This window comes from Wolbachia endosymbiont (group A) of Clivina fossor (assembly GCF_964026865.1).
GTDB lineage: Bacteria > Pseudomonadota > Alphaproteobacteria > Rickettsiales > Anaplasmataceae > Wolbachia.
On record NZ_OZ034707.1, the window covers coordinates 1,211,099 to 1,326,441 of the forward strand.

At 35.1% G+C, this 115,343-nt stretch carries 108 protein-coding genes, 3 tRNA genes, 3 other RNA genes and 6 pseudogenes (2 of these 120 running past the window's edge); 54 read left to right on the forward strand and 66 right to left on the reverse strand.

Annotated features, from left to right (window positions below; genetic code table 11):
- On the reverse strand, positions 1 to 394 hold the 5' portion of the coding sequence (gene nuoE / locus AAGD99_RS05980; RefSeq protein ID WP_264731629.1) for an NADH-quinone oxidoreductase subunit NuoE. It extends 107 nt beyond the left edge of the window; 394 of the gene's 501 nt are visible here — the first part of the coding sequence; the start codon lies at positions 392 to 394; its stop codon lies off the left edge, out of view.
- Between the two features lie 448 nt (positions 395 to 842).
- On the opposite strand from nuoE, the gene AAGD99_RS05985 reads away from it, so the two are divergent.
- Complete coding sequence (locus tag AAGD99_RS05985) at positions 843 to 1,145, forward strand: hypothetical protein (protein WP_264736071.1); 303 nt, start codon at positions 843 to 845, stop codon at positions 1,143 to 1,145.
- A gap of 261 nt (positions 1,146 to 1,406) precedes the next feature.
- Positions 1,407 to 3,278, forward strand: a complete 1,872-nt coding sequence (locus AAGD99_RS05990; RefSeq protein WP_341822881.1) for a hypothetical protein — start codon at positions 1,407 to 1,409, stop codon at positions 3,276 to 3,278.
- Here the strand turns inward: AAGD99_RS05990 and AAGD99_RS05995 are convergent.
- Positions 3,265 to 4,279 (reverse strand): IS630 family transposase gene (locus AAGD99_RS05995; RefSeq protein ID WP_341822277.1). Its coding sequence is split into 2 segments (ribosomal slippage): positions 3,265 to 3,813 and positions 3,815 to 4,279, totalling 1,014 coding nucleotides; the frame shifts between segments, so codons are not numbered across the junction. The genes AAGD99_RS05990 and AAGD99_RS05995 overlap by 14 nt on opposite strands.
- 198 nt (positions 4,280 to 4,477) lie before the next feature.
- Here AAGD99_RS05995 and AAGD99_RS06000 point away from each other — a divergent pair.
- Both AAGD99_RS06000 and rnpB read left to right on the forward strand, forming a co-directional pair.
- Positions 4,478 to 4,786, forward strand: coding sequence for a hypothetical protein (locus tag AAGD99_RS06000; RefSeq protein WP_341822882.1), 309 nt, complete (start codon positions 4,478 to 4,480; stop codon positions 4,784 to 4,786).
- Between the two features lie 157 nt (positions 4,787 to 4,943).
- Positions 4,944 to 5,292: RNase P RNA component class A (rnpB, locus tag AAGD99_RS06005), an RNA gene on the forward strand.
- 48 nt (positions 5,293 to 5,340) lie between these two features.
- On the opposite strand, the gene AAGD99_RS06010 is transcribed toward rnpB, so the two are convergent.
- Positions 5,341 to 6,111 carry a response regulator transcription factor gene (locus AAGD99_RS06010; protein WP_096616586.1) on the reverse strand — a complete coding sequence of 257 codons (771 nt, stop codon included), beginning with the start codon at positions 6,109 to 6,111 and terminating at the stop codon, positions 5,341 to 5,343.
- Positions 6,112 to 6,436: 325 nt separating this feature from the next.
- On the opposite strand from AAGD99_RS06010, the gene AAGD99_RS06015 reads away from it, so the two are divergent.
- The 4 genes from AAGD99_RS06015 to AAGD99_RS06030 are packed head-to-tail and all read left to right on the forward strand — an operon-like array spanning position 6,437 to position 9,870.
- Entirely contained in the window at positions 6,437 to 7,420 is a 984-nt protein-coding gene (locus tag AAGD99_RS06015; protein ID WP_341822883.1) for an NAD(P)H-dependent glycerol-3-phosphate dehydrogenase, read from the forward strand.
- A gap of 19 nt (positions 7,421 to 7,439) precedes the next feature.
- Complete coding sequence (locus AAGD99_RS06020; protein ID WP_341822884.1) at positions 7,440 to 7,922, forward strand: phosphatidylglycerophosphatase A; 483 nt, start codon at positions 7,440 to 7,442, stop codon at positions 7,920 to 7,922.
- Complete coding sequence (locus tag AAGD99_RS06025; RefSeq protein ID WP_253309312.1) at positions 7,912 to 8,691, forward strand: GNAT family N-acetyltransferase; 780 nt, start codon at positions 7,912 to 7,914, stop codon at positions 8,689 to 8,691. Before AAGD99_RS06020 ends, AAGD99_RS06025 begins: the two co-directional genes overlap by 11 nt.
- A 42-nt stretch (positions 8,692 to 8,733) precedes the next feature.
- The gene (locus AAGD99_RS06030) at positions 8,734 to 9,870 is read left to right on the forward strand and encodes a hypothetical protein (protein ID WP_187297077.1); all 1,137 of its coding nucleotides are present in this window, start codon (positions 8,734 to 8,736) and stop codon (positions 9,868 to 9,870) included.
- A gap of 3 nt (positions 9,871 to 9,873) precedes the next feature.
- Here AAGD99_RS06030 and AAGD99_RS06035 read toward each other — a convergent pair whose 3' ends face one another.
- The 6 genes from AAGD99_RS06035 to AAGD99_RS06060 all read right to left on the reverse strand — a co-directional run bounded on the left by AAGD99_RS06035 (position 9,874) and on the right by AAGD99_RS06060 (position 15,073).
- On the reverse strand, positions 9,874 to 10,662 hold the full coding sequence (locus tag AAGD99_RS06035) for a succinate dehydrogenase iron-sulfur subunit (RefSeq protein WP_253309311.1): 789 nt from the start codon (positions 10,660 to 10,662) through the stop codon (positions 9,874 to 9,876).
- 86 nt (positions 10,663 to 10,748) lie between these two features.
- Positions 10,749 to 11,201, reverse strand: coding sequence for an rRNA maturation RNase YbeY (gene ybeY, locus AAGD99_RS06040; protein ID WP_253309310.1), 453 nt, complete (start codon positions 11,199 to 11,201; stop codon positions 10,749 to 10,751).
- The gene (locus AAGD99_RS06045; protein ID WP_253309309.1) at positions 11,195 to 11,593 is read right to left on the reverse strand and encodes an EVE domain-containing protein; all 399 of its coding nucleotides are present in this window, start codon (positions 11,591 to 11,593) and stop codon (positions 11,195 to 11,197) included. The genes ybeY and AAGD99_RS06045 overlap by 7 nt, the downstream gene beginning before the upstream one ends.
- The gene (ftsZ, locus tag AAGD99_RS06050; RefSeq protein WP_253309308.1) at positions 11,593 to 12,789 is read right to left on the reverse strand and encodes a cell division protein FtsZ; all 1,197 of its coding nucleotides are present in this window, start codon (positions 12,787 to 12,789) and stop codon (positions 11,593 to 11,595) included. The genes AAGD99_RS06045 and ftsZ overlap by 1 nt, the downstream gene beginning before the upstream one ends.
- Before the next feature lie 235 nt (positions 12,790 to 13,024).
- Positions 13,025 to 13,480 carry a hypothetical protein gene (locus AAGD99_RS06055; RefSeq protein WP_341822885.1) on the reverse strand — a complete coding sequence of 152 codons (456 nt, stop codon included), beginning with the start codon at positions 13,478 to 13,480 and terminating at the stop codon, positions 13,025 to 13,027.
- An 84-nt stretch (positions 13,481 to 13,564) separates the two neighbouring features.
- Positions 13,565 to 15,073, reverse strand: coding sequence for a YifB family Mg chelatase-like AAA ATPase (locus AAGD99_RS06060; RefSeq protein WP_264731608.1), 1,509 nt, complete (start codon positions 15,071 to 15,073; stop codon positions 13,565 to 13,567).
- Positions 15,074 to 15,198: 125 nt separating this feature from the next.
- Here AAGD99_RS06060 and AAGD99_RS06065 point away from each other — a divergent pair, with 125 nt between their 5' ends.
- From AAGD99_RS06065 to AAGD99_RS06085, 5 genes are all read left to right on the forward strand, one after another.
- On the forward strand, positions 15,199 to 16,038 hold the full coding sequence (locus tag AAGD99_RS06065) for a polysaccharide deacetylase family protein (RefSeq protein WP_341822886.1): 840 nt from the start codon (positions 15,199 to 15,201) through the stop codon (positions 16,036 to 16,038).
- On the forward strand, positions 15,993 to 17,549 hold the full coding sequence (locus AAGD99_RS06070) for a penicillin-binding transpeptidase domain-containing protein (RefSeq protein WP_264731604.1): 1,557 nt from the start codon (positions 15,993 to 15,995) through the stop codon (positions 17,547 to 17,549). Before AAGD99_RS06065 ends, AAGD99_RS06070 begins: the two co-directional genes overlap by 46 nt.
- A gap of 126 nt (positions 17,550 to 17,675) precedes the next feature.
- Positions 17,676 to 18,797, forward strand: coding sequence for a hypothetical protein (locus AAGD99_RS06075; RefSeq protein WP_341822887.1), 1,122 nt, complete (start codon positions 17,676 to 17,678; stop codon positions 18,795 to 18,797).
- Between the two features lie 952 nt (positions 18,798 to 19,749).
- Positions 19,750 to 21,123 (forward strand): ankyrin repeat domain-containing protein, encoded by a 1,374-nt coding sequence (locus tag AAGD99_RS06080; RefSeq protein WP_341822888.1) that lies wholly within the window; start codon positions 19,750 to 19,752, stop codon positions 21,121 to 21,123.
- A gap of 305 nt (positions 21,124 to 21,428) precedes the next feature.
- Entirely contained in the window at positions 21,429 to 22,943 is a 1,515-nt protein-coding gene (locus tag AAGD99_RS06085) for a secretion system protein (protein ID WP_341822889.1), read from the forward strand.
- Positions 22,944 to 22,950: 7 nt separating this feature from the next.
- On the opposite strand, the gene AAGD99_RS06090 is transcribed toward AAGD99_RS06085, so the two are convergent.
- The 8 genes from AAGD99_RS06090 to ffs form a co-directional block, all read right to left on the reverse strand.
- Complete coding sequence (locus AAGD99_RS06090; RefSeq protein WP_341822890.1) at positions 22,951 to 23,886, reverse strand: outer membrane protein; 936 nt, start codon at positions 23,884 to 23,886, stop codon at positions 22,951 to 22,953.
- 66 nt (positions 23,887 to 23,952) lie between these two features.
- Entirely contained in the window at positions 23,953 to 25,188 is a 1,236-nt protein-coding gene (mtaB, locus tag AAGD99_RS06095; RefSeq protein ID WP_253309241.1) for a tRNA (N(6)-L-threonylcarbamoyladenosine(37)-C(2))-methylthiotransferase MtaB, read from the reverse strand.
- Between the two features lie 165 nt (positions 25,189 to 25,353).
- Positions 25,354 to 25,680 (reverse strand): transposase, encoded by a 327-nt coding sequence (locus tag AAGD99_RS06100; protein WP_341823221.1) that lies wholly within the window; start codon positions 25,678 to 25,680, stop codon positions 25,354 to 25,356.
- Positions 25,681 to 26,099: 419 nt separating this feature from the next.
- On the reverse strand, positions 26,100 to 26,225 hold the full coding sequence (locus AAGD99_RS06105) for a hypothetical protein (protein WP_264732015.1): 126 nt from the start codon (positions 26,223 to 26,225) through the stop codon (positions 26,100 to 26,102).
- Between the two features lie 140 nt (positions 26,226 to 26,365).
- On the reverse strand, positions 26,366 to 27,043 hold the full coding sequence (locus tag AAGD99_RS06110) for a P44/Msp2 family outer membrane protein (protein ID WP_341822891.1): 678 nt from the start codon (positions 27,041 to 27,043) through the stop codon (positions 26,366 to 26,368).
- A 440-nt stretch (positions 27,044 to 27,483) separates the two neighbouring features.
- Positions 27,484 to 27,798 (reverse strand): YbaB/EbfC family nucleoid-associated protein, encoded by a 315-nt coding sequence (locus tag AAGD99_RS06115; RefSeq protein WP_064125278.1) that lies wholly within the window; start codon positions 27,796 to 27,798, stop codon positions 27,484 to 27,486.
- Positions 27,799 to 27,819: 21 nt separating this feature from the next.
- The gene (gene dnaX / locus AAGD99_RS06120) at positions 27,820 to 29,304 is read right to left on the reverse strand and encodes a DNA polymerase III subunit gamma/tau (RefSeq protein WP_341822892.1); all 1,485 of its coding nucleotides are present in this window, start codon (positions 29,302 to 29,304) and stop codon (positions 27,820 to 27,822) included.
- Positions 29,305 to 29,325: 21 nt separating this feature from the next.
- Positions 29,326 to 29,415, reverse strand: an RNA gene (ffs, locus tag AAGD99_RS06125) — signal recognition particle sRNA small type.
- Positions 29,416 to 29,559: 144 nt separating this feature from the next.
- On the opposite strand from ffs, the gene AAGD99_RS06130 reads away from it, so the two are divergent.
- A protein-coding gene (locus AAGD99_RS06130; RefSeq protein ID WP_341822214.1) for an IS630 family transposase occupies positions 29,560 to 30,574 on the forward strand; the annotation gives its coding sequence in 2 pieces (ribosomal slippage) (positions 29,560 to 30,024 and positions 30,026 to 30,574; 1,014 coding nt in all).
- A 167-nt stretch (positions 30,575 to 30,741) separates the two neighbouring features.
- Complete coding sequence (locus tag AAGD99_RS06135; RefSeq protein ID WP_341822893.1) at positions 30,742 to 31,395, forward strand: glutathione S-transferase family protein; 654 nt, start codon at positions 30,742 to 30,744, stop codon at positions 31,393 to 31,395.
- A 1-nt stretch (position 31,396) separates the two neighbouring features.
- On the opposite strand, the gene AAGD99_RS06140 is transcribed toward AAGD99_RS06135, so the two are convergent.
- Positions 31,397 to 32,044: an O-methyltransferase gene (locus AAGD99_RS06140; RefSeq protein ID WP_341822894.1), complete on the reverse strand. Its 648-nt coding sequence runs from the start codon at positions 32,042 to 32,044 to the stop codon at positions 31,397 to 31,399.
- 258 nt (positions 32,045 to 32,302) lie between these two features.
- Between AAGD99_RS06140 and AAGD99_RS06145 the strand changes: the two genes are divergently transcribed.
- A complete protein-coding gene (locus AAGD99_RS06145) occupies positions 32,303 to 32,581 on the forward strand; it encodes a DUF2671 domain-containing protein (protein WP_253309235.1) in 279 nt (92 codons plus the stop codon).
- Between the two features lie 29 nt (positions 32,582 to 32,610).
- Here the strand turns inward: AAGD99_RS06145 and AAGD99_RS06150 are convergent, their stop codons facing one another.
- From AAGD99_RS06150 to ssrS, 3 genes are all read right to left on the reverse strand, one after another.
- Positions 32,611 to 33,309, reverse strand: a complete 699-nt coding sequence (locus AAGD99_RS06150; RefSeq protein WP_253309234.1) for a DsbA family protein — start codon at positions 33,307 to 33,309, stop codon at positions 32,611 to 32,613.
- 53 nt (positions 33,310 to 33,362) lie between these two features.
- Positions 33,363 to 33,842, reverse strand: a complete 480-nt coding sequence (locus tag AAGD99_RS06155) for a type II toxin-antitoxin system RatA family toxin (RefSeq protein ID WP_341822895.1) — start codon at positions 33,840 to 33,842, stop codon at positions 33,363 to 33,365.
- A gap of 1 nt (position 33,843) precedes the next feature.
- A non-coding RNA gene (gene ssrS, locus AAGD99_RS06160) (6S RNA) lies at positions 33,844 to 34,005 on the reverse strand.
- A 109-nt stretch (positions 34,006 to 34,114) separates the two neighbouring features.
- Between ssrS and AAGD99_RS06165 the strand changes: the two genes are divergently transcribed.
- Both AAGD99_RS06165 and AAGD99_RS06170 read left to right on the forward strand, forming a co-directional pair.
- Positions 34,115 to 34,705, forward strand: a complete 591-nt coding sequence (locus AAGD99_RS06165) for an ABC transporter substrate-binding protein (protein ID WP_341822897.1) — start codon at positions 34,115 to 34,117, stop codon at positions 34,703 to 34,705.
- Positions 34,702 to 35,991 carry a folylpolyglutamate synthase/dihydrofolate synthase family protein gene (locus tag AAGD99_RS06170; protein WP_341822898.1) on the forward strand — a complete coding sequence of 430 codons (1,290 nt, stop codon included), beginning with the start codon at positions 34,702 to 34,704 and terminating at the stop codon, positions 35,989 to 35,991. The genes AAGD99_RS06165 and AAGD99_RS06170 overlap by 4 nt, the downstream gene beginning before the upstream one ends.
- Positions 35,992 to 37,548: 1,557 nt before the next feature.
- Here the strand turns inward: AAGD99_RS06170 and ndk are convergent.
- Positions 37,549 to 37,968, reverse strand: coding sequence for a nucleoside-diphosphate kinase (gene ndk / locus AAGD99_RS06175; RefSeq protein WP_341822899.1), 420 nt, complete (start codon positions 37,966 to 37,968; stop codon positions 37,549 to 37,551).
- A 113-nt stretch (positions 37,969 to 38,081) separates the two neighbouring features.
- On the opposite strand from ndk, the gene AAGD99_RS06180 reads away from it, so the two are divergent.
- The 3 genes from AAGD99_RS06180 (at position 38,082) to AAGD99_RS06190 (ending at position 40,790) form a co-directional block, all read left to right on the forward strand.
- Complete coding sequence (locus tag AAGD99_RS06180; RefSeq protein ID WP_341822900.1) at positions 38,082 to 38,942, forward strand: hypothetical protein; 861 nt, start codon at positions 38,082 to 38,084, stop codon at positions 38,940 to 38,942.
- Entirely contained in the window at positions 38,943 to 39,890 is a 948-nt protein-coding gene (hemH, locus tag AAGD99_RS06185) for a ferrochelatase (protein ID WP_253309227.1), read from the forward strand.
- Positions 39,891 to 39,968: 78 nt separating this feature from the next.
- Positions 39,969 to 40,790 carry a hypothetical protein gene (locus tag AAGD99_RS06190; protein ID WP_264731583.1) on the forward strand — a complete coding sequence of 274 codons (822 nt, stop codon included), beginning with the start codon at positions 39,969 to 39,971 and terminating at the stop codon, positions 40,788 to 40,790.
- 3 nt (positions 40,791 to 40,793) lie between these two features.
- Here the strand turns inward: AAGD99_RS06190 and gshA are convergent, their stop codons facing one another.
- Positions 40,794 to 41,954 (reverse strand): glutamate--cysteine ligase, encoded by a 1,161-nt coding sequence (gene gshA, locus AAGD99_RS06195; protein ID WP_253309225.1) that lies wholly within the window; start codon positions 41,952 to 41,954, stop codon positions 40,794 to 40,796.
- Positions 41,955 to 42,069: 115 nt separating this feature from the next.
- Here gshA and hslV point away from each other — a divergent pair, with 115 nt between their 5' ends.
- Together hslV and hslU are read left to right on the forward strand one after the other, a co-directional pair.
- Positions 42,070 to 42,624: an ATP-dependent protease subunit HslV gene (gene hslV, locus AAGD99_RS06200; protein WP_096617344.1), complete on the forward strand. Its 555-nt coding sequence runs from the start codon at positions 42,070 to 42,072 to the stop codon at positions 42,622 to 42,624.
- 1 nt (position 42,625) lies between these two features.
- Positions 42,626 to 44,116 (forward strand): ATP-dependent protease ATPase subunit HslU, encoded by a 1,491-nt coding sequence (hslU, locus tag AAGD99_RS06205; RefSeq protein ID WP_341822902.1) that lies wholly within the window; start codon positions 42,626 to 42,628, stop codon positions 44,114 to 44,116.
- Positions 44,117 to 44,184: 68 nt separating this feature from the next.
- On the opposite strand, the gene AAGD99_RS06210 is transcribed toward hslU, so the two are convergent.
- Both AAGD99_RS06210 and AAGD99_RS06215 read right to left on the reverse strand, forming a co-directional pair.
- Entirely contained in the window at positions 44,185 to 45,126 is a 942-nt protein-coding gene (locus tag AAGD99_RS06210; protein WP_264731576.1) for an FKBP-type peptidyl-prolyl cis-trans isomerase, read from the reverse strand.
- Complete coding sequence (locus AAGD99_RS06215; protein ID WP_253309222.1) at positions 45,119 to 45,910, reverse strand: polyprenyl synthetase family protein; 792 nt, start codon at positions 45,908 to 45,910, stop codon at positions 45,119 to 45,121. The genes AAGD99_RS06210 and AAGD99_RS06215 overlap by 8 nt, the downstream gene beginning before the upstream one ends.
- 181 nt (positions 45,911 to 46,091) lie before the next feature.
- On the opposite strand from AAGD99_RS06215, the gene acpP reads away from it, so the two are divergent.
- From acpP to thyX, 4 genes are all read left to right on the forward strand, one after another.
- Positions 46,092 to 46,316 (forward strand): acyl carrier protein, encoded by a 225-nt coding sequence (acpP, locus tag AAGD99_RS06220; RefSeq protein ID WP_253309951.1) that lies wholly within the window; start codon positions 46,092 to 46,094, stop codon positions 46,314 to 46,316.
- A 13-nt stretch (positions 46,317 to 46,329) separates the two neighbouring features.
- Positions 46,330 to 47,598, forward strand: coding sequence for a beta-ketoacyl-ACP synthase II (fabF, locus tag AAGD99_RS06225; RefSeq protein WP_253309221.1), 1,269 nt, complete (start codon positions 46,330 to 46,332; stop codon positions 47,596 to 47,598).
- Between the two features lie 122 nt (positions 47,599 to 47,720).
- On the forward strand, positions 47,721 to 48,998 hold the full coding sequence (murA, locus tag AAGD99_RS06230) for a UDP-N-acetylglucosamine 1-carboxyvinyltransferase (protein ID WP_264687745.1): 1,278 nt from the start codon (positions 47,721 to 47,723) through the stop codon (positions 48,996 to 48,998).
- Between the two features lie 9 nt (positions 48,999 to 49,007).
- Positions 49,008 to 49,862, forward strand: coding sequence for an FAD-dependent thymidylate synthase (gene thyX, locus AAGD99_RS06235; protein WP_265017404.1), 855 nt, complete (start codon positions 49,008 to 49,010; stop codon positions 49,860 to 49,862).
- 72 nt (positions 49,863 to 49,934) lie between these two features.
- Here the strand turns inward: thyX and AAGD99_RS06240 are convergent, their stop codons facing one another.
- From AAGD99_RS06240 to AAGD99_RS06250, 3 genes are all read right to left on the reverse strand, one after another.
- Positions 49,935 to 50,915 carry an ankyrin repeat domain-containing protein gene (locus AAGD99_RS06240; protein ID WP_341822903.1) on the reverse strand — a complete coding sequence of 327 codons (981 nt, stop codon included), beginning with the start codon at positions 50,913 to 50,915 and terminating at the stop codon, positions 49,935 to 49,937.
- Positions 50,916 to 50,918: 3 nt separating this feature from the next.
- A protein-coding gene (locus tag AAGD99_RS06245) for an IS630 family transposase (protein WP_341822214.1) occupies positions 50,919 to 51,933 on the reverse strand; the annotation gives its coding sequence in 2 pieces (ribosomal slippage) (positions 50,919 to 51,467 and positions 51,469 to 51,933; 1,014 coding nt in all).
- A 130-nt stretch (positions 51,934 to 52,063) separates the two neighbouring features.
- The gene (locus AAGD99_RS06250) at positions 52,064 to 52,885 is read right to left on the reverse strand and encodes a hypothetical protein (protein WP_341822904.1); all 822 of its coding nucleotides are present in this window, start codon (positions 52,883 to 52,885) and stop codon (positions 52,064 to 52,066) included.
- A gap of 97 nt (positions 52,886 to 52,982) precedes the next feature.
- Here AAGD99_RS06250 and AAGD99_RS06255 point away from each other — a divergent pair, with 97 nt between their 5' ends.
- Together AAGD99_RS06255 and AAGD99_RS06260 are read left to right on the forward strand one after the other, a co-directional pair.
- Positions 52,983 to 53,204 (forward strand): hypothetical protein, encoded by a 222-nt coding sequence (locus AAGD99_RS06255; RefSeq protein WP_341822905.1) that lies wholly within the window; start codon positions 52,983 to 52,985, stop codon positions 53,202 to 53,204.
- Positions 53,195 to 53,470 (forward strand): type II toxin-antitoxin system RelE family toxin, encoded by a 276-nt coding sequence (locus AAGD99_RS06260; protein WP_253309215.1) that lies wholly within the window; start codon positions 53,195 to 53,197, stop codon positions 53,468 to 53,470. The genes AAGD99_RS06255 and AAGD99_RS06260 overlap by 10 nt, the downstream gene beginning before the upstream one ends.
- Positions 53,471 to 53,513: 43 nt before the next feature.
- On the opposite strand, the gene AAGD99_RS06265 is transcribed toward AAGD99_RS06260, so the two are convergent.
- Positions 53,514 to 54,026, reverse strand: a complete 513-nt coding sequence (locus AAGD99_RS06265) for a hypothetical protein (protein ID WP_264731566.1) — start codon at positions 54,024 to 54,026, stop codon at positions 53,514 to 53,516.
- Between the two features lie 75 nt (positions 54,027 to 54,101).
- Between AAGD99_RS06265 and AAGD99_RS06270 the strand changes: the two are divergent.
- Positions 54,102 to 54,546: pseudogene (locus AAGD99_RS06270) on the forward strand (winged helix-turn-helix domain-containing protein); the annotation flags it as partial.
- Between the two features lie 26 nt (positions 54,547 to 54,572).
- Here the strand turns inward: AAGD99_RS06270 and AAGD99_RS09015 are convergent.
- The 3 genes and pseudogenes from AAGD99_RS09015 to AAGD99_RS06280 form a co-directional block, all read right to left on the reverse strand.
- Complete coding sequence (locus tag AAGD99_RS09015; protein WP_264736254.1) at positions 54,573 to 54,791, reverse strand: transposase; 219 nt, start codon at positions 54,789 to 54,791, stop codon at positions 54,573 to 54,575.
- 172 nt (positions 54,792 to 54,963) lie between these two features.
- A pseudogene (locus AAGD99_RS06275) lies at positions 54,964 to 55,251 on the reverse strand (IS630 transposase-related protein); the annotation flags it as partial.
- Between the two features lie 49 nt (positions 55,252 to 55,300).
- Positions 55,301 to 55,513 (reverse strand): hypothetical protein, encoded by a 213-nt coding sequence (locus AAGD99_RS06280; protein ID WP_341822906.1) that lies wholly within the window; start codon positions 55,511 to 55,513, stop codon positions 55,301 to 55,303.
- 67 nt (positions 55,514 to 55,580) lie between these two features.
- On the opposite strand from AAGD99_RS06280, the gene AAGD99_RS06285 reads away from it, so the two are divergent.
- Together AAGD99_RS06285 and AAGD99_RS06290 are read left to right on the forward strand one after the other, a co-directional pair.
- A complete protein-coding gene (locus tag AAGD99_RS06285) occupies positions 55,581 to 55,874 on the forward strand; it encodes a transposase (RefSeq protein WP_253309376.1) in 294 nt (97 codons plus the stop codon).
- 161 nt (positions 55,875 to 56,035) lie between these two features.
- Positions 56,036 to 56,521 (forward strand): transposase, encoded by a 486-nt coding sequence (locus AAGD99_RS06290; RefSeq protein WP_341822908.1) that lies wholly within the window; start codon positions 56,036 to 56,038, stop codon positions 56,519 to 56,521.
- A gap of 115 nt (positions 56,522 to 56,636) precedes the next feature.
- Here AAGD99_RS06290 and nth read toward each other — a convergent pair whose 3' ends face one another.
- The 4 genes from nth to icd all read right to left on the reverse strand — a co-directional run bounded on the left by nth (position 56,637) and on the right by icd (position 59,971).
- A complete protein-coding gene (gene nth / locus AAGD99_RS06295) occupies positions 56,637 to 57,275 on the reverse strand; it encodes an endonuclease III (RefSeq protein WP_341822909.1) in 639 nt (212 codons plus the stop codon).
- A 21-nt stretch (positions 57,276 to 57,296) separates the two neighbouring features.
- On the reverse strand, positions 57,297 to 57,497 hold the full coding sequence (locus tag AAGD99_RS06300; protein ID WP_341822910.1) for a hypothetical protein: 201 nt from the start codon (positions 57,495 to 57,497) through the stop codon (positions 57,297 to 57,299).
- Positions 57,498 to 57,585: 88 nt separating this feature from the next.
- Positions 57,586 to 58,464 carry a hypothetical protein gene (locus tag AAGD99_RS06305; protein ID WP_341822911.1) on the reverse strand — a complete coding sequence of 293 codons (879 nt, stop codon included), beginning with the start codon at positions 58,462 to 58,464 and terminating at the stop codon, positions 57,586 to 57,588.
- Between the two features lie 79 nt (positions 58,465 to 58,543).
- The gene (gene icd, locus AAGD99_RS06310; RefSeq protein ID WP_341822912.1) at positions 58,544 to 59,971 is read right to left on the reverse strand and encodes an isocitrate dehydrogenase; all 1,428 of its coding nucleotides are present in this window, start codon (positions 59,969 to 59,971) and stop codon (positions 58,544 to 58,546) included.
- A 145-nt stretch (positions 59,972 to 60,116) separates the two neighbouring features.
- On the opposite strand from icd, the gene AAGD99_RS06315 reads away from it, so the two are divergent.
- Entirely contained in the window at positions 60,117 to 60,614 is a 498-nt protein-coding gene (locus tag AAGD99_RS06315) for an RDD family protein (RefSeq protein ID WP_341822914.1), read from the forward strand.
- Between the two features lie 852 nt (positions 60,615 to 61,466).
- Here the strand turns inward: AAGD99_RS06315 and sucD are convergent.
- The 7 genes from sucD to hemF form a co-directional block, all read right to left on the reverse strand.
- Positions 61,467 to 62,339: a succinate--CoA ligase subunit alpha gene (gene sucD, locus AAGD99_RS06320; protein WP_253309325.1), complete on the reverse strand. Its 873-nt coding sequence runs from the start codon at positions 62,337 to 62,339 to the stop codon at positions 61,467 to 61,469.
- Between the two features lie 3 nt (positions 62,340 to 62,342).
- Positions 62,343 to 63,494, reverse strand: a complete 1,152-nt coding sequence (gene sucC / locus AAGD99_RS06325) for an ADP-forming succinate--CoA ligase subunit beta (RefSeq protein WP_264735812.1) — start codon at positions 63,492 to 63,494, stop codon at positions 62,343 to 62,345.
- A gap of 29 nt (positions 63,495 to 63,523) precedes the next feature.
- On the reverse strand, positions 63,524 to 63,724 hold the full coding sequence (gene rpsU, locus AAGD99_RS06330) for a 30S ribosomal protein S21 (RefSeq protein WP_064125049.1): 201 nt from the start codon (positions 63,722 to 63,724) through the stop codon (positions 63,524 to 63,526).
- A 155-nt stretch (positions 63,725 to 63,879) separates the two neighbouring features.
- A tRNA-Pro gene (locus tag AAGD99_RS06335) sits at positions 63,880 to 63,953 on the reverse strand.
- A gap of 225 nt (positions 63,954 to 64,178) precedes the next feature.
- Positions 64,179 to 64,865, reverse strand: a complete 687-nt coding sequence (locus AAGD99_RS06340) for a 16S rRNA (uracil(1498)-N(3))-methyltransferase (protein WP_264687982.1) — start codon at positions 64,863 to 64,865, stop codon at positions 64,179 to 64,181.
- A gap of 28 nt (positions 64,866 to 64,893) precedes the next feature.
- Positions 64,894 to 64,965, reverse strand: a tRNA-Glu gene (locus AAGD99_RS06345).
- Between the two features lie 406 nt (positions 64,966 to 65,371).
- Positions 65,372 to 66,196, reverse strand: coding sequence for an oxygen-dependent coproporphyrinogen oxidase (hemF, locus tag AAGD99_RS06350; RefSeq protein ID WP_264735810.1), 825 nt, complete (start codon positions 66,194 to 66,196; stop codon positions 65,372 to 65,374).
- A 160-nt stretch (positions 66,197 to 66,356) separates the two neighbouring features.
- Here hemF and AAGD99_RS06355 point away from each other — a divergent pair, with 160 nt between their 5' ends.
- The 3 genes from AAGD99_RS06355 to AAGD99_RS06365 all read left to right on the forward strand — a co-directional run bounded on the left by AAGD99_RS06355 (position 66,357) and on the right by AAGD99_RS06365 (position 70,618).
- On the forward strand, positions 66,357 to 68,837 hold the full coding sequence (locus tag AAGD99_RS06355; RefSeq protein WP_253309329.1) for a response regulator: 2,481 nt from the start codon (positions 66,357 to 66,359) through the stop codon (positions 68,835 to 68,837).
- A gap of 90 nt (positions 68,838 to 68,927) precedes the next feature.
- Positions 68,928 to 69,770 carry an AAA family ATPase gene (locus tag AAGD99_RS06360; RefSeq protein ID WP_341822915.1) on the forward strand — a complete coding sequence of 281 codons (843 nt, stop codon included), beginning with the start codon at positions 68,928 to 68,930 and terminating at the stop codon, positions 69,768 to 69,770.
- Positions 69,767 to 70,618, forward strand: coding sequence for a ParB/RepB/Spo0J family partition protein (locus tag AAGD99_RS06365; RefSeq protein ID WP_264731549.1), 852 nt, complete (start codon positions 69,767 to 69,769; stop codon positions 70,616 to 70,618). Before AAGD99_RS06360 ends, AAGD99_RS06365 begins: the two co-directional genes overlap by 4 nt.
- Positions 70,619 to 71,696: 1,078 nt before the next feature.
- On the opposite strand, the gene AAGD99_RS06370 is transcribed toward AAGD99_RS06365, so the two are convergent.
- On the reverse strand, positions 71,697 to 72,047 hold the full coding sequence (locus tag AAGD99_RS06370; RefSeq protein ID WP_341822916.1) for a TrbC/VirB2 family protein: 351 nt from the start codon (positions 72,045 to 72,047) through the stop codon (positions 71,697 to 71,699).
- A gap of 135 nt (positions 72,048 to 72,182) precedes the next feature.
- Between AAGD99_RS06370 and AAGD99_RS06375 the strand changes: the two genes are divergently transcribed.
- The 3 genes from AAGD99_RS06375 (at position 72,183) to AAGD99_RS06385 (ending at position 75,112) form a co-directional block, all read left to right on the forward strand.
- Complete coding sequence (locus AAGD99_RS06375; RefSeq protein ID WP_253309333.1) at positions 72,183 to 72,998, forward strand: YihY/virulence factor BrkB family protein; 816 nt, start codon at positions 72,183 to 72,185, stop codon at positions 72,996 to 72,998.
- Positions 72,985 to 73,740, forward strand: coding sequence for an SDR family oxidoreductase (locus tag AAGD99_RS06380; RefSeq protein WP_341822917.1), 756 nt, complete (start codon positions 72,985 to 72,987; stop codon positions 73,738 to 73,740). The genes AAGD99_RS06375 and AAGD99_RS06380 overlap by 14 nt, the downstream gene beginning before the upstream one ends.
- 357 nt (positions 73,741 to 74,097) lie before the next feature.
- Positions 74,098 to 75,112, forward strand: a protein-coding gene (locus tag AAGD99_RS06385) for an IS630 family transposase (RefSeq protein ID WP_341822214.1) whose coding sequence is annotated in 2 segments (ribosomal slippage) — positions 74,098 to 74,562 and positions 74,564 to 75,112 — 1,014 coding nt in all. Because the reading frame shifts where the segments join, the coding sequence is not laid out codon by codon here.
- A 134-nt stretch (positions 75,113 to 75,246) separates the two neighbouring features.
- Here the strand turns inward: AAGD99_RS06385 and AAGD99_RS06390 are convergent.
- Positions 75,247 to 75,444: pseudogene (locus AAGD99_RS06390) on the reverse strand (IS110 family transposase); the annotation flags it as partial.
- A gap of 118 nt (positions 75,445 to 75,562) precedes the next feature.
- Positions 75,563 to 76,387: pseudogene (locus AAGD99_RS06395) on the reverse strand (IS110 family transposase); the annotation flags it as partial.
- Between the two features lie 384 nt (positions 76,388 to 76,771).
- Here AAGD99_RS06395 and carB point away from each other — a divergent pair.
- Positions 76,772 to 80,074, forward strand: coding sequence for a carbamoyl-phosphate synthase large subunit (carB, locus tag AAGD99_RS06400; protein WP_341822918.1), 3,303 nt, complete (start codon positions 76,772 to 76,774; stop codon positions 80,072 to 80,074).
- Between the two features lie 320 nt (positions 80,075 to 80,394).
- Positions 80,395 to 81,675, forward strand: coding sequence for a hypothetical protein (locus AAGD99_RS06405; protein WP_341822919.1), 1,281 nt, complete (start codon positions 80,395 to 80,397; stop codon positions 81,673 to 81,675).
- 283 nt (positions 81,676 to 81,958) lie between these two features.
- Here AAGD99_RS06405 and AAGD99_RS06410 read toward each other — a convergent pair whose 3' ends face one another.
- Positions 81,959 to 82,774 carry an SDR family oxidoreductase gene (locus tag AAGD99_RS06410; RefSeq protein ID WP_253309623.1) on the reverse strand — a complete coding sequence of 272 codons (816 nt, stop codon included), beginning with the start codon at positions 82,772 to 82,774 and terminating at the stop codon, positions 81,959 to 81,961.
- A 5-nt stretch (positions 82,775 to 82,779) separates the two neighbouring features.
- Positions 82,780 to 83,424, reverse strand: a complete 645-nt coding sequence (locus AAGD99_RS06415) for an alpha/beta hydrolase (protein ID WP_309166945.1) — start codon at positions 83,422 to 83,424, stop codon at positions 82,780 to 82,782.
- A 540-nt stretch (positions 83,425 to 83,964) separates the two neighbouring features.
- Between AAGD99_RS06415 and AAGD99_RS09020 the strand changes: the two genes are divergently transcribed.
- Positions 83,965 to 84,201 carry a transposase gene (locus AAGD99_RS09020; RefSeq protein ID WP_410529932.1) on the forward strand — a complete coding sequence of 79 codons (237 nt, stop codon included), beginning with the start codon at positions 83,965 to 83,967 and terminating at the stop codon, positions 84,199 to 84,201.
- 130 nt (positions 84,202 to 84,331) lie between these two features.
- On the opposite strand, the gene folD is transcribed toward AAGD99_RS09020, so the two are convergent.
- From folD to AAGD99_RS06440, 5 genes are all read right to left on the reverse strand, one after another.
- Positions 84,332 to 85,210: a bifunctional methylenetetrahydrofolate dehydrogenase/methenyltetrahydrofolate cyclohydrolase FolD gene (folD, locus tag AAGD99_RS06420; protein ID WP_253309370.1), complete on the reverse strand. Its 879-nt coding sequence runs from the start codon at positions 85,208 to 85,210 to the stop codon at positions 84,332 to 84,334.
- Positions 85,194 to 85,859 carry a UbiX family flavin prenyltransferase gene (locus AAGD99_RS06425; RefSeq protein WP_253309371.1) on the reverse strand — a complete coding sequence of 222 codons (666 nt, stop codon included), beginning with the start codon at positions 85,857 to 85,859 and terminating at the stop codon, positions 85,194 to 85,196. Before AAGD99_RS06425 ends, folD begins: the two co-directional genes overlap by 17 nt.
- Positions 85,852 to 86,118 (reverse strand): DUF2312 domain-containing protein, encoded by a 267-nt coding sequence (locus tag AAGD99_RS06430; protein ID WP_064125346.1) that lies wholly within the window; start codon positions 86,116 to 86,118, stop codon positions 85,852 to 85,854. The genes AAGD99_RS06425 and AAGD99_RS06430 overlap by 8 nt, the downstream gene beginning before the upstream one ends.
- 13 nt (positions 86,119 to 86,131) lie before the next feature.
- Positions 86,132 to 87,415, reverse strand: coding sequence for an HlyC/CorC family transporter (locus AAGD99_RS06435; protein ID WP_253309372.1), 1,284 nt, complete (start codon positions 87,413 to 87,415; stop codon positions 86,132 to 86,134).
- Between the two features lie 88 nt (positions 87,416 to 87,503).
- Positions 87,504 to 88,682 (reverse strand): aspartate aminotransferase family protein, encoded by a 1,179-nt coding sequence (locus tag AAGD99_RS06440; protein ID WP_253309373.1) that lies wholly within the window; start codon positions 88,680 to 88,682, stop codon positions 87,504 to 87,506.
- 274 nt (positions 88,683 to 88,956) lie between these two features.
- Between AAGD99_RS06440 and AAGD99_RS06445 the strand changes: the two genes are divergently transcribed.
- Complete coding sequence (locus AAGD99_RS06445; protein WP_264731771.1) at positions 88,957 to 90,129, forward strand: NADH-quinone oxidoreductase subunit D; 1,173 nt, start codon at positions 88,957 to 88,959, stop codon at positions 90,127 to 90,129.
- An 18-nt stretch (positions 90,130 to 90,147) separates the two neighbouring features.
- Here the strand turns inward: AAGD99_RS06445 and recJ are convergent, their stop codons facing one another.
- A complete protein-coding gene (recJ, locus tag AAGD99_RS06450; protein ID WP_341822922.1) occupies positions 90,148 to 91,887 on the reverse strand; it encodes a single-stranded-DNA-specific exonuclease RecJ in 1,740 nt (579 codons plus the stop codon).
- Between the two features lie 135 nt (positions 91,888 to 92,022).
- On the opposite strand from recJ, the gene AAGD99_RS06455 reads away from it, so the two are divergent.
- The 6 genes and pseudogenes from AAGD99_RS06455 to AAGD99_RS06480 all read left to right on the forward strand — a co-directional run bounded on the left by AAGD99_RS06455 (position 92,023) and on the right by AAGD99_RS06480 (position 95,420).
- Positions 92,023 to 92,502, forward strand: coding sequence for a helix-turn-helix domain-containing protein (locus AAGD99_RS06455; protein WP_341822923.1), 480 nt, complete (start codon positions 92,023 to 92,025; stop codon positions 92,500 to 92,502).
- A 7-nt stretch (positions 92,503 to 92,509) separates the two neighbouring features.
- A complete protein-coding gene (locus AAGD99_RS06460) occupies positions 92,510 to 92,992 on the forward strand; it encodes an IS630 family transposase (RefSeq protein WP_341823222.1) in 483 nt (160 codons plus the stop codon).
- Positions 92,955 to 93,155, forward strand: coding sequence for a hypothetical protein (locus AAGD99_RS06465; protein WP_341822924.1), 201 nt, complete (start codon positions 92,955 to 92,957; stop codon positions 93,153 to 93,155). The genes AAGD99_RS06460 and AAGD99_RS06465 overlap by 38 nt, the downstream gene beginning before the upstream one ends.
- Positions 93,152 to 93,313 (forward strand): hypothetical protein, encoded by a 162-nt coding sequence (locus tag AAGD99_RS06470; protein ID WP_341823239.1) that lies wholly within the window; start codon positions 93,152 to 93,154, stop codon positions 93,311 to 93,313. The genes AAGD99_RS06465 and AAGD99_RS06470 overlap by 4 nt, the downstream gene beginning before the upstream one ends.
- Before the next feature lie 41 nt (positions 93,314 to 93,354).
- Positions 93,355 to 94,163 (forward strand): annotated as a pseudogene (locus AAGD99_RS06475) (IS481 family transposase).
- 90 nt (positions 94,164 to 94,253) lie between these two features.
- Positions 94,254 to 95,420, forward strand: coding sequence for an aspartate kinase (locus AAGD99_RS06480; protein ID WP_253309957.1), 1,167 nt, complete (start codon positions 94,254 to 94,256; stop codon positions 95,418 to 95,420).
- Positions 95,421 to 95,598: 178 nt separating this feature from the next.
- Here AAGD99_RS06480 and AAGD99_RS06485 read toward each other — a convergent pair whose 3' ends face one another.
- Positions 95,599 to 96,084 carry a transposase gene (locus tag AAGD99_RS06485; protein WP_341822908.1) on the reverse strand — a complete coding sequence of 162 codons (486 nt, stop codon included), beginning with the start codon at positions 96,082 to 96,084 and terminating at the stop codon, positions 95,599 to 95,601.
- Between the two features lie 161 nt (positions 96,085 to 96,245).
- Entirely contained in the window at positions 96,246 to 96,539 is a 294-nt protein-coding gene (locus tag AAGD99_RS06490; protein ID WP_253309376.1) for a transposase, read from the reverse strand.
- Between the two features lie 648 nt (positions 96,540 to 97,187).
- On the opposite strand from AAGD99_RS06490, the gene AAGD99_RS06495 reads away from it, so the two are divergent.
- Positions 97,188 to 98,202 (forward strand): IS630 family transposase gene (locus AAGD99_RS06495; RefSeq protein WP_341822214.1). Its coding sequence is split into 2 segments (ribosomal slippage): positions 97,188 to 97,652 and positions 97,654 to 98,202, totalling 1,014 coding nucleotides; the frame shifts between segments, so codons are not numbered across the junction.
- A complete protein-coding gene (locus AAGD99_RS06500) occupies positions 98,199 to 101,639 on the forward strand; it encodes a hypothetical protein (RefSeq protein ID WP_341822925.1) in 3,441 nt (1,146 codons plus the stop codon). The genes AAGD99_RS06495 and AAGD99_RS06500 overlap by 4 nt, the downstream gene beginning before the upstream one ends.
- Here AAGD99_RS06500 and AAGD99_RS06505 read toward each other — a convergent pair.
- The 10 genes and pseudogenes from AAGD99_RS06505 to AAGD99_RS06550 form a co-directional block, all read right to left on the reverse strand.
- Positions 101,630 to 102,644, reverse strand: a protein-coding gene (locus tag AAGD99_RS06505) for an IS630 family transposase (RefSeq protein ID WP_341822214.1) whose coding sequence is annotated in 2 segments (ribosomal slippage) — positions 101,630 to 102,178 and positions 102,180 to 102,644 — 1,014 coding nt in all. Because the reading frame shifts where the segments join, the coding sequence is not laid out codon by codon here. The two genes, AAGD99_RS06500 and AAGD99_RS06505, sit on opposite strands and share 10 nt — an antisense overlap.
- Before the next feature lie 53 nt (positions 102,645 to 102,697).
- Entirely contained in the window at positions 102,698 to 103,324 is a 627-nt protein-coding gene (locus AAGD99_RS06510) for a hypothetical protein (protein ID WP_341822926.1), read from the reverse strand.
- Positions 103,325 to 103,434: 110 nt separating this feature from the next.
- Positions 103,435 to 104,466 carry a nitronate monooxygenase gene (locus AAGD99_RS06515; RefSeq protein ID WP_341822927.1) on the reverse strand — a complete coding sequence of 344 codons (1,032 nt, stop codon included), beginning with the start codon at positions 104,464 to 104,466 and terminating at the stop codon, positions 103,435 to 103,437.
- Between the two features lie 5 nt (positions 104,467 to 104,471).
- Entirely contained in the window at positions 104,472 to 104,993 is a 522-nt protein-coding gene (locus tag AAGD99_RS06520; protein WP_341822928.1) for a cytochrome b, read from the reverse strand.
- Between the two features lie 1,032 nt (positions 104,994 to 106,025).
- Positions 106,026 to 107,048, reverse strand: a complete 1,023-nt coding sequence (locus AAGD99_RS06525) for an IS110 family transposase (protein ID WP_341822627.1) — start codon at positions 107,046 to 107,048, stop codon at positions 106,026 to 106,028.
- A 701-nt stretch (positions 107,049 to 107,749) separates the two neighbouring features.
- A complete protein-coding gene (locus AAGD99_RS06530) occupies positions 107,750 to 108,625 on the reverse strand; it encodes a hypothetical protein (RefSeq protein ID WP_341822929.1) in 876 nt (291 codons plus the stop codon).
- A complete protein-coding gene (locus AAGD99_RS06535) occupies positions 108,588 to 109,064 on the reverse strand; it encodes a hypothetical protein (RefSeq protein ID WP_341822930.1) in 477 nt (158 codons plus the stop codon). Before AAGD99_RS06535 ends, AAGD99_RS06530 begins: the two co-directional genes overlap by 38 nt.
- Before the next feature lie 1,024 nt (positions 109,065 to 110,088).
- Positions 110,089 to 110,922 carry a hypothetical protein gene (locus AAGD99_RS06540; RefSeq protein WP_341822931.1) on the reverse strand — a complete coding sequence of 278 codons (834 nt, stop codon included), beginning with the start codon at positions 110,920 to 110,922 and terminating at the stop codon, positions 110,089 to 110,091.
- Positions 110,897 to 111,886: a hypothetical protein gene (locus AAGD99_RS06545; protein ID WP_341822932.1), complete on the reverse strand. Its 990-nt coding sequence runs from the start codon at positions 111,884 to 111,886 to the stop codon at positions 110,897 to 110,899. Before AAGD99_RS06545 ends, AAGD99_RS06540 begins: the two co-directional genes overlap by 26 nt.
- A 15-nt stretch (positions 111,887 to 111,901) precedes the next feature.
- Positions 111,902 to 113,876, reverse strand: a pseudogene (locus AAGD99_RS06550) (peptidase M2); the annotation flags it as partial.
- A 397-nt stretch (positions 113,877 to 114,273) separates the two neighbouring features.
- Here AAGD99_RS06550 and AAGD99_RS06555 point away from each other — a divergent pair.
- The 3 genes from AAGD99_RS06555 to AAGD99_RS06565 all read left to right on the forward strand — a co-directional run.
- Positions 114,274 to 114,346: transfer RNA gene (locus tag AAGD99_RS06555), tRNA-Val, on the forward strand.
- 26 nt (positions 114,347 to 114,372) lie between these two features.
- Entirely contained in the window at positions 114,373 to 115,269 is an 897-nt protein-coding gene (locus AAGD99_RS06560) for a cation diffusion facilitator family transporter (protein ID WP_341822934.1), read from the forward strand.
- Between the two features lie 52 nt (positions 115,270 to 115,321).
- Positions 115,322 to 115,343, forward strand: partial view of a hypothetical protein gene (locus AAGD99_RS06565; RefSeq protein WP_341822935.1) — the beginning only. Its footprint extends 1,871 nt past the window's final position; 22 of the gene's 1,893 nt are visible here — the first part of the coding sequence; the start codon lies at positions 115,322 to 115,324; the stop codon falls past the right edge of the window.

Here is a 115,343-nt window from a genome sequence, read left to right on the forward strand (position 1 = left end):
GGCATTCAACTTCTTTTAAAGTGAACAAATTATCTTTAGTAGTCTCACCGATATTGATTCCAAGTTTTTTTTTAAAGGTATTTAAAACTTCTTCACTATTGCACAACCAGCAAGGAGTTGTTCTACAAATTTGTATTAGATATTTGCCTACTGGTTTTAAATTATACATGGTGTAAAAATTTGCCACTTCATATACACGAATATGTGGAATATGCAGCATATCAGCAACATAACGCATAGCAGATTCAGAAACCCATCCGCATTGCTCTTGAACCAGGTATAGTAAAGGCATGACAGCACTACCTTCTCTACCTTTGGGATACATCTCTATAAACTTTTCCGCTTTCTTAAGGTTTTCTGATGTAAAACTAAACTGCTCTTCTTTTTCTATCATTCATGAGACTCGTGTAAACTTTACAGATTATACCTGTAGAACCAATGATTGCAATTGTTGGTTTTTTGAGAAATAGCATTTTGCAGTATCATACTACCCATACTGCCCAACTTGTAAATTCTTTTGGCTTGGCCATAGGATCCAGTTAAAAAATCTGATCATGCGCTAACTTCAATTGTTTCATAAGTTTGTTTTAGTAAATCTCAATTATTTTAGCTACAGCTAACTACTTTAAAAAAATGCTTAAGAAATTATAGTATATTATTTATAAATACACTATCCTTGACATTTATTATAAATGTTGTGTATAATAAACTATATTTATTAAAAAGAAACTGGTGAAGAGAAATTTAAAAATTTTCTCACATCACTAGATAAAGAAAATCTTCAAAAGCATGCCACAACTATTTACAGAAATTACGAACAAAGTTACAATGAAAAGTATTTCATGTACAACAAAATTGGTTCTGGTGCAGTAGTAATAGGATCTTGTGCTCTCATTCTGCTATCTCGATATTTCGATCTAAGAGAAAAAGTGCAAAAACCACTTGAATACATGGCACTTGCAGCAATTGTTATCTTTGGAGTTGGATTTCTATACTCACTTTATCAAGAACATGAATATAAAGCCTCCAACAAAAAGGGAGAATATGTATCAGATCACGAAAAACATAAGGAGCTTCCTGAGGTTCAAACAATTATAGATGAGCTAAAGGCAGAAGCCCTATTAGGGAGTAAAAAAGAAATTTAGCCAAAACTTAAGATTCCGCTACTTGTTAGCGGAATCTGCATAAGACATAACGAATAAAAATTTACCTTTAAATATAGATTATAGGGTTTTGAGAACTCCACCTTCCTTTCATCTATAAAACTTCTTAGCCATTTTCGAGCCTATACTTACTTTTTAGTATAAAATAAAGACGTTAATTTTTTAATTTTAGTTAAAATTTTCATTGACATTAACACACAGGAGTAATCATAATAGCATTTTATTAATATTTTAAATAAAATTATGTCTATATTAGGAAGATTGCTCGGGATCAACTCAAATACACCGGAAGTTAAAGAAGCGGTAGGTTTTAACCCAGCAAACGTAGGGTTGATTGAAGGAGATGGAGTCGCTTATGGACTTAGCTATCAAGATAATGGTAATGGGAGCAGTAAAGTAAAATTACTTATTAGTCCATTATATCAATCAAAAACATACGAATGGGGTACAAATGTCAGCGTAGTAAATGAATTCAAAGATCAATTGTCTCTCACATTAATAGAAGATTCAGCTGAAACAGATAAAGTTGGAATTGTCTTTCCTGAAGAAGGAATTGGCGAAGAAGGAGAAAAATACGTTAAAGGCTTATCTTTTAACACTTACGGAATTAAACAATCAGTTAATACTCCTTCAGTTGAACATTTAGGTAAAACAAAATTACAAAAGAATATTGATAATAATAGTCTTGCAAATGTGGGCAATAGTTACTTTCAACCAAAAGCAGTGAAAGTTGGTAATGGTGATGTAATTGTAATTGCTCATAACTTAAAGGATCAAATTTTAGTTTCTTGGTACTTAGAGTCAAATGGAAGTGGAAAATTTAAAGCATTAAATGGAAAAAGTGGTGTTACAGAAAGAAAATTGTTCAATTTTGATAATCCGGGGCAATTGGCATTAAATGGAAACACGATGCTTTATGCGCAAGTGAGCAGAAAAATTATTGGGGATCAAGAGGTGAGAAAAACACGTATTTTCAAATTTGATATGGCTAAAGTGGTTGAGGATCTGAAAAGTAGAAAGGAAGATGAATGTTTGCTTGGTAAGAAAAATTGTCAGATAAATACAGCGTCATCTTTTTCTAGTGAATATGAAATAAGCTTTTTGCAGTATGTAAAGCGAACTGAAGGCAATGATCTAGTTGCCTTTCTTGCAGAAGACCGGTTGTCTGATAAACAAACGTTACATTTAACAAGTCTTGTTAAGAATGGATCAAAATCGAACTTTACTATTTGCGAATTTGCAGATTCTATAGAGCAATTGTACGTTAAAGACAATGGTCAAGACAGTTTTATTGTAACTGCAATAAGTGAAGAAAACATCGCAATTTTCAATCATCAAAGATTTGAAAAACCTTCTAAGGTAACAATAATACCGGCAAGTAGTATCAAAACTCTCAGTGATTTTGTTGATATCATTAACGGTCGATTGACACCTGATATCATTTCTAGTAGTACCGTGGCTCCTGTAACTATTACAGAAACGGTTGTGACTTCTAAGAAAACGCTGACTGCTGCAATTACTAGCACAACAGAAACCGACACTGTAAAGACTACCAAATTAACAACAGAAGCATCAACTACCGTTGCACCTACTTCTACAATAAGTAAACCTTCAACAGAGTCAACGACTCAAACAAGTACAGTAACAGTGGAGCCAACAACAGAAGCCGTTGCACCTACTTCTACAATGAATAAACCTTCAACGGAGTCAACGACTCAAACAAGTACAGTAACAGTGGAGCCAACAACAGAAGCCGTTACACCTACTTCTACAATGAGTAAACCTTCAACGACTCGAACAAGTACAGTAACAATGGAGCCAACAACAGAAGCCGTTACACCTACTTCTACAATGAGTAAACCTTCAACGACTCGAACAAGTACAGTAACAATGGAGCCAACAACAGAAGCCGTTACACCTACTTCTACAATGAATAAACCTTCAACGGAGTCAACGACTCAAACAAGTACAGTAACAGTGAAGCCAACAACAGTAGCAAAAACAACTACTACTTCACAAGTGACCACGGTTGCTACAACGTCAACTAGTGTGCCAATAATAAACTCAGAGAAAACTATACAAACAGTATTTATACCAAATCTCATAAATAAGTAGGCAAATAACTCACAGAACAAATGGTTTTGATCGAACTTTCCGTAATATTACGAATGAATGCACATACAGTATCCTCCAATAAACTAACAGAGTCATATATTCTATTTTTAATGAGATTGTCTTTCAAATATTGCCATAAACGCTCTACTGGATTTAACTCTGGTGAATATGGAGGTAAATAGATTAAGGTAATATTTTGTGGTATTTTTAAACCTTTGGATCTATGCCATCCTGCACAATCCACAACAAGAAATGCCTCCCTTGTTCCTAAATATTGTGACATCTGCTCAAGGAATATATTCATACAATCAGTATTGACGTTTGGTACGAATAAGCTAGAACTCTCTCCATTTCTAGGATTAACTGCACTATAGAGATAAAAGTTTTGCCTACCTAATTTTACCTTAACCTGTGTCCTAATGCCTTTTTTAAACCACCCGTGTCCAATCTTTGAATGTGTGCCAAACCGCAACTCATCGAAGAAAAATAGCTCTTTTTCGGGATACGTGACAATAGTTTCATTAAGATTTTTTTTTAAACTCTTCTTGTTTATTTTTATCCTGTTTATTGTGCACAGGCCTTGGAGTAATATACGAAAAACCTAACTTTTGCATCAGTCTATGTGCTGTAGACTTACTTACCTCAATAGAAAACATTTTCTCAATTATGATTTTTAATTTCTTAGCCGTTAGGTTGGCTCCTTCTTCTGCTATGACATTTTTAATTTCTTCTTGCTGCTTGTAGCTCAACTTCGGCTTTACTCCACGTCCTGGTTGTATTTTAAACGCATTGACTCCTCCTTCCTTAAATCTTGTAATCCACTTCATCAATGTAGTTCTAGTAATTCGGTATATTTGAGCAACTTTTGTTATTCCATATTCTTTTGCAGATATTATTGCCTGTAATCTTCTTCCTATCTCTCCTCTTATGCCGTGCTTCTTTAATTCCAGGTTACACTTATTATATAATTCTTCTCCTATTGCTTTACTTTTTCCTGCCATAACTCCCCACTAATTCTTAAATTATTCTATTTTAGAAATTTTTCTTTATTCGTCTATTTATTTTTAGGAATTGGTATTAGTATACCAAGTACTAGAACAAAAGAGTCAACAACTCCTATATTTACCACGACTTTACTTCCTCAACCTACTTCTTCACCACAGCCTACTCAACTTGCTATAGGGTCTAATAGGGCAGGAATGATAGGAGGATCTTTGATTGGAACAATAGGTATTGCTGGAATTATAGGATTTATAGCATATAAATGTATTAAGAAATATCACGGTTATTATAATGCTGCTCATGTGTTAGAATTAGCTGATTTGGAATCGCATTCAAATAGCAGCAATGAAGAAATTTTTTTCACCCATAGCAGAACAAGCAGTGATAATAACATATCTATACAAACTACGTATCAATCTGAAACAATGCTAAACAGTATATCAGTAGAAAGTAGTAGTCGAGCAAGAAGTAGCTCGTCGTCTTCAAGCGGTGGACCAGGCTCTTGACTAACTGAAGCGGAGTCTAAAAGTGAAAAAAGCTTATCTTGGGATAGCAATGATGTGCCGGAATATCACCTTTAGCTATTTGTCTGAATGTTTTTAATATGTAGACTGTTAGGAAATTGTCTTTTGCTTTTGTGATTTTCATGTTAAAGTATAATTCCTGGGTGAAATAAGTAGCTGCTGTTGTGTGATAAACATAGCAGAGGAAAGTCCGGGCTCCAAGGAAAAATAGTGACGGGTAACGCCCGCCGGAGGCAACTCCAGTTATAGGGCTACAGAAAATTACCGCCTAAAATATTTTAGGTAAGGGTGAAAAGGTGTGGTAAGAGCACACCATGGCAATGGCAACATTGGTAGTCGAGTAACCAACACTAGGAGCAAGATTAAATAGAAGTAGATTTTATGTTTTTCTCATATCTACTCGGGTAAATCGCATGAGGTAAATGGTAACATTTACTCCAGATAAATAGCTACATAAACAGAACTCGGCTTATATTTCACCTAGGCGTCACATGATACATGCGATATAAGCCATGCTATATTTAAGTGTAGGCATTTCATGCGTTGTCCTTCACTTGTTCTGCTTGATAGCCATCACTACTTTCGCCTACATTAACATTAGAATATTCTTCATCATCAATATACTCTTTCAGAACATACCCTCTGCCCCAAACGGTTTCTATGTGGCTTTTTCCATCATTTGCACTTTCAAGTTTCTTACGTAATTTGCACATAAAAACATCAACTATCTTGTTATCTGAAGGTTCATCCAAGCCATTGTAAAGATGATTTAAGAACATTTCTTTTGTTAGTACTGTTCCTTTACGCAGTGCTAGCAATTCTATCATAGAATACTCTTTATTAGTAAGGTGAACCGTTTTACCTTTCACCTCAACAATCCTGTGATCAAAATTGATATTTATATTACCAATCTTTATCACCGATTCAGGATGGCCTTTAGTACGACGCACTATGGCCTTAATTCGAGCTAATAACTCGCTTTTATGAAATGGCTTGGTTAAGTAATCATCTGCACCATACCCAAGCCCTTTAGCTTTGTGATTGACAGCGGATATACATGAAAGTATTAAGACAGGAACTTTGATTTTTGCACTTCTTAGTCTTAACAATATATCATATCCGTCAATATCACCAGGCAAGTGTATATCTAAAATAACTAGGTCATAGTAATCTCCGTTTGAGGAAACCATATTATTGTTATAATCTTGTGCAGAAGTAACAACGTCACAGAAGTGTCCATCAGAAGTTAAGGCATTAACCACAGTCTTTGCACTTACTTGATCATCTTCGATTAATAATATACGCATATTTTACACCCCATAAATAATTTATAATTTTAGTAATATATATAACTAAGGAAAGTAATAAATCAAATTTTTATTAACAAATGATCAAAATTACACTTATTAATTAATAATAAATATATTGTTCCAAAGTTATATAAATAGATCTAAAATATAATAGATATACCATGGTAGTAATAATATTTTTAGTAAATATTGAATTAAAGTTACTATTATTAAAAGAATACTTCGGTTAATAAATATTTAACTATTCTATATGTCTGTGTTATATTTTTAATTTACTTATCCTACTGTTTTAAAGTATAAGTAATACTTTCAGGAATATTGTGTGGCAATATCAATTTTAGGTGCTGGTGCATGGGGTACAGCAATCGCAATTTCATTAGGTAGTAAGAAAGATGTGATTTTGTGGACTCGCAATGAAACTACATTTGAATCAATCAACGGGAAAAGAGAAAGTGACAAGCTACCCGGTTGTCGAATTTCTGATAATGTGTCAGTAAAATTGGCTATTGAAGACACAATTAATGCTTCAGTAACAATCCTCGCTGTTCCCACTCAATCTCTGAGGGAGGTATGTCAGCAATTGCATAATTGTAATCTGAAAAAAGATGTAGCAATAATTTTAGCTTGTAAGGGAATAGAAAAGTCTACATTAAAATTACCTAGTGAAATAGTAAATGAAGTTTTACCTAACAATCCTATTGCTATTTTTTCAGGCCCTAGTTTTGCTGTAGAAGTTGCAAGAAAATTACCCTATTCAATGGTTCTTGCATGCCGAAATAACATATTGGGTTCAAAGCTAGTATCAGAACTACAGCAAGAAAATGTTAAATTACGCCTTAGTAGCGATGTTATAGGGATACAGGTTTGTGCAGCGTTAAAGAACGTTTTTGCTATAGCGTGTGGGATTGTTCTAGGTAGTAAACTTGGGTTTAATGCTCATGCAGCATTGATTACGAAAAGTATGAGCGAAATTAAGGCTTTATACTCAGCAAAAGTTGGTAACGGTAATGTGGATATAAATACACTACTTGGGCCGGCATGTCTGGGTGACCTAATTATGACATGCACATCCTTGAATTCAAGAAACCTATCTTTTGGGTTTAAAATAGGTAATAGTGACAATGGCTTTAATGTTCAGCAGATTTTGTCAGAAGGCAAGTCAGTGATTGAAGGTTTTAGCACTGCTGAGCCCATATTTAATTTAGCAGGAAAGCTAAAGATAAAAATGCCTATATGTGAAGCGGTCTATAGATTATTGTATGAAAGCGCCTCTATAGAGGATACTATTTCTGTTCTTGTAAATTAGTTTTGTACTTTGGTGTATTGTGAAATTTTTATATAAATTGATATCAACATGGTGGCTGTCTGGCACAGTAAAAAAAATGCCAGGTACCGTAGGCAGCTTAGCTTCTTATCCAATTGTTCCTGTAATACTGAGTAACAGAATTTTAGGTGCAGCAATTATTTTTTTTTTATTTTTGATTGGACTATGGTCTATAGGCAATTATATAAAACACTACGAGACTTCATGTGATCCAAAAGAGGTAGTAATTGACGAAGTAGTTGGTCAATTGCTGACAATACTTTTAGTTTCGATATTGTTAAGCCAAGAGATGAATTGCTCTTCATTGTTGTTGTGCTTTTTTTCTTTTAGGTTTTTTGATATAATAAAAACGTGGCCTATAAATTTGATCGATAAAAATACCAAAGGTCCTTTAGGTGTTATGCTAGATGACATTATAGCTGCAATTTTAGCCTGTGTTCTTATAGGAGCCTTTTATTGTTTATTGTTGATGTATGCAGGATAAAAAAATTTATTATTCAAGCTTAATTGTTCAAAATTTAAAGGATTATATACTGTACACAGCAAATTTATCTGAGTGGGAAGTACACGATGAATTTGATAACGTTACATTTACAATAAATGGTACTAGGGAGTCATTATTTAATTTTGTGTTCTGTGGAGATCAATGTACCGAGCTTTCTATACAAAAAACTCTAGATTATCTCAGAACAAGAGATATAGAAGCAACATGGGTAATAAATTCACATATGAAAATAAGAGATATTTTAGAAAAGTGTGAAATAAAACACGTTAGCACACCAAAAAAAGCTTTACTTAATATGAAAAATTACTTTTTACCTGCTGATGTTATTCCAAACTTGAGGTTAAATGCTGTAAATGGTAGCGACCTCTTAGAACAGTTAGATTTACACACTTCTAAAATTTTTTATCATGGCGTTGGAATTGTCAGCACATTTTTTCGCGGATTATCAAATTATGATGATAAAAACTCAAGATTAAGATTTTTTCTTGTAACACTAAATAGTGAAATTATTGGGACATGCGGTCTTTATGTTCAAGACAGTGTAGCTGGTTTTTATAGTGATGGAGTTTTACCAATTTACAGGAATCGTGGAATAGGTACCCAAATGGTTTTAGAAAGAATAAAGATAGCTAAACAGCTTGAATGCAAATATATAGTAGCACATTGTATGAAACCTTCTGTAAACCTTTATAAGAGATTGGGCTTTCAGATGTTAGGCAATCTTTACTTATATAACTCTTCAGCATAATTCTGAGCGGTTACAAGTGTTTACATCTGTTTTAGAAGTGCTATGTTTTTTTTGTATGAAGTGGTTTTAATATTGATTCTAATATTATTCTTTCTCTCTTATTCTAAATTAAAAATTAGTAATAAGATTAAGAACTTACAACATCGAAATGTTATCATAAATAATTTAATTGATACTGTGAATGATGGGTTTTATATTTGGGATGCAAAAAAGCGTATAGAAAAGTTCTCTCCCAACTTACTAATTTTGCTTAATACTGTTTTTTACTCATTTAATGAGTTTGTGAATTTTTTTGAGCAATCAGAAAGTTTAATTAAAAATTTTGCTGAGGCAAAGGAAATAAATAAATCTTTTACTCTAGATTTAAAGTCAAAAGACAGTGAGGTTTATTGCATATGTTATGGTAGAAGCATAATAGATGATTCTAACAATGTGATTGGTGTGCTGTTATGGATAAGGAATGTCTCAGACTGTAAAATAAAAGCTCACGGACTTGAGCTAGAAAATAGTAAGCTTACACAAGAAGTGGAGAGCTATAAAAATGTTTTCAACTCTTTACCATTTCCAATACTAAAATATAACAAGAATAGAAAGGTAGAATTTTATAATTTGTTTTATGATAAATATGTAGATGGCTCTAAGAAATTTGCTATTACCAGTAGCGCTCATAGCACAAAACCAGGAAGGCATGTCGTAACTTACAAGAACGAACCTAAGGTTTTCGATTTTGTTAAAATTCCAATACAAGGTTCTGGTAGCATAGTAATGTATGGGAAAGATGTTAGTGATGCAGAGAAATTATATACTGAATTAAACAGTTATTTAGCTACACAGAAAAATTTGCTTGAGAGGTTGCCGGTTGCTATAGTAATATATAGTAAGAATCAAAAGCTAAAATTTTATAATAATGCTTTCATAAAAACCTTTCAATTTGACCCAAAATTTTTGGCATCTTACCCAACTTATCATGAAGTTATGCTTTACCTCTTCGAATCTAAAAAGCTTTTAGAAAAAGAGGATTTTCAAACTATTAGTAACCAAAGACATGAGTTATTCAAAAAATTATTTGCATCGTATGATGATACGATGCATTTCACGAATGGAAAAGCGTTCAGGGTATTAACAATACCCTACGCTTCGGAAGGTTTGCTGTTCTCTTACGAAGAATGCAAAAGATGATACTTAAACTCCTTCTTTCTCTACCATGAGCTGTTTTACTTTCGCTATTGCTCTTGCTGGATTAAGTCCTTTAGGACAAGTTTTTGTGCAATTCATTATTGTATGACAACGATACAACTTGAATGGGTCGTTTAAAACATCAAGTCTTTCACCTGTCTTATTATCACGGCTGTCAGCAATCCATCTGTAGGCTTGTAATAGTATTGCTGGTCCTAAAAATTTATCACTATTCCACCAGTAGCTTGGGCAACCAGTCGAACAGCAAGCACATAATATACAGTCGGACAAGCCATCTAATTTTTTTCTATCTTCAGGAGATTGAGAGTATTCTTTATTTGGTAGGGCAGGCTTATCTGCTTGTAACCAAGGTTTAATTGATTTGTATTGCTCATAAAATTGGCTCAAGTCCGAGACTAGGTCCTTTATCACATACATGTGAGGTAATGGATATATTTTTACATCACCTTTTATATCGTGTATAGATCTAGTACATGCAAGAGTATTGGTTCCGTCAATATTCATGGCACAAGATCCACATATGCCTTCTCTACAAGAACGTCTGAAAGTTAAAGTCGAATCTATTTCATCCTTTATTTTTATTAATGCATCAAGTACCATAGGGCCACAACTATCCATATCAATAAAAAATGTGTCTATTCTAGGGTTTTTCTCGTCATCAGCAGACCAACGGTAAATTTGAAATCTTCTGATGTTTTTTGCTCTAGCAGGAATAGGATAAATTTTGCCCTTTTGATTAATTTTAGAATTCTTTGGCAAAGAAAACTGAACCATATCACTTACCTTTTATTGTTTATAGCTAAAACCCTTTGTAGATAACATATTTTATTATCATCTACTATATTTTTATTAAATTCCTTTTAAATCGCGCACATATTGTAGCCAAGCGAAGCTAAAATTTCTCTTTCTAGATTTTTCATTATAATTTCTTCATCTTTTTTTTGGTGATCATGACCAAGTAAATGCAGTAATCCATGCACTAACATGTGTGCAATGTGAGCAAGAATAGGTATACAATACTCATGCGATTCTCTTTTTATTGTGTCTATTGAAATTGCTATGTCTCCTAAATCGCACTCATTAGACAATTGTTCACACGGAAATGATAGTACGTTAGTTGGCTTATCCATTTCTCTAAATTTTAAATTAAGTTGATGTAGCAAGTCATCATCAGCCAGAGCTATTGATATATTTGGTTTATAGTGGTCTATTTTTAATTCTTTTAGAGAAGCATTGATGACACCTAATACAAAATTTTTAGGATTTTCTATAATGCTGCACCATTTCTTGTCAAGAATATTTACTTCTAACATTCACTCATCCTTATTACTTCATTCCATTCAATTTCCGAAACTGGAGCAATTGATAAACGTGGTTGTTTTAATATAGACATATTTTTCAAAAGTGGGTTTTGTTTTATATTATTTAACGTTACTTGGTTATTTAAAGGTTTCAAAAACTTTACATTCACTAATCCGAACTTGGGATCATTAATATGATAATACTCTTTAAATACTTCAACGATTCCAAGTATTGCTTTCTCTTTACCTGTATGATAAAAAAACGCAAGATCGCTTACTTTCATAATTTTCATGTAATTTTGAGCTTGATAATTGCGCACGCCATCCCACTCAACTACCTGCTCCTTTTCCATTTTTTGCCATGAATATTCACTTGGCTCTGACTTGAGTAGCCAAAGTTGCATTATTTTTTTCTTCTTAAATAAGCCGGTATATCATAAACATTGCTGCCCCATTTAGCTCCTTCGCTTACCTGTTCAGTTGGTTTTGTTTCCAGTGTTTTGTCTTGCGTACTTTCACTGTGACTATAGGGCCACTTAAATTTCTCTTTCTCTGAGTCTTCGCTCTGACTTATAGGTGAAGTTTCTGACTTATTATTGCGACCATCAATGCCAGTTGCAAGAACAGAAACTCTAACTCTTCCCTCCATCGCTTGATCAAAAGTAGCACCAAATATTATATTTGCATTTTCATCTACTTCTTCACGCACTCTATTGGCTGCAGCATCAACTTCAAACAGAGTCATATCTCCGCCACCAGTAATGTTAATTAATATTCCTTGCGCACCTTTCATTGATACATTGTCAAGCAATGGATTGGATATTGCAGCTTCCGCAGCACTAATTGCTCTATCTTCTCCTTCTGCCTCTCCGGTGCCGATCATCGCTTTGCCCATCTCGCTCATTACTGTTTCTATATCAGCGAAGTCAAGATTAATAAGCCCTGGCATGACCATCAAGTCAGTTACTCCTCTAATGCCAATATGCAGAACATTATCAGCAAGTTTAAATGCATCAGAAAATGTAGTTTTTTCATTTGCAATTCTAAATAAATTCTGATTTGGAATGACAATAAGTGTATCCACGTATTTTTGCAGTTCTTCAAGTCCAAGCTCTGCAATGCGCATGCGGCGCACACCTTCAAAACCGAACGGTTTAGTTACAACTCCAACAGTCAATATCTTTTTTTCTTTTGGCGCTCTATCCTTAACTGCAGCTCTTGCTTCTCTGGCTGCTTTTGCAATTACCGGTGCTGCACCGGTTCCAGTACCACCGCCCATTCCTGCTGTGATGAAAAGCATATGACTATCTTTTATATGCTCCATAATTTCATCGATTGATTCTTCTGCTGCACCTTTGCCAACATCAGGCAAAGCACCAGCACCAAGACCCTTAGTTAAATTAATGCCAAGCTGAATTTTTTTATCACATAACGACTTTTCTAGTGCTTGAGCGTCGGTATTTGCGACAACAAAATTCACTCCTTGCAAATTAGATTGGATCATGTTATTCACAGCATTTCCACCAGCACCACCCACTCCCACAACGGTAATCCTTGGGTGTAATATAGGTAACTCCGGCAGACTAAGATCAATAGACATTTAAATTACTCAAATTTAGCGAATTCACTTGATAGTAAGTTACCGCTTTTTTAATAATATGCAAATACTTTTCACTTCTATAGGCGTAAACAGTAAACGGGATTTACTTATTCTTAATATTTATACTAATAAGTGCTATTTTATAATTACTAGATTTTTGGATGATATTACTTCAAAAAAATAGAAAATGTTTACAAAAAGGGACAGAAACCTATCCCTTTTTGTTTTGTTGAAGTTATAATGTACTTTTTCCTTCTCCTTTCCATGCTTCAACCACAACATCTTTTAATTTTGAGGCAACTTGATATGTTCCATAAAGAACAGCAGCTGCAGCAATTGCCATTATGGCACCTGCAACTATCTGACCAGCAACACCTGTTCCGATAAATCCAGGTAATGAAGCAGCTATTGCTTGATTTGTCCCAACAAAGTAGCTGGCAGTCTTAGCAAGAAACCCAGAAGCTTCTGCTGCACTAACAAAGCCTGCTTTCATATGCATTGCTGTAAAGACAACACTTGCAACTGCAAGCGGAAATAATGCTGTTCTTAACTTATTATCCTTAATATACTCACCAAACCCACCAGCAGCACCTGTAACTCTCCAGTGTCCATTATCAGGTTTTTTATATCCCTCTGAAATAGCGCGAAAAACACTATGTTCTCGTTCGTAATTATATTTTGTTAATACCATAACTCTACTCCTTAAATAGAATGTTAAAATTTCATTAAGGACAGTATATAATGAAACAAATTGTCTGTCAAGTAAACTAATTTTTTAATATATCCTTATTCTGTAATTCAGCGCTTCAGCAATGTGTGCTCTTTTTACTTCTTCACTTTTTGCAAGATCTGCAATGGTTCTTGCAACTTTTAATACGCGTGTGTAGCCTCGATTGGAAATGTAATTTTCTTTCAGTACGTATTTTAGCAATTCTAACCCTGCCTGATCTGGTTCAGTAAATTTATTAAATGCTTCACCGCTTACTTCTGCGTTACAACGAACATTCAATTTACTATAACGCTCAGTTTGAACTTTTCTTGCTGCTATCACTCTTTCTCTTATGATTTTAGTACTTTCTCCCTCCACAGAGATTTCAGGAGAGAGTATGCTAACGTTTGGCATTTCAATGCATATGTCTATTCTATCAAGCAATGGTCCTGATATTTTGTTTTTATAATCTGTGCCACACTTTGGAGCTTTGTTGCACGATCTACTTGCATCACCTAAATAACCGCACCTGCAGGGATTCATTGCAGCTATAAGTTGAAAATTGGCAGGGTAGGTTATGTGAGCATTTGCCCTTGCAACGGTAACTTTTCTATCTTCAAGTGGTTGGCGCAGAGAATCAAGCACAAGTCTTGGAAATTCAGGTAGCTCATCAAGGAATAACACGCCATTGTGAGCCATAGTGATTTCTCCAGGTTTTGCATTCTTTCCTCCCCCTATCATTGCTGGCATAGAGCATGAATGATGAGGTTCACGAAAGGGGCGAGTTACTTTGAATATTTCATTACCAGTTTTTGTTATGCTGGAAATAATATTAACATCAATCATCTCCTGTTCGGTCAAATCAGGCAGCAATCCTATAAAGCGCTTAGCAAGCATTGATTTTCCAGTACCAGGAGGGCCAACAAGAAGCATATTATGCCCACCTGCTGCTGCAATTTCAGCTGCTCTTTTTGCAACAACTTGGCCTTTGATATCCTTCATATCGGGAACCAATCTTTTTTCTTTGGGTGCATCACTATAATTAAAAATTACTGGCTGAATTAATTGCTCACCCTTAAAGTGTCTGATAATATCAGTTAATTTCTCTATAGCTAGAATTGAAACATTCTTTACCCATGAAGCCTCTACTCCATTTCCCCTTGGGCAAATTACTCCTTTATTTGCCTTTTTTGCATTAATTGCTGTTGGCAGTACTCCTGAAACTGGAATAACTCTGCCATCAAGAGCCAGTTCACCCATGATTATATAAGACTGAACTTTTTCAACTGGTATCACATTCATTACAACAAGTAGTCCAATAGCAATAGCCAAGTCATAATGACTACCTTCTTTCAGCAAATCCGCAGGGGAGAGATTAACTGTAATTCTTTTTGGAGGTAGTAGTAGATTGATTGAATTTAACGCTGCTCTGATGCGCTCTTTAGATTCCGCAACAGTTTTATCCGGCAATCCAACAATATTAAAAGCTGGAATACCATTTGCCATATGAATTTGTGCATTGACATTTACTGTGCTAATTCCCTGAAGCGCAACGGTATTTATATTTGCAATCATAATATATTATATAAAATTGTTAATATAATATATTAAAGAAGTGATGAAGTAAAGGCTACAGCAATTAAAGATGGCTTAACTTAGCAAAAAAGTGCATAGTATCCTATCACTTTGCTGATTACAAAATGTTTATAAGGATAATAACTTTTCTTTTGCTATACTCAAGCGCGGTTTTCTGTGGTGATTGTAATTTTAATTTACCATACTGTGGGCTCAGTTGTAATCTGGATCTATCATATAGAAATTTAAGTAATATAAAAAAATTGTTGAATAACGACGATAAGTTTGTTGCGCTTACGTTTGATGATGGGCCTTCCAACAATAGAGTAAACGATATTATTAATGTTCTGGAAAGCTATGAAGCAAAAGCAACGTTTTTTGTGCTTGGTGAACGTATAAATAAAAAAACATATGAGATAGTAAAGAAAATCCATGAAGCAGGTCATGAGTTAGGCAATCACTCTTGGTCGCATAGGAAGTTGACATCACTTTCAAGTGAGGAACAATTGCAAGAATTGGAAAAGACAAATACAGCAATTAAAAATGCAATAAAACAAGATGTAAAATGGTTTCGCCCGCCATATGGATGTCATGACGATAATCTGATTGAAAATACTAATAAATTGGATATGTATTCGATATTATGGACAGTTGATTCGCTAGATTGGCAAGGTGATAAACCAGAAGCTTTAGTTGAAAGAGTTTTAAGTAATGTACATAATGGGGCAGTTATACTGTTTCATGATCACAATAACAGATCAAACACAATTGAAGCTTTACCTCATATTATTAAAATACTGAAAAAATCGGGTTACAAGTTTGTTACCTTAAGTGAGTGGGAGGAAAGGGTTTGTAATACGGTAAAAGCCAGAAGTGTAACAATAAAAGAGGGGGAAAAAGTGCGTTTTGAAGGAATGTTATGTGGACAAAAAACAAAGTCTTTAACCGCAGAGCATTCATATTAGGTGGTATTCAGCTTACCATTTCCGCTATTTTTAGCTATAGGTTATATAATTTACAAATACGAAACAGACAAAAGTACGAAGCACTATCTAATAGTAATAGAATAAGAGTCGCTACTATTATGCCTCAGCGGGGCAAAATTTTAGATAGGAATAGCACTGAACTTGCGGTAAACAAAATTTCGTATGTTGTTCTGTTTGATGGGCAAAAAACTTCTGGTGAGGAGGTCGATTTGCAAACATTATCAGAAGTCGAGTCTAAAATAGCAAGATCGTCAGAAACAAAAGTAACTGCTCTTTATAAACGTTATTACCCGTTTGGTTCAATATGTTCTCATGTAATTGGATATACAAAAAGACAGCAAGGCATAAACGAAGTAGGAATCAGCGGTATTGAATATACATATGATCATATATTGAAAGGCAAGTCAGGAAAATCTGAGCAGGAAATAAATTCTAAAAAACGCGTCATAAAAGAATTATCAAGCATACCACAACAAGACGGACAAGATGTACAGCTAACAATTGATATTAATCTGCAAGAGAAAATCGCAAAGGTATTTAAAGATCACCAAGGCTCCGCAGTGGTAATTGATGTAAGTAACGGAGAAATTTTAGCACTATATAATTCACCTTCTTACGATAATAATCTTTTTGCAAGTAGACTATCAAATGAGACTTGGGAAAGCTTGAATGCTCCTTCATTACCACTTGTGAATCGTGCATTGTCGTATCAAATTCCACCTGGTTCAATATTTAAAGTAATAGTTGCGCTTGCGGGTTTAAAAGACGGGATAATAACACCAGAAGAGAAATTCTCGTGTAAGGGCTATATGAAAATAGGTGAGCGGAAATTTCGTTGCCTGAAAAGCAAAGTCCATGGGTATGTATCTTTAAATGAGGCAATGGCATTATCATGCAACACTTACTTTTATAACATAGGAAAAAAAATAAGTGTAGACTCTCTGGTGGAAATGGCCAGAAAATTTGGTATTGGCGGTGGGTCGCTGATTGGAACGTTTAAGGAAGAAGCTCCGGGATTGTTGCCCGATAGAGATTGGCGCGCACGAAAACTATATTCGCAGTGGTATTTAGGTGACACTATCAACTTAGTTATAGGACAAGGGTATTTGCTTACAACACCACTGCAGCTTGCAGTTCTTGCAGCGAGGATTGCAACAGGAAAAGAGGTAATTCCCCACATTGAAATGAGTAATACAGTGCAAAATTTCCCTGACATTGATGTAGATTATGAGCATTTTAGCATAATTCGAAAAGCTATGTTTGACGTGGTGAATTCTAACTATAGAAAAGGGCTAAGCGGCATACAAATTGCCGGCAAAACCGGTACACCAGAGATAAACTCTAAGGGTGAAAGTCATAAGTTATTTATCGCTTATGGTCCTTACCATAACCCGCGCTACGCAATCTCTGTGTTTATAGAACACGGCAAAGCCCCGCGCCAAGATGTTGCTATGGCTAATGAGATATTTCAATACATGCTTGAAAAGTAACTATAAATATTATGGCTATTACTTGTCGTGTATTATCTTAATATAAACATTAATTTAGTCATAAACTATTGACGAATGATGATAATCTAGTTATTATTAAATTATCATTAACAAGTGAAGTAAAAAATGCGTACATCAAATCTTGGTCCTTTAATTGCTGTTTTATCATTATCTGCATTTAGTTTCACAGCTGGTCAATATCTTCCTTATGTTATTACAGCAATTTCTGGTTCCGGTGTTATTGCAACGGCTTCTTTAGCGATTTTTACTGTTTCTACAATTGTTGCGCTGGTTTCAACAGCATATCTTATTAAACGGGCCATTTCTATAGCTGGTAATGAGAAAAAAATAGATCTGAGTGGAAAAGAATTTGATCAGTCTGACCAACAACATACTGAATTTCCAGAACCAACAAAAAAATCTGTGTGTGAAAATGGTACTGATCTGAAGAATAAGTCAAGTACGCCTACTCTTTCACAACATCAGCTAACACTTGGTGTAGCAATTTCTAAAAAGCCGCTAACTGGTGCTGCACCACCACCTCCTCCGCCTCCACCAAATAGTGCACCGCCACCCCCACCTCCTCTACCAACTGGAGGTTTGAACAGTTGGAAGCCATCAAAGGATGATGATACTAGTGAAAGATCTCTTGGTGGTGCTTCACCAAAAAATGCTCTTCCTACTAAACTCATACCCCCAAAAGATAACAAGCAAGTAGCTGTTGATCATAATGCTATTATACAAGGAAAGGCAAAACTTAAGAAAGTAGATACTAATGCGCAAAGAAAAGAGGAACAAAAGCACGATGGAGGAATAGCTTTGATCCTTGCAAGAAGGGCGGGAATTGAATACTCAGATAGTGAAAGTGAGCGTTCTGGTTCTAGTAGGGATTCAGATTGGAGTTCAGATGAAGGCAAAGACAAACAGAAAGAGCAGAAAAAGAAGGTGCTGACAAAAAGCAGGAAAAAATCTACGCCTTCAAATTCCCAATCAGACGATGAAAAAGGAACAAGCACTTCCGAGAGTGGTTATAGATCTAATGATGTGGGTCAACAATATCCTAAAATTGCAGCTTTGCCAAGCCACCAACCAAATACAGAAAAGCCACCAATACCTCCTAAGCCTGCTAATTTACAAACAGGACCTCAAGCTCCTCCTGCAACAACAGTGACTGAGGTGAATAGTGAGGTGAAAGATCCATCTACTCTTCCTTTTAAGGATCGCAAGGCACAGTTTGAGGGCAAATGAATTTCTTCCATTTGCCCTCTTCATAAGTAGCTATACAACAAAGCCCACTGGGATCCAGAAAAAAGGATGGTGTCATCCAAGTAGCTGACACTGGTTCCTTTATGACGGCAGTGCCCAGACACTGGTTCACTCTATAATAGTATCATTCCAGTGCCCCTTTCTCCTGTCATCCGAGTAGCTCCTTTCTTGTCATTCCAGTGCTCCTTTTTTTGTCATTCCAGTGCGTGACACTGGAATCCAGCCTTTTCATAATCATCAAAACGTTGTATTTTAACATAAAACGGCTACTTTTCACTTACTAACTTAGCTAGATCCCAGTGCCCTCTTCTTGTCATTCCAGTGCGTGACACTGGAATCCAGCCTTTTCATAATCATCAAAACGTTGTATTTTAACATAAAACGGCTACTTTTATACTCACCAACTTAGCTAGATCCCAATGTCTGGGCACTGGGATGACAAAAAAAGGAGCACTGGAATGACACCTCTCTTGGGCTCTTTTAGCTACAAATATTTAAGAAATTTACCAAATGAAAAAAAAGGCAAAAGAAGCCCCGAGTAGCGAGTTTTGACTCTATATTACTGTAAGTGGCGCTGTAATAATGTGCTGACGCTTAGTTTAAGCGCGGTTTGGCTGAATGTAGAAAAAATTTAAAAGACATGCAGCCGCTATAATTTTATGTAATCCGCCAATAAATACCCTAAGTTTTTTACTGAATTTTGTCATTGAGCCTGCAGGTCAAAAACAAGTTTTGAGTCATGAATACCCTTATTGTCATAATAAGGGGGCTGGCGGAGTTTGTCAAGTGGTTTTTTTGTTTCATCCAATGCGCTGCCAAAAGTTTGTTATGCAAGAATGCATAGTATCCTAGCCATTTCTCACAGATTCATTTAAACTTAATCAAGTAGGAGTATTATTAACGCGAAAAGGGTTCAATTAGAGACTTAAGTGATATGGCGCGTGAGGAAGATATAAACCAATTAGTAGAAAATGGATTTGATATTAACTCAAAAGATGCAAGTGGAATCACTCTCTTGCATAAGTTCACAAAAGAAGGGGATTTAGTTGGAGTAAAATCATTGCTAGAGCACGAAGCTGATTTTAATGTCGTAGACAACGAAAATAGAAACCCACTGCATTACGCCATTGTGCATGGACACAAGAAAATTGCTAAACTTTTTGTTAATCAACTGACAATCAATTCCAAGGATAAAAATGGATTCACTCCACTGCACCTTGCTGCACTACAAGATGACACGGAATTAATAGATTTTTTGATAACAAAAGGCGCAAAAATTAATGAAAAAGACGCTAAAGAGGGCTATACTCCTCTTCATATAGCTTCACTATACGGTTCTAAAAAAAGCGTCCAAATTTTAATTGATAGCGGAGCAAATCTCGAATGTGAAGATAACAATTTTCGCACTCCTTTGTTTTTAACTATCTATCAATGCACTGCACATTATGACAGCAGAGCAGAAATTATAGAATATCTGATAAAGAAAGGTGCAAATATAGAAGCCAAAGATGCAGAAAATAACACTACGCTTTTCCTAGCAGCGTATAACAACAAAATGCAAATAGTTAAACTTATTGCAAAAAGACAGCAAGCAAGTAACGATGAAATTAAACTTAAAGAGTTTTTTTGCACAAAAAACAACCATGGTTTTGATGCATTAGATTGCGCTATTGAGCATAATAATAGAAAAATGGTAACATTTCTTGTATCAAAAGGAATAGATGCAAATGATCAAGATTTTAATGGCAACGCCAGGCTGCATAAAGCTAGCCATAATGGTAACACTAAAACAGTTAAGCTCTTATTGAAGCTTAAGGTAAACATTAATGCTGTTACTAAATGTAACAGAACTCCCTTGCTACTGGCAGTTAAAAAAGGCCATACAAAAATTGTGAAAATGTTATTGGAAGTTAGAGCCAATATGAACATTTGTGAGCAACAAGGTTTTGCACCTCTACATCTTGCTGTTCAAAAGGATTATTTTGATATAGCTCAGCTGTTAACAGAAAAAGGTGCAGACCTTAACATTAAGTGTAATAACGGTCATACCGCAATAGATATATTTATTAGCAAGGCTCATAGCAAAAAAAACATCGAAGAAAATTACAAAAAATTTTGTAGATTTTTGATGCTTTACCTGAAAGAGCTACATAGTAAACACAAAGCCTGTTGTATACTTTCAACCCTAGCTCTAAGCTTAACAATTATAGGCTTACCATTTATTTTTAAGCCTATTATTAAATATAGAGAAAGAAGTAAAATATATAAAAAAACTAAGGCTATGCTGGAAAACTTACTCTACATTTAAGTACAAGAGGGGCGTACAAAAAAACATATATAGCTATACCGCCACGGCGCTAACGAGTAGCGGAATGACGAGTTACTATACCGCCGCGAACCGTCATACCGTGATTTATTCACGGTATCTCTAGATCCCGCTAACACGTAGCGGGATGACGGTTTTTCAAATCGTCGGTAAATCTAAGTCAGTTTAGCTATAGCCAGTGCAGGTCAAGCTAATATATGACAATTATCTGTTGAATGAAAATGAGATTAAATACATTTTTAATATTTTTATAGAAATCTATTAGTATAGATCTATATGCTGTTCTAATGGCTATTTTTAAATGCTTAATACTCCTCTTCATTATTTCTTGCACACACCTGCCTACTAAGCAATATCTCACTAATATAGGCAACGAAGATCATCATGATATAGGTGAGCACGATTATTCGTTGCAGCAATACAACACCTCTTTGGAGATTAATGAACCGGCAATACCAGAAATTATGCCTTTACCAATAGAGTTTCCCGATCTCACAATCAGTAATCAGCTTATTTCTATTAATGTTAGTGAAGAAGTATCAGTAAAAGATTTGCTGATTGAGATAGGAAAACTTTCTGACGTTAACTTGGATATAGACCCAAAAATATCAGGTAATATTATTTTAAAGCTAAAAGATAAGAATATAAATGAAGTAATTCAGAGTATAGCAAATAGCGCCAAATTGCGTTACTCAACAAGCAATGGTGTAATTAGAATTGAGCAGGACTTGCCATACGCGCAAAATTATTACGCAGACTTCATTAATATTCAACATTCTGCTCAAAGCAGTTTCGTCATTAGTAACAATATTACTAACAGTGATGGAAGTCACACTGATAGGGACTATAACAATGTTATGAAGTCTCAATACAGTAGTGACTTATGGAATTCATTAGAAAAAGGCTTGAATGCAATAATGGATGTTAACGGGGTGGATGATGGCGAATTCCTTTCATCCAACAGAGAAGCTGGTGTTATTATTTTGAATGCTAGAAAAGATATCCATAAAGCTGTTGAAGAATATATTAATAAGGTTAAGAAATTAGCGTCTTCTCAAGTAATGATAGAGGCAAAAATAGTTGAAGTTGTGTTAGATGACAAATATCTTTCTGGTATAAACTTAAATGACTTACGTGATGGAACTAAGTCTATAATAAATCAAGATAACTCCATTATTAACCTAGCAATGAACTTTGGTGCGAGTGATCTAGGAGATTTAGTAAAAAATTTAGACAAATTTGGCGCTTCAACTGTAATTTCAAGCCCTAGAGTACATGCTATAAATAATCAGCAAGCGATGATTTCATTTACCAAAAACCATATTTATTTTACTTCCGATATACAAAAAGATACTAGAAACTCTAATCAGACCTTAATTACCAAGATGAATAGTGTTCCAATAGGTGTTGTGCTAATAATCCACCCAAGCATTAACATTGATACTAGTGAAATATTCATGGATATACATCCAACTTTATCAAGAATTAACGGCTACATTAAAGATCCAGATATAGAGTACATCGCACAGCAGAGTAAAATGAAATTAAATAGCGACATTCCAATTGTTGAAATCAGAGAAATGAACTCTATGTTAAAAATTAAGAGCGGTGAAATTATGGTAATCGGCGGGCTTATAGAACATAGAGAAGATAAGCAAAGCTTTAAAGCTACATTACATCAGAAGTCAAAAAGGCTAGCGAATAACATTAGAACAGTAGAAACTGTCATTTTTTTAAAAGCAACAATCGTACCAACATTTGGTTTGTTAGATAGAAAAGATAAGAATTTATATATATATTAAATCACTACTAAAAATTAAATATCAAACCAACTTCAATATTATGAGTGGATATGTCATCTGCAACAGGTATCGGAACGCTAAAGTAACGATAGCCGAGAAAGGTTTTGACTTCTGGGATTATTGAATAGTTAATACCAAGCTTTATTTGATAAGCAAACCAAGGAACATTAAGTGGCATTGAACTTTGGGGTGATCCATTAATTCTTTTTAATCTAAAAACTGTTGGTCCTATACCAAGGCCGATGTATGGAACAAATTGCGTATCCTGAAAGCTGGGATTATAATATAAGTTTAACAAAAATGCAAATATACTTGCTGATTTATCAAATACCAGAGGAGAATTACTATTTTCAATATTGGCTCTAGAATACATGGCTTCAAAATCAACTCGGCCATTTTCTCCAGCATAGTAACCTAAAGATATGCTGTTAACCCATTGGAAATCAATTTTACCATTAAATTCTTTTATGCTTTTAATTTCATTTGCCACTATATTTTTTATCATAAAACCATAATGACTTTCAACTAAAGTTAGGACTCTCTCCCCTATTGCCTTTATACCCTTTACAAATGTTTCTGAATTATCATGGTATACCTTACCACCGTTAGCACTAACATAAAAATCAAGTTTTTTTGATTTTTCTTTTGTAGGCTGCTCATTATCAGCTTGATCTGCAATACGTGACCACATATTTTTCTGATCAGCTACTTGGAGAATAGAAGGTTGTTCAGTAGGACTACTTTCAAATTCTTGATATTTTAAATCATTTATTAGTATTTTTTTCTCAGTAACCTCTTCAGAATGCATTACATCTTCATTATTGTCCGTTTCTAGTTTTAAGAGTTGTACTTGCTCAATGTGTGTATTACTAATATAAGTAATAAAAAAATAGACACATGGAATGAAAATCAAAAATAAAGTAATAGATATTTTAGTTATCACAAATGAACCCATAATTATCATTTATAGTATAACTACTATATCATATATTTCTTTAATGTACAAAAATTAAGAAAGAATATTTCCAATTAGATAATTATTTTCCACTCCTTTAACATTAACTTTCACAATACTCTTGGCTTGAGCTTTTGATTCAAGCTTTACTAATGCAAAATTTTCTGTTCTACCGACATTATTTTGCTCAACCAGAACACTTTGTTCAGTGCCTATCAAAGATTGATAAAAGCTACTCATCATTTCTCTATTCATTTCTCTTAAATTTTTTACTCGTTCTTTACGCACATTCTCTGGTACTTGTGGCATTCGTGCAGCAGGTGTATTCTTCCGCTCTGAATATGGAAAAGCATGTAGGTAAACTATATTTGTTTTTTTCAGTAAATCAACTGTATCCTGAAACATTTCATCAGTTTCTGTTGGAAATCCAGCAATAATATCAGCGCCAAATGCTATATTAGGCCTCAAACTCTTCATTTTATGACAAAATTCTATTACTTGTTCTCTGTTGTGACGACGCTTCATTCTCTTTAGTATTAAATTGTTACCAGACTGTAGACTCAAATGTAAATGAGGCATAAGTCTTGACTCATTAGCTATTAAATCCATTAATTCGTCGTCAACTTCAGCAACATCGATAGAGGAAAGTCTTAGCCTCTTCAACTCTGGTATATCTTTTAAAACTCTCCTAATCATTGAACCAAGTGATGGCTTAGCAAACAAATCTGTACCAAAGTCAGTAATATCAACACCTGTAAACACTACTTCTTGATATCCATTTTCTACAAAGATCCTAATTTGCTCTATAATACTGTTTATTGGCACAGATTGATTATTCCCTCTTGCCTCAGTAATTGAGCAAAATGTGCAGCTATGATTACAACCATTTTGAATTTCAATAAATGCCCTTGATTTATCTTCAAATCCATTAATTAGAACAGGTTCTGATTTGTTTACTTGGTTATCACTGACTAAGATTTTATCGTCATTTAGTAAGTAATTTTCAGCTTTTAGCTTATCTTGATTACCGAGCACTTTACTTACACCAGGAATGCTACTGTAAACTTCTGGATCCAACTGAACAGCACAACCAACTACGATAATTTCTTTACTTGGGTCGTTTTTATAGATCTTACGTATTTTTTGCTTTACTTGGCGTTCTGCTTCGTTTGTCACTGCACAGCTATGCACCACAACAACATTTTTTCTTTCTGCTTTTTTTAATGCTTCTTTGATTAACTCACTCTCGTAAAAATTTAGACGACAACCAAATGTTATCACTTCATTCATGCTAGTATTTTTTAGACCTTACAATTTAAATTATATCACACATCCAAGCAAAGTCATTAAGCCTCTTGCATGACCATTGTTTTGGTAGATAAATGCTATGCAAGCAGCAGACACTGGGATGGCTTTGTTGCATAGCAACGTAAGTTTTTTCCAGAGTAAATAATTTTATGCGACTATTTCAAATTTAGGCATACCAATTGCAGTAAATTTGTTCATTAAGTAGCATTTAATAAGTAGTTCCTTCTCTCTATTTGTCTCAGATTTATTCTTAAAACTAAACCCAAATATTCGCTTCAACCTTGAGAAAAATCCTTCAATATACGATCTTTTTCCGTAATTTACTTCTTCTTTCCATCTTTTTATACCATTCTCACCATGTAATTTCATTAACTGAATAGCGGCATTTCTATCAAGCATATAATCCAATTTTGGATGCTCTGCTGCGTTGTTTTTCGGAGGAATTTTCGTTTTTATGCCATATTGATTACACAGCTTATAGAGCTTTTATAGCATATTTAACATCAAATTTCCCCAATGCTCCATAGTGATCAGAGTAAACGCCATTACTGTATTTTGTAGCTATGACTTGTTTGCTCAACATTATGTGCAATTTTCTTACTTGTTTATAGCCGCGGTACTCTCTATCTTTGCTATTCTCTTTGCTGTGTGTTGTTGTATATACTAATTCCTGTACTGTCTATAGCAATTTCGATATCTTCCATGTTATTTTTATCAACTCTGCAATCATTGATCTTAATATCAAGTTTCTTTTGATGCTTGTGAATAGCTGCAAATTTTTTCCTATTTGTTCAATGTATCCCTCTAAAAATCCCACTCAAACCTATTCTGAATAGATGGGTTATTATATGTATCAAAATTACCACTTTGTTGCTGTAAATATTGTTGCCACCCTACATTTTTGGCCCAATTTCATACCAATTTTCTATGGCTTCGTTGATATAATGAAAAATATTTCCTCTTTTTTCTAGAAATTTGTTATATTCTCTATGGTTACTGACTCTCATTTTTTGTGGCATATTTATCCTTAAATCGTCATTTTATAATGAATTTAGTCAGTAATCACTAGTTTTTCTGCTGCTATGTAACAAAGCCACCCCAGTGTCATGCTACTTGAATGACAAGAAAAAACCCACTGGGATAACAAGACTGAGATAGACTAGAAATTAAACGCTACTCCAGCTTCTGCACCAACAGTGCTGTAAAGAACTTTGAGCTCCCCTTTGTCTTTGCCTGCAGCAGCATCTTTATCAAAATGAGCACCGTAAGAGCCAAAATAGCGAGCTCCAGCGTAAAGTTTGACTTCTGGAGTTACATCATAACTAACACCAGCTTTCACTTGACCAGCAAAACCAAATTTATAGGTTTGACTATCCACGGCTGTCTTTAAAGGAGTGCTAATACGCGCTGCACCAACACCAACACCAATGTATGGAGTGATAGGCATATCTTCAATTGCTATATCGTAATAAACGTTAACTAGCCCTGAAATTGCTGTTAAATTATCTGCAACTGTATCACCTACTACATCTGCATCTTTATTCAACCATGAGTAAAGCCCTTCAACGTCAACCCTGATGTCGTCCATTTTATAACCAAATGCACCACCGCCAGCCATAAAAGATGCTTTTAAGGGACTATCCTTTTCTTTGTCTTTGTTATGTGTAATACCTCCAATGTCTGTGAAAAGAGGTAAAATTTCACCGTTGTATTGCAAACGAACGTAGTAGCTAGTTTCTTCATCACTTATTGGACCAACAGGATCTGAAAAAGCAGAGTTTGATAAACTTAGCAACGTTGCTAAAGCGGCTGCTGAAAAAAACTTTTTATAATGCATAATTGTCCTCGTAAAAAAATTAAAATTCCACTTTAGCAGTCTAAGTAACAACTAAAGTTAAGTCAAGTGCTAACTTAATAACACAAAATATTCTACATTTTAACTAATTTTTAGGAGAAGACAAAGATTTTATTAATGAATAAATAGAGTTACACGACTTTTGATTTTTTGGTATAGCTAACACAGGTAAGATTTACTATCGAAAGACCTCGTCATCCCGCTGCTTGTTAGCGGGATCTATAGCTAAAGTAGCTTAGGTTTACCTACAATTTGAAAAACAAAAATTCGTCATTCCGCTACGTGTTAGCGGAATCTATCCGTGACGGTATGACGTAGGGCTGTGCTAGCTATAGGCGTATTATATAAAGAAGTACTAGCGTTGAAAATATTAAAAAAGAAATACTTACACTAAAAGAAACTTCAGTAGTATAGAAATAAATTCAAAAAGGAAGTTTGAACCCAGGTGGTAAACCCATCATACCTGCAAGATCAGAAGTTGCATTTGCCATATCTTCTTCTGCTTTTTTAACGGCATCATTAAACGCTGCTGTTACTAAATCCTCTACTATATCTTTTTCCTCATTTCTCATAAGTTCTAAGTCTATGTTCACCTTTTTAGCTTTATAGCTACCTATTTTTATGACTTCCACTAATACAGAAACTTTGCCACCACCAGAAATACCTTGAAACTCTTTCCCAACATATTTTTCTTGAGCTTCTGCAAGCTTTTTTTGCATCTCTTGCGCTTGTTTCATTATTTGACTAAAATCCACAACTTACTCCTTATTTTCTATATTAACTACTTTTGCACCTTTAAATATATCAAGTATATCCTTAACTGCAGGTGCATAATTTAAATTACTCACTTCCCTATTTATATAACCCGTATCAACTGTAATAACCCACTCCTGCTGAGTCACCTGGTTTAAGTAATTTTTTAAATCATTGCAAAAATTACTATCCAACTTAGATACAGCTTTTAATTTTAAATATCCAGGTTTACAATCTATTAATTGTAGATTATTACACAGTTGTTTGTAAAGATAAATTTGGTTACTCCGCCTTAATAGTTGCAAAACTTTGTCAAAATCATAATTTTGTTGCTGTTCATTTCCTATACTATGCGTATTTCCCTGCTGTGCATTCTGCGAAAGAATTTTTTTGACCACTTGTCCCGGAGAAGGCAGATCAGAAAGATAACAGAGGCTAATTAACATCATTTCAGCAGCAACATCGTTGCATGTTGAAGTTTTTATATCTTGAATACCTTTAAGCAACACCTTCCACAATCTCGAAAAAAATATTAAAGACTTCTTTATACTTAAATCTTTTATCCTGTTCTTTTCATACTCTGTAACTGCATTATCAATTTCTTTTGTAATCAAAAAACGGCATACTAACTGAATTGTTTGCAATAGACCTTCAAAAATACTAAGTGGGTTTGCTGTTTTTATCGCCTTGTCAAACACTGATAGAGCTTTCTGTAAATCACCTTCTAATATTGCTCCTAATAGATCGAATATAATATCTTTATCCACTAGGCCAAGTATGTCTATCACATTTTTAGTGGATATTGCACCATCTTTGCTATATAGCACTGCTTGATTCATCAAAAACAAGGCGTTACGCATTGAATTTCCAGAATGTCGTGCAATTAACTCTAATGCCCCCTTTTCAATGGAATAACTCTCTTTTTGTGCAACATCATTTAAACGTTCTACTATTTTAGCTACAGGAATGTTGTGTAAATCAAATCTTTGACAACGTGCAATAATAGTTATTGGTATCTTTTTTATTTCTGTAGTTGCTAAAATGAATTTTACACTAGAGGGTGGCTCTTCTAGGGTTTTAAGTAATGCGTTAAATGCACTGCTGGATAACATGTGTACTTCATCTATAATGTAGACTTTGAATTTAGAGCTTATAGGTGAATAGCAAATATCTCCCAGGATTACTTTAACATCGTCAATGCTAGTGTGACTTGCTGCATCGATTTCAATTACATCTGGATGGCTTGAATTTTTTATTGCTAGACAATTTTCACATGATCCGCAAGGTTCAAAAATTGGCCCCAGGGAACAATTCAAACATAAAGCTATTATCCTTGCAGTGGTGGTTTTACCAACTCCACTACTACCAGAGAGCAGTATAGACTGTGGGATTTTGTTTAAAATAAAAGCATTTTCTAATACACGCACTAATATATCTTGACCTACTAGATCTTTGAAGCTACTAGGACGATGTTTTAATGCTATATTCATAGCCTCGGATAAAACAAATAATGAAATAGGTATGCAACCCAAAAAGGTTCTGATATGGCTGCTTCATTTCTGATCTGACCAAATTACAGAGTTTTTGCCTGCATACCTTATAAAATATTATACTTTTTTTTTTATTTAGCAAGGTATATCCTATATTAACCTTAATAATTTATATGTTATACCAATTCCTAAAAATAAATAGACGAATAAAGAAAAATTTCTAAAATAGAATAATTTAAGAATTAGTAGGGAGTTATGGCAGGAAAAAGTAAAGCAATAGGAGAAGAATTATATAATAAGTGTAACCTGGAATTAAAGAAGCACGGCATAAGAGGAGAGATAGGAAGAAGATTACAGGCAATAATATCTGCAAAAGAATATGGAATAACAAAAGTTGCTCAAATATACCGAATTACTAGAACTACATTGATGAAGTGGATTACAAGATTTAAGGAAGGAGGAGTCAATGCGTTTAAAATACAACCAGGACGTGGAGTAAAGCCGAAGTTGAGCTACAAGCAGCAAGAAGAAATTAAAAATGTCATAGCAGAAGAAGGAGCCAACCTAACGGCTAAGAAATTAAAAATCATAATTGAGAAAATGTTTTCTATTGAGGTAAGTAAGTCTACAGCACATAGACTGATGCAAAAGTTAGGTTTTTCGTATATTACTCCAAGGCCTGTGCACAATAAACAGGATAAAAATAAACAAGAAGAGTTTAAAAAAAAATCTTAATGAAACTATTGTCACGTATCCCGAAAAAGAGCTATTTTTCTTCGATGAGTCGCGGTTTGGCACACATTCAAAGATTGGACACGGGTGGTTTAAAAAAGGCATTAGGACACAGGTTAAGGTAAAATTAGGTAGGCAAAACTTTTATCTCTATAGTGCAGTTAATCCTAGAAATGGAGAGAGTTCTAGCTTATTCGTACCAAACGTCAATACTGATTGTATGAATATATTCCTTGAGCAGATGTCACAATATTTAGGAACAAGGGAGGCATTTCTTGTTGTGGATTGTGCAGGATGGCATAGATCCAAAGGTTTAAAAATACCACAAAATATTACCTTAATCTATTTACCTCCATATTCACCAGAGTTAAATCCAGTAGAGCGTTTATGGCAATATTTGAAAGACAATCTCATTAAAAATAGAATATATGACTCTGTTAGTTTATTGGAGGATACTGTATGTGCATTCATTCGTAATATTACGGAAAGTTCGATCAAAACCATTTGTTCTGTGAGTTATTTGCCTACTTATTTATGAGATTTAGTATTAGATCTCTTGCAACATTACTTTGGATTAAACAACTGTTACCTAAAATACTCTTCTCTTGTCATCCCAACTTGGATCCAGAGAAAAAAGATGTGGATTTCAGTGTCACACACTGGAATAACAACCTATAGGTACTGGGATAACAAAAGAGGAATATTATGATTTTATATCATTTTCCTCTTTGTCCATTTTCACGAAAAGTTAGAACTTTTCTAAAAGAAAAAAAATTAGGCTGCGATCTAGTGTATGAAAATCCGTGGGAAAAACGGAATGAATTTATGGAGATCAATCTAACTGGGCAAGTACCAGTATTAATAGATAATAACTTTGTAATAGCGGATAGTAATGCCATTTGTGAATATATAGAAGAGACTTACAATAGCGACGTCAAATTACTTGGTTCATCCACTATTATTAAGTCTAAAATACGCGCTCTAATCAATTGGTTCGACAACAAATTTTACAATGAAGTTACTAAGTATATTATGAATGAAAAAGTAATTACTAACCGCAGCCCTGACTCTAGATTTCTTCATGCAGCTCAGCATAACCTGCCTTGCCATATGGAATACATCGAACACTTAATTAACAAGAACGTTTGGCTTGCAACTGATAAGTTCACTTTGGCTGATATTGCTTTAGCATCGCATATTTCCGTAATGGATTATGTAAGTAGTTTTCCATGGGAAAAAAGTAAAATTTTAAAAGAATGGTACTCCATTGTTAAATCAAAGCCTTGTTTTCGTGAGATATTATTAGAGAGAGTTTCCGGTTTAACCCCTCCTAAACATTACGCTGACCTTGATTTTTAACTTATGTTAGCTTTAAAGCTACAGTCATTCCTTCATCAGTTGGAATCAATATAGAGAAATATTTCTTTTCATCTGATAATCTATTATTAAACTCCCTCATAGCATGCCATGATTTTTCTGATACTTCTTTTGGAGGCGATTCTAAAAATACTGTATTAAATAATAGAGTGTTATCTGCAACGATTAGCCCATCTTGTTTAATGTATGACTCTGCCCAATCTAAATACTTAGGATAACTACTTTTGTCAGCATCGATGAATATCATGTCAAATGGTGCCTTTGCTGATAATTCATTAATTTTTTCCAGTGCATCACCTTCTATTAGAATAATTTTATCACTTAGATTAAAAGCACTAAAATTTTTTTTTGCTATTCTTGAGTGTTGAGGATTATTTTCTATTGTATATATATGACCGTCTTTCAGTAGAGCTTTTGCCATGCAAATCGACGAATAACCGTATAACGTGCCAATCTCAACAATACTTTTGATTTTATGGATTTTTATAAATAAACTTAATAGCTTTCCTTCTTCAGGGCCAATCTGAATATGTTGCTTTTTTTCAAGAATACAATATTCTTCTATTTTTTTATATTCTTTTGCAAATAGATTTCTTATATATGATAATTTTATACTAAAATTATTACGCATTACGTTTTATATTATAAATTAGGGAAGCTTAATTCATACACAGTTTATAAATATAATAATATAGTTTAAAATAATAAAAACATTTATTTTAAGTTATTATTTCATAGTATAAAATTTTAAGTGACAAAAATTATTATATATCGTACTATGGTTAACTAGTATAATAAATAATCGATTATTATACTAGAATTAAAGGGATTGTTTATGCGCATTTCTCTTTTTAAAATATAATTTTTATAATCAATTAGAGGGGGTTATATGTCTTATACTATTGCTAGTGAAGTTGAAACGTTAAACAAAAAATCTAACAAGAATGAAGGGGTTATGTTACTACATAATCCAGCTTATCGTGAAAAGTATAAAGAACGTTTTAATGAAGCTCAGAGAAAAGTTATGGATATGGTTCAGTTTTATGATGGGACAATAGTATTAATAGAGAATAAAATCGCTATGTATTACTACACTTGGCACAGTAAAAAAAGAGAGTTTGAGCGTAAAAAACAACAAACAGTAGTGAAAAACAATGACTCAGCATAGAGTCTTTTATATGGTAAGCTACAGTGGTATTACTTCACTATAGCTTTTCCATATAATTTATCTATCACATCAGTAAGATATTTCAGCTCTTTATACCCTTCATGTTTAACTTTATTATGCTCTATATACGACTTACCATCATCGTTAAGCTTGATGAAAAATATTGGAGTGGCTGTGATACCAAGTTTATTGATTGCCAGTGATTTATCATTTACGATTTTATCCATAATTTTCTTATCATTAATGCATTGGTTAAATGCATCTTGCTTTAAGTTGCTTAGTGCAGCAATTCTTTGTAGTAAAGTCAAATCACTTAAATTGTAGTAATTCCACGAATCTATTGAGTTAAAAACAGCTTTGTTAAAATTAAAGTAGTCTTCTTGTTTTTCGTAGCAATGACTTAGCATTGCAGCCTTTAGCCCTCTGTAATCCAAAGGAAAATGACGAAATATATATAACATCTTACCTGTGTCTATATATTTCTCTTTAATTTTAGGAAAAACATTCTTATGAAAAAGAGAGCAGTGATAGCAAGTTAATGAAGCATATTCTATCATTAGAATTGGTGCTTTTGGATCTCCTAATAATTTATCATCAGGTAATAGTGATAGTAACTCCTTTGATGTTATTTCATTAGTTTCTTTTTGAATATGTTGGTTACTGGATTTAACAACTGCATAAGAATTAACACTCATAAGAATTAGTAAAAACAATAGTCTGAAAATCATTACAATACAAACACTTAACTTACTAAAAAAATTACATATTTATATTAATAATGTCAAGATAACTTTTGTTTAGCAAGGCTTTCAGCCCTATCTTTAAATGCAGCAATTATTTTACTCTGTGTATATTTATATACTGAGTTTAATAAAGTGGAAAATGAGTTGGACTTAAACTTAAACTCTATATAAAACTTTACCATAGTTTTATTTTCATCTATGGGAATGAATTGCCATTCATTGTATAGATGTTTAAATATTCCATTTGATGATACAGCTTTTATCCAACCTTCATTTGTTCCACTTGGAGAAAGAAAGGTTACTTCTGATGTGTACTTTCCTTTAATTCCATGAAAAACTGCGAGAAGATCCACAACCATTTGGTTGTCAATTTTTTCTTTTATATAAACGGCTTTGCACCAAGGAACAAAATCAGGATACCTTTCAACATCAATTACAATTTGGAATACTTCATTAGGCGAACATAGGAAGGTACCTTGTTCTCTGCATTGATGAAGCATAAATTTAGTACCAATCAAAAAAGGATCCGTATCTACCGTCAGCCTTAGTAGATTCCTGAGACCTGAAGTTAAGGTGGGCATCGCATATTAGTTTCAACGAAACCAGCAGAGGCAATTCCCTTCTCTAGAAATTATCGCTCGGGAAATTTAACTTAACTCATAACGCATAGCACAGACCCTTACTTGAATTATAGATGATTTACACAGGGCATGTCTATAGGTATATTAAAGTCAGCGATTATTATTTAATCTTTATTAAATTTTGCATTTTAAGTATTATAGTTTATCTTATGAACATTACTAAAGTTTTAATCATTATTGTTTTTATTGCAATTTCTTCAAGAGCTTACACTAGTTGTACAGATCACAAAATTTTTGTGCATACTATGAAGCAACAAGTGGATGGTATATCTACAAAAGGAAATAGAAAAAACCTAGGGCATGTACACGAAAAGCTTCAGGAGGTCATTCAGAATAATGTTAACCTCAAAGGAATATCGCAATTCGTTATAGGAAAACATTGGACTTTAGTTAAACAAAAAGAAAAAGAAGATTTTTTAAGAGAGTATAAAGTGTATCTTACGCGTTTGTGCGTTAAAATTTTATATAAATACATGCATGATAGTGAAATGATCATAATGAGTACAAAAGCAGTTGACGATGAAACTTGCTTAATTGGTACAAGATTTTCTTACGGTGATGAAGAATTTACAAATATTGATTTTAAAGTTACTAAAAATAACAGTTCTTTCTTGATAAGTGATGTTGTAATGAGTGGAATAAGTATTGCTATTAATCAACGTTCTCAATTTAGTGAAAAAATCGACACGCATGGCATAGCAAGCGTTATAGCTGAATTAAAATGCAATAACAATCCATGATATATATGCCTCATTGGCCTAAACCGCTTGGTAGTAGACCAAAGGATTTTTCTCTTGATCGCATAAAAAGCTTTCTAAATAAATTGGACAATCCTGAGAAAAAAATGCCTCCCGTAATTCATATAGCTGGGACTAACGGGAAAGGCTCAACACTAGCATTTATAAGATATATAATGCAAGCAGCAGGGTATAAGGTCCATGCATACACTTCTCCACATTTGGTGAATTTTAATGAAAGAATAGTTATTGCAGGCAGTTATATCGACGATAATGAATTATATAGCTTATTAGAAGAATGCCATGCCGTGATTGCAGAACAACCTATCACTCTGTTTGAAGCTGCAACTATTGCAGCTTTTTTAGCTTTTTCTCGTCATAAAGCCGATATTACTTTAGTTGAAGTAGGTATGGGCGGAAGACTTGATGCAACAAATGTTATAGATAGTCCGATTTTAACAATAATTACTTCCATTGCACTTGATCATACAGAATATCTTGGCCCTACTGTAGAAATTATAGCAGGTGAAAAGGCTGGAATAATGAAACCTAATGTTCCTTGCGTAATAGCACCACAAGAAAAATCTATAATGAACACGCTAGAACACCACGCAATAAATAAGAAATCTCCTCTATATAGAGGAGGTCTTGAATGGAATTGCAAAAAAAAGAACAACAAAATGGTTTTCCAATCAGCTATTCAATCAATAGAATTTCCTTTGCCATCTCTGAAGGGTGAACACCAAATAATCAATGCAGGAAACGCCATTGCAGCATGTAGCATTTTGAGTGGAAAATACGGATTTGATATTGGAGAAGAGGATATCACTTCAGGTTTACAGCGTACCTACTGGCCTGCACGACTAGAGCTCATAAAAGAGGGTAATTTAATTTCCCTACTACCGAAAGATTGGCAATTATTTTTAGATGGTGCGCACAATAATGACGGTGCTAGAGTGTTAGCTAAGTGGGTAAAAGATAATTTTGCTGAAGGTATCTATATAATTTTTGGTGTTACTCGTAACAGAAATGTGGCAGAGTTCTTAGAGCACTTAAAGCCATATATCAAGCTACTATGTGCGGTTTGTGTTAAGTCTGAACCTAAAGCAACAAATACAAATTTGATTAGGGAAAAAGCCAATAACATAGGAATAAAAGCAGTTGAATGTGAATCAATTGGCGATGCAATATCAAATCACATATTAAAAGCCTCTATCCAAAACATCAAAACCATACTAATCTGTGGCTCATTGTTCCTAGCTAGAGACTTCGCTATGGAGAATAACTAACTTTGATGATATGTGAGCATTAACTGACCGATGGGAAAATGACTTTGATTATTTATAGTATTGTATGAAGCGACTAAAATTGTCATTACAGCGCTTAGTGTACGACAGTGCTCCAACATTTAGGGTTGCAGTTTGCATGGCAGGCGGCGTCATCTGAGTAGCTGACCTATCCAAGCGGTGTCATCCAAGCAGCCCCTTCTCTTGTCATCCAAGTAGCCCCCTTCTTGTCATCCAAGTAGCCCCCTTTCTTGTCATCCAAGTAGCCCCTTTCTTGTCATCCAAGTAGCTAACACTGGGATCTAGTTCTCTTTACAAATTCACCAAAAGTGTTTCATTCTATAACGCAAAACCCATATTCACAAAACCCAATGCATTACTTGCAGTTAAGTTTCCTAGATCCCAGTGTCACGCACTGGGATGACAAAAAAAGGAGCACTGGTTCACCTTATGACGGTGTCATCCAAATACCTTCCCCTATCATCCAAGTAGCTAACACTGGGATCTCATTTTACTTTATGACGGTGTCGTCCTAATACCTTCCCCTGTCATCCAAGTAGCTAACACTGGGATCTCATTTTACTTTATGACGGTGTCGTCCTAATACCTTCCCCTATCATCCCAGTGCGTGACACTGGGATCTAGTTCTCTTTACAAATTCACCAAAAGTGTTTCATTCTATAACGCAAAACCCATATTCACAAAACCCAATGCATTACTTGCAGTTAAGTTTCCTAGATCCCAGTGTCACGCACTGGGATGACAAAAAAAGGAGCACTGGTTCACCTTATGACGGTGTCATCCTAATACCTTCCCCTGTCACCCAAGTAGCTAACACTGGGATCTCATTTTACTTTATGATGATGTTATGAAAGTAGCTGACACTGGGATCCAGAAGACTTAATTTCAACCAAATAATAAAGGCTAGATCCCAGTGTCACGCACTGGGATGACAGAAGAAGGTGCTGAGATGACAAAAAAAGGAGCACTGACCTCTCTTGGGCTCTTTTAGCCACAAATATTAAGAAATTTACCAAACGAAAAAAAAGGCAAAAGAAGCCCTAGTCATTGTCTATTTTCAGTATTGGCGTTTTTTAAGTCTTAAACACTGCAATTTAGCTGCTTTTAAATGCAACTCACCTTAGTTTAAATGTTTAAGAAATTTACTAAGCAGAAAAAAAGGCAAAAGAAATCCCGTGTTAGCTAGTTGTCACTTTCTAATCCTGCAAATTGGCGTTCTCTACTGTCTTAAACGCTTTGTAAGCGCGTTTCGGCTTATATAGCTAGAAATGTTGTGAAGACATAAGGTGCACATAGTGCGAAAAATTAAAAATAAGACGCCAAGTACGTTGTTTTTTTGCTGTTTAATCTGCACAGATGAAGATAACTGAATACCTTCAGTACCATGATAAGAGGGCTGGCGGAGTTTGTCAAGGAATTTTTTCGTTTCTATGTTGTCAGCTACTTGGATTTGCCACCTGTTAATTACAACGTTCGTACAGATGTATGCTTGACATAGGATCCAGAAAATTTAGTTATATATAGGAAAATCTGATTTGACTACACCAACTCACGTTCAGCAAAAAAGAAAGCTATCTCCTTACGAGCATTTTCTGGACTATCCGAGCCGTGAACTCTATTTTCACTAATGTCATCAGCAAAATCACCCCTGATTGTACCTTTATCTGCCTGCTTTGGATCGGTAGCTCCCATGATTTGTCTGTATTTACTTACTGCATTTCCACCAACTAAAACTTGAACTATCACAGGACCAGAAGTCATAAACTCTACCAATTCCCCAAAAAAAGGCCTATCTTTATGAATTTCATAAAATAGCTCTGCTTGTTTTTTTGTCAGCAACATCATTTTTTGTGCTATAATTTCTAGTCCAGATTTTTCGATGTAAGAATTTATCTTGCCTGTAATATTATTTTTTACTGCATCAGGTTTTAATATCGAAAGTGTCTTCTCAATTGTCATATTATTTCCTTATATAAGATTGTATATTTATAGATTCATTTTATTGCAAATTTTTGTTTCATCAAAGAGGTTTTTTATTTATAGTCAAGAATAAATCATCAAGGGAGTATTGTATGCATACTTGTTGTAAAAAAACTAATGAAAAACCTGAATCTACTACCAAACAACTGGTTGAAACTGAATCTACTGCTAAAAAATTGGTCAATAACTTGAAATCGTCAATTTTTTGTGGAGCAAAAGGGTTTTTAACTTTTAATTTGGCTTTTTTAAGTTATTTAGAATATGGTATGTGTGACCATATTCTACAAAAGCAAGGAAAAAATAATAATCAATACACGGAGCTAAAAAAAGGCGCTGCCTTTGCAATGAAAAGAAACACTATTCCATTTCTTGAAATGACAATCATAGCACCGCTTGTTTGTTTTGCACTGCCAGCTATGCTAGGCAGTATGAGCCTCATGCAATGCGCACTTTTATGTGCTGCCTTAATGATTGCCACATGTTTTATTGTCAGAACTTTTCATCTGCGTGAGAAGTTAATGGAAAAAATCACTAACCATAGTACAAAAGAAATAGACGACGAATTTAAGAAAGATACTATAAAATTTCCTATCTTTGATCAAAATAGAAAACACACCGAGTATAATTCGCCTAACTCAGGGCGACTACTGGATGAAACAAGTAGCACCTCTCTTTTCGTTAAAGTTTTACTTTTTCCCCTCAAGGTTCTTCTGAATGTCCTGCAAAGTTATATAATGCTATCTTTAGCTGCTGTTGAACTTCTTGAAACGGTACCAAGTCTTTTTGTCGATACATTTTTCGATTGGAACTTCACATCCACCAAGAGTAACCTGAAGAGATCAGGCCACTTATTGTATGCCAGTGTAAGAAATTTAGTGCCTATAACTAAATTTGATGAGTGTGTAGCTAATTTTATAGGCACCCCAGAAGTAACTTGTTGTAGTAGTGCGTAGGTGAAAAAGGCAGTTATCTTATTTAATCTTGGCGGGCCTGATTCACTAAATGCGGTCCGTCCTTTTTTATTCAACCTTTTTTATGACAGGAGAATAATCAATCTACCGAATCCCTTTCGGTTTCTTTTAGCAAAGTTTATATCTGCGAAACGAGAAAATACTGCACGAAAAATATACGAGGAAATCGGAGGTAAATCGCCAATTCTGGAGAATACAAAAATGCAAGCTAATGCTTTAGAACTAAAATTAAATGAAGATAGAAACCATGTACACAAGGTATTCATTTGCATGCGCTATTGGCATCCATTTGCTGACGAAGTTGTTAAAAGTGTAAAACAGTTTGATCCTGATGAAGTAATTTTGCTGCCACTATACCCTCAATATTCAACTACCACAACTTTGTCATCCATCGAAAATTGGCAAAAAAATGCTAAAAAGCATGGCCTAAAATGCAATACAAAAATAATTCATCATTATTATGACAATGAAAACTTTATTGAGGCTCATACTAACTTGATAGCCAAGTACTACAAATTAGCCAGCAGGATTGGTAAGCCAAGAGTCCTATTTTCAGCTCATAGCTTGCCCCTTAGCGTTATTAAAAAAGGCGACCCTTACGCTTCACAGGTAGAAAGAAGCGTAGAGTTAATAGTAGAAAAGTTAGCTATCAATAACTTAGATTGGTCAATATGTTATCAGAGTAAGATTGGTCCTGTAAAATGGCTAGAGCCAAGCACTGAAAGTGAGCTATCACGTACAAAAGCTGATGGTGTACCTGTAGTTTTATCACCTATATCTTTTGTTTCTGAGCATTCAGAAACTCTAGTTGAACTTGATATAGAATATAAAGCAATTATCAAGGATGGATATTATTTTCGCGTACCAACTCTCAGTATTGATTCCTTGTTTATAAAATGCTTAGCCGATTTATGCATAAATCACCCTTAAAGTCCTGATTTATAGGGCTTTTCTTCAAGGCTTTTATGTGATAGAATAAAAGGGAGTTATTATTTTGTTAACTATTTCATGCCAAACAAGCTAAAAAAGAAATCTAACATACTCGCACAAAAGGTGCATGATATTTATGATCATGATTTCAGGAAGGTAATCTGCATCACAACAGGTTTAACAGCCCTATTGTGTAAGATTTCACTGCAATTTTGCTGCGAGTTCATTGACAATAATAGATCCAATATCTTTCTTATACGGAATGTTGCTCGACTAGTAAAGTTTCCGACATCTATTCTATATATTGCCCATTCTGCATTTACTCTACAGGATCTAATTAAGGATTACAGAAACCCTGAGAGTAAAAAAGAGCTGGCAAAAGTTGTGGGTAAATCGGCTAATCTTGCAAGCAGCATCATAGAAGCATTGATGATGTTGAAAGTCATCCATTTTTTTACTAGGGGTAATGCAGACGTAATAAGTCACATTCACTTAACATCAACGATCCTATTTCTGTTTATTTCGGAACCTATAAGCTACTATTATTCATGGAGAAAATACTTAGATAATAAGGATCCTGAAAAGTCTGCTAAGTGTAAGAAGGACCTTATTATCAGCACATTAACTTTGTCATTAGGTTTGTTAAACTTCATATTAAAAAGAATGGAGACTGCAACCATACCAATAAACTTAGGTAATGGTATAATCTATAATTTCAACTTAAGCGTAACAGTTAGCATAATATATAGTGCAGTATTTCTGGCAGTTCAGCTTGACAAATTGTTTCAACAACCTGTCAATGATGATCCTTCCACTGAACTTGATAATGCTGGCCATAACCATATTCAGCCCGGTAATGATGATAATGATCTGCCCGATGGCAACGCTGTGGGAATGTAAGGGTTAGAGGTGAAAAGATTTTATTTCTACTGCCAACGCTAGTACTGCTAATTTGCCAACAATACTCCAAAGTGACAGAATTTTACCTTCCACAACCTGGCTAACATCATGAAACTCACAGTCAGTGGCATTCAAGCTAGAATATACATCTTTCCTGCTATTACATCGGTATAAGTAACATGTTGGAGTATCTCCTATATAGTATATCAGCGGTTCTGCAGAACTGCTTTTAAATATGTCAATGGTTGGTACACCTTCTTGTATAATAACGCTATTGATTGCTATTCCTTCTTTTATCTTTTTCATTTTATGACGCTTTTTTTTATTGAGATTTAATATTTCCTCTCCACTTGTTGCTGTTATAATGCCCATCCCATATGTGCCATTGCTTGCTTTGATAAAAACGTAAGGTTGTGTTTTTATTTCATATTCCTCATATTTTTTTTGCACTAGAGATAATATTTGGTCAACTTTAGTCGCTACTGCTCCTAGTGATGAATCATCATTAAAGTCAACTCCATTACAGCTTTCTGTAAGCACAGAAATAAGCCATGGGTCCATTTTAAATTCGCTACAAAATTCGGACGCTAATTCTTGATAGATTTCAAAATACTTAAATTTCTGTCTGCTATGCCAACCGTATAGTGGGCTTGGTACTATATCTTGCTTTACGTCTTTTAGCGTGTCTGGAATGTGGCTCGTCATATCACGATTCAGTATAATAACATCAGGCACAAATCCTGAAGTTGTCTTTAGCAGAGAGTTTTCTTTCACGATAGTTTCATATGGTTCTATTAAATTATATGCTTCGTTATGAAAGAGGCCAATTCTAGTTTCAAAACCTGCGAGCTGCAGTACTTTCTCTATAACAAATACGTTTTCTATATACATTTTATTTCGTGTGTAATTCTCCGGTATTATAAGAGTCTTTTTATATTGTTTTGTTTCAAAATAACTTTTTATTAGTTTTGCTGCTGTTGCTCTTGATGTCTCACTTAGATTGTTGAACCCTGCAGGAAATAAATTAGCGTCCACTGGGGCAATTTTGTAGCTGGAGTTTCTAAGATCTATAGAGCTATAAAATGGCAATGTAAGGCCGTTAAATTTTGCCTCAAACCAATTATTTATACTTTTTTCCAAATCTGGGTGAATTATGTTTTGCATCTACACTTTAAATGTTATAAGGAAGGTATTATATTATAAGCTATAATTAAACATATTTAGCAAATTTGACTAAAGATTAAAGTATAATGAGATTCTTATTTAAAGTAATAGAAAAATGATTCAACACGATAACAATAAAATGTATGGAACTACTATACTGTCAATTAGAAAAGATAAAAGCGTAGTAGTAATAGGTGATGGACAGGTTTCACTGGGCCACACTGTTATAAAATCCGGAGCAAAAAAAGTTAGGCGTCTTTCTGGTGATTCTGTAATTGCCGGTTTTGCTGGAGCAACAGCCGATGCATTTACTCTCTTTGAAAGACTAGAATCTAAACTTGACAAGCACCCAGGGCAATTAATGAGAGCATGTGTTGAACTTGCAAAAGACTGGAGAATGGATAAATATCTAAGAAAATTAGAGGCTATGATGATTGTTGCAGATAAATCTATTTCATTAGTAATTACGGGAACAGGTGATGTTCTTGAACCTGAAGATGGAATCGCAGCTATTGGCTCTGGGGGAAATTTTGCTCTATCTGCAGCAAGAGCTTTAATTGACATTAAAGGAATATCAATAGAAGAGATTGCAAAAAAGGCTATGAAGATAGCTGGCGATATATGTGTTTATACAAATCATAATGTAGTTATTGAAAAGATAGAGGAGTGATATGTCTTCCAAGCAAAAAACTTTGTGCACTAATTTTTCCAATCAGCCTATAACCCTTTCAGAAGGGCAGCCTTGTAGTAGTGACACCTATGATAAAAAAAATGACCTCTATAAAGATACTAAGAGTGGTTTTGATTCAAATGACAGCGATATTCAAGTTAATGACAGTACTCAAGTTTTGTTAGATGACCTGCCACCACAGAAGATAGTTAAAGAATTAGATAGATTCATAATCGGACAGGATGATGCAAAGCGTGCTGTTGCTATTGCGCTCAGAAATCGTTGGCGTCGCAATCAGGTTCCATTTCCATTGCGTGATGAAATCATACCTAAGAATATATTGATGATCGGTCATACAGGGGTTGGTAAAACTGAAATAGCTCGCCGCTTAGCAAAACTTGCCGGTGCACCGTTCATAAAAATTGAGGCAACGAAGTTTACTGAAATAGGATACGTTGGACGTGACGTTGATTCGATAATACGCGATTTAGTTGATGCAGCAATAGTTTTAGTTAAAGAGAAAGCCTGTAAAGCCTTAGCTAACAAGGCTTTAATTTTAGCTGAGAAAACAATAGTAAACTCTATGGTAGGCGAAAATGCAACCGAAGAGAGTAAAAAAATTTTTAGAGAAAGGTTGAAGAATAAAGAGTTTGAGGACGGAGAAGTTTCTATTAACGTCAGAGAGAGCAAGAGTATGTTACCTACTTTCGATATACCAGGCATGCCAGGTGGGCAAGTTGGTGTGATGAATGTAACAGAAATAGTGGGCAAGATGTTTAACGGGAGCAAAAAAACAAAAACTATTACGGTGAAGGTAAAAGAAGCGCGTGAAATATTAATTAATGAAGAAAGTGAAAGGCTAATCGATGAAGATAAGATAATCAAAGAAGCCATTGATCTTGTTAGTAATGACGGTATAGTATTTTTGGATGAAATAGACAAAATTGCAGCGCGTACAGAAGTAAAAGGTGAAGTAAACAGAGAAGGAGTGCAACGCGATCTGTTACCACTACTTGAAGGAACAACTGTTACAACTAAGTATGGCCATGTAAAAACAGACTATATATTATTTATTGCATCTGGTGCTTTTCATCAGTCTAAACCATCTGACCTCTTACCGGAATTACAGGGCAGATTACCGATCAGGGTAGAACTTAAGGCACTTACTCAAGAGGATTTAATAAGAATATTAAAGGAACCAGAATCTAGTTTGTTAAAGCAGTACATAGCTTTAATGAAAACAGAAAATGTGACGCTTGAGTTCACTGATGATGGTATAAAAACCATAGCTGAAATAGCGTTTACAGTTAATAGGCAAGTGGAAAATATAGGCGCAAGAAGGCTTCACACTATCATGGAGAAGCTTTTAGATGAAATAAGTTTCATTGCTTCTGAGAAAAATAGCGAAAAATTCATTATAGACAGCAAGTATGTAAAAGATAAACTTGAGTCAATTTCGAAGCAGCTTGATTTATCTAAGTTTATACTTTAGGAAAAACAAAAAGCCTACTTTAAGTAGTATAGAGAGTGTTCAGAAGGTCAGCCAGTAAACCTAAAATTTCAGCTATATTCTTTAGGCTGTTTTTCAACAGTAGAATGGTGTGCTGCGACCTCTTGCTTAATATCTAAGCTTAAGTCAATTATTGAGATATTTTCTTCATCATAATCTATGTCTTTTATTAACATATCGTCAGTAATAGTCAAAAGGTCAGGCGGAGAAAGAATAGTTCTTTTATTACCAGCTCTCATTCCCACAACTCCAAGCTCTATAGCAAGTGGTATTTTTTTATCGCCAACCCTAAATTGCACTGTTTGATCTTTGACTATATATTCCCCATTATGCTCCTTTACGCTATATTTAACTGATATCTCATCACCGCACCTTACTTGTTTTCCAGTCTTGTTAATTAAGTCATTAAAAACCATCAGATTATTCACTGAGTCGGGATATTTATCCTTTACTTCGATCAGTTTGACGTAATAAGAATTAAAATTCATTTTGTTATCATTGGCAATAGTAACTACACGCTCTCCGCCTTCTTTCATACCTATCACCCCTAAACCCACTTCTTTTAGGTCATCTTGACCTATTTTCAAAGTAACATCAGAAACTTTGCTAGGGAGTGTTGCTGAGTTATTATTAGAAATTTTATATATTTGCAATAGGACTTCCATGCCACAGAAAGCCTTGCTGCCACTGCCTTCAGTAATTTCATAAAAATTTATCGAATCTTCTTCCTTTTGCTGCGTCATTTCTTCTAAATATTCTGTTAGCCCATGCTTTTCAATATAGCGGTCGAGTGCTGATTCAAGTATTGGCTTCACTAGATAATGTGCTATTGTCTGTATCAAACCACCATGCGTGGCACTTATCTCATAAAGCTTGTCCTTTTTTCCCGGTTTACCTTTGTTTATATAGACAATAGTAAACATAAAAGCAGAGGTTAAAGTGAGAATCATTACTATGGAAATAAGCATTTGTAATATAATTTTTCTAACCATCTTTCTTTACTTGATTCAATAAATCATATAAATAATTAGTATCCCCTGAAAGCGCACTCAAATTATCCAAGCCTTGTTTAAAGAGGGCGTCTATATAGTCCTCTACTTCACTTTTACCAAGTACAGACATTAGATTATTTGTTTTATCTTGTTCGTAATCTTCAATATCATCCTTAGCTTGAAAGATAAGCCCTAGGTTTATCCCGTAGTTATATAACGCTTTACGTTGCTTATCTGTAGCATTCCCTATTATAGCACCTATTTCACATGAAGCTGCAAATAGTTTTGCGGTTTTCATCAAATGAATTTCTTTTATTTTGTTAAAATCTGCACCAATATCTAAAATCTGTCCTCCTACCATTCCCCTAATTCCTATTGCCTGAGAAAGAACTTTCATGATTTCACAGCATTTCTCATTTAACGAAGATAATACCTCAAAAGCCAGAGTAAGTAGTGCATCTCCGGCAAGCACTGCTGTTGCTTCATCAAATTTTTTATGGCAGCTTAGCTGGCTTCTGCGAGTATCACTGTTGTCCATGCACGGTAAATCATCGTGAATTAGAGAGTAAGCATGAACAAATTCAATTGCTGCAGCAACTGATATTACTTTTTTAGCTTCCGCGTTAAACACTCGCGATGAAGCTACGACTAAAAAGGAGCGTATATGTTTTGCAGGAGCAAGGAGTATATAACGCATAGCTGATATAAGCTTATTCTCGCTATTTTCTGGTAAAAGTTTATTTACTTCTACAATAAGCAAATTTTTTGTTGTTTCGTCTAGCATTTTTGAATTGTTAATTGTTTAGCACGTAACGCTAGCCAGCTAGGGCAGTAGAAAACTTTGCTGTAGTTTACCAGTTATAAAAGATATTGCAAACATAAAAATTTTTTATAACATCAAAGAATAGGTTATTTTTTTGGTAAGAAATGTGAATAGCGAACTAGCAAAGAGCACTAGAGAAGACATAGAAGAGAAAGTGAAAAAGATTATACTAGAGCACATTAGTAAGGATGTAGAGAAATTCAACAGCTCTTCAAAGCTTTCGGAGCATGGTGCAGACAGTTTAGATGCAGTTGAAATCATCATGGCAGCAGAAGAAGAGTTCGGAATAGAAATTCCAGATGAAGACGCACAAAAAATGGAAACTATGGAGCAAATAGTTGAGTACATTAATAGTAAAAAAGGCTAATAGTTAGTGTTAAATGAGCAGAAGAGTAGTAGTCACTGGTGTTGGTTTAATCACTCCACTAGCGGCAGATGTTGACAACACTTGGTCAAGGCTGATAAAAGGCGAGTCTGGCATAAAAGCAATCAATACAGATAGATTTGACTCTTCTGATCTTGCTTGCAAGGTTGCAGGGCAGGTGCCTGTGCAATCCGATAACATTGAGAATTACTTTAATCCTGTAGGTTATATTTTTGAAAAAGATCTAAAAAGAACGGATCGTTTTATTCATTACGGCATTGCAGCAGCGATTCAAGCTGTGGAAGATTCATCTTTAGAAGATTCAAAAGTAGATAGAGAACGTGTTGGCGTAACTATTGGCTCTGGTATAGGTGGTCTTCCGTCAATTCAGGAAAATGTTATTACCATGCAGGAAAAAGGGCCCAGACGTGTCAGTCCATTTTTTGTCCCTGCAAGTCTAATAAATTTGATATCTGGCCATATTTCTATTAAATACGAATTTACAGGTCCAAACGATTCAGCAGTAACCGCATGTGCAACAGGTGCGCATGCAATCATAAATTCAGCAAGAACTATAAAACTTGGTGAAGCAGATATTATGATTGCAGGTGGAGCAGAAAGTGCACTGTGTAGAGTTGGAATTGCAGGTTTTGCGTCTATGAAAGCATTATCAACTAAATTCAATGATAAACCGGAAGAAGCTTCAAGGCCATGGGATGCAGAACGCGATGGTTTTGTTATGGGTGAAGGAGCAGGTATATTGGTGCTGGAGGAATACGAACATGCAAAAAAAAGGGGGGCAAAAATACATGCTGAACTGGTTGGGTACGGACTCACAGGAGATGCGCACCACATTACAGCACCACATCCAGAAGGAAGAGGCGCATTTAAGGCAATGCAGCTTGCCTTAAAAAGTGCGCAAATTAATCCAAATCAAGTAGGATATATCAATGCACATGGAACTTCAACGCCACTTGGAGATAAAATTGAAGTAATAGCAATGAAACAGTTATTTGGTGACTACGTTTATAAAATACCTGTTTCTTCAACTAAATCTTCTATAGGACATTTACTTGGTGCTGCAGGGAGCGTTGAAGCAATATTCAGTATTCTTGCGTTAAATAATGGAATTATTCCGCCAACCTTAAATTTACATAAACCTTCAGAAGGATGTGATTTAAATTTTGTACCGTTTAAAGCTCAGGAGCATAAAATTCAATATGCACTTTCTAATTCGTTTGGTTTTGGTGGCACTAATGCATCGCTCATCTTTGGACAAGTGTAATCAATTTTGCTGCTAAATAGCTAAAATGTACGAACATTATGATCTGTGATAGCTATATTATCTGTAATTTGCCTTTTACTGTCGATTTACTATACTTATTTGGTAAGATCTAGCTTAATTAAATGCACAAAATATTAGTAAGTAGTAACCATAAACCTCTGGTCGGAAAAATCAAGATTAATGGCTCAAAAAATGCTGTTTTACCAATAATGGCAGCAAGTCTATTGAGTAGCTTCTCGGTAATTTTGCATAATGTACCTGATTTAATTGATGTGCATCTAATGTCTAAGCTGCTTGAGAGTCTTGGAGCGAAAGTGAATTTTACACGCAATAAAGATTATAAAGCAAATCATACTTTGGAAATTGATTGCAGTAATATCAACAATCACGTAATGTCACACGAAACTGCAAGTAAGCTGCGAGCATCTCTTTTAATGCTAGGTCCAATTCTCAGTAGATTTGGTAAAATCACAACAGTCTTTCCTGGTGGATGCAATATCGGAAAGCGTCCCGTTGATATGCATATCAAAGCATTAGAAGAAATGGGAGCTAAAATTGAAGTTGAAGGCTGTAATATAATTGCAACAGTGAAAGGAAAGCTACAAGGAAAAGAAGTTATACTTGAGAAAATAAGCGTTGGTGCAACAGAAAATGTAATAATGGCAGCAACACTTGCAGAAGGAGTGACAATAATAAACAATGCTGCAACGGAGCCGGAAGTTCTTGATTTAATAGAGTTCCTAAAGAAAATGGGTGCTAATATTGAGATTAGTGATACAAGGATCACAATAACAGGAGTTGAAGAATTAAATGGATGTGTTCATAAAATAATACCAGATCGCATAGAAGCAGGCACCTATGCACTAGCTGCTATAATAACCGGTGGTAAGTTGGAGTTAGAAGGAATAAGTCTATCTGATATAAGATGTATTGTGAATGAATTGAAGGCTATAGGGGCTAATGTTGAACTATATAATGAGGGGGTTATGATTTCCAGAAAAAATTGCTCTATTAGGTCTGCTAACATTGCAACAGATCCATACCCCAACTTTCCCAGTGATATGCAACCACAACTGATGTCTGCAATGTGCATCGCTGATGGGATATCAGTAATTGAAGAGAACATTTTTGAAAACAGATTTGCACATGCAGATGAATTGAGAAAGTTAGGCGCTAATATCAGCATCGAGAAAAGCAAAGCTACTATAAGTGGAATAAAAAGCTTATCTGGAGCTAATCTGTGTGCCACTGACTTAAGGTCAACAGCAGCTTTGGTACTTGCTTCTTTGGTAGCTGGTGGAGAAACTACAATAAATAATTCGCATCATTTATGGAGAGGATATGAAGCAATGCACGAAAAACTCAATTCATGTGGAGCTGATATTTCCATTTCATCTTGAGGATATTTTATGAATGAAGCAACTAAACGAACTACAGTAAAAGAAATAGATGAAATCTTATATGAAGAACATAAGGTATTAGACCATGGATTTATTCGAGTAGTGGATTATATGGGCTCTGATAGCGCTATAGTTCAAGCTGCTCGTGTTTCTTATGGCAAGGGAACAAAACAGATAAGTCAGGATGAAGCACTTATAAAGTATTTAATGAGACATCATCATACAACTCCATTTGAAATGTGTGAAATTAAGTTTCACGTGAAACTTCCAATTTTTGTTGCAAGGCAATGGATAAGGCATAGAACTGCAAATGTGAATGAATATTCGGCAAGATATTCAATACTTGACAATGAATTTTATATACCAAAACCAGAACAGATTGCAAAACAATCTGATAATAATAAACAAGGTAGCGGTGAAGCTTTTGATCCGGATACCTCAAAGGAAATAATAGATTCTCTAACAAACGACTCTAATTTAGTATATTCTCATTATGAAAAATTTATTGAGCAGGGGCTTGCAAGAGAAATTGCCCGAACTAATCTAACGCTTAATTACTACACGCAATTTTATTGGAAAATAGATCTGCATAACCTCCTTCATTTTTTGAAGCTTAGAGCTGATAAGCATGCCCAATATGAAATCAGAGTTTATGCAGAAGTTATGCTGGATATAATAAAAAAATGGGTCCCATTGGCCTACAATGCCTTTGTTGAATATTGCCTAGAATCAGCTTGTATTTCAAGAACTGGTCTAGAAATAATTCGCAAATTAATTAAAGGGGAAAACGTTACTAGAGAAGAAAGTAATATTGGTAAAAGAGAATGGGACGAGCTGATGTCTATACTTGATAAACAATCTTAAAGATAAAGGCATACGTATCAATCTCCTCTGTCAGTTAACTCTCGTTCACCAAATTGAATCTTGCTTTTTACATCACATTAACTCATCACTTTTATAGAACATCTCATTAAAATCATCCAAAGTTCCAAAATCTTTATTTTGAACAAATAGATGACCATCTGTTATGTATGCCTTAGGCAGGGTAAATGGTTTATCATAATGCTGCGATGCTGGCCTAACAATTTCATTATATAAAACCATTACTTGCTCGTAGTTATATCCATCACCAGCATGATATTTACCACGTACGGTATCATAAAAATTCTTTATATCATCATATGTCACTTGCAGCTCCACCTCATACTTTCCCACTTCAAGAGGACTTCCTGTCCTTATTTTAAAGGGATGTTGTGCATTTGCAATACTGTTAGAATCTTCTGCTTCACTATCAGAATTTTTATCCATATTTTCTATCACACTTGCCATAACAGTTTCTTGTTCGTCTTCTATTGGTTTTGCTTGTTTTTCAATTTTATTATTGCTACTGTCAGTTTCCACAGTGACTTTTCTTGTTTCCATATCTTTTTGAGCTTTCTCATTACTTTGCTTGCGTATTTCATCTCCATGCAATTTCTCCTGCAGAGCTTTTTCCATGTCAGCATAACCGTCACGATTGCTTTGCAAAGCTGGTTGATCTTCAACATAACTGCTGCTATCATCTGCTTGCATTTGATCTATATAGTTAGATTCTTCTTCCTGTATAGTATTTTTTGTAACTCCCTTAAGGTAATCAAGCATATCTTTTCCAGTCTTTTCCCAACTTGCAGCATCTGCATATTTTCTATCATTATTGATTACATCCTTTAATATTCTTCTATCATCTATCCATTGTTCAGCATGCTCAAATAGCGTCCATCCTTCATTACCACAAATATCAACATCAGCTCCATTCTCTATCAGGTACTTTACTTTGTCCAATTGCCCATGCCTTACTGCATGAATAAGTGGTGTCCAGCCTTCACTATCTTGAACCTCAATATTTGCATTATTCTTTATTAAATATTCTAATACCAAATCTCATAAATAAGTAGGCAAATAACTCACAGAACAAATGGTTTTGATCGAACTTTCCGTAATATTACGAATGAATGCACATACAGTATCCTCCAATAAACTAACAGAGTCATATATTCTATTTTTAATGAGATTGTCTTTCAAATATTGCCATAAACGCTCTACTGGATTTAACTCTGGTGAATATGGAGGTAAATAGATTAAGGTAATATTTTGTGGTATTTTTAAACCTTTGGATCTATGCCATCCTGCACAATCCACAACAAGAAATGCCTCCCTTGTTCCTAAATATTGTGACATCTGCTCAAGGAATATATTCATACAATCAGTATTGACGTTTGGTACGAATAAGCTAGAACTCTCTCCATTTCTAGGATTAACTGCACTATAGAGATAAAAGTTTTGCCTACCTAATTTTACCTTAACCTGTGTCCTAATGCCTTTTTTAAACCACCCGTGTCCAATCTTTGAATGTGTGCCAAACCGCGACTCATCGAAGAAAAATAGCTCTTTTTCGGGATACGTGACAATAGTTTCATTAAGATTTTTTTTTAAACTCTTCTTGTTTATTTTTATCCTGTTTATTGTGCACAGGCCTTGGAGTAATATACGAAAAACCTAACTTTTGCATCAGTCTATGTGCTGTAGACTTACTTACCTCAATAGAAAACATTTTCTCAATTATGATTTTTAATTTCTTAGCCGTTAGGTTGGCTCCTTCTTCTGCTATGACATTTTTAATTTCTTCTTGCTGCTTGTAGCTCAACTTCGGCTTTACTCCACGTCCTGGTTGTATTTTAAACGCATTGACTCCTCCTTCCTTAAATCTTGTAATCCACTTCATCAATGTAGTTCTAGTAATTCGGTATATTTGAGCAACTTTTGTTATTCCATATTCTTTTGCAGATATTATTGCCTGTAATCTTCTTCCTATCTCTCCTCTTATGCCGTGCTTCTTTAATTCCAGGTTACACTTATTATATAATTCTTCTCCTATTGCTTTACTTTTTCCTGCCATAACTCCCCACTAATTCTTAAATTATTCTATTTTAGAAATTTTTCTTTATTCGTCTATTTATTTTTAGGAATTGGTATTAGCGGGATCTATGCTAAGAGATACCGCGAATGAATCGCGGTATGACGGTTAATTATTCCGTGACGGTATCTGCTTTTTCCTTGATCCTAAGTTCCTGCATTGGCAATCTATTCTCATCAATACTCGTGCCATCTTCAAGTACTGCAGGTATTATGATCTTCTCAAACTGTCGCTCTGATTTTTTCTCTAAATAACCAAATATGTCGTAAACACTGATCCTTTGACCAATCACTAAAAATGGCGTATCAGCAGTATTACGCCTTGAAGTTATGCATTGTTCAAACTTTTGACAGGCACTGATCAGCGATACCCGACTATAAGCGCAGCTTGCATCATGTAAATCATCAAGGATAATGCAACCACCGTACTTTCGACCTTCATCAAAATCAAGAGAACTATCCCCAGCTCCTGTACCTGTTACATGCCCTGATATTGAAAAGCCATTAACAAAACCTCCTTCTTTAGTTCTAATTACTCGCGTACTTTTGCGACCAACTACTTTTACGTTTGGAAAGACTTGACGGTAAAATGGAGACTCAAGGACAATGTGCAGTTCATTGATTTTTTCACGCATCAAATCTCTTTGGTGCGTAATATACATAAACTTTGCCCTTGGATTATTACCGAGGGCAAACGCCACATGAAATATAAAACCCAGTGTTGTCTTAGCACAGCATGGTGGTATGTTCCACCATTGACTGTGTGCTTTTTCAAACACCAAGCGATTAATGCTGCTGAACAGCACCCACAAATAGTTTTTGCTGCCATCTTTTCTTTTTAAATTTAATCTAATATTAAACACTCGCAGCATGCCTTGAAACGCAAAGAAACCAAAATCTTTGCGGCATAAAATAATATCCTCCTGAGATAGCATTTTTCATCCTTTAAACTAATTCCAGCATACACTAATTTATTGAAAAATTAAAAAAAATGTTGTAAAATTGTTACAGTAGTAGATTTTGGTAAAACTTATGGCAGACTTAAACACTAATATAGTTCTCAGTAAAGAAACTTTACTACACCTTGCCGAGCTAGCTGAGCTCACTAAGCAGCCTGCTCAAGAATTAGCAGAGAAACTACTCAAAGAAGCAATTGAGCTTGAAATCGAGGATTTTTTAGTGTCTAAAATTTCTGATGAGCGTGATGTTGAAGGCGCAGAAACAGTTGATTTTGAAGATATTAAGTGGGACTAGAACGTTATAAAATTAAGTCTCTAAAGAGCGTTACTGAAAGGGATTTACCAAATCTTCCAAAGACAATAAGGCTAAGAGTTCAAAAGGCTATAAAAGAACGACTTACAGTCGATCCAATAAATCTTGGTGAACCACTACATCATAGCTTAAAAGGGCGCAGAAGGTTAAGAGTAGGTGACTATCGCGTGGTCTACAGGGTAGATCAATCAGAACGTACAGTGGTTATCACAGAGATAGGACATAGAGATACTATTTACAAGAGATAAGTACATTCTTTTCTTTATTGAAAAAATAAAATGCTGTAGTTGGCTATATTGCAGCCTTACCCGCAACCTGACCAAAATTATCTAACATTTGATTCATAGCTATCCAACGATCATTTAAAGATTTTCCGTAAGAAGTGTAACCACCACCTAGATTTTGACCAATTTGTGCACCAAGTCCATGTGCTCCGATAAGACTTTGCAGCCCTCCTAAAGATGAACCGATAAAGTCATTCAAGCCACGCGACGCAAGTTCAGAGTTTAAACTTGCAACTTTAGATAGACCATAGCTTGATTGATTAAGTCCACTGGCACGTAATTGATTGCCAAGCGCGGTGTTCATTTGATTGCTAACAAACTGCTGATAAGGACCTTCACAGTATTGCGACGCTATTTCATTGATAAATCCTCCTGGACCATCTTTTCCTAAGCCCCCAAGACTATCCATGAATTTATTGTACCGACCATACAATTCTTTTTGTACTCCGATATTATTTTCAAATTGGCGATTAGCTTTAGAACTACCAAAAAGAAAGTCAAATAAATCTCCTAATACCAATTCCCGCTATACAAGTAACGGATAGACAATAATGGAAAAAAGCCATACTGGAGTAAGTAAAATAGCGAGGTTTAAATGGCATTAAGATCAAAATTATTGGATGAAAAAGTGAGCAAAAGAAATGCTGAAGAAAGTAAGAAATAATGCATATGTTGCAAAAAAACTAAATGCTGTAATTGCAGCAAAAAAGCATAGTATAACAGCCGTAGCAAAAATATGTTGCATTTCAAGAAAGGCACTTACTGCATGACCTAAAATTTGGCAGAGAAGAAAAATTATTTGCTCCACCTCAACGCCGTAGAAAAACTATATTGAACCAAAGCCAACTTGAACAAGTTGAAGCATGGATACAAGAAAATCCCAACATTACCATTAAAGAAACGAGAATAAGAATTCAGGAAAAGTTTGGTTTAGCAAGTCTACAGTACACCGTAATATGCAAAGAATGAAATTCTCATATATCACACCAAGACCAGTGTATAACGGACAAGATAAAAGTAAACAAGAGGAGTTTAAAAAAAAATCTTAATGAAACTATAGTATTTTCTAAAACGAATGATAAACGTCTAAAATGGTATTACCAACTAAAAGGTGTAAGTCTGTACATTGATGCATTAGAGGTCTGAGGCGACTTTTGATGGTGTGCCAACAATGCTCTATCGGATTTAGATCAGGTGAATATGTTGGAAGATAAAGCAAATGACAGCCAAAAGACTCTATTAATGACTTTGTTTTGGGAGTTTTATGGAATGTAGCATTATCCATAACTATGGTTGTATTACGCTGCAATTGTGGTTCGCTCTAACCATACATTATTACACCCTCCTGTGAAGGTCATTGGTGCAATAAACTTCTTTTCAATCCATTCACCTATTATACTCACTCTTTCCCACTTTTTTCCTGGAACATCAGCATATATTTTTTCTCCTCTTGGAGCTCATGCATATTCTCGGTATAGTCTATTATCAACTCCTGCTTCATCTATATATAAAATGCTACAGTGGTCTATTTTTGAGACTTTATCGATAAATTGCTGCCTATCTTCTTGATTGCGCTCTTGATAGAATGTGACTTTTTTTAAGGTTATTTTTAGCTGTTTTAACCTATACCAAATTGCACTTATTCCAAAGCCAAGATTTTGTTTCATTTCTGCTAGTGTGTGATCCGGGTGTTTTTTAACATAGTCTACAAGTATTTTTGGGTCTATTTTCCGAATAAAACCAGTACTTTTTACCGCTTTGAGACCTTGGCCAGTAGCTTTCTTTTTTAGCCATCTATATAGTGTCTATCTCAAAAACCTCTGCAACTTCAACCTTTGACTTTCCTTTTTCTACCAAAGACACTGCTTTTTCCCTTAAATCTACACTATATACCATCGCTTTCCCTACTTTAAAAAAACATATTATACCTTTATCATTCGCTTTTGAAAATACTATAGTTTGCTTATGAGCAACCTGGATCCCAGTGGGCTTTGTTGCATCGCTCAAGTGAAAAGAACTGGCAGTTACTGACAAAATTCATTATAAATAGCCATTTAACTGTTGAAGAAAAAATATGCCACAAAAAATGAGAGTCAGTAACTGCCATGAATATAACAAATTTCTCCAAGAAAGAGGAAGCATTTTTTGTTATATCAATGACGCCATAGAAAATTGGTACGAGAATTGTCCAAAAATGCAGGGCGGCAACTATATTTATAGTGATAAAGTTGTGATTTTGGTGCATATAATCGTCAGTTTCTTTAGAATTGGTTTAAGACAAACAGTCGGGTTTATAAAAGGGTATTTGCAACAAATAGGAAGAGATTTGGCAGTTATCAGCTATTCACAAGCATCAAAAGAAACTTAATATTAAGATAAATGATTGCAGAATTGATAAAAATAATATGGAAGATATCGAAATTGCTATAGACAGTACAGGAATTAGTATATACAACAACACACAGCAAGGAAAATAGCACTGACAGAAAATATCGTGGCTATGAGCAAACGAGAAAATTGCACGTAATGTTGAATATAAACAACAAAAAAGCCATAGCTGTAAAATACAGTAACGGTGTCTACTCTGATCACTATGGAGCTTGTGATTTGCTAAAAGAAGTTGATTTTCAGCATGCCATAAAAGCACTATATGCAGATAGAGCATGTGATAGGCACAAGTTTTATAAGTTGTGTAACGAATATGATATAAAGACAAAAATTCCACCAATAAACAATGCGGCAGAACATCCAGAAATAGATTATATGTCTGACAGGAATGCTGCTATTAGGTTAATAAAATTATACGGTGAAGATGGCATGAAAGAATGGAAAAAAGAAGTAAATTATGGGAAAAGATCTTATATTGAAGGGTTTTTCTCAAGATTAAAGCAAATATTCGGATTTAGTTTTAGGAATAAATCTGAGATAAATCGAGAAAAAGAACTGCTAATCAAATGCTATTTGCTTAATAAATTCACTGATATTGGTATGGCTAAATTTGAGATAGTTACATGAATTTACCATAAATCACCATCTCATAAAGTGTGATGCAACAAAGCCATCCCAGTGTCAGCTACTCGGATGATAAAAGGAAGGAATATCGGAGTGACAAGAAAGGGGTCATAGTGTGCTAGACTTTATACCTTTTGCATTCAAACTCACACAAATCATGAATTATACACGTTTCACACGAAGGCTTTTGCGCTTTGCAAACATATCTACCATGCAAAACTAGCCAGTGATGAGCATAAAGCAGGTATTCTTTTGGAACTACATTTAAAAGAGATTGCTCTGTTTTAAACACATCTTTTTCTCTCACAAGTCCAAGTCTATTGCTTACTCTAAAAACATGAGTATCAACTGCCAATGTTGGAATACCAAGTCCTGAATTTAAGAACACATTAGCGCTCTTTCTCCCAACCCCTGGTAAAGATACCAAATCATCGAAATCAGTAGGCACTTTGCTATTGTACCTCTCAATCAATATTTTGCTGAGCCCGATTATATTTTTTGTTTTGGAATTATATAAACCAATACTGCTTATGCATTTTCTCAGCTCACTTTGCCCAAGATTCAGCATTTTTTCTGGCGTATCAGCAATACTAAATAGCTCCTTTGTAATTTTATTAACACTGACATCGGTTGTCCGCGCTGACAAAACTATTGCGACCAGAAGCGTAAAATGATTGGTATAATTTAGCTCTATTTTTGGCGTAGGGCTTGATTGTTGAAACTTTTCAAATATCAATTCTACTTTTTTTGAGTCCATGCATAGAGCTAAAAGCTTATACTATACTGTTTGCTGTGTAAATCCAATTGGTTTAGGCTGTTCAGTGTTAACATCAGACATATCAGTTTTTACTTCATCAAAATTTCTCTCAGCAAATTCGTTCGCTACCTCTGCAAAACACTTTCTAACAATAGGCATGATAATTGGCATTAATAATTTACGTGGATCATACCATTTCAATAGGTCAGTTTCTTTTTGCACTCTATCTCTTGGATCCTCTTCTAGTAAATCTTTTGTGTACTTTTCAGCATATATTTCACAACCTTTTGAGAAAACAGGAGCTAATGTTTCAATTAATACTGCCTAATAACAATAGTGGACCGAGTATAGCTCCACCAACAGTTAATCCATTAGCAATGAAATTTGTTGTAACTAAATAAACAGAAAAAGCAGCTAAAGGATAGTTGATAAGAAGTTTACTGCTTAGCTCGATATAGCTGATTTTACTTATGAATTCATCAGTAGAAATTTCTGAGTTTGCATACTTTTTCATATAATAATTCCCTAATGAATTATAGAGCTTATTGATAATGATATTAAATGCTATGATCCACCATGAAAAATAGCAACCTATAGTAACTGTGGTTAATAGAGCTAAAGGCAGAAAACTTATTTTTGAGACAAGCAGTAGAACGTTTTTATACTCTATAAATTTCAATGCTAATTGTTTTTTATCCTCATCTACTAGATCCTTTTTGTTCTGTAGAGGAGAAATATAAGAGCGTAATTGCTTGATATCATCATTAGCACAGCCCTCATAAAGCTTTTTTTGCAATATAGAATTCAGTTTTTCAAAATCTCCACCTATAGCTTCTTCACCAATCCGTAGTGTACTGAATAGCTTCTTCCTATAGTGAAACTCTCTTGCTGTTAAACGCCCATCACTTTCAGCGCCAATACTGACTTTAACACAAGGATTTCCTGATTCCAAAGGTTCAATATATTTTTTTAGCTCTTGATAGGCTTTATAAATTCGATCAAATCTATTTTTATCTCCACCCTTGTCAGGATGATTTACAAGAATTAACTTCTTATTCTGTTTCTTCAAAATTGCGCTAAGCTCTTCATAATTCTTGTCTACAACTTGCTTAGCCTTTATTTCTAATACTTTAAATAAGTAATGGTTATCATAAAATTCCTGACTAGTTAACTTAAAATGTTGACCCATTGCTACCCCTCATACAAATATATATACTCTTAATATAATAACATAAATATTGCATGCAATTAAAATTGTCAATAATAACTTAAGAAAAGAACCCCTCTTTCCCATCATACAAATACAACTTATCCATTCTCACCACGTCAAAGCTATTTTCTTCGAGTTTGATTAGCAAGTTATTTACATCACTATTTGTAATAGCTTGCTTTTCATTATTTGCGATAAACCTACAGGTTATTTGGTCACTTAAAGATTTTGAGTTTCCTGGCCAAATCGCTAGCCCTTTTGAGTATATTGCTATCATTTGCAGATTACTTGATTCAAATAATCCTACTATTTGATCAAAATTGCTGGATTTGTCCCAAGCAAGCGTTATATCACTACCCACTAGCTTTTTAACTTTGTAATCTTGTTCGTAATTGTCTTGTACTTTATTTATTTTACTATCTGAACCACTGCTAATTATAAGCTCAGGTAATGTTGCAGGTTTCTTTCCTAGATTATCTATAACAGCTTCTGCAAATTCTTTTGTACCAACTTTCTGTTTACTTCTTTTCTCCTTATACAAATCGGCAGTGTGTATTCCATCCTCTAAAGTCTTCAGCCATGCATCGTAGATTAGTTTTGCAGTACCCACTTGACCTATGTAAATTAGCATATGCACTGCAGCATTTAAAAGACCAGAAGGATTAGCTATGTTTTTTCCTGCAATATCAGGAGCAGAACCATGAACCGCTTCAAACATCGCATATTCATTACCTATATTGCTACTTCCAGCGAGTCCCACAGATCCAGAGGTTTGTGCCACTATGTCTGATAATATGTCGCCATATAGATTTTCAGTTACTATAACATCGAAATTCTCCGGTTCTGTAGCAACACGTGCCATTCCAATATCAACTATATAATGTTCTGCCTTTATGTCCTGGTATTCCTTTGCAATGCGATCAAACGCTGCATGGAAAGTTCCGTCAGTCATTTTCATTATGTTATCTTTAGTCAGGCAAGTTACTTTTTTTTTGTTGTGTTTTTTCGCGTATTCAAAAGCATACCTGCATATCTTCTCTGAGCCAGATCTAGTAATAATTTTAGTGCATTGGTAAGAATCACCAGTGAGCCTATGCTCTATTCCGGTGTAAACGTCCTCTTCATTTTCACGTATTACTACGATATCAAACTTATCAAATTTATTTTCTATAACAGGATGATACGAAATACACGGTCTGATATTTGCATATAACCCTAGGTTCTTTCTGAGCGCTACATTTAAGCTTTTGTGGCCTTTACCTTGAGGAGTGGTTGTTGGAGATTTTAATAATATTTTTGTCCTTTCGATAGATTCCCAACCACTTGGAGAAATTCCGTGAGACCATTCCTTACTATAAACACGCTCACCTATTTCAATAATATCCATTGAGATCTTCGCTTCCGCTTTGCGCAATATCGACAGCACCGCTTCCATAATTTCTGGTCCGATACCATCGCCATACGCAACTGTGATTGGTGTTGACATAACTTCCCTAACTGTAAATGATTTAATGTTAATTCAAATAATAGAGTGGCACAAGTAGCTAATATTACCCAAATTAGTATATTTACGGTTATTTAACAACGTGCTTTTATATTATATGATGACATTATGAAATATAGGTGGGGTTATGGATACTGAAATAAATGTTAAAGTAAATTACGTAGGGTTTACAAGGCGTACTGTAACAACAATACTTGACCAAATAATATTTTTCTTTCCTTCATTCATCTTATACATTGCATTGTTGGGCAATAATGAGGTTAATAATTTTCTTGACGAAATTGAACAGTTAACATCTCCTTATACAATCTTTACATCAGTGCTGTGTACAGTATTAGAAATATTAATGATAACAAGACTGGGAGGTACGCCAGGACAACTGTTGTGTGGTATGTATATCAAAGATGCAGACACATTTAAAAATACTACTCTTATGCAAGCAGCAATAAGGTGTATTTCTGAGACAGTTTTCTTGATTATTTCTTTTTTGCTGACTCACTATGTTTCTCAGTGGTTTATAATTTTACCAATTTTAGTTTTAATATTTGCGATATTCGACCGGCGCAAGCAGACTTTTTATGATAAAATTGCAAAAACAGTAGTAATAGACTATAAACCTAGTTGATATTTTTCTTTAGTTGTTACCACCAAGGGTGTTATTCCAGCGCGTGACGTTAGTTAGAATCCAAAAACCATGAGAGCTACAAAAAATTACTTTACAAACTCCGCCAGCCCCCTTATCATAACACTGAAGCTATTTATTTATCTTCGCAATCTCTGCAGTGGATTAATGACAAAAAACTTAATGTATTTGGCGTAAATCATGCTTAATTTTTGCACTATGTGCACCTCATGTCTTTATAAAACTTCTAGGTTTCTACCTATATAAGCTGAAACGCGCTTATAAAGCGTTTAAGACAGTAAAAGACGTCAAATAGACAAGGGAGAATTTGAATACTAGCTACCCTAGGGTTTCTTTTGCCTTTTTTTCTGTTTAGTAAGTTTCTTAATGTTTATAATTTAGATTAGTTGCGGCTTAAAAGCAACTGAATCGCGGTTATTAAACGTTTAGAATAAAAAAACGCCAATATTTTGAAGTACATATAAATAACTAGCCAACCATGGGGCTTCTTTTGCCTTTTTTTTGTTTGGTAAATTTCTTAATATTTATGACTAAAGTAATTTAGGCCTACCGACAACCGTCATCCCTGTAAAGGTCAAGTATCCCGCTACGTGTTAGCGGATGAGATACCGCGAATGAATCGCGGTATGACGTAGAGTCAGCGTTAGCTATACTTTTATACTCACCAAATCAGTTTGCTTGCTTACAAGCAAACTTTCCTGGATCCAAGTAGTCAAGCTACTCGGATGACACCATTATAGAGTGAACCAGTGTCAGCTACTTGAGTGACACCCTTTCTAGCAGAAACTGCTCCTCAAATCACAACGTTCATACAGCTGCGTTTTAGATTAGGCACTAATGCATTACTTCCAATACCTTCTTACCAATCACTGCAGGGGTTTCAGCAATTGCAATCCCGGCGCTCCGCATAACTTCTAGTTTTGCACCAGCACTTCCACCACTGGAAGAGATGATTGCTCCAGCGTGTCCCATACGTCTTCCTGGAGGTGCTGTTTGACCTGCTACAAAACCAACGATTGGCTTTTTAGTTTTTTCTGTTTTCACAAAATGTGATACATCTTCTTCTTCGTTTCCACCTATTTCACCAATAACTACAATACCATGAGTATCGTCATCTTTTAAAAAGAGCTCCATACAGTCGACAAATGTCATACCATGAACTGGATCCCCCCCAATTCCGATACACGTGGATTGACCAAGACCAACAGCGGTCGTTTGTGCTACTGCCTCGTAAGTTAAAGTTCCAGAACGAGACATAATCCCTATATGTCCACGCTTATGGATATGGCCAGGCATAATCCCTATTTTGCACTCTTCGGGCGTAATAATTCCCGGGCAGTTAGGACCAATCAATCGACTTTTTGAACGAGCAAGAGCATGCTTCACCTTTACCATGTCAAGTATAGGAATGCCCTCTGTAATGCAAACTATTAGCTCTATCTCTGCATCTATTGCTTCAAGTATTGCATTAGCTGCAAACTTAGCAGGTACATATATTACCGTGGCATTCGCATCAGTTTTTTCTTTGGCTTCTGCTACAGTATTAAAAACTGGTAAGTTAAGGTGAGTGCTACCACCCTTGCCAGGAGTTACACCACCAACCATTTTTGTTCCGTAGCTAACTGCTTGCTCTGAATGAAATGTACCTTGCGCACCAGTAAAACCCTGGCATATTAACCTTGTATCTTTATTTACTAAAACGGACATACTCTATTTCACCTCTTGTACTATTTTCTGCGCAGCATCGCCCAGTTCATCTGCAGCAATAATATTTAATCCTGACTCTTCTAAAATTCTTTTTCCTTCTTCGAAATTAGTGCCTGATAATCTAACCACTAGAGGAACTTTAATGCTCATTTCTTTTACAGCCGCAACAATTCCACTTGCAATAATATCGCAACGCATTATACCACCAAATATGTTAACCAAAATTCCTCTTACGTTGCTATCAGACAATATGATTTTAAATGCTTCAGTTACAGTTTCTTTACTCGCTCCACCACCAACATCCAAAAAGTTAGCAGGCTCTGCTCCGTAGTATTTTATTATATCCATTGTTGCCATAGCAAGACCTGCACCATTTACCATGCAACCAATACTGCCATCCATTTTGATGTAACTGAGCCCATACTTTGAAGCCTCTATCTCTTCTTTCACTTCTTCATCATAATCACGAAGTTCCATAATTTCTGGGTGACGATATAAAGCATTGTCATCGAAATTAATTTTCGCATCGAGCGCAATAAAATCTCCAGAACTTGTTTCAACCAGTGGATTAATTTCAATTTGGCTCGCATCAGTTGCAATAAACGCATCATATATATTTTTTGCAACATTTGTTATTTTTTCTATTTGTTCTGAACTCAAATTAAAACTGCTGCTTAACTTGCTGCTATCAAAACTTGTAGCAAGATCAATATCAAATTTCACAATTTTTGCGGGAGAATTTTTCGCCACTTCTTCGATGTCCATTCCACCTTCTGAGGAAAATATGAATATTGGCCTACTGAGCTTCGGGTCAATTACCAGGCTTAAGTAATACTCTTTCTTAATGCTTGAGCCTTCTTCAATATATACTCTTCTTACTTGCTGCCCGCTTGGCCCTGTTTGATGAGTAACTAAAGTCATACCAATCATGTCTTTTACAAACTGTTGAGCTTCTTCAGCTGACTTTGCTAGCTTTACGCCACCGGCTTTACCCCTACCACCTGCATGAATTTGAGCTTTAACCACAAACACGTCAGATTTTAATTGACTTACTTGAGTCTTTACTCCTTCTGCAGATATAGTGACAAAACCTTTTGGCACCGGGACATTAAATTTATGCAAAATCTCTTTTGCTTGATATTCGTGAATATTCATAAAACAACCAATGATAAACTATTAAAAAATTACCAACCGTAACGCTGCCTTCTGCATTCTTGCTGGTGCCTCTTTTTTCTCGCTTCAGCTTTCTTTTTAGCTCTTTTTTCTGATTTTTTTTCATGATATTGTTTTTTCATTTTCAACCCTCTTCCTTCCTTTTGAATTGTTTTTTTCAATACTGGAAGAGCTCTGTCTACATCACCATAATGGACTGATACTTCAATCAAACTCTATACCTCCTTCGGTAATCATTTCAAAATTTATTTATAAATTAGAAAATTAACATTGTCAATTATTTTATAAACTTGAGCGTTAAACTGCAATATGAACGAAATGCCTTTAAAAGCTCTAACTATTAAAAGCGTTAAAACTTCTGCTAGCATCGGGGCGGAGAGATTTGAACTCCCGACCCTTTGGTCCCAAACCAAATGCGCTACCAGGCTGCGCTACGCCCCGACTTCTTTACTCAGAGTATCAATAACTCAGGCAAAATGCAAGATTCATTTGTTTATTTTAGAAAAAATATAATATAAGATTTAATATTATTTTAGAATATGTTTTTTATTAGCTCCTCTTTAGTAGCAAACTGCTTCGCAGGCGGCCTATAGAGTTTGTACAGTTAGCGCGTGCAACACTGAATCAGATTTCTCTATGGCCCAAACCTTAGCCATATTTAAAAATCTAGCTACACCAATTGGTGAAAGTTAGTGCAGCAACCACAGCAGTATCGACCCTTAAAATTCTTTTTCCTAGACTCAATTTTTGACAAAACTTATCGGCAAGATCAAGTTCATAAGATGAAAAACCACCTTCAGGGCCAACAATAATAGCAACATTTTTCTTACCTTTCAGCACTTTATCAGCTTTACCTGTTTCATCACATAAAACAAAATTTTTACTCTGGGAATCAGGTAACTCACAAAAGTTAATAGGAGGCAAAATCTCTGGTATACTCATCCTACCGGATTGTTCCGCAGCTTCGATTGCCTGTAATTTTGCTCTACTTAGGTTAATGTTTTTTACTACTGTACGTTCCGTTGAAATAAATTGAATGCAGGTTACTCCCATTTCAGTTGCCTGTCTCACTATGTTGCCTAAAGCACCACTTTTTACCATGGCACAATATAAGTATAAATTTTCCTCATATTGCTGTTGTTTAGTGCATTCTTTGAGTGTAACTTTTGTTAATTTACGCGATATATTAACTACTTCTCCTAACCATTCTCCATCCTTTCCATTAAAAAGAGAGAGATTATCATACTTCTTAAGCCGCATTACATTGCAAATATAGTGACTTTGTTGTGGATTAAGTGCTAAACTCACGCCTTGTGATAAAGCTTCTTCAAAATAAAGCCTAATTTTTCCCATTCAAAACTTTAATTATATTCTACTTGAGTGACTCTTACGGGATTTGAACCCGTGTTACCACCGTGAAAGGGTGGTGTCCTAACCACTAGACGAAAGAGTCAATGCGAATTAACTCAAGTTATATTGATTATGCACATAAAGTCAATTATTTTATGGCGCAAACGTCTTTCTCTATTCCATATTTAATATTCACTGAATTTATTTCAGATTTAGGAGTTTTAGATCCTAATTCTAATTGTTGTTCAACTTTTGTATCGGAATCATAGCCAGAATCGTAGCCAGAATCTCTACGCTCATATTTCTGCTTTATTTCTTCTACACTAAAGCCAGCCTTTTAGTGCATTGTAGAGACTTAGAGTCAGTTTAACACCTTTTATGTCATTGTTTTTGACAGATTTAATTAAAAAATTATCTATTATACCCATGATTATACCCCCTATATAAAAGCTCACTATCATGGTACAACTTTAAACTATGATGATTTATTTTCTGCTAATAGCAGCTCTCTATAACCACTTAACAAGTGGTGGCATTGACATCATAATTGCATCTGGATTGCCGTCAGTCATTAAACCAAACCTTGTGCCACGATCGTATAACAGATTGAATTCTACATATCTGCCACGTTTTATTAATTGATTTTCTCGTTGTTCTTTTGTCCAAGATTTTTGTATATGTTTACGTATGATGTGCAAATAAATTTCCAAAAAGGCTTCACCTACTGCTTTTGTGAACTCAAAATCATTTCTCCAATTGCCAGAACTCAGATTATCATAGAAAATACCACCAATGCCACGCGGCTCTTTTCTATGTGGTAAGAAAAAATAGTTGTCACATTGCTCTTTAAATTTTGGATAATATCCGGTGTCAAATCTATCACATGTCATTTTGATTGATTCATGAATATACTTGCAATCTTCTTCATTTTTATATATTGGCGTAAAATCCATCCCTCCACCAAACCATTGTTTTGAAGTATATATCAGCCTTGTGTTCATATGTGCTGCAGGGATAAGGGGCGATTGCATATGAGACACTAAAGATATACCGCTTGCCCAAAACTCTCCGTTACTTTCACTTGCACCAGGAATTTCATTAATGGCTGAATCTGCAAATTTTCCGTGTACTTTTGAAACGTTTACTCCAACTTTTTCAAAAACATTGCCAAAAATAATTGTAGATTCACCACCTCCACCACCTGGGCGATCCCACTTTCTTTTTTCGATCTTTGGCTCTGCGGATGATTGTTTTTCAATTAATAAGAAAGATTCTATGATCTTATCTCTTAGTGCACAGAACCACTTAAATGCTTGTGTTCTTTGTTTTTCCATAATATCCTCTCGCTAGCTTATTAACATTGTTATATCTGATATTTAAGGAACTTAATTAGATTTGGATGATAATTATCTATCAAAGACGTTAATAAATCTATAATAATTAAATCAATATAATAAAACATTTTCGTATGTACAACGATGCCAAGTAACAATAATGAATAAAAGATACATAGATAACAAAAAAGAGAACAGGGTTGACTTCATACTAAGAAATTATGGAATGTCAATTGTTGTGATGGCAGTTATTATGCTCTTACCTCCAGTAGCAATATCGATACTCTACTTTTTTGATATATATAGTCAGCATATTAATATAGAGATTAATTTATTAGTTAGCATTCTAACAACTCTCTTTATGATATATAATGTAAAACGCTACAGACACCTACTTAATACTATAGAATTTCAAAATGCAATATTTGCAAATGCACTAAATCATAATACAGAATTTTGCCTTATTTTACATAGAGATGAGGGTATTATTTATGCTGATGCAAGGTTCTACGAAAGGTTTAAAGATCATATAGATGATGACATTACGTTAGGCAAGATTTTTGAAATAGGAGATGTTTCAGAAGAAGACAAAAAAGTACTCTATCATGCACTAAAAAATAACTCTTCTGTACAAGTATGCATTTCCTTAAACAAGAAGAATAGAGTATCTAACTTTCTTTTGCTCTTTGAGCCGATACCAGATAATCCCCAAATTGCTATAAATAGTAATAAGATTTTAAATTTATCATTAGTGCCAATAGCAAGGCCAGATGGGTATTTTGTGTTAAAAGCAACACAGATAAACAAGGAGCAGATATATGAAGAGTTAATAGAAAAACACAGTATAGGAACTTACATTGCAAATGCCAAAGGGGTGATTTTATCTGTAAATAAAAGATTTTTAGATATATTTGAACTGAAAAAACTGGAAAAAGGTAGCTCAATCAGTGATTTTATATCTCAATCTAAATATAACAATACAACAACCGATAATGAAATTTTGTTTTTTACTATAAGTGGTATTCCATTCAAGGCTTATATGAGCACTGCTATATTTTGTGATAAATACAACCATAGCTATATATATGGCTTTATAACACCAACCGAATCAAATATTGTTGATTATCAATTACACCCTTGTTTTGCAAATTCATCAATTGCTATTGCACAATGTGACATAAACGGCAACTTTGTAAAGAAAAATACGGCACTAATAAAGCTTGCAGGGTCAGATAATAATTCAATCTTTACATTGATATTAGATAGTTATCATGTGAAAATACGTGAATATTTTTCGAGTAATAGAATAAATAATGCGTCCTTTGATGTACAGCTCAACGGCGATAATAACATAAAAATATATTTCAATAAGTTTCTTCATAATAAAATGATCTTCATACTTTGTTATTTTATTGACAATACTGAACACAAAAACCTAGAGATAAAGCTTGAGCATTATCAAAAGATGCAAGCTATAGGGCAGTTAGCAGGTGGTATTGCGCATGATTTCAACAATATATTGACTGGGATAATAGGATTTTGCGATTTGCTTTTACTCCAACATTCAGCTGGTGATCCATCTTTTGGAGATATAATACAGATACAGCAAAATGCAAAGCGTGGATCAAATTTAGTAAGACAATTGCTTGCTTTTTCAAGAAGACAGACCTTGCAGCCAAAAATTATTGATGTAAATAGTACTATAGCTAATCTTTATGAAATGATAAAAAGATTAATAGGTGAAAATATAAAGTTTAATATTTATTATGGTAGAGACTTGGGTGCTGTTAGGGCTGATCAAGGGCAATTAGAGCAAGTTATACTTAACTTAGCAGTCAATGCTAGTGCTGCTATGGAAAAGGGCGGAGAATTAACTATACGAACCTTTAATCAAAAGATTGACTCATTAAATTCTACATCTCAGGACATGTTTTCTCCAGACAAGGAAACGATCGAACATGGAAATTATGTTGTGATTGAAGTAATTGATACTGGATGTGGAATGACAAGTGATACAATTGAAAAGGCATTTGACCCATTTTTTTCTACCAAAGATATTACCTCTGGTACAGGTCTTGGCCTCTCTACTGTATATGGCATTATTAAACAAACTGAAGGATACATCTATGTTGCTAGCAAAGTAAATCATGGAACTAAATTTAGCATATTTTTGCCCATGGTTTACATATCAGATGAAAATCTGATAGAGGAAGATAGTGAAGAAATAGAAAGACCGGTAGTAAGTGAAATTAAAGGTAATGGTATAATTTTATTGATTGAAGATGAAAATTCAGTAAGGGAATTCATCTCTAAAGCACTCAAAAGAAAAGGATTTGATGTAATAGAAGCGAGCATAGGCAGCGAGGCGCTAGAAATAATCAGTAAAAAAAATCAACACATAGATCTAATAATCACTGATGTAATCATGCCAGAGGTGAGTGGTCCAGAAATAGTTAAAGAAGCATTGATCCATAGGCCAAATATTAACGTTATTTTTATTTCTGGGTATGCAGAAGATGCTTTTTTAAAGAGTGATGACATCAATATAGAAGATTTTCACTTTTTGCCAAAACCATTCACTCTGAATGAATTAGGAAACAAGGTTCAAAGTGTGTTACACAAAGCAAAAAAGACAGTCTAATTTTAGTGTGATTAGCAACAAAAAAATTTTCTAATGCAAAAGTTTCTTGCATATATACAATAGAATTATTTTATACATAAGATAAAAGGCGTGAGCAAGATTATTGCAATAGTAAATCAAAAGGGTGGAGTTGGCAAAACCACAACTAGTATAAATTTATCGACAGCCTTTGCTGCTGTGGGAAAAAGCACTTTATTGGTAGATCTTGATCCTCAAGGAAATGCTAGCACCGGACTCGGGATTTCTTATCGTAGTAGGGAAGAAAAAAATATATACAAAATACTACTGAGCAGCGAAAATAAATTGATAGAATCGGCAATTTTCAATATAAAGGAAATTCCAAATTTATCACTAATTTCGTCAGTAGTTGATCTGTCAGCTGCAGAAATTGAATTATCGCAACTTGAGCGAGGAAAATTTGTGCTAAAAAGCGCATTAGAGAAGATACGCGATAATTATGAGTATATAATCATCGATTGCCCTCCATCACTTGGGCTTCTAACCATAAATGCTTTGACTGCTGCTAATTCTATTATTGTTCCTCTTCAGTGTGAGTTTTTTGCTCTGGAAGGATTAAGCCATTTAGTTAAAACTGTAGAACTGATAAAAAGGAATAACCTAAACCCTTTTTTGGCAATAGAAGGGATCGTGTTAACAATGTATGACAGGCGCAACAAACTCAGTGAACAGATTAAAAACGATATTTGCCAGTATTTAAATGATAAAGTATACAAAACTATCATCCCATTGTATGAGACTGTTATTCCACGTAACGTACGGTTATCAGAAGCGCCTTCTCATGGAAAACCCGCTATTGTGTATGATCTTAAGTGTCCTGGTGCACAAGCATATATAAGTTTGGCAAGGGAAATTTTAAAAAAGCACGCGAGCAGTTGTAAGGAGAAGAAGCTAGTGAGTGAGGGCATGGTATGAAGGATGATAGACGCCTCGGCAGAGGTCTTGCCGGCCTCATAGGCGATAATTATGATAATAAAGAAGATCGACAAGAGTATTTGCCTATTTCATTACTGCACCCAAGCAAATTTCAACCGAGGAAACATTTTGACGAGGAGTCATTAAGAGAACTTGCAAATTCGATAAAGAAAAGTGGCATTATACAGCCTATCGTGGTACGCAAAGATTCAAATGATGATGGTTACGAAATAATAGCTGGGGAACGTCGTTGGCGAGCAAGCAAGATTGCAAATCTTGATAGTGCACCCGTTATCATAAAAGATCTGAGCGACAAGGAATGCTTGGAAGTATCCATTATTGAAAACATACAAAGGCAAGATATTAATCCAATAGAAGAAGGTGAAGCGTATAAGAGACTGATAGATGAGTTTTCCTATACACATGAAGAATTAGCTTCAACTATAGGCAAAAGCCGCAGTCACATAACCAATATGATTCGGATGTTGTCACTTCCTGATGGAGTAAAAACAATGATCAACGAAAAAAAGCTATCTATGGGCCATGCAAGAGCGTTGATTAATGTTGAAAATGCGGAAAGTATTGCAGAAAAAATAATTTCCCAAGGCTTAAGCGTTAGGCAAACTGAAAAATTGATAAAAGACTTACATCAAAGTAACAACCAAAAAGAGCAGAGATATACCAAAAATCAAGATATGGCAGCACTAGAAGGTGCTATATCTTCTCAACTTGGTTTAAAGATCAAAATTAATGACAGTAATTCTAAGGGTAAAGTTATGATACGGTATAATAATCCAAATGAATTGAATTTAATATTAAAAATTTTAAATAGGAAACTTGAGTGCTAGTAGAGCAAAAAGATAATATAAAATACAACTGTTGGTGTCACCCAAGTAGCATGGAGAGACAAAAATCACTTGACAAACTCTGCCAGCCCCCTTATCATAACAGTGAAGCTATTGTATTTGCTTTCGCCAATCTGCAGATTAAAAGGTAAGGATTACTTAATGTATCGGCGTCTTATGTTCAATTTTTTGCAGTATATAGATACTGTATGTCTTTACAAAACTTCATCTACATCTAGATTTTTATCTAAATAAGCTGAACGCGCTTATAAAGCGTTACAAGACATCAAAAAATGCCAATACTCGACAAAGATAGTAAAGGACTAGCTAACTCGGGGTTTCTTTGCCTTTTTTTCTGCTTGGTAAATTTCTTAAACATTTGCAGCGTAGGTTAGTTGCAATTAAAAGCAGCTTAATCTCGCTTGTCAAGCGTTTAAAACATAAAAAACGCCAATATTTTAAAGCGGATAATAACCACGGGGCTTCTTTTGCCTTTTTTTTCGTTTGGTAAATTTCTTAAATATTTATGGCTAAAAGAGCCCAAGAGAGGTGTCATTCCAGTGCTCCTTTCTCGTCATCCGAGTAGCCCCTATGATGTCATTCCAGCGCGTGACGCTGGAATCTAGTTCTTATTGTACATTTACTTGGTGTAGAGTTAAGTTTCCTGGATCCCAGTGTCTGGGCACTGGGATGACAAAAAAGGGGCTACTCGGATGACAAAAAAAGGAGCTACTCGGATGACGAGAAAGGAGCACTGGAATGACAGGAGAAGGGGCTACTCGGATGATACTATTATAGAGTGAACCAGTGTCAGCTACTCGGATGACAAAAAAAGGGGCACTGGGATGACAGCTACCCTGACAACCGTCATCCCGCTGCTTGTTAGCCGGTATCTAGAGATACCGTGACGGTATGCGGCAGCATGACGATAACCTTGTCATTCTAGCGCGTGACGCTGGAATCCAGACTTTAACTGATATGATTACAGAAAGAGAATTTATTAGGTAGTCATAGACACTGAAAGTGGTAAAACTTACCACTTTCAAGTAAAGAAAACTACGTTTTGTGCCTCCAATAATTTCTATGGATGAGCCTCTACTGCACCGTTTTTACAAATCACACCGCCTGGTGTTATTTTTGAAACGACTACAGGAGCGCCAAAAAACACAGCAGTAAATGCACCGAGTGCAAAAAGCGCTGGCCACGGCATCCTGCCGAATATTGCAAGCAACGCTGCACCAATTATCACTATTGTGATCATTGGTCCACCTATGCCATGAGTATAGCCTATTATCTTGCATATCACTAATGATGTTGTATCATTTTTATCAACAAAAGTAGTAGCAGTAGTAGTACCGCTGCTGCCAGTATTTGCATTTGCATCAAATGCAAAGGAAAGAATTAAAGCCACAAGTAGAAGAAAATTTTTCATTATGCCTCCTATAATTTCTGTTTCATATTTGATTATCTATCACTTTGATTAAATTTAAGTAAACGGTAAGGATTTTTTGCTTAAAAGTATCCTTTATTTCATTTAGAATACTTTTCTTGGTTCGTTTATATTACAGTGCTACAGAAATTTTACAGCATCGTTTATTGCCTTTATCGTGCTTTGATTGACACAATTCATAATGATGGAGTGGAGCATGCAGGGTATCTATCATTTTTAATCCTGTTATCGATATTCCCTTTTCTCATCGTTTTAATGGCTGTGGCGTCAACATTCGCAAATTTCTTAGACCAGTATAACATTGGCTGGGTATTTATCATTGATAACATGCCACAGGATATTTTATCATCTTTGATGCCGCGTATCAGAGAGATAATATCAGGCCCGCCGCAAAGCTTACTAACTTTAGCAATTGTAGGCGCTGTTTGGACCGCCTCGTCAACAATTGAAGGGCTAAGAACAATATTGAACAAAGCTTATAAAGTTCCGGTTTCGCCACCTTATATATTAAGAAGGTTGTTAAGTATACTACAATTTTTAGTGATCACGCTTATTATAACTCTAACTATAGTGTTCTCTACATTAGTGCCAATGCTAATTGATTTTTCCTATCAGGGGATTAGTTATACTAAATATCTCCTCATTGAATTTGTACTTTTCACAGTAGTCTCTTGGCTATATTTTATGTTGCCAAACATAAAACAAAATTTATCAGACGTCTTTCCTGGATCTTGTGTGGCTGTTATTCTTTGGACAATTTCTGCTTCAGCTTTCAAGCAATACTTAAAAGCTTCCTTTGATCAACTGAATTTGATATATGGAAGTTTAGGTGGTATGGTAGTGTCATTACTATTTTTTTATATGCTAAGTTTGATTTTTATATATGGAGCAAAATTTAATTTTCAGCTAAAATATTTCAATGAATCTCGCTAAGGAGAAAGAAATGAGTAAGTTAGAAGGTAAAGTAGCTTTAATCACCGGAGCTTCAGGTGAAATAGGCTCTGCTGTTGCAAAAAGATTTGTAAAAGAAGGTGCATGTGTAATTCTGATTTCAAGATCTCTTGATAATCTCAAGCCACTATATAATGAAATTGAAGAGCTTGAAGAATTTAAAGAAGGCTCTGTGAAACTAATTCAGCTTGATCTTTTAGACTTTGAGAATGTAAAGATACTGACAAACATGATAGAAAGCCTGAAATTATCAGAATCTGGAGCACTTGATATATTAGTTGCATGTACTGGAATTTTAGGCAAATTGAACCCTATTCACGACTGTGAGATTGAAGAGCTACAGAACGTAATGAATACAAATTTTACTGCCAATTGGTACTTACTAAAAAACTTAGATCCAATGCTAAAGAAGTCTAATGCTGGAAGAGTGATATTCATGACCTCAGAGGTGACACTTTCTCCTTCCTCTTATCCATATTGGATGCCGTATGCTGCAAGTAAAGTTGCACTAGAAATAATGGTGCAGATATATGCATCTGAGACAAAACATACAAAATTATGTGTAAATGCTGTATACACGAAAGGACCTGTGGATAGTGAGCAGGCATTTCCTGGATCTGAATTGGTGTCACCTGATAAACTAACAGACAAATTTGTGGAGTTAGCTTCTAACGATTGCAGCGTATCAGGAAAAATCTTACCGCTTAGCAAATCTCCCGAATAAATTACACTAGAAAGGATGTCATCCCAGTGCCCAGACACTGGGATCTAGTTTTTAATTTAACATAATCAAGAACGTTGTGTTTTACTTTTATGCTTACCAAATTAGTTTACAATCAAAGTTTCCTGGATCCCAGTGTCTGGGCACTGGGATGACAGGAGATACCGTCTTGTTAGTCAACAAAAAAATTATAAAAATTTCCCAAGTTGCATCATAAAATCAAAAAATACTTCCAATTGTGTAACAGTACACAGATTATAGTTAGTGGATATGTTGATAAGTAATACCAATTCCTAAAAATAAATAGACGAATAAAGAAAAATTTCTAAAATAGAATAATTTAAGAATTAGTGGGGAGTTATGGCAGGAAAAAGTAAAGCAATAGGAGAAGAATTATATAATAAGTGTAACCTGGAATTAAAGAAGCACGGCATAAGAGGAGAGATAGGAAGAAGATTACAGGCAATAATATCTGCAAAAGAATATGGAATAACAAAAGTTGCTCAAATATACCGAATTACTAGAACTACATTGATGAAGTGGATTACAAGATTTAAGGAAGGAGGAGTCAATGCGTTTAAAATACAACCAGGACGTGGAGTAAAGCCGAAGTTGAGCTACAAGCAGCAAGAAGAAATTAAAAATGTCATAGCAGAAGAAGGAGCCAACCTAACGGCTAAGAAATTAAAAATCATAATTGAGAAAATGTTTTCTATTGAGGTAAGTAAGTCTACAGCACATAGACTGATGCAAAAGTTAGGTTTTTCGTATATTACTCCAAGGCCTGTGCACAATAAACAGGATAAAAATAAACAAGAAGAGTTTAAAAAAAAATCTTAATGAAACTATTGTCACGTATCCCGAAAAAGAGCTATTTTTCTTCGATGAGTCGCGGTTTGGCACACATTCAAAGATTGGACACGGGTGGTTTAAAAAAGGCATTAGGACACAGGTTAAGGTAAAATTAGGTAGGCAAAACTTTTATCTCTATAGTGCAGTTAATCCTAGAAATGGAGAGAGTTCTAGCTTATTCGTACCAAACGTCAATACTGATTGTATGAATATATTCCTTGAGCAGATGTCACAATATTTAGGAACAAGGGAGGCATTTCTTGTTGTGGATTGTGCAGGATGGCATAGATCCAAAGGTTTAAAAATACCACAAAATATTACCTTAATCTATTTACCTCCATATTCACCAGAGTTAAATCCAGTAGAGCGTTTATGGCAATATTTGAAAGACAATCTCATTAAAAATAGAATATATGACTCTGTTAGTTTATTGGAGGATACTGTATGTGCATTCATTCGTAATATTACGGAAAGTTCGATCAAAACCATTTGTTCTGTGAGTTATTTGCCTACTTATTTATGAGATTTGGTATAAATTAGTTTTATACGCACAAAACAGATGAAGTTTACTTATCAACATATCCACTAACCAACAACATTCAATAAATTTGTGTAAGATACCACTTTACATAAGATAGATAGGAAGCATTTTTGATTTTAAAGTACTAAACCTTCAGTCAACCTCCTAGCCCTGTAGTTTTTGATATGGTTAGGATCAAAAGCACTTTTGGATGTCAGAATACCGAAAATGATATGGAGTAGCTTACGCATTGCAGCACCAACGATGGCCATATTATGCTTACCCTTTTCCTTTAATCTTTGGCAAAAGCTCATAATGATAGGATTGTGATTCTTATACCAATTCTCAATAATAATGAGACAAATGAAAAAGAGTGCTTTCCGCCTATAACTGGAGGTTTAAGTGAATTTATCGTATATTCTATTTGTCTTCCCAATAACGAAGTTTGGTATTAGCTACTATGGCAGGAAAGAAAAGTGCCTTACGTAATGTTTGTGAACCGGATTTACTTAATCTGGGTTTGGCATATACAGAGGAACCTGACGTCATATTTCGTGGTATAACTCCTGTATATGCTGCCAATTGCCTGGCATCTCTAAAAACCTCTATATCAGAAACTTCAGCTAAAATAGCTATTGCTGATTCTTCTCCTATGCCTGGAATAGTCAATAGAAGTTGAAAATTTTCCAACAATTCTTTGTGTTGATTTAATAGTTCACGTACGGAGTTTTTTATTGTTTCTATTTTTTGAGCTATATTCATTGCAAGGTCTTCCCAAGCATTTGCAACTTCTTTAGGCAGTCTCTCTTTTTTTTCTAAGTGGTTATTTACTAATGTTAACTCATCTTTTAACGCAACTGAGCAACGATAAAGATGTTTTAATTTTTTCATTTCAGGAGAAGGTGGTGTCCAACTAGAAGGTTCCTGTCTTTGGCAATAATCAGCAATAACTTCTGCATCGGTCTGATCATTCTTTTGTCGTATCAGCTTACTCCTTGCATAAGATTTTATGCAATAAGGATTTACAACACTTACAAAATGTCCAGCATTGTGTAGAAATTCAGCCAGTGCTTCGCTATAACAACCAGTAGATTCCATGCAGGTTTTTACTTTTTCTACATTATGTTTGTGTAGAAAATTCAGTAGACTTTGAAACCCATGATCATCGTTCTTAAAGCTTCTTTTTCTAGTTTCACGCTTTCCTTTTTTGCTTATAAATGAGAGAAAAACATCAAAGCGATCTTTTGATATATCTATGCCCAAAAAGTTGTTGATCATATATAACCCCATACGTTACCATTAAAAATGAAAAGTAAGGCTAGTCTTGTGAATACAGAATTAGAACCATTCAGGTCTTTCTACGATACCGTCCAGCCTATACTTTTGAGAAGGGAATTCTTATCTCCTCTACAGATTTTATATCTAAGAAGAAGCACAGAGTTCCTCCCTTCTCCACCTAATGCTTAAGCTTAAAACATTAGATGCTTTTGACAAGATACAAGAAGAAGGCTACTTGGATGACACCCTCCTAGTAGACTCAAATCACAATGTTCGTACAGTTATGCGTCAAGCCTAAAAACAGTTAGCTAATAGGTTTAATAAAAATTCACATATACAGGAAAGATTGGTAACATTATTTGAACAGAAATCGTTATTGTAATTATGCCAAAACGCACAGATATAGAATCTATATTAGTAATAGGAGCAGGCCCAATAGTTATAGGTCAGGCATGCGAGTTTGATTATTCCGGAACGCAAAGCTGTAAAGTATTAAAAAGTGAAGGTTATAAAGTCATTTTGGTTAACTCCAACCCCGCAACTATAATGACAGATCCTGAGTTTTCTGATGCAACTTATATTGAGCCGGTACTGCCTGAAATCATAGAGAAAATTATAATTAAGGAGATGCCAAATGCAATATTGCCAACAATGGGCGGGCAAACAGCACTCAATTGCGCAATAAAACTTGCAGATGATGGAGTGTTAGACAAATACAATGTAGAATTAATAGGGGTAAATAGAGAAGCAATAAAAAAAGCAGAGGATAGAGAGTTATTCCGTCAGTCCATGGATAAAATAGGGCTAAAATACCCCAAAAGTATCATTATAAAAAATCAAGAACAAATAAGAAAGGCTTTGGATTACATTGGATTACCAGCAATCATCCGCTCGTCATTCACCCTTGGTGGTGCAGGTAGCGGCATAGCATACAATAAAGAGGAGTTTTTCAATATTGCAGAAAGTGCTCTCAAAATTTCGCCAATAAATGAAGTTCAGATAGATGAATCAATTATCGGCTGGAAAGAATATGAAATGGAAGTTATCCGTGATTGTAAAGATAACTGCATAATAGTCTGTTCGATAGAAAATATTGATCCAATGGGAGTGCACACCGGAGATAGTATCACGGTTGCTCCTGCTTTGACTCTGCGTGACGTAGAATACCAACAGATGAGAAATGCATCTATAGCAGTGCTAAGAGAAATTGATGTTAGTGCCGGTGGTGCAAATGTTCAGTTTGCAGTGAATCCTAAAGAAGATGGAAGCCTCGTTGTGATTGAAATGAATCCAAGGGTTTCTCGCTCTTCTGCACTTGCTTCAAAAGCAACAGGTTATCCTATTGCAAAAGTTGTAACTAAACTTGCTATCGGCTATTCACTCGATGAGATACGTAATGATTGCGCTCCAGTTATACCTGCTGCATTTGAACCAGTGATTGATTACATCGTCACTAAAATTCCTCGTTTTGAATTTGAGAAGTTTAAGGGGACGAATTGTGAACTATCAACTTCCATGAAATCAGTGGGGGAAGTGATGTCGATCGGCCGCACTTTTAATGAGTCGCTGCAGAAAGCTTTTCGCTCGCTTGAAACTGGGCTTACGGGACTTAATGAAGTATTTCCTGAAAATACTGATATTGATCACATCAGATCTCAATTAGCAAAATTGCTGCCAAACAGATTACTGATTGCTGCTGACGCAATGCGTCATGGAATAAGCATAGAAGAAATAAATTCGATTACAGGATATGACTTATGGTTTTTGCAGAATATACAGCAAATTATATTAGCTGAACAAAAAATCAAGGAAACCGGCCTTCCTGAGACTGCATATGAAATGTTAGAGCTGAAAAAAATGGGGTTTTCAGATGCAAGATTGGCAAAATTAAGCAATAAGAAAGCAGAGCAAATTGAAGAAATAAGAAAAAAATTTGGCATTAAACAAGTTTATAAGCGTGTAGACACCTGTGCAGCTGAATTTGAATCGAGCACTGCTTATATGTATGGCTGTTATGAGGGTAACACAATGATGTCATTCCAGCGCGTGACGCTGGAATCCAGAGATAAGGAAGAATGGATCCCAGTGTCAGCTACTCGGATGACAGAGGGAATGGAGTGCGAAGCAGATGTTTCTGACCGAGAAAAGGTTGTCATTTTAGGAAGTGGTCCAAATCGCATTGGTCAAGGTATTGAGTTTGATTATGCATGCGTACATGCAGCTTCTGCCGCCAAAGAAATGGGGTATGAAACAATAATGATCAACTGTAATCCAGAAACCGTTTCAACTGATTATGATACCGCTGATCGTTTATATTTCGCCCCACTGATTGCAGAGGATGTGCTTGAAATACTAAGTAAAGAGCAAGAAAATGGCACACTGGTTGGTGTAATAGTTCAAATAGGTGGTCAAACACCTTTAAAGTTAGCCAAAGTGCTTAACGAGAGAGGTTTCAAAATTCTGGGAACTTCGTTTGATTCTATTGACCTTGCAGAAGATCGCATGAGGTTTAAAAACCTTGCTTTGCAACTTAATTTAAAACAACCTGAAAGTTCTATCTGCCATTCAGTAAAAGAAGCGTTAACCAACGCAGAAAAGGTGGGGTTTCCACTAGTAGTCAGGCCATCATATGTCCTCGGCGGTCAGTCTATGTCGATTAGACACGATACTCAGAGCTTTAAAGAGTATGTCTTGAATCAAACCAAAATTTTTGAACACGGATCGCTGCTTCTTGATAAATTTTTAGTCAATGCAGTTGAGGTTGACGTTGATGCTGTGTGTGATGGGAAAAAAGTTTTCATTGCAGCGGTCATGGAGCATATTGAAGAAGCTGGTATCCACTCTGGCGATTCAACATGCTCAATACCGACAAATACATTGAGTGACGAAGTAATAAAAGAGATCGAGCTCCAAACTGAAAGAATAGCTCTTGCACTAGAAGTGAAAGGTCTGATAAACATTCAGTTTGCTGTTCAAGAGAGTTATGTATACATACTTGAAGTAAATTTACGAGCTAGTCGAACCGTTCCTTTTATTTCCAAGGTAATCAATATTCCTATTGCAAAGCTTGCCACTCAGGTTATTTTGGGTAAAAAATTGAATCAGGAAAACAAGCCTTTCAATCATTTTGCAGTTAAAGCTGCTGTTTTTCCATTCACGCGCTTTTCGGGAATTGACACTCTACTTGGTCCTGAAATGAAATCAACAGGAGAAGTAATGGGAATTGACTCATCGTTTGAAGCTGCACTTGCAAAAACGCACATGGCTGCAGGATACAAGTTACCAATAGAAGGAACAGCTCTGGTTTCAGTAAAAGATGATGATAAAGAGTATATATTGCCTGTTGCACGAATGTTGAAAGAACTGAGTTTTGAAATATATGCAACCAAAGGCACAGCTTTATATCTGAATAATAACGGCATTGCTGCAAAAGCTGTAAATAAAGTGAGAGAAGGCAGACCCCACATAGTTGATATGCTCAAAGATGGAAAAATAAATCTAGTAATCAATACTTCAAAAGGTGTGAAATCAGTCTCAGATAGCAAAGATATCAGGAGAACTGCTATTTTGCAAAATATAGCTTATAGCACCACAGCTTCTGGGAGTAAAGCGTTAGTGCTTGCAATTCAATATGTAAAGAATAGCAAATTGGAAGTGAAATCATTACAGCAGATACAAAACGTTTAAATGCCAAACGAAAATAATTCATTACTCTATCTCAAAATTGTGGTAGAGTAATGTAAGTCAAATTTTTTTACTGACTTGCCTATGTATTATGGTATTTGTTAAAGAATTATTGAATAACGGTTATGCAACATGAATAAGGTAAAAAGGAAACGAACTCAATTTTATCAGCCTTATCCATTACGTAAGACGAGGAAAACAGAAGCAAAAAATACCCAAGAATTATATGATCCAACACTAACTGATATTAGGTTAGGCGAAAGTGATAATCAACAAAGTTTGGAAGTAATATAAAAGATCCGATGGAGTTCTCTCGCAGTGATTTGTCAAACAAAACAGATGAACACGAAAGTGATAATCGACTACAGAACTTTAGTGATTATGATTCATATGATAGTTCTGCTGATGGTAATCAGACGCCTTGTACTGAACCAAGTGATTGGGACTCAAATTCGAGCTGTAGTTCAGATTATTCTTATTTTCCGGAAGGTGGCTCACTTTTAATGGATCTAGAAATACCATTAACTGAAAATGAAGAGAAGCTGATTGATGAATTTTGTAAGGAGATGAAAAAGGTGGAAGAAGAAAATAACAAAGGAAGTGCTTTAAGGCTTGTTCGAGACATAACAAATAAATATTTAGGGAAAGGGATAAGACTAAATTCATGTTATGGTGATCGTTATAGAACTGTAACAAATTTGATATTTGAAGAAATAATAGATGTTATCAATAATGAAGGCCTATGCCCTAGCAGTAAAGCGCATGCATTTAGAGGTCAGGATGTTTCCTGTAACAATGAAGATCAAGATGATGACAACACGAATGAAGCACTGGAAGATGGTAATTTAGACATCATAAGAAACACCATTAGGGATTTATTGTTAAAAGGTGGGAAAGTAGAAAGAGGTCTTTTCGATGGTGGTGAGCTAGGACATGTAACTTCTGATTTTGATTATGTCAATGATCTCTTTGCGGAATGTAAGGAAATTGAAAACGATCTAAAAAATGTAGCATATGAAAGTATTGTAAACAAAAATGAGCAAGCTCAAAAGGACAAATTAGAATTAAAAGTAGAGATAGATAATGAGTGCTTTTGTATAAAATATCCACAAGATAGTACTGTTGAAGTTGCAAAAATCCTAAGCAATGAAAAGAATGAAGGTTTAAACTTAAGAGTTGGTATACTGCAAATTGGGAAAAGTATAGTAAGAGTTGAAAGCTACAACGGAAAAAGAAATTATCTGGATGTTTGTAAGCAAGGTGTAACATTATCTTTTGATAGTGAAGCAGGAAAAATCAGTATTCATCTAAATCCTAAGGAAAATAGTAATGAAATAGAAGTAAAGATTGATAAGGAGAGCGAAGCAAGGCTTAACGAGTTAGAAGATAAGGGGAAAAGTTTAGGAGAAAACTGTCTTTTAGGAGGAAAAAGCGTTCTGGAAGCTATACGAGATGGAAATTTTGAAAGAAATAGAAGTATTATACCAACTAGCGTAATTGAACAGCCAAATACTGCAACGAATACTCCACGATCTCACCTAGAGAACATTAGTCTGAGCGGACACAATTACAGAACTAAACGTATTGATTCAAGGCATGGCTAATGTGCAAATATTGAAGCAAAAGTGATCAGTGCTTGACACTGCTCTCCTTTGTCATCCCAGTGCCCAGACACTGGGATCCAGGACTTTTATTAAGTTGGTGAGCATAAAAATAGCTGTTTTACGTTAAAATACAATGTTTTGATGATTATGGAAAGGCTGGATTCCAGACTGGAATGACACCATTTGTTGTAAACTTACTTTTTTCTTGATTTTTTGGTTTATCTCGCCTACCTATTTTGCCACTTTGCTGAACGGATACAACTAAACAATAGGTCTATCTACTTCATTCTAATGTGATTTCAGTTTTTTTTACATGCAAACTCTCTAATCCCACCTTATAGTTAGGATAAATTAGAGAGACATTAAGATCTTTTTTAATTTTAACATTACTTACTTTTTTTGACCCTAAATAAAAACTCTGTGCATAATCTGGTAAGGAAGAAACCTCAATTGGCTCTGGAGGACTAACATTGAGAAGTTTGGCTGCATACATTATCACTTCAGATTGTGTAGTGGGTAAATCATCTGCACAATTGTATACTTCACCAGGTTTTATGTTTTGCATGGAAGAAAATAAAATGTTCGATATATCTTCAACGTGAATACGAGAAAAAAAATGCCCTTCTTTTTTCACATTTTTTGCTTTGCCAAGCTGCAAGTCAATTAACACGTTCCTACCAGGACCGTATATTCCAGCTAAACGAAAAATATGTACAGGCAGTTTGCTATTCAGCCACTTCTTTTCAGATCTAAGGCGCTTTTCTCCTCTGATTTCTATAGGTTTTGTTTCAGATTCCTCATTCACCCAATTACCAGAGTAATCACCATAAACGCTAGTTGCAGACAAATAACCAAACCATTTAACATTTTGCAGGCAATCACCATATCTCTCCATAACATCATCACCATCTGGAGGAATAGAAATTAAAACGTGCGTTGCGCTTTTAAGCAGATCTTGACTAACTTTCTCATAATTAAAGAGGATTACATTTTGTATATTTTTACTTCTTGATGTGCCACTGACTTTCCAACCTAAGTTCAGCAGTTTTTTCGATAAAAATTTAGCCACATATCCATAACCAAAGCAAAACAAGTGCATGAAAATTAATTTTTAAAATTCTTCTTGATAAATTCTACTCCTAATTTTATCCCCTCTTCATTAATAATATGCCCTAATGCATGAATTGGGTGCCCTTCAACATTTATTCCATTTTCTTTCAAAGCTTTAACCGCTAAGTCGAGGGACGAAAAAGGTACCACGTCGTCAGCATCACCATGGATAACACATATGTTAGGTTTTGACTTGATCTCTGGTGCAGTTTTTGAAGGTGAAAGAAACCTACCAGAGTATGCAACAACTGATGCACAGGATTGAGAGCGGGTGAGAGCTGTATGTATTGCAAGCATTGCTCCTTGAGAAAATCCAACCAAAGAAAGTTGCGTATCTTTTAAATTAAGCTCCTTTAATTTTGTATCAATGAAATGATTTACAATTGATGTAGCATTTTTTACTCCATTATATAGCGCTTCCTCACTACGATCTTCCAAGCTGAACCACTGATAACCATCACCTATTTCTCTTTCAAACGGAGCATTGGGTGCTACAAAATATGACTCGGGTAAAAACTTGCTCATAACTTTAGCAAGGTGAATGAAATTATCGCCACTTGAGCCCCAACCATGTAAAAAAATAATCAAATTTTTCTTATTTCCGCCTGCACAAATTTCTTGGCCTTTAAGTTCAATCATTTCTTTTCCTTTTGCATTTATATTTTTATTTAACACTAATTTTCAAATTTGTAAAAATATACTGTGATTGCTGTTGAATGATGGAGAGACATACTCCATTATTTTATACCTATAGCTAACTGAAAAAAGGTTACCTCAGAAGGGATAAAAAGGTATAAAATGGCTTTGGAATAAGTGCAATTTGGTATAGGTTAAAACAGCTAAAAATAACCTTAAAAAAAGTCACATTCTATCAAGAGCGCAATCAAGAAGATAGGCAGCAATTTATCGATAAAATCTCAAAAATAGACCACTGTAGCATTTTATATATAGATGAAGCAGGAGTTGATAATAGACTATACCGAGAATATGCATGAGCTCCAAGAGGAGAAAAAATATATGCTGATGTTCCAGGAAAAAAGTGGGAAAGAGTGAGTATAATAGGTGGATGGATTGAAAAGAAGTTTATTGCACCAATGACCTTCACAGGAGGGTGTAATAAAGATGTATTTAATGTATGGTTAGAGCGAACCACAATTGCAGCGTAATACAACCATAGTTATGGATAATGCTACATTCCATAAAACTCCCAAAACAAAGTCATTAATAGAGTCTTTTGGCTGTCATTTGCTTTATCTTCCAACATATTCACCTGCTCTAAATCCGATAGAGCATTGTTGGCACACCATCAAAAGTCGCCTCAGAACTCTAATGCATCAATGTACAGACTTACACCTTTTAGTTGGTAATACCATTTTAGACGTTTATCATTCGCTTTTGAAAATACTATACTTGTAGAGAAAAAAGAATAGATGATGATCCTAAATATTTAATAAATTTGACTACTGAGGAATTTCAAAAATCTCAATTTTTTATTAATTGTGAGATGTGGTACATTCTATCTTCATATAGCTTTCCTCTTCATACCTCAACTAATGAAATTAGAAGCATCAACTCCCTTCTGCAAGCAAGCAGCAATAACAGTGTTCATCATTAGAAATGCAATTGTCATTGGGCCAACGCCTCCGGGTACTGGGGTAATAGCTTTGGCTTTCCCTTTTATTCCCTCAAAGTCAACATCACCTACAAGCTCTCCTACATTAACACTATTTATGCCAACATCGATCACTATTGCACCTTTCTTTATCCAGTCTGCTTGAACAAAATTTGGCTTTCCGACTGCTGCAACTACTATATCCGCTTTAGAGCAATATTCAGCTAAATCTTTACTCTGTGAGTGCAAGATGGTAGCAGTGCAATTTTCCTGCAGCAATAGGTGAAACATTGGCTTGCCCACGATATTTGACCTACCAATCACCACTGCGTTTTTACCGGAAAGGTTCTCTTCAATTGATTTAATTAAATGCAAAGAACCTTTAGGAGTGCAAGGTATAAGGCAGTTTTTTTCACCTTTAACTAATCTACCAACGTTTTCATCGTGGAAGCCATCTACATCTTTTTCAATACTTACTGCGTTAATTACTCTGCTTGCACTAATATGATTTGGTAAAGGCAACTGTACTAAAATGCCATGCACAGATCGATCTTCATTTAACTCATTGATTTTTTCAATCAATTCATCTTCTGAAATATTATTAGGCAAAACAATGGTCTCAGAACTTATGCCTATTGATTCCGCTTTTTTCTGTTTGTTGCGAACATAAACCTGACTTGCTGGATTGCTGCCCACGAGAATTACTTTCAGGCAAGGAAAAATGTTATACTCTCTCTTTAAAATATCAATTTTTTGTGATAGCCTCTCACATAGGTCGTTTGCTATTTTTTTACCATCAATAATAATTGTCACTTCCTTGCCACTCCTTAAAGTCAGGTAATTTGATATCAAATAAATCCAATACTTTGCCAACAGAATGATTAATAATATCATCCAACGATTTTGGTTTAATATAGAAAGCAGGCACTGGTGGAGCAATTATTGCTCCCATCTCCGTTAATTTTAACATATTTTGTAAATGCCCAAGATGTAGTGGTGACTCTCGCACCATAAGAATTAATTTTCTTCTTTCTTTTAGCGTTACATCTGCAGCCCTTGTCAATAGATTGGAAGTAACACCTGATGCAATTTCAGACATTGTCTTCATAGAGCATGGTGCTACAATCATTCCTGAGGTTTTAAATGAGCCACTTGCTATTTTTTCTCCTATTTTTTCTTCAGAATAGTAAAAATCTGCAAGTGATGTAATATCTTCAAGTTTTTCTTTAATCTCATGAGCTAGAGTTATTTTTCCAGCACGACTTATCACTAAATGAGTTTCATAACCAAATTTGCAGCGCGTGACGCTGGAATCTATATTTCTTTTTCCCTGGATCCCAGTGTCAGCTACTCGGATGACAGGGATAAGAGATCTATTAATATTTCTTAACGCCTCTAAAATACGTACACCGTAAATAGAACCAGATGCTCCACTTATTCCAATTACAATTCTGCTATTCACTTAACTCTTCTTCGTAGCTCATTCCCAATGCACGTTTATAGGTATCAAGCAATATTTCCTGTTCCTCTCTGTCATCATCATCCATCTTCCTCAGCCTAATAATTTGTTTCATCACTTTTATATCCCAACCTTCATCTGCGGCTTTTACATATACATCACGAATGTGATCTTGCACATCCCTCTTTTCTTGTTCAAGTTTTTCGATTCTCTCTATGTAACCCTTCAACTCTTCAGCCGTTATTTTTACTGTATCTTCCATGAAACTCCACTAATTAATTGCTGCTACTAGTATTACCAGTTTTTACTTGCACTTCAACAACAGTAATAATATTTTTATCTTTTTTTAAAATCTTAAAGCGAAAACCATACATGGAAAACTCCTCGCCTTCGTCAGGAATGCGCTCTATTTCATTCACAATCATACCTGCTAGAGTTGTAGCTTCTTCATCAGGGAGATTCCAGTGTAACTGCCTGTTAATGTCCCTAATAGTAGATTTTCCTTCTATGTGATACATATTGTCAGATATTTTCTTTATGAAATTCTCCGTGATCAAATCATGTTCATCCGAAATTTCTCCAACTATTTCTTCCAGTATGTCCTCAAGAGTTACAATTCCCTGCAGTGCTCCATACTCATCAATAACAAATGCAAGGTGTTTCCTGTTCTTACGGAAGTTATGAAGTTGCACGCTGAGCGGTGTACTTTCTGGTATAAACCAAGGCTTTGACATAACTTGGGTAATGTCAACTTCTTCCGCTTTATTATTCTTTTCACGCAAGGCATTTATTAGACCCTTCACGTGAATTACACCGATAATATCATCTGGTTCTTTTTGCCATAAAGGTATCCTACTATGACTGCTAGTTAAAATTTCCCTTATTAACTCTTCTTTACTTCGATTTATATCAAGAGAAAATAAATTTCTTCTATGGGTCATAATTTGTGATATTTCTGTCTCAGCCAAATCAAGTATGCTGCTTAGCATATCTAAATCCTGTTGTAACATAGTTCCTTCACTGCGGTGAAGAGTAATCATATTACGCATTGCATCCGCTGCAGATATTACTTCCTTATCTTTATGCAGCCCACATAATTTCAGGATGAGGTTAACAATAAATTGAATACCTAGCGTCAATGGAGAAAAAATCTTTACAAAAAACAATACAAAATAAGCAGAAAATGATGCAAATTTTTCAGGATTTTGAATAGCATAAGTTTTTGGTAGAACTTCGCAGAATAATAAAATACAAAATGTCATTATAATTGTTGATAGGAGAATGCCCTCATTTCCAAAAAGATTGATAAATATTGCTGTAAATAAAGCAGAGCAAGTAATATTAATAATTGTATTGCCGAGCAATACCGTTCCTATTGTCAATTCTTTCTTATTTAATAAGCGGTCTATTATCCTGGCTCTTTTGTTACCGTCTAGCTTTAGCTTATTAACTCGAGAACGGCTAATTGAGGTTAAGCCTATTTCTGCTCCTGAGAACAAAAACGATAAAATTAACAAAATAAAAATTGCTGATGATACTAAGACCAATAACCAATCCATTAAAGTACGATGTTATTGTGATAAAAAATAAAATTAATTTTACATGTTATGAGAGGTATTTGCAAGCCTGAATTTATATTGCCAAATTTTATATATCTTTAATCTTAAAAAACAAATCATAAAGCATATTACACGCTGCGTTCACATGCTCATCCTCAATGATAAGTGGTGGGGTTATCCTTACTACTTTGTTGTTTGAAACCCTAGTTATTATTAAACCTTTATCAAGAGATCGACTAATAACTTTATCAGCTACAGGAGTTGCTAGTTCTATTCCCATTAGTAACCCTTCTCCACGAACTTCTGAAATCATCTCAGGAAATTCTTTAGCTAAAGGCAACAGCTTTTCTTTTAAATATTTACTAATTCTCTTAACATGATCAAAAAAGCCTTCTTTTAGCATTATATCGAGCACTGCATTACCAACAGTCATGGCAAGTGGATTGCCACCATAGGTTGATCCATGAGTTCCTGGAGTGATTGCTTCTGCTATGTAATCTTTTACTAAACATGCAGCTAGAGGAAAACCGTTACCCATAGCTTTTGCACAGGTTAGCATATCAGGTTCAATGCCGACATTTTGATAATAAAATAAAGAACCGATGCGTCCATATCCGCATTGCACTTCATCAAAGCACAAAATTATCCCTTGAGCTTTTGTTATTTTCCTTACTTTTTGAAGATATTCTACGTCTAGTGGATATACTCCGCCTTCGCTTTGTATGGGCTCTAAAAACACAGCAGCTGTTTCATTGCTGATTTTTTTCTCCAAAGCTTTAATGTCATTTCTTGGCACTTTATCAAAACCAGAAAGGAGTGGAGCAAAACCTTCGCGTGATTTTTCACTGTTTCCAGCAGAAATTGCAGCAATACTGCGGCCATGAAACCCTCCTTCAATTGTAACAATACGATTACGTTTTGCTTGCCTTTTTGAATAAAAGTAACGACGAATAAACTTAATTGCAGCTTCTGTTGCTTCAAGCCCACTTGAGCAGAAAAAAACTTTATCTGCAAAAGTAAGGGTTGTTAAACGGTCAGCAAGCCTTTCTTGCTCGGGAATAGTGAAAATGTTAGAGCAGTGCCATAGTGAGCTCAATTGCTCTTTCAGTTTGTCTGTAATGTATGGATGACAATGCCCTAAAGAAGTTGTAGAAATACCTGCAGCAAAATCTAAATACTTTTTACCATCTTTGTCAAAAAGATATGCCCCTTCTCCCCTAACTATAGGAGTGTCAAGTCTATTGTACGCATTAACAACATGATCCATTTTATAAGTATTGTGGTATTATCTGTATTATACCTGAAACGAATCCATTAACACAAAGCTTTTCCTTTAACCTCTTATGCTACCTCAACTAAAAATTTGGCTAATGCAAACCTTTTTTGTCATTCTATAGCTAAAGTGACTTAGTTTTACCAACACTTATTAGCATTGTAAAAGTTTTTGTTTCTATTGAATGACAGTTGTAGCCTATGCAAGAAGTCTATTGACTTTGAGCGCACTTTAGCCTATACAATTTTAATATCTTAAACTACTGGACATGCCCGATCTAAAGACAATGATGTTAAATTTTGGCCCTCAGCACCCAGCTGCACATGGAGTGTTGCGCCTTGTTTTAGAGATGGACGGCGAAGTGGTTGAGAGAGCTGATCCTCATATTGGGCTTTTGCATCGTGGTACTGAAAAATTAATAGAACATAAAACGTATCTTCAAGCTTTGCCTTATTTTGATCGCCTTGACTATGTGTCACCAATGTCACAAGAGCATGCGTATTCACTATGTGTAGAGGAATTGTTGCAATGCGAAATTCCAATTAGGGCAAAGTATTTACGTGTCTTGTTTTGTGAACTGACGAGAATACTAAATCATTTACTGAACGTTTCTTCTCAAGCGCTTGATGTTGGAGCAATGACCCCTCTTTTATGGCTCTTTGAAGAAAGAGAAAAAATACTGGAATTTTACGAAAGAGCTTCAGGCGCAAGGTTTCACGCAGCTTACATCAGACCAGGTGGAGTTGCAGCAGATGTTCCAGAAGGCTTGATTGAGGATATTGCAAAGTTTATAGAGCAATTTCCAAAGTATATAGACGATGTTGATGAACTTTTAACAGAAAATAGGATATGGAAGCAACGCACTGTAGGAATCAGTGAAATATCAATTAAACAGGCACTTGACTGGGGCTTTAGTGGACCAATGCTGCGTGCTGCTGGGCTTGCTTGGGATTTGCGAAAAAGCCAGCCATATGAAATATATGATCAGCTAGATTTTGATATACCTATTGGCCAAAATGGCGATTGTTATGACCGTTATCTAGTTAGAATGGCAGAGATTAGGCAGTCTGTTAGCTTGGTGAAGCAGTGTATAGAGAAAATGCCTGGAGGCCCAATAAAAACTGAAGATAGAAAAATTTCTCCACCGCCAAGAGCAGAGATGAAAAAATCTATGGAAGCTCTTATTCACCATTTTAAACTTTACTCAGAAGGATATCACGTACCAAAAGGTGAAGCTTACACAGCTGTTGAGGCACCAAAAGGTGAGTTTGGAGTGTATATAGTTTCAGATGGTACCAATAGACCTTATAGATGCCGAATAAGAGCACCTGGCTTTGCACATTTACAAGCTTTGGATTTTATGGCAAAAGGACACATGCTTGCCGACGTTGCAGCAATTATTGGCTCACTCGATATAGTTTTTGGTGAGATTGATAGGTAATTATTGTAAAATAGTAACTCAACTAATGGTCAATACATCTTCTATTAAAAATTGTACAAATTCATTGCCATTCCAGTAATTCATAGAGATTTTACCCAAAATGGCTTTAACATTACCCTGCATGATAGCAGAGCCAAGGTGAGTATTTGCAGAGCGAAATGCAATAGCTCTTACCATAACATTATCATCAGCAATAAAACATTTTATATGGTCAACTCCTATAACTTCAGGCTTTCTTATCTTTGCTCCCTGAATGATAAACCTTGGTTCAGGATTCCCAACTCCAAATGGTCCCAAGCGTTGCAGTTGGTTCCACAGAGATAAGTTTATTGCTTTAGCAGTTACTATACTATCAGCTTTTAAAGTTTTCTCATTTATAGAGTTTGAAAATCTTTCAGTAAAAAAATCATGCAAATCATTTATTTTGTCTTCTTTAATTGAAAATCCTGCCGCCATACTATGGCCACCACCTTCAATAATTAAATTTGTAAACTTTGCGGAAAGGACTGCAGCACCGATATCAACTCCCAAAATTGATCTACAGCTTGCTTTTCCTATTCCATTGTTTAAAGACATCACTATTGTTGGTAAGTGAAACTGCTCCTTTAGCCTCGATGCAATTATACCGATTATTCCCTGGTGCCAGTTGCCGCTTACCATTATAAAATTTACACCTAATTGGGCAAATTTTTCCGCTTGTGCTGTAGCTTCCAAGAGAGCCTCATTTTCTAACACTTTCCTTGCATTATTCAAATCTATTAATTTTAGCGCGATTGAATGTGCCTCTTCATCATCATCGGTGGAAAGCAACCTTGCACCGAGCGATGCTTCTCCAATTCTTCCTCCAGCATTTATGCATGGCCCAATACTAAACCCTAATCGTGAAACACTTGGTTTTTCAAGGATCCCCAAAGCATCAAATAAAACACGCAAGCCAACGTTTTTTCTTGCTGACATAACTTTTAATCCTTGTGAGACAAATGCTCTATTGAGGCCTGTAATCTGCATAACATCGCAAACAGTTCCAAGGGCAACTAAATCCAGCAGATCAAATAAATCTGGTTCTTTTTTGTTGGTAAAAAATCCTTGCTCACGTAGGCTTTTATTAAGAGCAATAATCAGCAGAAATGACACTCCAACTGCTGCAAGGTTAGTATAAGGAGAGCTTTCATCAAGGCGGTTTGGGTTAACAACTGCTACGGCGCTTGGTAACTTTTCCGTACCAAGATGATGATCGACAACTATAATATCAAGACCAAAGACCTTTGCATCTTCTATTGGTTGATATGCAAGCGTACCGCAATCAACGGAAATACATAAATCGATCCCGTTTTTTTTAAGTTGTAATAAAGCATCTGTGTTTAATCCATAGCCCTCATCAACACGATCTGGAATGTAGATTATAGAGTGTATATCGATTGCTCTCAGGTACCTGTTAATCAATGCTGACGACGTTGCACCATCAACATCATAGTCACCAAATATTGCAATGTTTTCATTATTTTTTATTGCCCGTATTATACGAGAAACAGCTTTATCCATATCAAGAAGGTGAAAGGGATCTGGTAATAGCGATCTGATTAGTGGATATAAGAAGTCGCTCGCATTTTCTATGTTAACACCACGAGTAACCAATATTCTTGCTAGTACTTCTGGCAACTCAAATCTCTGTATAAGAGTTAAGATTTCCCTTTGATCTGCTTCTTGCAACTTCCACAATGCATTTGTTATGCTGCGCTTTTCAATTTCAAGTAGCATATTCTTTGTAAATAAAACTACTTTACCAGAACTTTTAAACTTGTTCTATAATTGTATTATACCAATTCCTAAAAATAAATAGACGAATAAAGAAAAATTTCTAAAATAGAATAATTTAAGAATTAGTGGGGAGTTATGGCAGGAAAAAGTAAAGCAATAGGAGAAGAATTATATAATAAGTGTAACCTGGAATTAAAGAAGCACGGCATAAGAGGAGAGATAGGAAGAAGATTACAGGCAATAATATCTGCAAAAGAATATGGAATAACAAAAGTTGCTCAAATATACCGAATTACTAGAACTACATTGATGAAGTGGATTACAAGATTTAAGGAAGGAGGAGTCAATGCGTTTAAAATACAACCAGGACGTGGAGTAAAGCCGAAGTTGAGCTACAAGCAGCAAGAAGAAATTAAAAATGTCATAGCAGAAGAAGGAGCCAACCTAACGGCTAAGAAATTAAAAATCATAATTGAGAAAATGTTTTCTATTGAGGTAAGTAAGTCTACAGCACATAGACTGATGCAAAAGTTAGGTTTTTCGTATATTACTCCAAGGCCTGTGCACAATAAACAGGATAAAAATAAACAAGAAGAGTTTAAAAAAAAATCTTAATGAAACTATTGTCACGTATCCCGAAAAAGAGCTATTTTTCTTCGATGAGTCGCGGTTTGGCACACATTCAAAGATTGGACACGGGTGGTTTAAAAAAGGCATTAGGACACAGGTTAAGGTAAAATTAGGTAGGCAAAACTTTTATCTCTATAGTGCAGTTAATCCTAGAAATGGAGAGAGTTCTAGCTTATTCGTACCAAACGTCAATACTGATTGTATGAATATATTCCTTGAGCAGATGTCACAATATTTAGGAACAAGGGAGGCATTTCTTGTTGTGGATTGTGCAGGATGGCATAGATCCAAAGGTTTAAAAATACCACAAAATATTACCTTAATCTATTTACCTCCATATTCACCAGAGTTAAATCCAGTAGAGCGTTTATGGCAATATTTGAAAGACAATCTCATTAAAAATAGAATATATGACTCTGTTATACCAAACTTCGTTATTGGGAAGACAAATAGAATATACGATAAATTCACTTAAACCTCCAGTTATAGGCGGAAAGCACTCTTTTTCATTTGTCTCATTATTATTGAGAATTGGTATTAGTTTATTGGAGGATACTGTATGTGCATTCATTCGTAATATTACGGAAAGTTCGATCAAAACCATTTGTTCTGTGAGTTATTTGCCTACTTATTTATGAGATTTGGTATTAGATGCACAGTTCCAGAGTGTGATGGTATGATAAAATGTGAGAAAAAAATATCATCAAGGGAGGAATTATGGGACAAGTATTACATGGGTGCGCCAGAACAACAGAGACAATTCGTAGAGCAATACAAAATAGTAAAGAGAGCATAGCAAAACTCTCCAAGTGTTATAACCTTAAACCAAAAACTATTATTAAGTGGAGAAAACGCTCATTTACCAAAGATGCTGGTATGGGTCCAAAGCATCCAAGATCAACTGTTTTAACTTTAGAAGAGGAGTGTTGCATTTCGTAAGCATACTCTATTGCCATTAGATGACTGTCTCTACGCTTTGCAAACCTCAATCCCACATTTGAGTCGCTCCAGCTTACATCGTTGTTTACAAAGGCACAACATTAGCAGACTACCAGATGTCGATGGTGAAGTTAAATCAAGAAAGAAATTCAAACAATATCCTATAGGCTATTTCCATATTGATATCGCGGAAGTTAGAACAGAAGAAGGAAAGCTGTATTTGTTTGTTGCAATAGATCAAATTCACCTACGTTGAGTTGCACAAAAGTGCTACAAAACCCATAGCTGCTGAGTTTTTAGGTAATCTGATTAGAATTTTACCGTATAAAATCCACACTATTTTGACAGATAATGGCATACAATTTACAAATCAGAAGCGCCATAAATACGCCTTCCAACACATATTTGATAGAGTTTGTGAAGAAAATAACATTGAACATCGTCTGACAAAAGTTAGCCATTCTTGGACAAATGGACAAGTTGAACGTATGAATAAAACTTTAAAGAATGCTACAGTTAAGAAATATTACTATCGTTCGCATCAGCAACTTAAGGAGCATCTTTATGACTTTGTTATGGCCTACAATTATGCAAAGAGACTCAAAGCTCTTAGGGGTCTTACACCTTTTGAATTTATATGTTCTCAGTTGACAAAGTCTCCTGAATTATTTATAATAGACCCACACCATTACACTCTGGAACCATAAATCTTATACTCTACCTTAATTCTAGTTTCCGGACAACCTCTATCTCTACAAAAACTATATTTTTCTTCAGAAGAGAGTTATATTGTAATTATGGACAAAATAATCATAAAAAAATTTGGTGGGACTTCGCTAACTGATTTAAACCGAGTTGCAAATTTGATAAAAAACGATATTGAGAAAGGTTGTAATGTAATCGTTGTTGTATCTGCTGTTGCAGGATTTACTGACCAAATGGCTTTTCAGGCTAGGCAAATCTCAAATTTAAGTTGCAGACAAGAGTTATCAGAGTATGACGTTATGCTTTCAGCAGGAGAACAAATTTCTTGCGGTCTATTAGCTATCACTCTCCAATCGATCGGAGTTAATGCTAAATCGTGGCTTGCCTGGCAGTTACCAATTGTAACTGATGATTTTTATTCTGAGTCTAAAATAAAAACAATAAAGATTGACCGTGTGAAAAGATCTTTTGCTGAGGGTTATACTGCTGCGATCATCGCTGGTTTTCAGGGTATAAATGATGACAGAATCACTACTTTTGGAAGAGGAGGCTCTGATATATCAGCAGTTGCCTTCACGGTAGCCTTTGGTGTTAGAACTTGCGAAATTTTTACTGATATTGATGGAATATATACAGCAGACCCGAGAATTGTTCCAAAGGCACGCAAGCTCAAATTTATCTCTTACGATGAAATGTTGGAAATGTCGTCATCTGGTGCTAAAATACTGCATAATCGTTCAGTACAACTTGCAATGAAGCATAACATTAAAGTGCAAGTGCTATCCACTTTTAAAGAAGTAGAAGGCACCACAGTACTACACAAAAGGGATGTACTAGAGAGATACTTAATTACTGGAATAGCTTATAGCACTAATGAAGCTCTTGTAACTTTCACTAACCTTGCAAATAACTTGCGTACTTTAAGAGATATAGTAGGGGCAAACGTTAAAATTGATATGATACATGGGTCAAGTTTTGTTATCTCCAAATTTGATATTGATTTAATGGAAAAGTTACTGAATAAGAATGAAAATTATGCTATAAACGATAATGTAGCTAAAATTTCAATAATTGGTATTGGTGTTATGTCTAACACTGAAGTGATGCACCGCACACTCAAGGTTTTAAGCGAAAAAAAGATAGAAATACTTGCTATCACAACATCCGAAATCAAAATCAGTATAATTGTTCAAAAAGAATACGTTGTAGCTTTGGTCAAAGATTTACATACTGAGTATGAGCTTGATATGCAACACTAGGATAGGCTCGACGTCCACAACTGTACGAACATTGCAATTTGGGCCTACCAGGAGGGTGTCATTCTCCTGTCATCCAAGTAGCTGACACTGGTTCCTTTATGACGGTGTCATCCCAGTGCCCAGACACTGGGATGGCTTTGTTGCATCACACTTTATGAGATGGTGATTTATGGTAAATTCATGTAACTATCTCAAATTTAGCCATACCAATATCAGTGAATTTATTAAGCAAATAGCATTTGATTAGCAGTTCTTTTTCTCGATTTATCTCAGATTTATTCCTAAAACTAAATCCGAATATTTGCTTTAATCTTGAGAAAAACCCTTCAATATAAGATCTTTTCCCATAATTTACTTCTTTTTTCCATTCTTTCATGCCATCTTCACCGTATAATTTTATTAACCTAATAGCAGCATTCCTGTCAGACATATAATCTATTTCTGGATGTTCTGCCGCATTGTTTATTGGTGGAATTTTTGTCTTTATATCATATTCGTTACACAACTTATAAAACTTGTGCCTATCACATGCTCTATCTGCATATAGTGCTTTTATGGCATGCTGAAAATCAACTTCTTTTAGCAAATCACAAGCTCCATAGTGATCAGAGTAGACACCGTTACTGTATTTTACAGCTATGGCTTTTTTGTTGTTTATATTCAACATTACGTGCAATTTTCTCGTTTGCTCATAGCCACGATATTTTCTGTCAGTGCTATTTTCCTTGCTGTGTGTTGTTGTATATACTAATTCCTGTACTGTCTATAGCAATTTCGATATCTTCCATATTATTTTTATCAATTCTGCAATCATTTATCTTAATATTAAGTTTCTTTTGATGCTTGTGAATAGCTGATAACTGCCAAATCTCTTCCTATTTGTTGCAAATACCCTTTTATAAACCCGACTGTTTGTCTTAAACCAATTCTAAAGAAACTGACGATTATATGCACCAAAATCACAACTTTATCACTATAAATATAGTTGCCGCCCTGCATTTTTGGACAATTCTCGTACCAATTTTCTATGGCGTCATTGATATAACAAAAAATGCTTCCTCTTTCTTGGAGAAATTTGTTATATTCATGGCAGTTACTGACTCTCATTTTTTGTGGCATATTTTTTCTTCAACAGTTAAATGGCTATTTATAATGAATTTTGTCAGTAACTGCCAGTTCTTTTCACTTGAGCGATGCAACAAAGCCATCCCAGTGTCAGCTACTCGGATGACATCATAGGGGCGCTGGGATGACACCCTGACAATCGTCATCCCGCTACTTGTTAGCGGCTAAGAGATACCGCGGCGGTATGATGTAGGGGTTGCCGAGAACTTGTCATTCCAGTGCTTGACACTGGAATCTAGTTCTTATTGTACATTTACTTGGTGTAGAGTTAAGTTTCCTGGATCCCAGTGTCTGGGCACTTTAGACAATGTGGCAAAAAATATCATAGAATTCAATAGGATAATTCCTAGAGAATTACTCATCTACAAAAAGCCAAATCGTGTTAATGCTGTTTAGATGTAAAAGATAAGCTAAATCTTTACAGGGAATTTAAAACAGTAGAATACCTTTGATTGAAAGAAAGCACCAACTTTATGGGGTGAGCAACTGCAACTACTACCACTAAATCAATAAATCTTAATAGGGGAAAACATTATGAAAACGTCAAAATTGACATTAGTATGTGATACCAATTCCTAAAAATAAATAGACGAATAAAGAAAAATTTCTAAAATAGAATAATTTAAGAATTAGTGGGGAGTTATGGCAGGAAAAAGTAAAGCAATAGGAGAAGAATTATATAATAAGTGTAACCTGGAATTAAAGAAGCACGGCATAAGAGGAGAGATAGGAAGAAGATTACAGGCAATAATATCTGCAAAAGAATATGGAATAACAAAAGTTGCTCAAATATACCGAATTACTAGAACTACATTGATGAAGTGGATTACAAGATTTAAGGAAGGAGGAGTCAATGCGTTTAAAATACAACCAGGACGTGGAGTAAAGCCGAAGTTGAGCTACAAGCAGCAAGAAGAAATTAAAAATGTCATAGCAGAAGAAGGAGCCAACCTAACGGCTAAGAAATTAAAAATCATAATTGAGAAAATGTTTTCTATTGAGGTAAGTAAGTCTACAGCACATAGACTGATGCAAAAGTTAGGTTTTTCGTATATTACTCCAAGGCCTGTGCACAATAAACAGGATAAAAATAAACAAGAAGAGTTTAAAAAAAAATCTTAATGAAACTATTGTCACGTATCCCGAAAAAGAGCTATTTTTCTTCGATGAGTCGCGGTTTGGCACACATTCAAAGATTGGACACGGGTGGTTTAAAAAAGGCATTAGGACACAGGTTAAGGTAAAATTAGGTAGGCAAAACTTTTATCTCTATAGTGCAGTTAATCCTAGAAATGGAGAGAGTTCTAGCTTATTCGTACCAAACGTCAATACTGATTGTATGAATATATTCCTTGAGCAGATGTCACAATATTTAGGAACAAGGGAGGCATTTCTTGTTGTGGATTGTGCAGGATGGCATAGATCCAAAGGTTTAAAAATACCACAAAATATTACCTTAATCTATTTACCTCCATATTCACCAGAGTTAAATCCAGTAGAGCGTTTATGGCAATATTTGAAAGACAATCTCATTAAAAATAGAATATATGACTCTGTTAGTTTATTGGAGGATACTGTATGTGCATTCATTCGTAATATTACGGAAAGTTCGATCAAAACCATTTGTTCTGTGAGTTATTTGCCTACTTATTTATGAGATTTGGTATAAGGGAAGAACTATTTCCTGCTCTGGAGAATATAGATGGGATGCAGAGTGAAAATATAAGCTATTTTGAGCAGATGTGTAAACTCAATCTGTTGAGGATTATCTCACCCATTATTAAAGATGTGGATTTCAAAAGTCTTCTGTTTAACAATCCAGAAAAATTGGTTAAAGACCAGAGTCTATTGGAAAATGTCTTTGCAAGTGTTGAAAGTCTTGTTTCCGACAAATATAAGCAGCAGCAATTGCAATATGAGGATTTTGAAAATTTGGAAAATCAAATAAACGAAGAAATTTTAAATAAAAGTGGAGAAACAGAAGGCATTGCTAACCAAGATGTAAGCAAAACTGATTTATCAAATTATGTATTTGAGTCTGTAGGGCTAAGTTTGTTAATGGGTCAAGATATTGAAGTATCTACAGATTTACAAAAAAGAATATATTACGAAACACTGATCAATTTGGGTTCGCTTATCCATGATCATAAAAATCATATTCAGATCACTCATAATGGGGATCAACATACACCACATATTGATTCTTTAGTAGAGAGAGTCAAAAGTAGCAAATTATTAAGCGTAGCACACGACTTATATTACTTGCATAAAAAAGATGAGGACAATGTTGATCAAAGTAACTTATATTCTGATAAGGTAAAAAGTAAAATTAATCTATATGGCAGCATAAATAGTGAATATAAGTTAAATGATATACATAACAAATTTGATATTGACGAGATCAAAAGTTACTTCAGTGAAGATGAACTTAAAAAGTTTGGTGCTGAATTTGAAGCCTATGATAAAGAAGTAATAACCATACATTCTCCTCAAGTTTTTACTAGCGGTAATGAAGTACATGTAAAAGTAAGAGATAACAATGGTGACGTTAAACAGTTAATAATAGGTAGTATTGAAGATATCAGAAATATAGTAAATTATGATTATAATAAGGAAACTCTTGAAATTAAGTTAAAAGTAGCAAGTGACAAGGAGTATACTATAACATGTAAAAAGAGAGATGGAGAAGTAAAATATTACCTAAATATTGCAGGTTATAAGACAAAAGTTGGCGATATAATTAAGAGTTTTACTAATCAAGTAAAAGATGATATTCGTCAGAAATTAGGTCAGCTACAAGATAAAATAGAATTATTAACAATAAAAAAAGATATTGAAGCTATGGCTGATATTAAAGTATCAGATCAAGATTATATCCGTGAAGTGAGGCAAAATTTATTGGCGCAAGGAGTAAGTGAGAGCACCTTTGATCGGTTTAAAGAGCATCTTGACTATGTTAATGAAGAAGTTTTTGGGAGATATGTAAGTGATATATCAGAGGAACTGACAAAAAACAATATTGAATTTAACAGAAGCAAGTTCAATACAGCAAAAGTGAAAGGAGCTAAGGGTAACAAGTTTTTTTCTATTATGGCTATATATGATTTATTTGATAGTTTAAAAGACGTACCAACACTTGGACGACATGATAATGATGCTTTGAAACGAATATTTGGTATAAACGGTATATTGGATGCTGTGAATGACGTAAGAGAAAGCCTTAGTTCCTTCTACATGCGTTCTGATGGTAGCGTGGTAACAAGGATTCGTCCTAACAGTGCGATGGGGAGGGTATTCAGAAAACCGTCTACACGTAAAGCTTTTGTTAAAGTTATCAGTAATCCCGTGGTTGAAGGTATAACATTTGCAACTGTTGCTTATCAATTTGGGCATAACATAGATGCAATAGTCAAAGGTGATCATCACCCATTAAACTATTACTTTGCAACAAGTAATGGTATAAAACTTGCAAGTATGAGCATGAAACCTATAAGCATGGGAGTTGGTGCTGCAGTAAAGGGGCTCAGCGCGGCAACTAAAATTTTAAGAGTAATATCAACTGTAAGTAAGGTTTTAGGGAAGCTCTCAGTAGCTACCGCAGTTGTCGACTTTGCAGTTACAATTAGCATAACTATATATGAAACAACAGAATATGTAAAGGCAATAGCAGGTAAGATACCACTATCGGATATTGAACAGGTTACATTGTCTCTTGAACGCATTTTAAGAGAATTCTCACTATTATATCTTGTTATCCAAGAGATTGCAGGGAACAAACCACTTGGACAGCATTATGAAAATATTATAAAAATCAAAAGTTATTTAGATCACATCAAAAAAGCAGCAGAAAAGATACTAAGGGAAAACTCTAATATAGCTGCAGTTGTTCAATATGTAAATAGTATTGAGGAAAAATATTCTGAAGTGATTAAGTTCGAGGGAGGAGAATCATGTGACCAGAGACTCGATAACTGTAACACTGGAGAAATTTGCAAATTTGAAAAAAAATATGGTGATATTGCTTTTAGTAGTATTAGCAGAGCGGTAAATTTGATTTCATTAGATATATCTAAAGTACTACCATTGAAACATTCTACTTTAGATGGCAAAGAAGTTTATCTTATTGATGAGGATATCAAGCATCTTCCTAATATTACTCTAGATGAATATAATAATGGTTTAAGAGTTGTAAGCGTGCCATTTCATTTTCACGAAAATAGTCCAACATGCAGTGGTGTAATAAATAAAGAATATATATCGAATGAGCACTACTTTCGTCCTCAGAATAACAAATGCAACTCTGATAAGGTTTATAGGGAATGTACGCAAACCTTTACTCTTTCAGGCAGGCCTTTCATTTTTGCTAATGAACGAGCGAGTATTTTGTCTCCAATACTATATCTATCAGGACCTAATCAGTTAATAGCAGTAGAAAACTATCCAGCAGTGATGCATGTTCCGAAAGGTAGGGTGGATTATGAAGGTTCAAAATATCATGATAATACCTTTATTATCAATTATGATACTTATGGTCATATTAGGGGAGGAGCAGCAAATAATACTATAGTAATGAACTATAATACCTCTACCATTTTTGTTGGATTGCATGATGGAATTATTGATATAGCAGGGTCAAGAATAACATTGGTGAATGTACCATCTGGCTACATATATAACTATATCTCTCACTCTACAGCCAACCAGAATATTACTACTGGCTGCAAAACAAGGTATGTTGATGCAGGAAAAGGTGGAGGAAATAACACTATAAAAAATTCTGATGTTAACTGTCAAGACAAAGATTATGAAATAAGGAAGGTTAACGGAAAGGATGTACACTCTAGAAGTACAAAACAGGCAACATTTATCATTGATCAAAACAGTGGTAGTGGTGCTACTATAAGTTTTGGTGATTTAAAATCAAAAGAAAATTTGGATGTAATATATGTGAAGAGTTTTGATATCTCACAATTAAGAATAAATGAGCACCAAAATGGTTACAGGTTGAACTTTGTAACCGATGAAGAAGTCAAGGCTAGTGTTAGGATAGATAGTTTCGAAAAACTAGTAACTAATACCAAATCTCATAAATAAGTAGGCAAATAACTCACAGAACAAATGGTTTTGATCGAACTTTCCGTAATATTACGAATGAATGCACATACAGTATCCTCCAATAAACTAACAGAGTCATATATTCTATTTTTAATGAGATTGTCTTTCAAATATTGCCATAAACGCTCTACTGGATTTAACTCTGGTGAATATGGAGGTAAATAGATTAAGGTAATATTTTGTGGTATTTTTAAACCTTTGGATCTATGCCATCCTGCACAATCCACAACAAGAAATGCCTCCCTTGTTCCTAAATATTGTGACATCTGCTCAAGGAATATATTCATACAATCAGTATTGACGTTTGGTACGAATAAGCTAGAACTCTCTCCATTTCTAGGATTAACTGCACTATAGAGATAAAAGTTTTGCCTACCTAATTTTACCTTAACCTGTGTCCTAATGCCTTTTTTAAACCACCCGTGTCCAATCTTTGAATGTGTGCCAAACCGCGACTCATCGAAGAAAAATAGCTCTTTTTCGGGATACGTGACAATAGTTTCATTAAGATTTTTTTTTAAACTCTTCTTGTTTATTTTTATCCTGTTTATTGTGCACAGGCCTTGGAGTAATATACGAAAAACCTAACTTTTGCATCAGTCTATGTGCTGTAGACTTACTTACCTCAATAGAAAACATTTTCTCAATTATGATTTTTAATTTCTTAGCCGTTAGGTTGGCTCCTTCTTCTGCTATGACATTTTTAATTTCTTCTTGCTGCTTGTAGCTCAACTTCGGCTTTACTCCACGTCCTGGTTGTATTTTAAACGCATTGACTCCTCCTTCCTTAAATCTTGTAATCCACTTCATCAATGTAGTTCTAGTAATTCGGTATATTTGAGCAACTTTTGTTATTCCATATTCTTTTGCAGATATTATTGCCTGTAATCTTCTTCCTATCTCTCCTCTTATGCCGTGCTTCTTTAATTCCAGGTTACACTTATTATATAATTCTTCTCCTATTGCTTTACTTTTTCCTGCCATAACTCCCCACTAATTCTTAAATTATTCTATTTTAGAAATTTTTCTTTATTCGTCTATTTATTTTTAGGAATTGGTATTACTCCACTATCTGAGTCACTAGCACACACTTCTTCTTTAGTTAGACTTTCTAATTTCTGTTGAGTCTGATCCTGCGTCATTAGACTTTCTACATTATTTTCTGTCATCCCAGTGCCTGACACTGGGATCTCTTCTTTTATGGAATTAATAGGTTGTTCTTCTATTTTCGAATATTTATTGCTGCTCTTGCTAACAACATCTAAAGTTATTAGTTCCATAATTATTTTTTCTATTTCCGTTCTTTTTGCTGTAGTTAGTTTTTTTGACTTTGTTATTTCTCTTAGCAACGCTGGAAGAAAGTGTTGGGTATAATTATTATAATGTTCTCTTCCTTCTCCCACTGATTTTTTTAATTTAGCTAATGCTTCAGGACTAGTTCCTTGCTTGGATGACTTTAATTGTTTTGTGATAGTCTGCTCATCTTGTCGTTCTCTCAGTATTTCTTCTAATTCAGCCAATGTTTTAGGATTAGCTCCCTGCTTGAACAACCTTTTGCATTCTTTGGAAGTCTTATCTTGATTTTCTTGATAATTTTCTGCTGTTACCTTTTTGTATATAGTGTCGCGCAATTGTTGGTTAATATCTTTTTTAGAACTTGGCATAGACTCCTCCATACATAAAAATGTATAGATACCTCTTTAGCGTTAATTTTACATTAAAACTGGGCAATTATGCCCTATAATGGGCTCTTTCAGAGATAATTATGACTTGCTTACTGGTTAATTATTTGCTTTGCTGCTTCTACAGATTTGCGTTCAATATGATTGTTTGCCTGTTGAACTAACATATTCACTACTTCTTTTACAGGCTTTTCCCTATCAACCATGCCAACACTTTGGCCGGCCATTAAAGATCCTGTTTCAATATCTCCATCAATTACTGCTCTTCTTAAGGCTCCAGCCCAGAACTTTTCTATTTCAAGCTGCCCATCTTCTTTTGAGATCTGTCCCTTTTGGTATTCATCAATAACTTTTTTTTGATGCTTCATAAAATCATCACTTGCTTTGTTGGCTATAGCTCTTACTGGAATTACAGGAAAATCAGCACTGATTTGCATAGAAGATACTGCATTACGCGCGGCCGATTTAATAAATACTTCTTTAAAATTTTTGTGAGCAATTGATTCATTTGTGCAGACAAATAATGTGCCTATTTGACAGCCACTTGCCCCCATTTCTAAGTAATTAACTATCATTTCACCTCTTCCTATTCCACCTGCGACAAACACTGGCATTTGTTCATTTTTAAAGTGAGGCAATATCTCTTGTGCAAGAACAGAAGTGCTAACTGGCCCTATGTGCCCACCTGCTTCCATTCCTTCTATTATTAACGCATCTACTCCCATTTTTACTAACCTTTTCGCAAGGCTTAATGCTGGTGCAAAGCACATAACTTTAGTGCCTGCACTCTTAATTTTTTCTATATTAGGTTTTGTTGGTAGTCCACCGGCAAGAACTATGTGGCTTACTTTCGTTTCAATACACACATCTATCAACTCACTCAACTTTGGGTGCATAGTAATTAGGTTTACACCAAATGGCTTGTTAGTTAATTTCTGTGTTTCTATGATTTCTTTTTCCAGTAAGTCTGGAAACATTGCACCGCATGCAATCACACCAAAACCGCCAGCGTTTGAGATTGCTGAAACTAAATTTCTCTCTGAAACCCAGCTCATAGCACCGCCCATTATGGCAAACTCACTACCAAGAAAATCTGTTCCTTTTTTCCAGAGGCTACTTAACATATAACCTATATCATACGTTTAAAAATGTTTTGTTTATCTATGAATGTGTGTTTCAAAGCGCCAAGTATATGTAAGATTATAAAGAGTACCATAAAATATGCAAGCATCGAATGTAGCTGATTAGCCGTGTTAGCTAGGTCTTTGTTTTGATTAATCAACAAAGGGATATGAAAAAAATACTTGATCTTTTTGCCAGAAGCAGAAGACATAACATAGCCAGATAGTGGCATTAGCACCATTAAAGAATATAAACCAAAGTGTACTGTTTTACTTGCATTGATTACAAACCGAGAAAAATTTGCTGGAAGTCGTGGAACATAAGTAAAGACGCGAAAAAATATGCGTACTATGATTAATCCAAGAATAGTGATACCGCAAGCCTTATGAATAGCGTATATGTTGAACTTAATCTCATTGCTAAGTGGTAAGCTTTTCATATAAAGTCCAGAACAAAGCATACCAATAATAAAAACAGCCATCAACCAATGGATAACTCTTAAACCTAGGCTATATTTATCGTCTTCCATTTTGATTACCCTAAAGTAGCATTTATATAATAGAAAAACTATTTTTCAATCAAAATTATTAAAGCAATTTAGATTTACCGACAATGTAGCTATACAAATTCGACCCAGCCGGGAGTCAAGTAGCTGGCCGGCACCTAAGCCATAAACGGATTAAATGCAAAACTTCCTTGACAAACTCCGCCAGCCCCCTTATTGTAGTATTAAGGGTATTTCTGACTCAAAACTTGTTTTTGACCTGCAGGCTCAATGACAAAATTCAGTAAAAAACTTAGGGTATTTTTTGGCGGATTACATAAAATTATAGCGGCTGCATGTCTTTTAAATTTTTTCTACATTCAGCCAAATCGCGCTTATTTTAAGCGTTAGCACATTATTACAGCGCCACTTACAGTAATATAGAGTCAAAACTCGCACCACGGGGCTTCTTTTGCCTTTTTTTCGTTTAGTAAATTTCTTAATGTTTGTAGCTAAAAGAGCCCAAGAGAGGTGTCATCCCGCTGCTTGTTAGCGGGATCTATGTTAAGAGATACCGCGAATGAATCGCGGTATGACGTAGGACTGCTGTCATCCCAGTGCCCCTATGATGTCATTCCAGTCTGGAATCTAGCCTTTATTATTTGGTTGAAATTAAGTCTTCTGGATCCCAGTGTCAGCTACTTTCATAACATCATCATAAAGTAAAATGAGATCCCAGTGTTAGCTACTTGGATGACAGGGGAAGGTATTAGGATGACACCGTCATAAAGTAAAATGAGATCCCAGTGTCTGGGCACTGGGATGACAGGAGATACCGTCTTGTTAGTCAACAAAAAAATTATAAAAATTTCCCAAGTTGCATCATAAAATCAAAAAATACTTCCAATTGTGTAACAGTACACAGATTATAGTTAGTGGATATGTTGATAAGTAAATTAGTTTTATACGCACAAAACAGATGAAGTTTACTTATCAACATATCCACTAACCAACAACATTCAATAAATTTGTGTAAGATACCACTTTACATAAGATAGATAGGAAGCATTTTTGATTTTAAAGTACTAAACCTTCAGTCAACCTCTTAGCCCTGTAGTTTTTGATATGGTTAGGATCAAAAGCACTTTTGGATGTCAGAATACCGAAAATGATATGGAGTAGCTTACGCATTGCAGCACCAACGATGGCCATATTATGCTTACCCTTTTCCTTTAATCTTTGGCAAAAGCTCATAATGATAGGATTGTGATTCTTAGCTACTATGGCAGGAAAGAAAAGTGCCTTACGTAATGTTTGTGAACCGGATTTACTTAATCTGGGTTTGGCATATACAGAGGAACCTGACGTCATATTTCGTGGTATAACTCCTGTATATGCTGCCAATTGCCTGGCATCTCTAAAAACCTCTATATCAGAAACTTCAGCTAAAATAGCTATTGCTGATTCTTCTCCTATGCCTGGAATAGTCAATAGAAGTTGAAAATTTTCCAACAATTCTTTGTGTTGATTTAATAGTTCACGTACGGAGTTTTTTATTGTTTCTATTTTTTGAGCTATATTCATTGCAAGGTCTTCCCAAGCATTTGCAACTTCTTTAGGCAGTCTCTCTTTTTTTTCTAAGTGGTTATTTACTAATGTTAACTCATCTTTTAACGCAACTGAGCAACGATAAAGATGTTTTAATTTTTTCATTTCAGGAGAAGGTGGTGTCCAACTAGAAGGTTCCTGTCTTTGGCAATAATCAGCAATAACTTCTGCATCGGTCTGATCATTCTTTTGTCGTATCAGCTTACTCCTTGCATAAGATTTTATGCAATAAGGATTTACAACACTTACAAAATGTCCAGCATTGTGTAGAAATTCAGCCAGTGCTTCGCTATAACAACCAGTAGATTCCATACAGGTTTTTGCTTTTTCTACATTATGTTTGTGTAGAAAATTCAGTAGACTTTGAAACCCATGATCATCGTTCTTAAAGCTTCTTTTTCTAGTTTCACGCTTTCCTTTTTTGCTTATAAATGAGAGAAAAACATCAAAGCGATCTTTTGATATATCTATGCCCAAAAAGTTGTTGATCATATATAACCCCATACGTTACCATTAAAAATGAAAAGTAAGGTTAGTCTTGTGAATACAGAATTAGAACCATTCAGGTCTTTCTACGATACCGTCCAGCCTATACTTTTGAGAAGGGAATTCTTATCTCCTCTACAGATTTTATATCTAAGAAGAAGCACAGAGTTCCTCCCTTCTCCACCTAATGCTTAAGCTTAAAACATTAGATGCTTTTGACAAGATACAAGAAGGAGGCTACTTTCATGACATCATCATAAAGTAAAATGAGATCCCAGTGTCACGCACTGGGATGACGAGAAAGGAGTACTGGGATAACACCTACGCACGCTCACTTTGTCATTCCAGCGCGTGACGCTGGAATCTAATTCTTATTGTACATTTACTTGGTGTAGAGTTAAGTTTCCTGGATCCCAGTGTCTGGGCACTGGGATGACACCCTCTTGGATGGAAACCAGTGTCAGCTACTCGGATGACAGGAGATAGAGGCGCTGGGATGACACCCTGACAATCGTCATCCCGCTGCTTGTTAGCGGGATCTAGAGATACCGCGGCGGTATGGCGTAGAGCTCGCGTTAGCTATGCTTTTATACTCACCAAATAAGTTTGCTTGCTTACAAGCAAACTTTCCTAGATTCCAGCGTCACGCGCTGGAATGACATTGTGGGGTGTTAGGTGTTATCCAAGTAGCGTGACTACTTGCTGTATTACCAAGTCCAATTAAGTGCAGCATCATTACTTTCTGGCATATCAAATTTCGGTTGTGACACTATATCTGCCACAAGCTTTTCAAGCCAATCACTTTCTGCAGCTTTTTCAATAGCTTGCTTGAAACTGTTTTCTAGTACAGTTTTAGCAGCTTCAGTGACGCTATCACTACCATTTATAGCATTTCCTATTGTAGTTAACTTCATTAACTCAGCGTTTAAGTCAGCAGGCATCTTATCAGTCTTAGCCTTTATTCCTGATATCAGATCTGTTCCAACTTGAGTTTTTATTGTAGTTACATCAGCTCCTAAGGTATCTGTAATCTTATCAGTCTTAGCTTTTATGTCACCTACGTTAGTTTTAATATCTGCGATTTTATTAGTCTCAGTCGTTATTGTAGTTAACTCAGTTTTTAAATCAGCAGGCATCTTATCAGTCTTAGCCTTTATCACATCGACATCAGCAGTTTTAGCCAGTGGACCTAGTTCAGCAGATTTAGCTAATGTACTTAACTCAGTTACTAAATTATCAGGCATATTATCAGTCTTAGCCTTTATTGTATTAACATCAGCTTCTAAATCAGCAGGCATCTTATCAATCTTAGTCTTTATTGCAGTAACATCAGCAGTTTTAGCCAAAGGAGCTACTAATGGAGCCAACTCAGAAGATTTCGCTAATTTACCTAACTCAGTTACTAAATTATCAGGCATATTATCAGTCTTAGCCTTTATTCCTGATATCAGATCTGTTCCAACTTGAGTTTTTATTGTAGTTATACCAATTCTCAATAATAATGAGACAAATGAAAAAGAGTGCTTTCCGCCTATAACTGGAGGTTTAAGTGAATTTATCGTATATTCTATTTGTCTTCCCAATAACGAAGTTTGGTATTACATCATCAGTCAAGGTATTTGGAATAAAGTCAGTCTTAGTTTTTATTGCAGTAACCTTATTTCCCAAATTAGCTGGACTTGTAGTATTTTTTATATTAGCGACATCATCTTTTATATCAGCGACATCATCAGTCAAGGTATTTGGAATAAAGTCAGTCTTAGTTTTTATTGCATCTACGTTATTTCCAATACCTAATAATGTAGCAATTGTACCTCCAGTCATGAACTTTGTTGCTGTAGCACTGTAATCTATTTCAGTAGCACCATTAGGTTTATACTTAAAAGTGTTGAAAACATTAGTAGCATTGTCTACACCAAAGGTATACTTGTTACCTCCATCATCTTCATAAACTATCTTTTTAATATTAGCATTTGGTATTAGCGCATCTGCACCATCTTTGAAAGTCAAATTAGCCGGCATATCACCCTCCATTAATTACAAAAACCATAGGATGCATGAAAATAGTATAATTTTCGTTAATGCTAGATTTTACATAAGTTTTTTTTTGAGGTTTGTCGTTTCAGGATTCTTCTCTTGTCGTTCCAGTCCCCTCTCCTGTCATCCCAGTGCATGACACTGGGATCCATTTTTCCATCATCAGAAACGTTGTACTTTAATATAAAACGGCTACTTTTATGCTCATCAACTTAACTAGATCCCAGTGTCTGGGCACTGGGATGACAAGAAGGGGGCTACTGGGATGATACCGAAGGGGCTACTCGGATGACACCGAAGGAGCTACTCGGATGACACCGAAGGGGCTACTCGCATGACACCGAAGGGGCTACTCGCATGACACCGAAGGGGCTACTCGCATGACACCGAAGGGGCTACTCGCATGACACCGAAGGGGCTACTCGCATGACACCGAAGGGGCTACTCGCATGACACCGAAGGGGCTACTCGCATGACACCGAAGGGGCTACTCGCATGACACCGAAGGGGCTACTCGGATCTGTCATTCCAGCGCGTGACCCAGATGCAGCCACTTATTTAAAGTTAAGTTTTCTGGATCCCAGTGTCAAGCACTGGGATGACACCGAAGGGGCTACTTGGATGACACCGAAGGGGCTACTTGGATGACACCGAAGGGGCTACTTGGATGACACCGAAGGGGCTACTCGCATGACACCGAAGGGGCTACTCGCATGACAGCTAGCCTGACAACCGTCATCCCGCTACTTGTTAGCGGGATCTAGAGATACCGCTGCGGTATGACGGTTCGCGGTGGTATGACGTAGGACTGCTGTCATCCCGCTACTTGTTAGCGGCTAAGAGATACCGCGAATGAATCGCGGTATGACGGTTAAGTATCCCGCTACTTGTTAGCGGCTGAGATACCGCGAATGAATCGCGGTATGACGGTTAAGTATCCCGCTGCTTGTTAGCGCCGCGGCGGTATGACGTGTTGCTTGGGTCAGCTATACTTGCCTCCCTGTATGTATTAGATGTAGGCTGAGTTGTGGTCGTGATAAATGTGGTCGCTTGTGTAATCAAACATTTTCACAAAGCCATTCTCTAGATAAAGATTATATTCGTGATGTTGATCTGATAATACAATATTATCTTGCTCCCCTAAATTGAAATGACTTGAATCTGACAGCAATTCGTAATTTGGATTATCTATTTTACTAATGCTGCTTATTACTTTGCCATTACCACTTGATATAGCTAAACTATAACTATCACCATCCTTCATTATTTTGATGGACACCTTATCTTCAGGTAACACTATAAGCTTCTTTGTGCCACTATCGTGGATTACGAATTTGCCTTTTTCAAAATAGTATTTGTCTTCCGGCAAAGCACCAACCTTATATCCTGATTCAGCCAATTTGTGCCAAAACTTTAACACAGATTGCTTTTCTGCTCCTTCCGCTCTATCATACAAGGCTTTCACATCATTATAATCTATGGTTACATTTGCCTTGTGCTTTCCTTCTGAGTCTCGATCATAGCTCTTTTGTATTTTCAAGATTGTGTCTTTCAATACTACCTGCTCTTTCTCCTCCACTGGAGCTGACCTTTTTGCCCTTGTTGGAATTTGTGGCTGATCAGACTGCATTTCACTATTGTCGTTTGATACAGTTCTCTCTTCAGCAGCTTGTGCAATAACATTAGTAGTATTGTGACTTATGTTAACTTCTGTCTTATACCAAACTTCGTTATTGGGAAGACAAATAGAATATACGATAAATTCACTTAAACCTCCAGTTATAGGCGGAAAGCACTCTTTTTCATTTGTCTCATTATTATTGAGAATTGGTATTAGTTTCACTTACTTGCCCTTTTGGACTTTCGGTTTGTTTCTCTTTTGTGAATATTCTCTGATAGTCCGTGTAGCCTCTATTAGTGTCACCGATATCACCATCACCTTGATCGAAAGTTATTTTTTTACTTCCATTCCCCATGTCCTCAATTTCAACTTGAGGAGAAACAGATGCGAGGAAATCGTTATAACTGTAGTTGTAGTCAGCAGAAAAGAATATTTTCCCTTTGAAGTTATGGAAATGATTAGATAACATTCCAATTTCTTCATCAGTATCACCATCAAATAGTTTTACTTTAGTGGAATATACTTGATCTTTTATTCTAACTATCTTACCGCTAGAGTTTCTTTGTATGTGGTAATCATTTGGGTCGTACTTTATAGCAAAAAGTTTGCCAGAGCCATATTTCTCTAAGTTTATAAGGCCCACATTTACATGTTTATGGGAATAATCTCTCTTCTCATATTCATGTGCAAATATTGGATCTATATATCTATATTCATCTGGTATATTTGGCATACCTATTGGATGTTCATCACCATCTTTCGTCACCGGAACAAGCTTATATGCTCCGTCTTTTTCCACTAATTTTAGATGAGTAATACTTTGTGGTAGTTGAAACCTTACATTTGCTCCATGGTCATGAATAAATAGATCACCTTTCTCGGTAATATAAAAGCCCATATTTTTGAATGCATGTAGATTTTCGCCTCCTTGCTTTATAACCGCTTCGTATACATCGTCGTCTGTCCTATCTGTTCCCTTATTATCCAGTAATTTTCCTTTTTCCACGATTACTCCATTTGCCTTTTGCTCATCAGAATATTGTGCATGCTTTGAATCCTGATGATTCAAAATTTTGGTACCTCTAATACCAATTCTCAATAATAATGAGACAAATGAAAAAGAGTGCTTTCCGCCTATAACTGGAGGTTTAAGTGAATTTATCGTATATTCTATTTGTCTTCCCAATAACGAAGTTTGGTATAAGGAGCAGAGAATCTAAATCTTTTTGGATGTGTCCAGTGCTAGGATGCAACAACTCATTTTCATGTAAATGCGCCTCATCAAAGTATTCATCACGTTCAACTGTTCTGCCATCTATCAGAGAAGCTTTATAATGACCATTTTCTTTTGTAACCGCCATATAAGCACCACCATCATATTGAACATTTAAGTTGTGCAATATGTCCTCAAAAACAAAAGTTTCTTTAGTTTGGCCTTCAACTTGCTTAAAAAATCCTGATTCGCTCAATAATTCTCCAAGCTTTGTATTTCCATCATATATGGACAGCGCACCCTTATTTCCATGACCAAGAGCTTTGATAGAGAAAATCTTACCTTCTTGTAGGTCAATATGATTTGTACCTCTTATCAAGTTTGAATCGATATGAACCATCTCTTCTAACATCTTTTCTACATCGATGTTCTTAGTCGCTTTTACTTGTTCTAAGCCAGTGTTTATGGTTTTATCAAGCAAGGTACTTTTTAAATTTTCATACTTATCTAGTATTGCATCTTTCAGTTGTGTATATTTGTCTTGTGTAGCACTATATAATCTCTTATCTTCATTACAATAATTAGTGCTGGCTGAATTGCATTTTTCTACAAATTTCTCATAAGAGATCTCTCCTCTTTTGTGTTGCTCGTATGCATCATGACGCTGTGTTTCTTCCTGTTCACGCAGGCCTTTCAACACATCATCATATTCTATATCCTTCTGCTTATCTAAGTCTTCTAGCTCGCTCGCACGTATTTTTTCTAAGTCTTCTTTCCCATTAGAGTAAGATTTTCTTAGATCTTCACCATATTTTGATAGCATCCTTAAAGCTTGCATTTTATACTCTTGACTGTTTTGGTACTCATTACCTTGTTGGTCAGAGTAAGTCAGCTTAACCTGCCCATCAGCAGTTTTTACTGCCTTTAAGAAATGATATTCCTTTGATATATCGAGGTTATCATTTGTTGCCCTATTAACAGCGCGAGCAACATCATGAAATGCAACATGTTCTACAGGAGAAAAACTTCCAACCTTTTCTCCATCTATTTTTTCTATATTTGCTTTATAGTAGGATATGTTTTTAATTTCTCCACCAACTATTTCTTGACCAGTTGCTATAAAATCTCCTTTTGTAACTTGTAGGGCATTAATTTCTTCCATAGCAGTTTCTGTATCATTCTCAGCAAGCCAACTTTTGAAGTCAGCATCATGTCCTTTTATGTCTTTCAAGAAACTTTTTGACTCATCTGAGTTACCTTGACGTAAAGCATCTAGGTAGTCTCTTAATAAACTAGGATCTTTTTCCTGTAAGTACATTATCAACGCATGACCTGTTTTATAAACCAGGCTATTTGCTTCGCTGTCCTTTGAATATTCTAAACTTAAAATTTTATCTAAATCCAAATTTTCAGCTTCAGTTTTGTCGATACTTGATCCTTGAGAATTGAATTTATGATCTGAATGATGCTCAAAGTAATCTGCAATTCCTTCCATTAATACTGTAGGTAGGTGCTTACCTCCTGTAGCCAAGTAAGTTAAACCATGTGCAAATTCATGCTGAAGGTTATGAACGCCACCTTGCTGATAGACATACATTTCAGCAAAAACATCAGCTTCCCCTTTGTAGTAACATTTACCACCCTCATCTCCAAGGTAAGAACCGAAACGCTCGCTTCCGCCAAGGTGAGTGTAATCATCCTTGTCATCAAACATATAAATTTTAAATGTTTGTTCTGAGTTGCTGTGTTCTAACTTGAATGTATCTTTAAAACTAGTAGCTGTTTCTTTTATCTCACTTTCAATTGTTGCAATTTTACTTGCTCTTAAATTATGAGAATAAACTTCTACTTTAATATTTAAATCTTTAACTTCTACAACATGTGGCGAATTAAACCCTTTGCCGTTATTGTTGAAGTATTCTTCTTTAGTTATATTTTTATTTATTTGTTGATTGATTGTCATAATTCTAACCTCTAATTTATTAACTCTTCAAATATAAGGTGATCTCTACTAAAAAAGTGTGAATTTTCATATTGGTATAATCTATATCTTAGTGAAGAAATATAAGTAATTAATTTAATATGAACAATATAAGATATAGCTATAACTAAAGCAATTTAGATTTACCGATAATTTGGTAAGCTATGAACTCGTCATTCCGCTACGTGTTAGCGGAATCTATGCTGAGATACTGCGAATGAATCGCGGTATGACGTAGGAAAACCTGACCTGCACTAGCTATAGGCTCTATAGCTTGACCACAAAAAAAATCTAGGTTCTAACGTTACATTAGGATAGGGTAAGAATTTAAAAGCAAATTGACTTTCATTCCACCAAAGCACTATACTAAAACCACGATGGGTAATTAGCTCAGTTGGTAGAGCACTTGCTTGACGTGCAAGCGGTCGCTGGTTCGAACCCAGTGTTACCCACGTTTTTGTTCATGAAAAGATTTTATATGACAGCAGTGCATAACGGCAAACACTCAGCAGCACAGTCCAAGCGCTTAATCTATTCCATAATAATAGTTGCGATAACAATGTTTATGGAAATAGTAGGTGGAATAATTTCACATTCGCTTGCTCTACTATCAGATGCAGGGCATATGCTCACTGACCTCTTTGCCTTAGTTTTAAGCTGGTTAGCACACAAATTTTCAGCTAAGAAATCTGATTTGCAAAGATCATACGGGTATCATCGGTTGCAGATAATTGCAGCATTTGTTAATGGTTTAACTTTATTCTTCATTGCAGTAATCATTATAATTGAGTCAATAAAAAGATTTATTTTTCCGGTAAATGTTGAGTGGAAAGTAATGTTAGTAATTGCTACACTTGGCCTGATCTCTAATATTATAGTCTTTTTTATATTACATAGTAAATGCGAGAGCAATATAAACATAAAAAGTGCTGTACTACACGTTATAGGAGATATTTTAGGTTCTGTAGCTGCTATACTTGCATCCATAATTATCATGTTTACTGGATGGCAAATGGTGGATCCGATTTTATCGGTATTTGTCAGTGTAATCATTTTGAATAGTGGCTACAAAATTCTAAAGAATTCTTGCCACATACTTCTTGAAGGCACACCTGAAGGGATATCTACTGAGGAAATAAAAAGTAAGATCACATCAGAATTACCTGAAGTGATAGATGTGCACCACATACATGCATGGTCACTATCTGATAATTATTTTATAATTACCATGCATGCCAAAGTAAAGCAAGATGCACAACACACTGATATTTTGTATGAGATAAAAAAAATACTACTAAATAGGTTCGAGATAGCACACTCTACAGTCGAGATCGAATACGATGAGTGTGCGGATAATAAGATACTTAAACATTGACGTTTTAAATTACTATGCTATCACTAGAGTGTAATGATGTTGAAGATAAGCTATGATAGGTATTGCTCAATTAC

Excerpts from the sequence above, each read along its gene's own strand:
- AAGD99_RS05985 (WP_264736071.1), top strand. The coding sequence starts at position 843 with ATGTACAACAAAATTGGTTCTGGTGCAGTAGTAATAGGATCTTGTGCT.
- AAGD99_RS05990 (WP_341822881.1), top strand. The coding sequence starts at position 1,407 with ATGTCTATATTAGGAAGATTGCTCGGGATCAACTCAAATACACCGGAA.
- AAGD99_RS06000 (WP_341822882.1), top strand. The coding sequence starts at position 4,478 with ATGATAGGAGGATCTTTGATTGGAACAATAGGTATTGCTGGAATTATA.
- AAGD99_RS06010 (WP_096616586.1), bottom strand. The coding sequence starts at position 6,111 with ATGCGTATATTATTAATCGAAGATGATCAAGTAAGTGCAAAGACTGTG.
- AAGD99_RS06025 (WP_253309312.1), top strand. The coding sequence starts at position 7,912 with ATGCAGGATAAAAAAATTTATTATTCAAGCTTAATTGTTCAAAATTTA.
- AAGD99_RS06030 (WP_187297077.1), top strand. The coding sequence starts at position 8,734 with ATGTTTTTTTTGTATGAAGTGGTTTTAATATTGATTCTAATATTATTC.
- AAGD99_RS06035 (WP_253309311.1), bottom strand. The coding sequence starts at position 10,662 with ATGGTTCAGTTTTCTTTGCCAAAGAATTCTAAAATTAATCAAAAGGGC.
- ybeY (WP_253309310.1), bottom strand. The coding sequence starts at position 11,201 with ATGTTAGAAGTAAATATTCTTGACAAGAAATGGTGCAGCATTATAGAA.
- AAGD99_RS06045 (WP_253309309.1), bottom strand. The coding sequence starts at position 11,593 with ATGCAACTTTGGCTACTCAAGTCAGAGCCAAGTGAATATTCATGGCAA.
- ftsZ (WP_253309308.1), bottom strand. The coding sequence starts at position 12,789 with ATGTCTATTGATCTTAGTCTGCCGGAGTTACCTATATTACACCCAAGG.
- AAGD99_RS06055 (WP_341822885.1), bottom strand. The coding sequence starts at position 13,480 with ATGGTATTAACAAAATATAATTACGAACGAGAACATAGTGTTTTTCGC.
- AAGD99_RS06060 (WP_264731608.1), bottom strand. The coding sequence starts at position 15,073 with ATGATTGCAAATATAAATACCGTTGCGCTTCAGGGAATTAGCACAGTA.
- AAGD99_RS06065 (WP_341822886.1), top strand. The coding sequence starts at position 15,199 with ATGTTTATAAGGATAATAACTTTTCTTTTGCTATACTCAAGCGCGGTT.
- AAGD99_RS06070 (WP_264731604.1), top strand. The coding sequence starts at position 15,993 with ATGTGGACAAAAAACAAAGTCTTTAACCGCAGAGCATTCATATTAGGT.
- AAGD99_RS06075 (WP_341822887.1), top strand. The coding sequence starts at position 17,676 with ATGCGTACATCAAATCTTGGTCCTTTAATTGCTGTTTTATCATTATCT.
- AAGD99_RS06080 (WP_341822888.1), top strand. The coding sequence starts at position 19,750 with ATGGCGCGTGAGGAAGATATAAACCAATTAGTAGAAAATGGATTTGAT.
- AAGD99_RS06085 (WP_341822889.1), top strand. The coding sequence starts at position 21,429 with ATGGCTATTTTTAAATGCTTAATACTCCTCTTCATTATTTCTTGCACA.
- mtaB (WP_253309241.1), bottom strand. The coding sequence starts at position 25,188 with ATGAATGAAGTGATAACATTTGGTTGTCGTCTAAATTTTTACGAGAGT.
- AAGD99_RS06105 (WP_264732015.1), bottom strand. The coding sequence starts at position 26,225 with ATGCCACAAAAAATGAGAGTCAGTAACCATAGAGAATATAACAAATTT.
- AAGD99_RS06110 (WP_341822891.1), bottom strand. The coding sequence starts at position 27,043 with ATGCATTATAAAAAGTTTTTTTCAGCAGCCGCTTTAGCAACGTTGCTA.
- AAGD99_RS06115 (WP_064125278.1), bottom strand. The coding sequence starts at position 27,798 with ATGAAACAAGCGCAAGAGATGCAAAAAAAGCTTGCAGAAGCTCAAGAA.
- dnaX (WP_341822892.1), bottom strand. The coding sequence starts at position 29,304 with ATGAATATAGCATTAAAACATCGTCCTAGTAGCTTCAAAGATCTAGTA.
- AAGD99_RS06135 (WP_341822893.1), top strand. The coding sequence starts at position 30,742 with ATGATTTTATATCATTTTCCTCTTTGTCCATTTTCACGAAAAGTTAGA.
- AAGD99_RS06140 (WP_341822894.1), bottom strand. The coding sequence starts at position 32,044 with ATGCGTAATAATTTTAGTATAAAATTATCATATATAAGAAATCTATTT.
- AAGD99_RS06145 (WP_253309235.1), top strand. The coding sequence starts at position 32,303 with ATGTCTTATACTATTGCTAGTGAAGTTGAAACGTTAAACAAAAAATCT.
- AAGD99_RS06150 (WP_253309234.1), bottom strand. The coding sequence starts at position 33,309 with ATGATTTTCAGACTATTGTTTTTACTAATTCTTATGAGTGTTAATTCT.
- AAGD99_RS06165 (WP_341822897.1), top strand. The coding sequence starts at position 34,115 with ATGAACATTACTAAAGTTTTAATCATTATTGTTTTTATTGCAATTTCT.
- AAGD99_RS06170 (WP_341822898.1), top strand. The coding sequence starts at position 34,702 with ATGATATATATGCCTCATTGGCCTAAACCGCTTGGTAGTAGACCAAAG.
- ndk (WP_341822899.1), bottom strand. The coding sequence starts at position 37,968 with ATGACAATTGAGAAGACACTTTCGATATTAAAACCTGATGCAGTAAAA.
- AAGD99_RS06180 (WP_341822900.1), top strand. The coding sequence starts at position 38,082 with ATGCATACTTGTTGTAAAAAAACTAATGAAAAACCTGAATCTACTACC.
- AAGD99_RS06190 (WP_264731583.1), top strand. The coding sequence starts at position 39,969 with ATGCCAAACAAGCTAAAAAAGAAATCTAACATACTCGCACAAAAGGTG.
- gshA (WP_253309225.1), bottom strand. The coding sequence starts at position 41,954 with ATGCAAAACATAATTCACCCAGATTTGGAAAAAAGTATAAATAATTGG.
- hslV (WP_096617344.1), top strand. The coding sequence starts at position 42,070 with ATGATTCAACACGATAACAATAAAATGTATGGAACTACTATACTGTCA.
- hslU (WP_341822902.1), top strand. The coding sequence starts at position 42,626 with ATGTCTTCCAAGCAAAAAACTTTGTGCACTAATTTTTCCAATCAGCCT.
- AAGD99_RS06210 (WP_264731576.1), bottom strand. The coding sequence starts at position 45,126 with ATGGTTAGAAAAATTATATTACAAATGCTTATTTCCATAGTAATGATT.
- AAGD99_RS06215 (WP_253309222.1), bottom strand. The coding sequence starts at position 45,910 with ATGCTAGACGAAACAACAAAAAATTTGCTTATTGTAGAAGTAAATAAA.
- fabF (WP_253309221.1), top strand. The coding sequence starts at position 46,330 with ATGAGCAGAAGAGTAGTAGTCACTGGTGTTGGTTTAATCACTCCACTA.
- murA (WP_264687745.1), top strand. The coding sequence starts at position 47,721 with ATGCACAAAATATTAGTAAGTAGTAACCATAAACCTCTGGTCGGAAAA.
- thyX (WP_265017404.1), top strand. The coding sequence starts at position 49,008 with ATGAATGAAGCAACTAAACGAACTACAGTAAAAGAAATAGATGAAATC.
- AAGD99_RS06250 (WP_341822904.1), bottom strand. The coding sequence starts at position 52,885 with ATGCTATCTCAGGAGGATATTATTTTATGCCGCAAAGATTTTGGTTTC.
- AAGD99_RS06255 (WP_341822905.1), top strand. The coding sequence starts at position 52,983 with ATGGCAGACTTAAACACTAATATAGTTCTCAGTAAAGAAACTTTACTA.
- AAGD99_RS09015 (WP_264736254.1), bottom strand. The coding sequence starts at position 54,791 with ATGGATAATGCTACATTCCATAAAACTCCCAAAACAAAGTCATTAATA.
- AAGD99_RS06285 (WP_253309376.1), top strand. The coding sequence starts at position 55,581 with ATGCCACAAAAAATGAGAGTCAGTAACTGCCATGAATATAACAAATTT.
- nth (WP_341822909.1), bottom strand. The coding sequence starts at position 57,275 with ATGGACTCAAAAAAAGTAGAATTGATATTTGAAAAGTTTCAACAATCA.
- AAGD99_RS06305 (WP_341822911.1), bottom strand. The coding sequence starts at position 58,464 with ATGGGTCAACATTTTAAGTTAACTAGTCAGGAATTTTATGATAACCAT.
- icd (WP_341822912.1), bottom strand. The coding sequence starts at position 59,971 with ATGTCAACACCAATCACAGTTGCGTATGGCGATGGTATCGGACCAGAA.
- AAGD99_RS06315 (WP_341822914.1), top strand. The coding sequence starts at position 60,117 with ATGGATACTGAAATAAATGTTAAAGTAAATTACGTAGGGTTTACAAGG.
- sucD (WP_253309325.1), bottom strand. The coding sequence starts at position 62,339 with ATGTCCGTTTTAGTAAATAAAGATACAAGGTTAATATGCCAGGGTTTT.
- sucC (WP_264735812.1), bottom strand. The coding sequence starts at position 63,494 with ATGAATATTCACGAATATCAAGCAAAAGAGATTTTGCATAAATTTAAT.
- AAGD99_RS06340 (WP_264687982.1), bottom strand. The coding sequence starts at position 64,865 with ATGGGAAAAATTAGGCTTTATTTTGAAGAAGCTTTATCACAAGGCGTG.
- hemF (WP_264735810.1), bottom strand. The coding sequence starts at position 66,196 with ATGGAAAAACAAAGAACACAAGCATTTAAGTGGTTCTGTGCACTAAGA.
- AAGD99_RS06355 (WP_253309329.1), top strand. The coding sequence starts at position 66,357 with ATGAATAAAAGATACATAGATAACAAAAAAGAGAACAGGGTTGACTTC.
- AAGD99_RS06365 (WP_264731549.1), top strand. The coding sequence starts at position 69,767 with ATGAAGGATGATAGACGCCTCGGCAGAGGTCTTGCCGGCCTCATAGGC.
- AAGD99_RS06370 (WP_341822916.1), bottom strand. The coding sequence starts at position 72,047 with ATGAAAAATTTTCTTCTACTTGTGGCTTTAATTCTTTCCTTTGCATTT.
- AAGD99_RS06380 (WP_341822917.1), top strand. The coding sequence starts at position 72,985 with ATGAATCTCGCTAAGGAGAAAGAAATGAGTAAGTTAGAAGGTAAAGTA.
- carB (WP_341822918.1), top strand. The coding sequence starts at position 76,772 with ATGCCAAAACGCACAGATATAGAATCTATATTAGTAATAGGAGCAGGC.
- AAGD99_RS06410 (WP_253309623.1), bottom strand. The coding sequence starts at position 82,774 with ATGCACTTGTTTTGCTTTGGTTATGGATATGTGGCTAAATTTTTATCG.
- AAGD99_RS06415 (WP_309166945.1), bottom strand. The coding sequence starts at position 83,424 with ATGATTGAACTTAAAGGCCAAGAAATTTGTGCAGGCGGAAATAAGAAA.
- AAGD99_RS09020 (WP_410529932.1), top strand. The coding sequence starts at position 83,965 with ATGGATAATGCTACATTCCATAAAACTCCCAAAACAAAGTCATTAATA.
- AAGD99_RS06430 (WP_064125346.1), bottom strand. The coding sequence starts at position 86,118 with ATGGAAGATACAGTAAAAATAACGGCTGAAGAGTTGAAGGGTTACATA.
- AAGD99_RS06435 (WP_253309372.1), bottom strand. The coding sequence starts at position 87,415 with ATGGATTGGTTATTGGTCTTAGTATCATCAGCAATTTTTATTTTGTTA.
- AAGD99_RS06440 (WP_253309373.1), bottom strand. The coding sequence starts at position 88,682 with ATGGATCATGTTGTTAATGCGTACAATAGACTTGACACTCCTATAGTT.
- AAGD99_RS06445 (WP_264731771.1), top strand. The coding sequence starts at position 88,957 with ATGCCCGATCTAAAGACAATGATGTTAAATTTTGGCCCTCAGCACCCA.
- recJ (WP_341822922.1), bottom strand. The coding sequence starts at position 91,887 with ATGCTACTTGAAATTGAAAAGCGCAGCATAACAAATGCATTGTGGAAG.
- AAGD99_RS06455 (WP_341822923.1), top strand. The coding sequence starts at position 92,023 with ATGGCAGGAAAAAGTAAAGCAATAGGAGAAGAATTATATAATAAGTGT.
- AAGD99_RS06470 (WP_341823239.1), top strand. The coding sequence starts at position 93,152 with ATGAGATTTGGTATTAGATGCACAGTTCCAGAGTGTGATGGTATGATA.
- AAGD99_RS06480 (WP_253309957.1), top strand. The coding sequence starts at position 94,254 with ATGGACAAAATAATCATAAAAAAATTTGGTGGGACTTCGCTAACTGAT.
- AAGD99_RS06490 (WP_253309376.1), bottom strand. The coding sequence starts at position 96,539 with ATGCCACAAAAAATGAGAGTCAGTAACTGCCATGAATATAACAAATTT.
- AAGD99_RS06500 (WP_341822925.1), top strand. The coding sequence starts at position 98,199 with ATGAGATTTGGTATAAGGGAAGAACTATTTCCTGCTCTGGAGAATATA.
- AAGD99_RS06510 (WP_341822926.1), bottom strand. The coding sequence starts at position 103,324 with ATGCCAAGTTCTAAAAAAGATATTAACCAACAATTGCGCGACACTATA.
- AAGD99_RS06515 (WP_341822927.1), bottom strand. The coding sequence starts at position 104,466 with ATGTTAAGTAGCCTCTGGAAAAAAGGAACAGATTTTCTTGGTAGTGAG.
- AAGD99_RS06520 (WP_341822928.1), bottom strand. The coding sequence starts at position 104,993 with ATGGAAGACGATAAATATAGCCTAGGTTTAAGAGTTATCCATTGGTTG.
- AAGD99_RS06525 (WP_341822627.1), bottom strand. The coding sequence starts at position 107,048 with ATGATCAACAACTTTTTGGGCATAGATATATCAAAAGATCGCTTTGAT.
- AAGD99_RS06535 (WP_341822930.1), bottom strand. The coding sequence starts at position 109,064 with ATGCCGGCTAATTTGACTTTCAAAGATGGTGCAGATGCGCTAATACCA.
- AAGD99_RS06560 (WP_341822934.1), top strand. The coding sequence starts at position 114,373 with ATGACAGCAGTGCATAACGGCAAACACTCAGCAGCACAGTCCAAGCGC.